The 111,283-nt window shown below is 66.2% G+C and carries 112 protein-coding genes and 1 tRNA gene (1 of these 113 only partly in view); 42 read left to right on the top strand and 71 right to left on the bottom strand.

Going from position 1 to position 111,283, the window contains the following annotated elements:
* Window positions 1-59: 59 nt before the first annotated feature.
* The 3 genes from E7811_RS12320 to eno all read left to right on the top strand — a co-directional run bounded on the left by E7811_RS12320 (window position 60) and on the right by eno (window position 2,742).
* Complete coding sequence (locus E7811_RS12320) at window positions 60-476, top strand: Fur family transcriptional regulator (RefSeq protein WP_136394955.1); 417 nt, start codon at window positions 60-62, stop codon at window positions 474-476.
* Window positions 476-1,372, top strand: coding sequence for a DMT family transporter (locus tag E7811_RS12315; protein WP_136394954.1), 897 nt, complete (start codon window positions 476-478; stop codon window positions 1,370-1,372). The genes E7811_RS12320 and E7811_RS12315 overlap by 1 nt, the downstream gene beginning before the upstream one ends.
* Before the next feature lie 92 nt (window positions 1,373-1,464).
* Complete coding sequence (gene eno, locus E7811_RS12305; protein WP_136394953.1) at window positions 1,465-2,742, top strand: phosphopyruvate hydratase; 1,278 nt, start codon at window positions 1,465-1,467, stop codon at window positions 2,740-2,742.
* Window positions 2,743-2,785: 43 nt separating this feature from the next.
* On the opposite strand, the gene rarD is transcribed toward eno, so the two are convergent.
* Window positions 2,786-3,685: an EamA family transporter RarD gene (gene rarD, locus E7811_RS12300; protein WP_136394952.1), complete on the bottom strand. Its 900-nt coding sequence runs from the start codon at window positions 3,683-3,685 to the stop codon at window positions 2,786-2,788.
* An 85-nt stretch (window positions 3,686-3,770) separates the two neighbouring features.
* Window positions 3,771-4,196 (bottom strand): cupin domain-containing protein, encoded by a 426-nt coding sequence (locus E7811_RS12295; RefSeq protein WP_136394951.1) that lies wholly within the window; start codon window positions 4,194-4,196, stop codon window positions 3,771-3,773.
* A 105-nt stretch (window positions 4,197-4,301) separates the two neighbouring features.
* Here E7811_RS12295 and E7811_RS12290 point away from each other — a divergent pair, with 105 nt between their 5' ends.
* On the top strand, window positions 4,302-5,069 hold the full coding sequence (locus tag E7811_RS12290; protein WP_136394950.1) for an SDR family NAD(P)-dependent oxidoreductase: 768 nt from the start codon (window positions 4,302-4,304) through the stop codon (window positions 5,067-5,069).
* On the top strand, window positions 5,066-6,157 hold the full coding sequence (locus E7811_RS12285; RefSeq protein WP_168733015.1) for an NAD(P)/FAD-dependent oxidoreductase: 1,092 nt from the start codon (window positions 5,066-5,068) through the stop codon (window positions 6,155-6,157). The genes E7811_RS12290 and E7811_RS12285 overlap by 4 nt, the downstream gene beginning before the upstream one ends.
* On the opposite strand, the gene E7811_RS12280 is transcribed toward E7811_RS12285, so the two are convergent.
* Window positions 6,144-7,238: an anhydro-N-acetylmuramic acid kinase gene (locus E7811_RS12280; protein ID WP_136394948.1), complete on the bottom strand. Its 1,095-nt coding sequence runs from the start codon at window positions 7,236-7,238 to the stop codon at window positions 6,144-6,146. The two genes, E7811_RS12285 and E7811_RS12280, sit on opposite strands and share 14 nt — an antisense overlap.
* A gap of 61 nt (window positions 7,239-7,299) precedes the next feature.
* Here E7811_RS12280 and tyrS point away from each other — a divergent pair, with 61 nt between their 5' ends.
* From tyrS to E7811_RS12265, 3 genes are all read left to right on the top strand, one after another.
* On the top strand, window positions 7,300-8,550 hold the full coding sequence (gene tyrS, locus E7811_RS12275) for a tyrosine--tRNA ligase (protein ID WP_136394947.1): 1,251 nt from the start codon (window positions 7,300-7,302) through the stop codon (window positions 8,548-8,550).
* An 83-nt stretch (window positions 8,551-8,633) separates the two neighbouring features.
* A complete protein-coding gene (locus E7811_RS12270; protein WP_136394946.1) occupies window positions 8,634-8,957 on the top strand; it encodes an antibiotic biosynthesis monooxygenase family protein in 324 nt (107 codons plus the stop codon).
* 31 nt (window positions 8,958-8,988) lie between these two features.
* Window positions 8,989-9,669, top strand: coding sequence for a helix-turn-helix transcriptional regulator (locus E7811_RS12265; protein WP_136394945.1), 681 nt, complete (start codon window positions 8,989-8,991; stop codon window positions 9,667-9,669).
* 174 nt (window positions 9,670-9,843) lie between these two features.
* On the opposite strand, the gene E7811_RS12260 is transcribed toward E7811_RS12265, so the two are convergent.
* Window positions 9,844-10,944, bottom strand: coding sequence for an ABC transporter ATP-binding protein (locus E7811_RS12260; RefSeq protein WP_136395210.1), 1,101 nt, complete (start codon window positions 10,942-10,944; stop codon window positions 9,844-9,846).
* A 132-nt stretch (window positions 10,945-11,076) separates the two neighbouring features.
* Window positions 11,077-11,856, bottom strand: coding sequence for an SDR family oxidoreductase (locus E7811_RS12255; protein WP_136394944.1), 780 nt, complete (start codon window positions 11,854-11,856; stop codon window positions 11,077-11,079).
* Window positions 11,857-12,064: 208 nt separating this feature from the next.
* Between E7811_RS12255 and E7811_RS12250 the strand changes: the two genes are divergently transcribed.
* The gene (locus tag E7811_RS12250; protein ID WP_246020416.1) at window positions 12,065-13,075 is read left to right on the top strand and encodes a Hint domain-containing protein; all 1,011 of its coding nucleotides are present in this window, start codon (window positions 12,065-12,067) and stop codon (window positions 13,073-13,075) included.
* A gap of 21 nt (window positions 13,076-13,096) precedes the next feature.
* Here E7811_RS12250 and doeB read toward each other — a convergent pair whose 3' ends face one another.
* From doeB to E7811_RS12230, 4 genes are all read right to left on the bottom strand, one after another.
* Entirely contained in the window at window positions 13,097-14,095 is a 999-nt protein-coding gene (gene doeB / locus E7811_RS12245) for a N(2)-acetyl-L-2,4-diaminobutanoate deacetylase DoeB (protein ID WP_136394943.1), read from the bottom strand.
* A 4-nt stretch (window positions 14,096-14,099) separates the two neighbouring features.
* The gene (gene doeA / locus E7811_RS12240) at window positions 14,100-15,281 is read right to left on the bottom strand and encodes an ectoine hydrolase DoeA (protein ID WP_136394942.1); all 1,182 of its coding nucleotides are present in this window, start codon (window positions 15,279-15,281) and stop codon (window positions 14,100-14,102) included.
* A 176-nt stretch (window positions 15,282-15,457) separates the two neighbouring features.
* Window positions 15,458-16,447 carry an acryloyl-CoA reductase gene (gene acuI, locus E7811_RS12235; RefSeq protein ID WP_136394941.1) on the bottom strand — a complete coding sequence of 330 codons (990 nt, stop codon included), beginning with the start codon at window positions 16,445-16,447 and terminating at the stop codon, window positions 15,458-15,460.
* A 147-nt stretch (window positions 16,448-16,594) separates the two neighbouring features.
* On the bottom strand, window positions 16,595-17,500 hold the full coding sequence (locus E7811_RS12230; RefSeq protein WP_136394940.1) for an HAD-IIA family hydrolase: 906 nt from the start codon (window positions 17,498-17,500) through the stop codon (window positions 16,595-16,597).
* Between the two features lie 483 nt (window positions 17,501-17,983).
* Between E7811_RS12230 and E7811_RS12225 the strand changes: the two genes are divergently transcribed.
* Complete coding sequence (locus E7811_RS12225; protein ID WP_136394939.1) at window positions 17,984-19,738, top strand: acetolactate synthase 3 large subunit; 1,755 nt, start codon at window positions 17,984-17,986, stop codon at window positions 19,736-19,738.
* A gap of 76 nt (window positions 19,739-19,814) precedes the next feature.
* Entirely contained in the window at window positions 19,815-20,375 is a 561-nt protein-coding gene (gene ilvN / locus E7811_RS12220; protein ID WP_136394938.1) for an acetolactate synthase small subunit, read from the top strand.
* Between the two features lie 61 nt (window positions 20,376-20,436).
* Here the strand turns inward: ilvN and E7811_RS12215 are convergent, their stop codons facing one another.
* The 6 genes from E7811_RS12215 to E7811_RS12190 form a co-directional block, all read right to left on the bottom strand.
* Entirely contained in the window at window positions 20,437-21,213 is a 777-nt protein-coding gene (locus E7811_RS12215) for an enoyl-CoA hydratase-related protein (protein WP_136394937.1), read from the bottom strand.
* Between the two features lie 82 nt (window positions 21,214-21,295).
* On the bottom strand, window positions 21,296-21,757 hold the full coding sequence (locus tag E7811_RS12210) for a cytochrome c-type biogenesis protein (RefSeq protein WP_136394936.1): 462 nt from the start codon (window positions 21,755-21,757) through the stop codon (window positions 21,296-21,298).
* A gap of 5 nt (window positions 21,758-21,762) precedes the next feature.
* Window positions 21,763-23,736 carry a heme lyase CcmF/NrfE family subunit gene (locus tag E7811_RS12205; protein ID WP_136394935.1) on the bottom strand — a complete coding sequence of 658 codons (1,974 nt, stop codon included), beginning with the start codon at window positions 23,734-23,736 and terminating at the stop codon, window positions 21,763-21,765.
* A gap of 279 nt (window positions 23,737-24,015) precedes the next feature.
* Window positions 24,016-25,254, bottom strand: a complete 1,239-nt coding sequence (locus E7811_RS12200; protein WP_136394934.1) for a saccharopine dehydrogenase family protein — start codon at window positions 25,252-25,254, stop codon at window positions 24,016-24,018.
* An 87-nt stretch (window positions 25,255-25,341) separates the two neighbouring features.
* A complete protein-coding gene (locus tag E7811_RS12195; RefSeq protein ID WP_136394933.1) occupies window positions 25,342-26,439 on the bottom strand; it encodes a carboxynorspermidine decarboxylase in 1,098 nt (365 codons plus the stop codon).
* A gap of 304 nt (window positions 26,440-26,743) precedes the next feature.
* Window positions 26,744-27,175, bottom strand: coding sequence for an Lrp/AsnC family transcriptional regulator (locus E7811_RS12190; RefSeq protein ID WP_136394932.1), 432 nt, complete (start codon window positions 27,173-27,175; stop codon window positions 26,744-26,746).
* 110 nt (window positions 27,176-27,285) lie between these two features.
* On the opposite strand from E7811_RS12190, the gene rocF reads away from it, so the two are divergent.
* The 3 genes from rocF to E7811_RS12175 all read left to right on the top strand — a co-directional run bounded on the left by rocF (window position 27,286) and on the right by E7811_RS12175 (window position 30,132).
* Window positions 27,286-28,209: an arginase gene (gene rocF / locus E7811_RS12185; protein WP_136394931.1), complete on the top strand. Its 924-nt coding sequence runs from the start codon at window positions 27,286-27,288 to the stop codon at window positions 28,207-28,209.
* Between the two features lie 11 nt (window positions 28,210-28,220).
* Window positions 28,221-29,279 carry an ornithine cyclodeaminase gene (locus E7811_RS12180; protein ID WP_136394930.1) on the top strand — a complete coding sequence of 353 codons (1,059 nt, stop codon included), beginning with the start codon at window positions 28,221-28,223 and terminating at the stop codon, window positions 29,277-29,279.
* A 118-nt stretch (window positions 29,280-29,397) separates the two neighbouring features.
* Window positions 29,398-30,132, top strand: coding sequence for a hypothetical protein (locus E7811_RS12175; protein WP_136394929.1), 735 nt, complete (start codon window positions 29,398-29,400; stop codon window positions 30,130-30,132).
* 3 nt (window positions 30,133-30,135) lie between these two features.
* Here the strand turns inward: E7811_RS12175 and E7811_RS12170 are convergent, their stop codons facing one another.
* Together E7811_RS12170 and E7811_RS12165 are read right to left on the bottom strand one after the other, a co-directional pair.
* Window positions 30,136-31,383: a lytic murein transglycosylase gene (locus tag E7811_RS12170; protein WP_136394928.1), complete on the bottom strand. Its 1,248-nt coding sequence runs from the start codon at window positions 31,381-31,383 to the stop codon at window positions 30,136-30,138.
* A gap of 139 nt (window positions 31,384-31,522) precedes the next feature.
* A complete protein-coding gene (locus E7811_RS12165) occupies window positions 31,523-31,804 on the bottom strand; it encodes an usg protein (RefSeq protein ID WP_136394927.1) in 282 nt (93 codons plus the stop codon).
* Window positions 31,805-32,009: 205 nt separating this feature from the next.
* Here E7811_RS12165 and gyrA point away from each other — a divergent pair, with 205 nt between their 5' ends.
* The 4 genes from gyrA (at window position 32,010) to gluQRS (ending at window position 37,334) form a co-directional block, all read left to right on the top strand.
* A complete protein-coding gene (gyrA, locus tag E7811_RS12160) occupies window positions 32,010-34,736 on the top strand; it encodes a DNA gyrase subunit A (protein ID WP_136394926.1) in 2,727 nt (908 codons plus the stop codon).
* Entirely contained in the window at window positions 34,733-35,041 is a 309-nt protein-coding gene (locus tag E7811_RS12155; RefSeq protein ID WP_136394925.1) for a hypothetical protein, read from the top strand. Before gyrA ends, E7811_RS12155 begins: the two co-directional genes overlap by 4 nt.
* 89 nt (window positions 35,042-35,130) lie before the next feature.
* Window positions 35,131-36,474, top strand: coding sequence for a methylenetetrahydrofolate--tRNA-(uracil(54)-C(5))-methyltransferase (FADH(2)-oxidizing) TrmFO (gene trmFO, locus E7811_RS12150; RefSeq protein ID WP_136394924.1), 1,344 nt, complete (start codon window positions 35,131-35,133; stop codon window positions 36,472-36,474).
* Between the two features lie 2 nt (window positions 36,475-36,476).
* The gene (gene gluQRS / locus E7811_RS12145; RefSeq protein WP_246020414.1) at window positions 36,477-37,334 is read left to right on the top strand and encodes a tRNA glutamyl-Q(34) synthetase GluQRS; all 858 of its coding nucleotides are present in this window, start codon (window positions 36,477-36,479) and stop codon (window positions 37,332-37,334) included.
* 14 nt (window positions 37,335-37,348) lie between these two features.
* On the opposite strand, the gene E7811_RS12140 is transcribed toward gluQRS, so the two are convergent.
* Window positions 37,349-38,356, bottom strand: coding sequence for an LLM class flavin-dependent oxidoreductase (locus E7811_RS12140; RefSeq protein WP_136394923.1), 1,008 nt, complete (start codon window positions 38,354-38,356; stop codon window positions 37,349-37,351).
* A 213-nt stretch (window positions 38,357-38,569) separates the two neighbouring features.
* Here E7811_RS12140 and E7811_RS12135 point away from each other — a divergent pair, with 213 nt between their 5' ends.
* From E7811_RS12135 to E7811_RS12115, 5 genes are all read left to right on the top strand, one after another.
* The gene (locus E7811_RS12135) at window positions 38,570-39,076 is read left to right on the top strand and encodes an Lrp/AsnC family transcriptional regulator (RefSeq protein ID WP_136394922.1); all 507 of its coding nucleotides are present in this window, start codon (window positions 38,570-38,572) and stop codon (window positions 39,074-39,076) included.
* Window positions 39,077-39,240: 164 nt separating this feature from the next.
* Complete coding sequence (locus E7811_RS12130) at window positions 39,241-40,383, top strand: glycine cleavage T C-terminal barrel domain-containing protein (RefSeq protein WP_136394921.1); 1,143 nt, start codon at window positions 39,241-39,243, stop codon at window positions 40,381-40,383.
* Window positions 40,384-40,411: 28 nt separating this feature from the next.
* The gene (locus E7811_RS12125; RefSeq protein ID WP_136394920.1) at window positions 40,412-40,861 is read left to right on the top strand and encodes an OsmC family protein; all 450 of its coding nucleotides are present in this window, start codon (window positions 40,412-40,414) and stop codon (window positions 40,859-40,861) included.
* Between the two features lie 18 nt (window positions 40,862-40,879).
* A complete protein-coding gene (locus E7811_RS12120) occupies window positions 40,880-41,677 on the top strand; it encodes an enoyl-CoA hydratase (RefSeq protein ID WP_136394919.1) in 798 nt (265 codons plus the stop codon).
* Window positions 41,678-41,682: 5 nt separating this feature from the next.
* Window positions 41,683-43,329 (top strand): acyl-CoA synthetase, encoded by a 1,647-nt coding sequence (locus E7811_RS12115; protein WP_136394918.1) that lies wholly within the window; start codon window positions 41,683-41,685, stop codon window positions 43,327-43,329.
* A 193-nt stretch (window positions 43,330-43,522) separates the two neighbouring features.
* Here E7811_RS12115 and E7811_RS12110 read toward each other — a convergent pair.
* Together E7811_RS12110 and E7811_RS12105 are read right to left on the bottom strand one after the other, a co-directional pair.
* A tRNA-Thr gene (locus tag E7811_RS12110) sits at window positions 43,523-43,598 on the bottom strand.
* Between the two features lie 51 nt (window positions 43,599-43,649).
* Window positions 43,650-45,308 (bottom strand): ABC transporter permease, encoded by a 1,659-nt coding sequence (locus E7811_RS12105; RefSeq protein ID WP_136394917.1) that lies wholly within the window; start codon window positions 45,306-45,308, stop codon window positions 43,650-43,652.
* Between the two features lie 106 nt (window positions 45,309-45,414).
* Between E7811_RS12105 and E7811_RS12100 the strand changes: the two genes are divergently transcribed.
* Complete coding sequence (locus E7811_RS12100; protein WP_136394916.1) at window positions 45,415-46,287, top strand: hypothetical protein; 873 nt, start codon at window positions 45,415-45,417, stop codon at window positions 46,285-46,287.
* 78 nt (window positions 46,288-46,365) lie between these two features.
* Here the strand turns inward: E7811_RS12100 and E7811_RS12095 are convergent, their stop codons facing one another.
* Complete coding sequence (locus E7811_RS12095) at window positions 46,366-46,620, bottom strand: DUF2312 domain-containing protein (RefSeq protein WP_136394915.1); 255 nt, start codon at window positions 46,618-46,620, stop codon at window positions 46,366-46,368.
* 174 nt (window positions 46,621-46,794) lie between these two features.
* On the opposite strand from E7811_RS12095, the gene E7811_RS12090 reads away from it, so the two are divergent.
* Complete coding sequence (locus tag E7811_RS12090) at window positions 46,795-47,010, top strand: hypothetical protein (protein WP_136394914.1); 216 nt, start codon at window positions 46,795-46,797, stop codon at window positions 47,008-47,010.
* Window positions 47,011-47,026: 16 nt separating this feature from the next.
* Here E7811_RS12090 and E7811_RS12085 read toward each other — a convergent pair whose 3' ends face one another.
* The 3 genes from E7811_RS12085 to E7811_RS12075 all read right to left on the bottom strand — a co-directional run bounded on the left by E7811_RS12085 (window position 47,027) and on the right by E7811_RS12075 (window position 49,749).
* Window positions 47,027-48,874, bottom strand: a complete 1,848-nt coding sequence (locus E7811_RS12085; protein WP_136394913.1) for an enoyl-CoA hydratase-related protein — start codon at window positions 48,872-48,874, stop codon at window positions 47,027-47,029.
* A 251-nt stretch (window positions 48,875-49,125) separates the two neighbouring features.
* On the bottom strand, window positions 49,126-49,356 hold the full coding sequence (locus tag E7811_RS12080; RefSeq protein WP_136394912.1) for a hypothetical protein: 231 nt from the start codon (window positions 49,354-49,356) through the stop codon (window positions 49,126-49,128).
* A 75-nt stretch (window positions 49,357-49,431) separates the two neighbouring features.
* Complete coding sequence (locus tag E7811_RS12075; RefSeq protein WP_136394911.1) at window positions 49,432-49,749, bottom strand: TraR/DksA family transcriptional regulator; 318 nt, start codon at window positions 49,747-49,749, stop codon at window positions 49,432-49,434.
* A gap of 177 nt (window positions 49,750-49,926) precedes the next feature.
* Between E7811_RS12075 and E7811_RS12070 the strand changes: the two genes are divergently transcribed.
* The 4 genes from E7811_RS12070 to E7811_RS12055 all read left to right on the top strand — a co-directional run bounded on the left by E7811_RS12070 (window position 49,927) and on the right by E7811_RS12055 (window position 52,269).
* Window positions 49,927-50,790: an MBL fold metallo-hydrolase gene (locus E7811_RS12070; protein WP_136394910.1), complete on the top strand. Its 864-nt coding sequence runs from the start codon at window positions 49,927-49,929 to the stop codon at window positions 50,788-50,790.
* Between the two features lie 118 nt (window positions 50,791-50,908).
* Window positions 50,909-51,334, top strand: coding sequence for a YeeE/YedE family protein (locus tag E7811_RS12065; protein ID WP_136395207.1), 426 nt, complete (start codon window positions 50,909-50,911; stop codon window positions 51,332-51,334).
* 1 nt (window position 51,335) lies between these two features.
* The gene (locus E7811_RS12060; RefSeq protein ID WP_246020412.1) at window positions 51,336-51,797 is read left to right on the top strand and encodes a DUF6691 family protein; all 462 of its coding nucleotides are present in this window, start codon (window positions 51,336-51,338) and stop codon (window positions 51,795-51,797) included.
* A gap of 43 nt (window positions 51,798-51,840) precedes the next feature.
* The gene (locus E7811_RS12055) at window positions 51,841-52,269 is read left to right on the top strand and encodes a TIGR01244 family sulfur transferase (RefSeq protein WP_136394909.1); all 429 of its coding nucleotides are present in this window, start codon (window positions 51,841-51,843) and stop codon (window positions 52,267-52,269) included.
* A 132-nt stretch (window positions 52,270-52,401) separates the two neighbouring features.
* On the opposite strand, the gene E7811_RS12050 is transcribed toward E7811_RS12055, so the two are convergent.
* From E7811_RS12050 to E7811_RS12010, 9 genes are all read right to left on the bottom strand, one after another.
* Entirely contained in the window at window positions 52,402-53,481 is a 1,080-nt protein-coding gene (locus E7811_RS12050; RefSeq protein ID WP_136394908.1) for a FliM/FliN family flagellar motor switch protein, read from the bottom strand.
* 88 nt (window positions 53,482-53,569) lie between these two features.
* A complete protein-coding gene (locus E7811_RS12045; RefSeq protein ID WP_136394907.1) occupies window positions 53,570-56,260 on the bottom strand; it encodes an ATP-binding protein in 2,691 nt (896 codons plus the stop codon).
* The gene (locus E7811_RS12040) at window positions 56,260-56,535 is read right to left on the bottom strand and encodes a hypothetical protein (protein WP_136394906.1); all 276 of its coding nucleotides are present in this window, start codon (window positions 56,533-56,535) and stop codon (window positions 56,260-56,262) included. The genes E7811_RS12045 and E7811_RS12040 overlap by 1 nt, the downstream gene beginning before the upstream one ends.
* The gene (locus E7811_RS12035; RefSeq protein WP_136394905.1) at window positions 56,532-56,903 is read right to left on the bottom strand and encodes a response regulator transcription factor; all 372 of its coding nucleotides are present in this window, start codon (window positions 56,901-56,903) and stop codon (window positions 56,532-56,534) included. The genes E7811_RS12040 and E7811_RS12035 overlap by 4 nt, the downstream gene beginning before the upstream one ends.
* A gap of 113 nt (window positions 56,904-57,016) precedes the next feature.
* Window positions 57,017-58,315 carry an XRE family transcriptional regulator gene (locus tag E7811_RS12030; RefSeq protein WP_136394904.1) on the bottom strand — a complete coding sequence of 433 codons (1,299 nt, stop codon included), beginning with the start codon at window positions 58,313-58,315 and terminating at the stop codon, window positions 57,017-57,019.
* 122 nt (window positions 58,316-58,437) lie between these two features.
* Complete coding sequence (locus E7811_RS12025) at window positions 58,438-59,418, bottom strand: ABC transporter substrate-binding protein (RefSeq protein WP_136394903.1); 981 nt, start codon at window positions 59,416-59,418, stop codon at window positions 58,438-58,440.
* A gap of 43 nt (window positions 59,419-59,461) precedes the next feature.
* Window positions 59,462-60,355 carry an ABC transporter permease gene (locus tag E7811_RS12020; protein WP_136394902.1) on the bottom strand — a complete coding sequence of 298 codons (894 nt, stop codon included), beginning with the start codon at window positions 60,353-60,355 and terminating at the stop codon, window positions 59,462-59,464.
* Window positions 60,352-61,218, bottom strand: a complete 867-nt coding sequence (locus tag E7811_RS12015) for an ABC transporter permease (protein WP_136394901.1) — start codon at window positions 61,216-61,218, stop codon at window positions 60,352-60,354. The genes E7811_RS12020 and E7811_RS12015 overlap by 4 nt, the downstream gene beginning before the upstream one ends.
* Before the next feature lie 147 nt (window positions 61,219-61,365).
* Complete coding sequence (locus tag E7811_RS12010) at window positions 61,366-62,142, bottom strand: ABC transporter ATP-binding protein (protein ID WP_246020441.1); 777 nt, start codon at window positions 62,140-62,142, stop codon at window positions 61,366-61,368.
* 172 nt (window positions 62,143-62,314) lie between these two features.
* On the opposite strand from E7811_RS12010, the gene E7811_RS18350 reads away from it, so the two are divergent.
* The gene (locus E7811_RS18350; protein WP_281277047.1) at window positions 62,315-62,443 is read left to right on the top strand and encodes a hypothetical protein; all 129 of its coding nucleotides are present in this window, start codon (window positions 62,315-62,317) and stop codon (window positions 62,441-62,443) included.
* Window positions 62,444-62,446: 3 nt separating this feature from the next.
* On the opposite strand, the gene hydA is transcribed toward E7811_RS18350, so the two are convergent.
* Both hydA and E7811_RS12000 read right to left on the bottom strand, forming a co-directional pair.
* Window positions 62,447-63,901, bottom strand: coding sequence for a dihydropyrimidinase (hydA, locus tag E7811_RS12005; RefSeq protein WP_136394900.1), 1,455 nt, complete (start codon window positions 63,899-63,901; stop codon window positions 62,447-62,449).
* Window positions 63,902-63,973: 72 nt separating this feature from the next.
* Entirely contained in the window at window positions 63,974-65,224 is a 1,251-nt protein-coding gene (locus tag E7811_RS12000; protein ID WP_136394899.1) for a Zn-dependent hydrolase, read from the bottom strand.
* 176 nt (window positions 65,225-65,400) lie between these two features.
* On the opposite strand from E7811_RS12000, the gene E7811_RS11995 reads away from it, so the two are divergent.
* The 4 genes from E7811_RS11995 to E7811_RS11980 all read left to right on the top strand — a co-directional run bounded on the left by E7811_RS11995 (window position 65,401) and on the right by E7811_RS11980 (window position 68,889).
* Complete coding sequence (locus tag E7811_RS11995) at window positions 65,401-66,033, top strand: TetR/AcrR family transcriptional regulator (RefSeq protein ID WP_136394898.1); 633 nt, start codon at window positions 65,401-65,403, stop codon at window positions 66,031-66,033.
* 147 nt (window positions 66,034-66,180) lie between these two features.
* A complete protein-coding gene (locus E7811_RS11990) occupies window positions 66,181-67,575 on the top strand; it encodes a calcium-binding protein (RefSeq protein ID WP_136394897.1) in 1,395 nt (464 codons plus the stop codon).
* A 321-nt stretch (window positions 67,576-67,896) separates the two neighbouring features.
* The gene (locus tag E7811_RS11985; protein WP_136394896.1) at window positions 67,897-68,550 is read left to right on the top strand and encodes a TetR family transcriptional regulator C-terminal domain-containing protein; all 654 of its coding nucleotides are present in this window, start codon (window positions 67,897-67,899) and stop codon (window positions 68,548-68,550) included.
* Window positions 68,551-68,610: 60 nt separating this feature from the next.
* Complete coding sequence (locus E7811_RS11980) at window positions 68,611-68,889, top strand: hypothetical protein (RefSeq protein WP_136394895.1); 279 nt, start codon at window positions 68,611-68,613, stop codon at window positions 68,887-68,889.
* Between the two features lie 77 nt (window positions 68,890-68,966).
* Here the strand turns inward: E7811_RS11980 and preA are convergent, their stop codons facing one another.
* Both preA and E7811_RS11970 read right to left on the bottom strand, forming a co-directional pair.
* Window positions 68,967-70,265 carry an NAD-dependent dihydropyrimidine dehydrogenase subunit PreA gene (preA, locus tag E7811_RS11975; protein ID WP_136394894.1) on the bottom strand — a complete coding sequence of 433 codons (1,299 nt, stop codon included), beginning with the start codon at window positions 70,263-70,265 and terminating at the stop codon, window positions 68,967-68,969.
* 5 nt (window positions 70,266-70,270) lie between these two features.
* The gene (locus tag E7811_RS11970; RefSeq protein WP_168733014.1) at window positions 70,271-71,626 is read right to left on the bottom strand and encodes an NAD(P)-dependent oxidoreductase; all 1,356 of its coding nucleotides are present in this window, start codon (window positions 71,624-71,626) and stop codon (window positions 70,271-70,273) included.
* Window positions 71,627-71,926: 300 nt separating this feature from the next.
* Here E7811_RS11970 and accB point away from each other — a divergent pair, with 300 nt between their 5' ends.
* Genes accB through aat form a run of 3 tightly spaced genes read left to right on the top strand, consistent with a single transcriptional unit; the run spans window position 71,927 to window position 74,458 of the window.
* Entirely contained in the window at window positions 71,927-72,421 is a 495-nt protein-coding gene (gene accB, locus E7811_RS11965) for an acetyl-CoA carboxylase biotin carboxyl carrier protein (protein WP_136394893.1), read from the top strand.
* Window positions 72,422-72,430: 9 nt separating this feature from the next.
* Window positions 72,431-73,777, top strand: a complete 1,347-nt coding sequence (accC, locus tag E7811_RS11960) for an acetyl-CoA carboxylase biotin carboxylase subunit (RefSeq protein ID WP_136394892.1) — start codon at window positions 72,431-72,433, stop codon at window positions 73,775-73,777.
* Between the two features lie 48 nt (window positions 73,778-73,825).
* Window positions 73,826-74,458: a leucyl/phenylalanyl-tRNA--protein transferase gene (gene aat / locus E7811_RS11955; RefSeq protein ID WP_394345619.1), complete on the top strand. Its 633-nt coding sequence runs from the start codon at window positions 73,826-73,828 to the stop codon at window positions 74,456-74,458.
* Window positions 74,459-74,474: 16 nt separating this feature from the next.
* Here the strand turns inward: aat and E7811_RS11950 are convergent, their stop codons facing one another.
* From E7811_RS11950 to pcaD, 15 genes are all read right to left on the bottom strand, one after another.
* Window positions 74,475-74,927: a DUF2155 domain-containing protein gene (locus E7811_RS11950; RefSeq protein ID WP_246020410.1), complete on the bottom strand. Its 453-nt coding sequence runs from the start codon at window positions 74,925-74,927 to the stop codon at window positions 74,475-74,477.
* Entirely contained in the window at window positions 74,927-75,427 is a 501-nt protein-coding gene (gene mlaD / locus E7811_RS11945) for an outer membrane lipid asymmetry maintenance protein MlaD (RefSeq protein ID WP_136394891.1), read from the bottom strand. The genes E7811_RS11950 and mlaD overlap by 1 nt, the downstream gene beginning before the upstream one ends.
* A complete protein-coding gene (locus tag E7811_RS11940; protein ID WP_136394890.1) occupies window positions 75,427-75,801 on the bottom strand; it encodes an NADH:ubiquinone oxidoreductase subunit NDUFA12 in 375 nt (124 codons plus the stop codon). The genes mlaD and E7811_RS11940 overlap by 1 nt, the downstream gene beginning before the upstream one ends.
* 119 nt (window positions 75,802-75,920) lie before the next feature.
* Window positions 75,921-77,186 (bottom strand): ATP-dependent Clp protease ATP-binding subunit ClpX, encoded by a 1,266-nt coding sequence (gene clpX / locus E7811_RS11935; protein WP_136395201.1) that lies wholly within the window; start codon window positions 77,184-77,186, stop codon window positions 75,921-75,923.
* A gap of 113 nt (window positions 77,187-77,299) precedes the next feature.
* A complete protein-coding gene (locus E7811_RS11930) occupies window positions 77,300-77,932 on the bottom strand; it encodes an ATP-dependent Clp protease proteolytic subunit (RefSeq protein WP_136394889.1) in 633 nt (210 codons plus the stop codon).
* Window positions 77,933-78,147: 215 nt separating this feature from the next.
* Entirely contained in the window at window positions 78,148-78,366 is a 219-nt protein-coding gene (locus E7811_RS11925; RefSeq protein ID WP_136394888.1) for a formate dehydrogenase subunit delta, read from the bottom strand.
* Window positions 78,356-79,171, bottom strand: a complete 816-nt coding sequence (fdhD, locus tag E7811_RS11920; RefSeq protein WP_136394887.1) for a formate dehydrogenase accessory sulfurtransferase FdhD — start codon at window positions 79,169-79,171, stop codon at window positions 78,356-78,358. Before fdhD ends, E7811_RS11925 begins: the two co-directional genes overlap by 11 nt.
* Before the next feature lie 3 nt (window positions 79,172-79,174).
* On the bottom strand, window positions 79,175-82,057 hold the full coding sequence (gene fdhF, locus E7811_RS11915; protein WP_136394886.1) for a formate dehydrogenase subunit alpha: 2,883 nt from the start codon (window positions 82,055-82,057) through the stop codon (window positions 79,175-79,177).
* Window positions 82,054-83,571, bottom strand: a complete 1,518-nt coding sequence (locus tag E7811_RS11910; protein WP_136394885.1) for a formate dehydrogenase beta subunit — start codon at window positions 83,569-83,571, stop codon at window positions 82,054-82,056. Before E7811_RS11910 ends, fdhF begins: the two co-directional genes overlap by 4 nt.
* Complete coding sequence (locus tag E7811_RS11905) at window positions 83,568-84,044, bottom strand: formate dehydrogenase subunit gamma (RefSeq protein ID WP_136394884.1); 477 nt, start codon at window positions 84,042-84,044, stop codon at window positions 83,568-83,570. Before E7811_RS11905 ends, E7811_RS11910 begins: the two co-directional genes overlap by 4 nt.
* 234 nt (window positions 84,045-84,278) lie before the next feature.
* On the bottom strand, window positions 84,279-85,631 hold the full coding sequence (locus tag E7811_RS11900; RefSeq protein ID WP_136394883.1) for a lyase family protein: 1,353 nt from the start codon (window positions 85,629-85,631) through the stop codon (window positions 84,279-84,281).
* Window positions 85,632-85,662: 31 nt separating this feature from the next.
* On the bottom strand, window positions 85,663-86,274 hold the full coding sequence (gene pcaG / locus E7811_RS11895; protein ID WP_136394882.1) for a protocatechuate 3,4-dioxygenase subunit alpha: 612 nt from the start codon (window positions 86,272-86,274) through the stop codon (window positions 85,663-85,665).
* Between the two features lie 2 nt (window positions 86,275-86,276).
* Entirely contained in the window at window positions 86,277-86,999 is a 723-nt protein-coding gene (gene pcaH / locus E7811_RS11890) for a protocatechuate 3,4-dioxygenase subunit beta (protein WP_136394881.1), read from the bottom strand.
* Window positions 86,996-87,382: a 4-carboxymuconolactone decarboxylase gene (pcaC, locus tag E7811_RS11885; protein WP_136394880.1), complete on the bottom strand. Its 387-nt coding sequence runs from the start codon at window positions 87,380-87,382 to the stop codon at window positions 86,996-86,998. The genes pcaH and pcaC overlap by 4 nt, the downstream gene beginning before the upstream one ends.
* Window positions 87,379-88,158: a 3-oxoadipate enol-lactonase gene (gene pcaD, locus E7811_RS11880; protein WP_136394879.1), complete on the bottom strand. Its 780-nt coding sequence runs from the start codon at window positions 88,156-88,158 to the stop codon at window positions 87,379-87,381. Before pcaD ends, pcaC begins: the two co-directional genes overlap by 4 nt.
* An 83-nt stretch (window positions 88,159-88,241) precedes the next feature.
* On the opposite strand from pcaD, the gene E7811_RS11875 reads away from it, so the two are divergent.
* The 5 genes from E7811_RS11875 (at window position 88,242) to E7811_RS11855 (ending at window position 94,232) form a co-directional block, all read left to right on the top strand.
* A complete protein-coding gene (locus E7811_RS11875) occupies window positions 88,242-89,198 on the top strand; it encodes a LysR substrate-binding domain-containing protein (RefSeq protein WP_136394878.1) in 957 nt (318 codons plus the stop codon).
* Window positions 89,199-89,262: 64 nt separating this feature from the next.
* On the top strand, window positions 89,263-90,873 hold the full coding sequence (locus E7811_RS11870) for a peptide chain release factor 3 (RefSeq protein ID WP_136394877.1): 1,611 nt from the start codon (window positions 89,263-89,265) through the stop codon (window positions 90,871-90,873).
* A 145-nt stretch (window positions 90,874-91,018) separates the two neighbouring features.
* The gene (locus tag E7811_RS11865; RefSeq protein WP_136394876.1) at window positions 91,019-91,648 is read left to right on the top strand and encodes a class I SAM-dependent methyltransferase; all 630 of its coding nucleotides are present in this window, start codon (window positions 91,019-91,021) and stop codon (window positions 91,646-91,648) included.
* A gap of 9 nt (window positions 91,649-91,657) precedes the next feature.
* On the top strand, window positions 91,658-92,413 hold the full coding sequence (locus tag E7811_RS11860; protein ID WP_168733013.1) for a hypothetical protein: 756 nt from the start codon (window positions 91,658-91,660) through the stop codon (window positions 92,411-92,413).
* 163 nt (window positions 92,414-92,576) lie between these two features.
* Entirely contained in the window at window positions 92,577-94,232 is a 1,656-nt protein-coding gene (locus E7811_RS11855) for a DEAD/DEAH box helicase (protein WP_136394874.1), read from the top strand.
* A gap of 92 nt (window positions 94,233-94,324) precedes the next feature.
* Here the strand turns inward: E7811_RS11855 and E7811_RS11850 are convergent, their stop codons facing one another.
* The 19 genes from E7811_RS11850 to E7811_RS11760 form a co-directional block, all read right to left on the bottom strand.
* A complete protein-coding gene (locus E7811_RS11850; protein WP_136394873.1) occupies window positions 94,325-96,004 on the bottom strand; it encodes a ribonuclease J in 1,680 nt (559 codons plus the stop codon).
* Window positions 96,001-96,780 carry a type III pantothenate kinase gene (locus E7811_RS11845; protein ID WP_136394872.1) on the bottom strand — a complete coding sequence of 260 codons (780 nt, stop codon included), beginning with the start codon at window positions 96,778-96,780 and terminating at the stop codon, window positions 96,001-96,003. Before E7811_RS11845 ends, E7811_RS11850 begins: the two co-directional genes overlap by 4 nt.
* A gap of 17 nt (window positions 96,781-96,797) precedes the next feature.
* Window positions 96,798-97,550 (bottom strand): biotin--[acetyl-CoA-carboxylase] ligase, encoded by a 753-nt coding sequence (locus tag E7811_RS11840; protein WP_246020408.1) that lies wholly within the window; start codon window positions 97,548-97,550, stop codon window positions 96,798-96,800.
* Window positions 97,540-98,976, bottom strand: a complete 1,437-nt coding sequence (nuoN, locus tag E7811_RS11835) for an NADH-quinone oxidoreductase subunit NuoN (RefSeq protein ID WP_136394871.1) — start codon at window positions 98,974-98,976, stop codon at window positions 97,540-97,542. The genes E7811_RS11840 and nuoN overlap by 11 nt, the downstream gene beginning before the upstream one ends.
* A 13-nt stretch (window positions 98,977-98,989) precedes the next feature.
* Entirely contained in the window at window positions 98,990-100,528 is a 1,539-nt protein-coding gene (locus E7811_RS11830) for an NADH-quinone oxidoreductase subunit M (protein WP_136394870.1), read from the bottom strand.
* A gap of 1 nt (window position 100,529) precedes the next feature.
* Window positions 100,530-102,686: an NADH-quinone oxidoreductase subunit L gene (nuoL, locus tag E7811_RS11825; protein ID WP_136394869.1), complete on the bottom strand. Its 2,157-nt coding sequence runs from the start codon at window positions 102,684-102,686 to the stop codon at window positions 100,530-100,532.
* A gap of 4 nt (window positions 102,687-102,690) precedes the next feature.
* Complete coding sequence (gene nuoK / locus E7811_RS11820) at window positions 102,691-102,996, bottom strand: NADH-quinone oxidoreductase subunit NuoK (protein WP_136394868.1); 306 nt, start codon at window positions 102,994-102,996, stop codon at window positions 102,691-102,693.
* A gap of 72 nt (window positions 102,997-103,068) precedes the next feature.
* Window positions 103,069-103,608, bottom strand: a complete 540-nt coding sequence (locus tag E7811_RS11815) for a hypothetical protein (RefSeq protein WP_136394867.1) — start codon at window positions 103,606-103,608, stop codon at window positions 103,069-103,071.
* 2 nt (window positions 103,609-103,610) lie between these two features.
* Window positions 103,611-104,225, bottom strand: a complete 615-nt coding sequence (locus tag E7811_RS11810; protein WP_136394866.1) for an NADH-quinone oxidoreductase subunit J — start codon at window positions 104,223-104,225, stop codon at window positions 103,611-103,613.
* Window positions 104,222-104,632: a carboxymuconolactone decarboxylase family protein gene (locus E7811_RS11805; RefSeq protein ID WP_136394865.1), complete on the bottom strand. Its 411-nt coding sequence runs from the start codon at window positions 104,630-104,632 to the stop codon at window positions 104,222-104,224. Before E7811_RS11805 ends, E7811_RS11810 begins: the two co-directional genes overlap by 4 nt.
* Before the next feature lie 13 nt (window positions 104,633-104,645).
* The gene (gene nuoI, locus E7811_RS11800; RefSeq protein ID WP_136394864.1) at window positions 104,646-105,140 is read right to left on the bottom strand and encodes an NADH-quinone oxidoreductase subunit NuoI; all 495 of its coding nucleotides are present in this window, start codon (window positions 105,138-105,140) and stop codon (window positions 104,646-104,648) included.
* A gap of 6 nt (window positions 105,141-105,146) precedes the next feature.
* Entirely contained in the window at window positions 105,147-106,184 is a 1,038-nt protein-coding gene (gene nuoH, locus E7811_RS11795) for an NADH-quinone oxidoreductase subunit NuoH (RefSeq protein WP_136394863.1), read from the bottom strand.
* A gap of 16 nt (window positions 106,185-106,200) precedes the next feature.
* Complete coding sequence (locus E7811_RS11790) at window positions 106,201-106,605, bottom strand: hypothetical protein (RefSeq protein ID WP_136394862.1); 405 nt, start codon at window positions 106,603-106,605, stop codon at window positions 106,201-106,203.
* Window positions 106,606-106,609: 4 nt separating this feature from the next.
* Window positions 106,610-108,619, bottom strand: coding sequence for an NADH-quinone oxidoreductase subunit NuoG (gene nuoG / locus E7811_RS11785; RefSeq protein ID WP_136394861.1), 2,010 nt, complete (start codon window positions 108,617-108,619; stop codon window positions 106,610-106,612).
* A 72-nt stretch (window positions 108,620-108,691) separates the two neighbouring features.
* Window positions 108,692-109,102 (bottom strand): DUF5333 domain-containing protein, encoded by a 411-nt coding sequence (locus tag E7811_RS11780; RefSeq protein ID WP_136394860.1) that lies wholly within the window; start codon window positions 109,100-109,102, stop codon window positions 108,692-108,694.
* 95 nt (window positions 109,103-109,197) lie between these two features.
* Entirely contained in the window at window positions 109,198-109,566 is a 369-nt protein-coding gene (locus tag E7811_RS11775) for a hypothetical protein (RefSeq protein WP_136394859.1), read from the bottom strand.
* Between the two features lie 16 nt (window positions 109,567-109,582).
* Entirely contained in the window at window positions 109,583-110,878 is a 1,296-nt protein-coding gene (gene nuoF / locus E7811_RS11770; protein WP_136394858.1) for an NADH-quinone oxidoreductase subunit NuoF, read from the bottom strand.
* Window positions 110,879-110,887: 9 nt separating this feature from the next.
* Window positions 110,888-111,127 carry a DUF5337 domain-containing protein gene (locus E7811_RS11765; RefSeq protein WP_136394857.1) on the bottom strand — a complete coding sequence of 80 codons (240 nt, stop codon included), beginning with the start codon at window positions 111,125-111,127 and terminating at the stop codon, window positions 110,888-110,890.
* Between the two features lie 10 nt (window positions 111,128-111,137).
* A protein-coding gene (locus tag E7811_RS11760) for an NADH-quinone oxidoreductase subunit E (RefSeq protein WP_136394856.1) crosses the window boundary here: on the bottom strand, window positions 111,138-111,283 show its 3' end. 1,123 nt of this gene lie beyond the right edge of the window; the window shows 146 of its 1,269 coding nt (coding positions 1,124-1,269); its start codon lies beyond the right edge, outside the window; the stop codon is at window positions 111,138-111,140.

Genomic DNA, 111,283 nt, shown 5'->3' with positions numbered 1-111,283 from the left:
GTGGAGCAACCCGCCCCTTTCCGCTAGATCACGCCCCGGAACCACCGGGGCGTCTTGCTGTGTCCGACACGATCATCTCCCGCTGCGAAGCAAAGGGCCTGCGCATGACCGATCAGCGCCGGATTGTCGCGCGCGTGATAGGCGAATCCGAGGATCACCCGGACGTCGAGGAACTCTATGCCCGCGCCAGCCGGATCGACCCGAAGATCTCGCTGGCCACCGTCTACCGCACGGTGAAGCTGTTCGAAGAGGCCGGAATCCTGGAACGGCTGGAATTCGGTGACGGGCGCGCCCGCTACGAGGATGCGGACCGCGACCACCACGACCACCTGATCGACGTGCAGACCGGCGAGGTGGTGGAATTCGTCGACCCCGAGATCGAGGCGCTTCAGGAACGAATCGCGCAGCGCCTGGGATATCGGCTGATCGGCCACCGGCTGGAGCTTCTGGGCGTGCCGCTCAAGGCGCGGCGGTGATGGACGCCCGCAGCAACCTGCGCGCGATCCTTCTGATGGTGGGCTCGATGGCGGCCTTCGCCATCGAGGACATGTTCGTCAAGTTCGTCGCCGTGGACATGCCCACCGGACAGATCCTGATGTTCCTGGGCCTTGGCGGGATTCCGGTCTTTGGCTGGCTGGCGCATCGCAAGGGCGCGCGTGTCTGGACCCGCGATGCGCTGCACCCCACGGTGATCTGGCGCAATGCGGGCGAGGTCATCGGCACCTGGGGATTCATCACCGCGCTTGCGCTGGTGCCGCTGGCCACGGTGTCCGCGATCCTGCAGGCGATGCCGCTGGCCGTGACCTTCGGCGCGGCGCTGTTTCTGGGCGAGTCTGTCGGCTGGCGGCGCTGGACCGCGATTCTCGTGGGCTTTTGCGGGGTGTTGATGGTGATCCGGCCGGGATTTTCGGGATTCGATGCCAATGCCCTCTGGGCGCTGCTGGCCGTGGCGGGCCTGTCGCTGCGCGACCTTGCCACGCGCCGTGTGCCGCGCACCGTATCCAGCACCCAGCTTTCGGTCTGGGGCTTTGCCGCGGTCGCGTTGCTGGGCGGGGCGATGCTGGCCGTGTCTGGCGGCGCGGTCTGGCCCGAACCCCTGCAGATTCTCTGGCTGGCCTGCGCGCTGACGGGCGGCATCGTCGGATACTGGGCAATCACCGAGGCGATGCGCCTTGGCGAGGTTGCGACCGTGACCCCCTTCCGCTATGCGCGCCTGGTCTTTGCGCTGATCATCGGCATCCTCGTCTTCGGCGAAAGGCCCGACTCGGCCACGCTTCTGGGCGCCGCGCTGATCATCGCCTCGGGGCTTTACACATTCGCCCGCGAACGGCGGCTGAAGCGCGCCCTTTCCATGAACGCTGCAACGCAGTAAAGACCGGGCAGTAAAGACCGGGCAACACGAAACCGGACGGATAACGCCGGCCGCTGCCCCGACCCAGCCCCTGCCCCGCAAAGGAGCCTTCCATGAGCACGATCATCGACATTCACGCCCGCGAGATTCTCGACAGCCGCGGCAATCCCACCGTCGAGGTGGATGTGGTTCTGGAAAGCGGCGCCATGGGCCGGGCGGCCGTGCCCTCGGGCGCCTCGACCGGCGCGCATGAGGCGGTGGAACGCCGCGACGGTGACAAGTCCCGCTACATGGGCAAGGGCGTCCTGGAGGCCGTGGCCGCAGTCAACGGCGAACTGGCCGAGGAACTGATCGGCTATGACGCGACCGACCAGGTCGGCATCGACCGCACCATGATCGAGATGGACGGCACGCCGAACAAGTCGCGGCTTGGCGCGAATGCCATCCTCGGTGTCTCGCTCGCGGTCGCCAAGGCAGCGGCCGAATTCACCAGCCAGCCGCTCTACCGCTATGTCGGCGGCACCTCGGCCCGTGTTCTGCCGGTGCCGATGATGAACATCATCAACGGCGGCGAACATGCCGACAACCCGATCGACATCCAGGAATTCATGATCATGCCGGTCGCCGCGGCGAACATCCGCGAAGCGGTGCGGATGGGGTCCGAAATCTTTCACACGCTGAAGAAGGAACTGTCGGCTGCGGGGCTTTCCACCGGCATCGGCGACGAGGGCGGCTTTGCGCCCAACCTCAGCTCCACCCGTGACGCGCTTGATTTCATTCTGAAATCCATCGAGAAGGCAGGCTACAAACCGGGCCAGGACATCTATCTGGCGCTCGACTGCGCCTCGACCGAATACTTCCGCGGCGGCAAGTACGCGATGAAGGGCGAGGGCCTGACGCTGACTTCCGAGGAAAATGTCGATTACCTGGCGAAACTGGTGGCCGACTACCCGATCATCTCGATCGAGGACGGCTGCGCCGAGGACGACTGGGAAGGCTGGAAGATGCTGACCGACCGGCTGGGCCACAAGGTGCAGCTGGTGGGCGACGACCTTTTCGTGACCAACCCGCGCCGTCTGGCCGAAGGCATCGCGAAGGGCTGCGCCAATTCGATGCTGGTCAAGGTCAACCAGATCGGCACCCTGACCGAAACGCTGCAGGCCGTGGACATGGCGCACCGGGCCCGGTTCACCAACGTGATGAGCCACCGCTCGGGCGAGACCGAAGACGCCACCATCGCCGATCTGGCTGTCGCCACCAACTGCGGCCAGATCAAGACCGGCTCGCTGGCCCGGTCCGACCGTCTGGCGAAGTACAACCAGCTGATCCGGATCGAGGAAATGCTGGGCGAGGTCGCCGAATACGCCGGCCGCAGCATCCTGCGCGCCTGAGGGTAGCGGAAGAATTTTCGACGAAAATTCTTTGGCCCGCGGATCACTCCGCGGGCTTTTCCCTGCGCCGGGAGGCGCGCAACAGTTCCACCGTGTAAAGCGCTAGCGCCGCCCAGATCATCGGGAAGGCGATGGCACGGGCATGGCCGAAGGGTTCATCGAACAGGAAGACCGCCGTCAGGAAGATCATCGTCGGCACGATGTATTGCAGGATGCCGATCGTCGACAGCCGCAAGAGCTTTGCGCCATTGGCATAAATCATCAGCGGCACAGCCGTCACCAGACCCGCGCAAAGGAGCAGCACCTGATCCCATCCGGTGCCGGTGACGAAGGCTGCATCCCCGCCCACCCAGGCCATATAGGCCAGCGCCGCCGGCAGAAGCAGGATCACCTCAAGCGTGAAACCCTGGTTCGGTCCGATCGGCAGCATCTTCTTCAGATAGGCATAGATCCCCCAGGTCAGTGTCAGGGCCAACGCGATCAGCGGCAGCCTTCCGGTTTCCACCGTCAGCACCGCGACGGCAGCGGCGGCCAGCCCGATCGCCGTCCATTGCAGGGGCGAAAGCCGCTCGCGCAGGACGACCGCGCCAAGCAGGACCGAGAACAGCGGGTTGATGTAATACCCAAGCGCCGCCTCCAGTGCCTGCCCCGACTGGATCGCCCAGACGTAGATGCCCCAGTTCACCGCGATCAGCGTGGCTGTGACCGCCCCCATCACCAGCATCCGCGGCGTCTTCAGCGCGGTGCGCAGATCCGCCGTCCGACTGCGCGCCCACAGCACCGCCACCGCCACGGGAAGCGACCAGACGACCCGATGGGCCAGGACCTCGATCGTGGGAATATGGGCCAGCGCCTTCATGTAGAGCGGCAGGAACCCCCACATCACATAGGCCGTCACCGCATAGGCAAAGCCCTTTGACGTGTCGATATTCTGGGAGGTCATGCTGTTCTCTCGCGCTGCGGGATCCAGCCTTATCGCCTTGCCCGGGAAGGTTCCAACCGAAAGTGAACAGCCCGGTTTCGCACCCCTATCCCATGGGGATGTCAAAGCCGGGCGGGGCCAGTTCGAACCCGTCGAAACGGAATCCGGGGCTGACGGTGCAGGACACCAGCGTATAGGCCCCCGTCGAGGCCGCCGCCTGCCACCATCCGGCAGGCACCACGACCTGCGGCGTCTCGCCGGCCAGCACGTCGGGGCCAAGCCGGTGGCCCCGGGCCTGCGTCCCGGTTTCAGCCAGCGACAGGATCAGCGGCGCCCCGGCATGCCAGAGCCAGATCTCGTCGGCATCGACGCGGTGCCAGTGGCTGCGCTCGCCCGCCTTCAGCAGGAACAGGATCGCCGTTCCGCTGGCCCGCCCCTCGCGGTCTGGCCCTTTCCAGGTTTCCCTGTACCACCCGCCTTCGGGATGCGGATGCAGCCCCAGCCGTTCGATGATGCGGTCTGCCGGTGTCATCTGGCCCCCTTCCGCTGCTGCCCTGTCCGTCAGAATATCCCCCCTGTGCAGCCGCGCAACGGGGCGCTAGCCTTCGGGCGGACGGATCAACGAACGGGGGGTGACATGGCGGGTGTGGCAGGGCGCGTGGCGCTGGTAACCGGTGCGGGCAGCGCCGACGGAATAGGCTTTGCCTGCGCGCGGGCGCTGGCCGAGGCGGGGGCGCGCGTCGCCATCACCTCGACCACCGCGCGCATCTTCGACCGTCAGGCCGAACTGGGCGGCGCGACCTTCGCCCGTCCGGCCGATCTGACCCGGCAGGCCGATGTCGATGCGCTGGTCGCAGAAACCGAGGCGGCACTCGGCCCGATCGACATTCTGGTGAACAACGCCGGCATGGCCCAGACCGGCCGCCCGCAGAAGCGCACCTCGCTGGCCGATGCGCCCGATGCCGCCTGGGATTTCGGGATCGACATCAGCCTGACATCGGCCTTCCGCATGTGCCGCGCGGTGCTTCCGGGGATGAAGGCGCGCGGGCATGGGCGCATCGTGATGATGTCCTCGGTCACGGGGCCTGTTGTGGCGATCGACGGATCGGCGATCTATGCCACGGCCAAGGCCGGGATGCTGGGCATGACCCGCGCCATCGCACTGGAAAACGGGCCTTTCGGCATCACCTGCAACGCCATCGGTCCGGGCTGGATCCACACCGGATCCTCGAGCCGGGCCGAGATCGCCGCAGGCCGCCGCACCCCGGTGGGCCGCCCCGGCCGCCCCGACGAGATTGCCAGCGTCGCCCTGTTTCTGGCGTCGGATGGCTCCAGCTATCTGACCGGGCAGATGATCGTGGTCGATGGCGGCAACACGATACAGGAATTCAAGGTGGGGCGTTGAGCGCGCCCCATGTCGCCATCGTCGGCGCAGGCGTGATCGGCGCCGCCGTCGCCTTCCGCCTTGCGCGGGCGGGGGCGCGGGTGACGGTGGTCGATGCGGGCCTGCCCGCAGCGCAGGCCTCGGGCCGGTCCTTCGGCTGGATCAACGCCTCGTTTTTCCTGAACGCGGCACATTTCGCCCTGCGGTCCGAGGCGATGGCCGCCCATCACCGGCTGGACGCGGACCTGCCGCATGGGACGACCACATGGCCGGGTTGCCTGTGGTGGGAAGAAACGGGCGAGGCCTTCGACCGAACCGAGGCACGGCTGCGCGGGCTTGGCTATCCGGTTGCGGTGCTGGACCGCCAGGCGCTGGCCGCGCGCCTGCCCCACATGGCCGCGATACCCGACCGGGCGCTGCATTTCCCGACCGAAGGCGTAACCGACACCGCGCGCCTGACACGCCGCCTTCTGGCCGCGTCGGGGGCCGAAGTCTGGACGGGCTGTCCCGTCACGGGGGTCGAGACCGCGTCGGGCCGTGCCTGCGGCCTCAGGCTGGCATCGGGGCGGATCGGGGCGGATCACGTCGTTCTGGCGGCAGGCACCGGAACGCCCGACCTGCTGGCACCGCTTGGCATCGCACTTGCCCTGCCCGACCGGCCCGGTGTCCTGGTCGCCACGCGCCCGCTTGCAAGGGTTCTGGACCCGGTCATCGTCACCCCGGACCAGGAAATCCGGCAGGATGCCGCGGGTCGCCTGATCGCCCCCGCAGCCGCCAGCCACCAGTCCGACCGGGCCGACCGTCTGGCGGCCCCGCCGGGCGTGCTTGCCGACGCGACGATCGAAAGGCTTCGCGCGATGTTCCCCGGCCAGGCCATCGCGCTGGAAAGCGCCACCGTGGGCTGGCGTCCGGTTCCCGCCGACGGCCTGCCGGTGATCGGGGCCGCACCCCTGCCGGGCCTCTGGCTTGCGGTCATGCATTCCGGCGCCACCCTTTGCGCGCTGGCGGGCGAAATCATGGCCGCGATGATCCTGAAGGGCGAAACGCATCCGCTGGCCGCGCCCTTCGCCGCAACCCGACCGGGGCTTGACCGGATCACGGCCGGCTGATGCGCCCGCCTCCTACCGCCGCAGGAACCCCCGTGGTGCCGGGGGCCGAGGTCGGCAGGCCGCGCGCCACCCGGACCGCCAGATAGGCGAAGGCCTGCGCCTCCAGCATGTCGCCATCCAGCCCCGCGGCCTCGACCGGTTCGACCGGGCAGGGCATCAGATTGGCCAGCATCGCCATCATCGCCCTGTTGAGGCGCCCGCCGCCGGTGACCAGCAGCCGCGACACCGGCGTGGGGAAATGTTCGGACCCCCGCGCCACGGCCCGCGCGGCGGCCGCCGTCAGCGTCGCCGCGGCATCGGCATCGGAAAGGCCGTCCAACCCCTCAAGAACCGACCGGAAGTCATTGCGATCCAAGGATTTCGGCGGCATCCTGTAGAAATAGGGATGCGCCAGAAACCGGCTCAGGACCGCCTCGTCGGCGTGGCCCGTTGCGGCAAGCGCGCCGCCCTCGTCCTGCGCCGTCCCGCGTCGCGCCAGCATCAGATCGTTGATCGGCGCGTTGGCCGGGCCGGTATCGAAGGCAAGGCAGGCCCCCGCCACCTCGGGCGCGCCGATGCGGGGATCGACCCAGGTCACGTTACCCACCCCGCCAAGGTTCAGGAAGCCGACCGGCCCGGCGGCACCGACATGCCGCGCCAGCGCGTGATGGTAGAACGGCGCCAGCGGTGCGCCCTGCCCGCCCAGTTCCACATCAGCCGTGCGGAAATCCCAGACGACCGGCAGGCCCAGGACCTCGGCCAGGACGGCCCCGTCGCCGGCCTGATGCGTCCGCCGCCCGACCGGATCATGTGCCAGCGTCTGGCCGTGAAAGCCCACGATCTCGGCCCCCTCGAAGCGCGCCAGCAGTTCGGCATGGGCGGTTTCCACCACCTCGGCCGCCGCGCGCACGCCCTCCTCGCCGTGCCAGCGCCCGAAGGCCCTTCGGATGACCTCGCGTTCGGCGGGGCTGTAGGGCCGATAGGCCGAGGGCCCGAATTCCAGAATGCGCAGCCCGTCGGTCAGCACCATCGCCGCATCCACCCCGTCCAGCGAGGTGCCCGACATCGTTCCCAATGCCCAGACCGGGCCACCCTTCAACATGGCTTCCCCCTGCCCCTTTTGCCCGTTATACCGCGCTCGTCCATCAAAGCACGAGACGGCAATGACCTACCATCCGAAATCCGATTTCATGCGCGTGATGATCGAGCGCGGCTTTCTGGCCGACTGCACCGATTACCAGGCGCTGGACGAGGCCTTCGTGAAGGGAATCGTGCCGGGCTATATCGGCTTTGACGCGACCGCGAAATCGCTGCACGTCGGCAGCCTGATCCAGATCATGATGCTGCGCTGGCTGCAAAAATGCGGCGGTCGGCCGATCGTCCTGATGGGTGGCGGCACCACCAAGGTGGGAGACCCCTCGTTCCGGGCCGACGAACGGCCGCTGCTGACGCCTGCCCAGATCGACGAGAACATCGCCGGTATCCGGCGGGTCTTTACCGCCTATGTCCGCTTTGGCGACGGCCCAGCCGATGCGCTGATGCTGAACAATGCCGAATGGCTTGATGGCCTGAACTACCTCGATTTCCTGCGCGACATCGGGCGACATTTTTCTGTCAACCGGATGCTGTCCTTCGAATCCGTGAAATCGCGGCTGGACCGCGAACAATCGCTGTCGTTCCTTGAATTCAACTACATGATCCTTCAGGCCTATGATTTCCTCGAACTGCACCGCCGCTACGGCTGCCTCTTGCAGATGGGCGGGTCGGACCAGTGGGGCAACATCGTCAACGGGATCGACCTGACCCGCCGGGTGATCGACGGCGAGGTCTATGGGCTGACATCGCCGCTGCTGACCACGTCGGACGGCAAGAAGATGGGCAAGTCCGCCTCGGGCGCGGTCTGGCTCAACGGCGACATGCTTTCGCCTTACGAATTCTGGCAGTTCTGGCGCAACACGACCGATGCCGACGTGGGCCGCTTCCTGAAGCTCTATACCGAACTGCCGGTCGAGGAATGCGACCGCCTCGGCGCGCTCGCCGGGTCCGAGATCAACGCCGCCAAGGTGATCCTCGCCAATGAGGTGACGGCGCTCTGCCACGGCGCCGAGGCCGCCGCCGCAGCCGAGGCCACCGCGCGCGAGGTCTTTGAAAAGGGCGGCGTGGGCGAGGATCTGCCGACCGTCCGCGTCAGTGCAGCCGAAGCCGCCGAAGGCCTGGGCATCGTCCAGCTTTTCGTCAAGGCGGGGCTTGCGGCCTCGGGCAAGGACGCAAAGCGCCTGATCGCCGAGGGTGGTGCTCGGGTGAACGACGAGATCGTCACCGATGCGGGTCTGCGCTATGGGCCGAGCCATCTGGTCGACCCGCTGAAGCTGACCGCCGGGCGCAAGCGCCACGTGCTTGTGGTGCTGGACTGAACGGGAAAACATTACCGACAGGCTGTTGTCGGTTGGCCCATGCGAGAACCCGGAGGCACACCCGCATCCGATGGAGGTTCCCGATGCCCGCGACCGTTCTCGAACTCGTCACCTTCCGCCTGATCCACAGCACCGATCCGGAAGATTTTCTTGCCGTGGCCGAGGCGACCCGCCCGCTGGTCGCGGCCCAACCCGGCTTTCGCAACCGCAGCCTTGGGCGGGACGAGACCGGCGTCTGGGTCGATCTGGTGGAATGGGACAGCCTGACCGCCGCCCGGTCGGCGGCGCAGGCGATGAGGGAAGCGCCGGCCTTTGCCCCGTTCATGGCGATGATCGCCCCCGCGAGCCTCGCGATGCGGCATCTGCCCGTCGCCCTTGCCATGTCCGGCCAGCCAATCGGGAATTGACGCCTTAGCCGACCCGCGCCACCCTGCCCCCATGCGACGCACCGACCGCCTGTTCGACCTCATCCAGATCCTGCGCGACGGGCGGTTGCACCGGGCGCAGGATCTGGCAGAGCGGCTCGAGGTCTCGACCCGCACGGTCTGGCGCGACATGGCCACGCTGATGGCCTCGGGCCTGCCGGTCGAGGGGGAGCGCGGCGTGGGATACATCCTGCGCGCCCCGATCACGCTGCCGCCGATGGTGCTGACCGCCGACGAAATGGAGGCGCTGCGGCTTGGCGTGCGGCTGGTCGCGGAAGGCGCCGACCCTGGGCTGGGGCGCGCGGCGCGCAATCTGGCCGCCAAGATCGCCGCCGTCGCCCCCCAGCACGCCACCCTGCCCGACGAGGACGAACTTTTCGTCTTTCCCGGCGATCAGGCACAGCGCGCAGCCCCCCACCTGCCCACGATCCGCGCCGCGATCCGCACGCACGAGCGGCTGACGATCACCTATCTCGACCTAGACGGCCGGCAGACCCATCGCGATATCCGCCCCCTGCAGCTGGAGTTCTGGGGCCGGGTCTGGACGCTCGCCGCCTGGTGCGAGGCGCGCGGCGATTTCCGCAGCTTCCGCGTCGACCGGATCCTGGCGCTGGAACCCACGGGCGAGACCTTCCCGGACGAACCGGGACGCAGGCTGGCCGATTACCGCGCCCGAAGCTCGCCCGACGATTGAGGCGGAAACGGAAGGGGGGCTGTCTGCCCCCCTCTTTGCCTTCGGCAAATTCACCCCCCGAGGGTATTTTCGCCAGGTTGAAAGCAATTTGATTCAAATGCCATTCAACCTGATCCAAATATCCCGGGGGCGAGGGCCGCAAGGCCCGAGGGGGCAGAGCCCCCCAGTACCCGGTCAGGTCCGGCGCCCGGCGGCGGGGAAGACGAAACAGCGGTCGCGTCGGATCATCAGCCAGAGCGCGGTTCCGGGCTTGGGCAGGAACACCCCCGGCACGGTCGCCGTCAGCTTCTGCTGACCGAAATCCATCGCGAATTCCACCAGGCTTTCGCGCCCGAGAAAGCGGGACCTGACCACGGTGCCGCGCGCGGGCGTGCCTTCTTGCGGCGTCGGGTTCGGGCCGCGCCCGCCCCTGTCGAAATCTATCTTCAGATGTTGCGGCCGGATGATGATTTCCACCTCGGCTCCGTCGGCATGGCCGGGTGTGAGGAAGGCACCGAAGGGAGTTTCGGTCAGCGCGCCGCGCGACACGCCGCGGATCACGTTGATATCGCTGAAGAAGGCCGCCGCCGCCTTGTCCACGGGGGCGTTGTAGACGTTGTAGGGGCTGCCGCGCTGGACAATCCGGCCCGCGCGCATCAGCGCGATCTCGTCGGCCATGCGCAGCGCCTCGTCGGGTTCATGCGTGACGAGAAGCACGCCCGCGCCCTCGTCCTTCAGGATTTCCAGCGTGGTGTCACGAATGCCGTCGCGCAGGCGGTTGTCGAGACCCGAGAAGGGTTCGTCCATCAGCATCACGCGCGGTCGCGGGGCCAGCGCCCGTGCAAGCGCCACGCGCTGCTGTTCGCCGCCCGAGAGCTGGTGGGGATGTTTCTTCTGGTAGCCGGAGAGGTTCACCCGCTCCAGCAGTTCATCGACACGGAGCGCCCGCGCGGCCCGGTCTCCGGTCAGCCCGAAGGCCACGTTCTGCGCCACCGTCAGATGCGGAAACAGCGCGAAGTCCTGAAACATCAGCCCAACCGAACGCGCCTCGGGCGGCAGGTTCCGGCCGGGGGCGAACACCGCCTGCCCGTCGATCCGGATCTCGCCCCGGTCGGGGCGTTCCACGCCCGCGATCATCCGCAGCGTCGTCGACTTGCCGCAGCCCGACGGGCCAAGAAGGCAGGTCACCTGCCCCGGCGCGATCGTCAGGCTGACGTCATCCACCACCGACAGCGCGCCAAAGGACCGGCTCAGATGCCGGACATCGAGGCGGTGCGGGGCGGGATCGGCAGCGATCACGGGAGAAGGTATCCGAGCGATTTCATCGGGTTTGACGCCTATCAGGCCCCGCCACGGGTGGCAAGTGAAAGCCCGCGACGAAGGAAGGGCTGGCGGCGCACATGCGCCGCCACATGACGCAATGCGGCGTCACAGCGTGGCGTTGGTCGCGCCGCCGTCAAGAAGGATGTTCTGGCCCACGATGAACCCTGCGTGCTGGCTGCACAGGAATGCGCAGGTCGCGCCGAATTCCTCGGGTGTGCCATAACGGCGGGCCGGGATCGTGGCCATGCGTTCGGCCCGGGCCTCGTTCATCGTGATGCCGCGGGCCTTGACCACCCCGCTATCCAGCGCGGTGGCGCGGTCGGTGTCGTGGATGCCGGGCAAGAGGTTGTTGATCGTCACGCCATGCGGCGCGACCTGGCGCGCGGTTCCCGCGACAAACCCGGTCAGTCCCGCCCGCGCCGCATTCGACAGGCCAAGCTGGGGGATCGGAGCCTTCACCGATTGCGAGGTGATGTTGACGACCCTGCCCCAGCCGCGCGCGATCATCCCCGGCAGGCAGGCCTGCATCAGCGCGATCGGGGTCAGCATGTTGGCATCGAGCGCCTTGACGAAATCCTCGCGGCTCCAGTCGCTCCACAGGCCGGGGGGCGGGCCGCCTGCATTGGTCACGAGGATGTCGACATCCCCGGCCGCCGCCAGAACCGCCGCGCGGCCTTCTTCGGTCGTGACATCCGCCGCGACCGCCGTCACCTCGACCCCGTGCGCCGCCCGGATCGCCGCCGCGGTTTCCTCAAGCGCCGCGGCCCCGCGCGCGTTCAGCACCAGATCGACGCCCGCTGCCGCAAGCGCCTCGGCGCAGCCGCGTCCCAGCCCCTTGGACGACGCGCAGACCAGCGCCCGCTTGCCGCGAATTCCCAGATCCATCGTGATCCTCCTTCTTCCTGTCCGGTCCAGACCTAGCAGCCCCGTCCAGCGGCGAAAAGGGGCGCAGGCCGTGGATGCGGCGCGATCCTTTCCCAACGATGCCGCATCTTCGCCATGAAGGCGCGGCAGATTCGGTTTGCGCCCGATCTTTCTGCCGCTAGAGGCAGGGAACAACGCGCCAAAGGAAACAAGGCCAGACCCGCAAGCGATGAAACCCACCGAGAAAACGCCCCGGCACGATCTTCCCGGCCATGCCTGCATGGTCTTCTGGGCCGATGATATTGCCGTGATTTCAGGCGCGAACCTGGGGGATGGCCTGTCGGACCCGAAATCGGTCTGTCCCGGCGACACCTATGCGCTTTTCGACGATGCGCTTCCGCTGCGGCTTATGGTCCAGACCGGCAGCGGGGGCGGCCGCCGGGTCGCCGCCGGGTCGGCACTTGGCGAGCCGGGCGACGCGATCACGCTTCTGGGTCGCTATACGCTGATGGGTGATGACGGCAACCGGGTCGAGCTTTTGGTGCTTCATCTGGGCGGCAGCGCCGAGGGGATCTATGCGCTTCCGCTGTCGCCGATGGGCGCGGGGGTGGAATACACGCTTCTGGTGGTCGAGGATGCCCCGGAAGAGGTGCAGCTGTCCGACCTGCTTTGCGTCTCCTTCGCGCTTGGCACGATGATCACGATGGGTGACGGCAGCCAGCGCGCGATCGAGACGCTGGCCTCAGGCGACGGGGTGCTGACGCGCGATCACGGCGTGCAGCCGGTGCGATGGGTGGGCCGGGCGACCCTGCGGGCCGTCGGTGCCTTTGCCCCCGTGGTGATCACGGCGGGCGCAATGGGGAATGCGGGCGATCTGATCGTCAGCCAGCACCACCGGATGTTCCTCTACCTCAGGAACCGCGCGGGACGGCGGCTGCCCACGTCCGAAGTCCTTGTGCAGGCCAAGCATCTGGTGAACGATGACACGGTTTTTCTGCGCGAGGGCGGTTTTGTCGACTATCTGAGCCTGGTCTTTGACCGGCACGAGATCATCTATGCCGAAGGGATCCCCGCCGAAAGCCTGATGGTGACAGAGGCCGTGGTGAACCGGCTTCCGCCCGAACTGTCGGGGGCGGTGAAAACGCAGTTCCCCGGCCTGAGCCAGCTTCAGCATTTCGGAACCGAGGCCGGGCGCGAGGCGGTGGACCAGATCCCCCTGCGCCAGCCGGGGCGACGCTGAGCGCGCGCCCGCAAGGCCCGCCTACCCGTCCACTTCGACCGCGATGACCGCGACACAGTCGCCGGGCTTGACCAGGCCGGGCACATGGCGCGCGGCCAGAAGGCCCGAACGCCGCGCGGCCAGTTCCACCGGATCGGCCCCGGTGCGGCCGGTGGGCCAGATCCGCGCCACGGCCTGCCCGCGTTCGATCCGGTCGCCCAGATCGAACAGGAATTCGATCAGCCCGCCATCCTCGGCGAAGGTAAAGCAATCGCCGTCGGGCATGTCGAGCCAGCGCGTTTCGCCCGCCTCGACCTCGCCCCGCAGGATCCCCGCCGCGACCAGCAAGTTGCGGACGCCGCGCCGGGCGATGCCCGCGCTTGTCGCGCTGGCCGTCCCCGCCCCGCCCAGTTCGGTGGTGACAAAGACCTTGCCCATCTCTTCGGCGGCGCTGTCATACATGCCGACGGCGTCGATCTCGAGCATGCGGACCGACCAGGGGGCGCCGAAGGCGCGCACCAGACGGAAGGCCTCGGCATCCTGCCGCTTGTCGGGCAGGACATGCGCCGCGCAGAAGGGCAGGAAATCCAGCGTCCTGCCGCCGGAATGGAAATCCAGAACGACATCGGCCATCGGCAGAAGGACGCGCTGGAAGAAATCCGCGATCTTTTCCGTCACCGTCCCGTCGGGGCGGCCGGGAAAGCTGCGGTTCATGTTGCCCCGGTCGATGGGCGAGGTGCGGGTGCCAGCGAGGAAGGCCGGATAATTCATCGCCGGAACGATGATCACGCGCCCTGTCACCTGATCCGGCGACAGGCTGCGCGCCAGATTCATCAACGCGATCGGGCCTTCGTATTCGTCGCCGTGGTTGGCCCCGGTCAAAAGCGCGGTCGGCCCCTCGCCGTTCTTCACCACCGTGACCGGGATCATCACCGACCCCCAGGCGCTGTCGTCGCGGCTGTAGGGAAGCCTGAGGAAGCCGTGCTGCACGCCCTCGGCGTCGAAATCGACCGTGGGCACGATGGGGTTGGGGCGGGTCATGGCTTCAGTCCTTCACGAACAGCTTGCGCGGGACATTGGCGAGGCACTCCACGCCGCCCTCGGTGATCAGGATCGATTCGGTGATCTCCAGCCCCATGTCGGCCAGCCAGAGTCCGGTCATGAAATGGAAGGTCATGCCGGGTTTCAGTTCGGTCCGGTCGCCCCGGCGCAGGCTCATCGTGCGTTCGCCCCAGTCCGGCGGATAACTTACGCCGATGCCGTATCCGGTGCGGCTGTCCTTGTGGAACCCGTGCCGTTCCAGCGTGGCGAAGAAGGCCAGCGCGATATCCTCGCAGGTGTTGCCGGGGCGCGCGGCGGCAAGGCCCGCCTCCATCCCTTCCAGAACCGCCTCTTCGGCCTTCAGGAAGGCATCGGTGGGCTTGCCCAAAAACAGCGTGCGCGACAGCGGGCAGTGATAGCGGTTGAAGGCCCCGGCGATTTCAAAGAACGTCCCCTCGCCCGGCTTCATCGGCCGGTCATCCCAGGTCAGATGCGGGGCCGCGGCCTCGGCGCCCGAGGGCAGCATGGGCACGATCGCCGGATAGTCGCCGCCAATCCCCGGCACGCCGCGCAATGAGGCGTCATAGATCTCGGCCACCAGATCGCATTTGCGCATCCCCACCTCGGCCACGTCGAGGATGCGGGCGTGCATCGCCTCGACCAGCCGCGCGGCGTTCCGCATATAGGCGATTTCCTGCGGCGACTTGACCGCCCGCTGCCAGTTCACAAGCCCCGTCGCATCGGAAAACCGCGCATCGGGAAGCCCGCGCTGAAGGCTCGCGAAGGCCGCTGCGGTGAACCAGTAGTTGTCCATCTCAACCCCGGTGCGCAGGCCGCCAAGGCCGCGATCGGCCAGCCGCGCCGACAGGTAATCCATCGGGTGGCGTTCGGTGGACTGCACGTAATGGTCGGGATAGGCGATCAGGCTTTCCTCGGCCAGCCAGGCGGTGTGGCGCGCGCCTTCGGCATCCATGCCGCGCCCGAACCAAAGGGGTTCGCCCGACAGGGGCAGCACCACGCATTGATGCACATAGAAGGACCATCCGTCATAGCCCGTCAGCCAGTTCATGTTCGACGGATCGGTGACGATCAGCAGATCCAGCCCGCGGGCCTGCATCGCGGCCCTTGTGCGGTCGATCCGGGCGGCGAATTCCTCGCGGGTGAATTTCAGGCGCGGTTCGGGCATCGGGGCCTCTGACGGTTGGCGTGGTTGCGGGTATCGTGCAACAGGACCTGCACGGCGCCGCGCCCGTTTGCGACAGGCTGCAGGACGGGTTCGTCACCAGGCAAGGGCCCGGACGGGGGGCCGAGGTCCCGCGCGGGATACAGGCGCAGGATTCGGGCGCCGGACCGCACCCCGGCTCAGGCGTTCACGTCCACGACGACACGGCCCTTGACCTGACCTTTCAGGATCGCGGGCCCCAGTGCGGGCAGATCGCCCAGTGTCGCGGGCTGGATCATCGCCTCGAGCTTGTCCATCGGCAGGTCGCGGGCGATGCGGCCCCAGGCGCGCACGCGGTCGTCATAGGGGCGCATCACGCTGTCGATCCCCAGAAGGTTGACGCCCCGCAGCAGGAAAGGCACGACCGTCGCAGGCAGCGCCGCGCCCCCCGCCAGCCCGACCGCCGCAACCGAGGTGCCGTATTTCATCTGCCCCAGAACGCGCGCCAGCATCGCGCCCCCCACCGCATCGACGCAGCCCGCCCAGGTTTCGGCTTCCAGCGGGCGCTTGACGGTTTCGTTGATCGTCTCGCGCGGGACGATCTGGGTGGCACCCAGATCCCGCAGGTAGGGTTCCGTCTCGGGCCGGCCGGTGACGGCGGCGACCTCGTATCCCAGATGGGCGAGGATCGCCGTCGCGACCGATCCGACGCCGCCCGCAGCCCCGGTCACCAGAACCGGCCCCTGCCCCGGCTTCAGCCCGTGATCCTCAAGCGCCATGACGGCCAGCATCGCAGTGAAGCCCGCCGTGCCCACGGCCATCGCGGCCCGCGTGGTCAGCCCTTCGGGCAAGGGCACCAGCCAGTCGGCCCTGACCCGCGCCTTCTGCGCATAGCCGCCCCAATGCACCTCGCCCACCCGCCAGCCGGTCAGCACCACCCGGTCGCCCGGCGCATAGCGCGGGTCCGACGAGGTTTCGACCACGCCGGCAAAGTCGATGCCCGGCACATGGGGCCAGGTCCGCACCAGCCCCCCGCCGGTGGTCAGGCACAGCCCGTCCTTGTAGTTGACCGTGGAATATTCCACCGCCACGGTCACATCGCCTTCGGGCAGGCGGCTGTCATCCAGCCGCTGCACGGAGGCGCTGGTGCTGCCGTCTTCGGCCTTCTCGACGACAAGGGCATTGAACATGGCTTGGCCTCCTCGCTTTCATACGGCGGCCATCGTTCCCGACTGGTGCACGAAAGGCAAGACCGGGTCGCGACGTTTCACATCGCGCGCGCGTCAGGGACCATAGGCACCTCAGGCACCTCAGGGACACAACGGCGATCAGCGCCGTCAGGTGCGATCCAGGATGAAATCCGGGGTGATCCCGCTTTGCCGGATGAAGGGGGCCACGTCGTGCCCGGCAAAAAAGCCGAAGCCCGTGACCAGCGCGGTCGCGACCCCGGCCGCCCGACCGCCCAGGATGTCGGTGTGAAGGCTGTCGCCCACCATCACCACCCGCGCCCGGTCGAACCCGTCGGGCAGGCGGGCAAAGGCAAGGTCAAAGATGTTCCGGAACGGCTTGCCGAAGAACCGGGCCGAAATCCCGGTCCGGTCGATCAGCCGGTGCGCATAATGGCCCGGCTCCAGCGTGAAGCCGGTTTCGCGCGGCGCGACGATATCGGGATTGCCGACCAGAACCGGCCGGGGTCGCGCCGCAAGGGACCGGGTCAGCATCCCCTGCCGCGCCTCGGACCAGTCCGCGGTGGACAGCATCAGGAACCCGTCGACCGTCTCATAGACCGTCGGATCGTCGCCAAGCGGCCACAGGTGATAGCCCACGAAATCCTCGAACCCGTCGCCGGGCGCAGCCATCACGCCCCAACGACGGCCTTCCCCGACCGATGGCATCGCCGCCCGAAGGGCATCGCGGCTGGAGATGACATCACCGGCGGCAAAATCGAAACCGAGCCGGGCGTATTTCGCCGCCTGTGCCGCGGCCGTATGGCTGGCGGCGTTGGTAAGCACCATCACCCGCTTGCCCGCGGCCCTGAGGGCGGCAACCCGCGCCACTGCCTCCGGAATGGTCGTTTCACCGATGTTCAGGACGCCGAAGGCATCGAGCAGGAACACGTCGAAACGATCCGAGACGTCCGCCAGCGACCCGGCGGCAATCCATTCGCGCGGTGTAAGCGCGCCGGGCAGCCGCGCGCGCACCGCTTCATAGGCCAGAAAGGCCGCCTCTGCTGTCTCGGGCATTGCCCCCCGCTCCTGTTCCGGCAGCCGATCCCCTAGCATGGCCGCCACGCCGCTCGCCAGCCCCGCCCCGGTCATGTCGCGTCACGACGGCCGGTGCGGGATGCAGGTCCCGCGACAGAAGCGCGGCTTACAGGCCCCGGCCCGGCATTGCCTGACGACTCGGGCATGGATACCCCCCCGATCACGGGCCGATCTTTCGCGAGATTTCACAAAAAGTCGCCGCTACGAAATAAAAATACAACTTTTCACACCCCTGCGACATTTTTTGCGTCGTTTTGCCGTTGACGCCCCCTCGGGTCAGCCCTAGTGTCCGCCTCGAACAAAGGGGTCGCGGAATGTTTCACATTCTTGTCTTGGTAGGAAGTTCGCGCATGGGCCGGTGACGGTAGACCATCACGAGGTTCCATGCGCCCCCGCCTGACCCCCGGGGGCTTTTTGTTGGCGATGGCTGCGGCGAAGGCGCGGCAAAGAAGGACGGACGTTATGACGAAGTCGATGACTGGCGCACGGATGGTGGTTCAGGCCCTGAAGGATCAGGGCGTGGACGTCGTTTTCGGCTATCCGGGCGGTGCGGTGCTGCCGATCTATGACGAGATCTTCCAGCAGAACGACATCCACCACATCCTTGTGCGCCATGAACAGGGTGCGGTCCACATGGCCGAGGGCTATGCCCGGTCGACCGGCAAGCCGGGCGTGGTGCTTGTGACATCGGGGCCGGGCGCCACGAACGCGGTGACGGGCCTTGTCGATGCGCTGATGGATTCGATCCCGCTGGTCGTGCTGACCGGTCAGGTGCCGACCTTCATGATCGGGACCGACGGCTTCCAGGAGGCCGACACGGTGGGCATCACGCGGCCCTGCACCAAGATGAATTGGCTGGTGAAGGACACCAACAAGCTGTCCGACATCATCCACCAGGCCTTCCACGTCGCCACCTCGGGCCGCCCCGGCCCGGTCCTGATCGACATCCCGAAGGACGTGCAGTTTGCCGAAGGCGACTACACCCCGGCGCAAAAGGCCCGCACCGCGCATTACGCGCCGAAGGTGAAGGGCGACATCGACGCCATCACCCGCATGGTCGAGATGATGGAAACCGCCGAACGCCCGATCTTCTACACCGGCGGCGGCGTCATCAACTCCGGCACGGCGGCAAGCCAGCTGTTGCGCGAATTCGTGGATGCCACGGGCTTTCCCTGCACCTCGACGCTGATGGGGCTTGGCGCCTATCCCGCCTCGGGCAAGAACTGGCTGGGCATGCTGGGGATGCACGGGCTTTACGAGGCCAACCTTGCGATGCATGGCTGCGACCTGATGATCAACGTCGGCGCCCGTTTCGACGACCGGATCACCGGGCGGGTGAAGGATTTCAGCCCGAATTCGCGCAAGGTCCACATCGACATCGATCCATCGTCGATCAACAAGGTGATCCGCGTGGATGTGCCGATCGTGGGCGACGTGGGCCATGTGCTGGAGGATGCGCTGCGCATCTGGAAGGCGCGCGGCCGCAAGGTGAACAAGGCCGGGCTGGAAAAGTGGTGGAAGCAGATCGCCGAATGGAAATCGGTCAACTGCCTTGATTTTCGCAACTCCGACAAGGTCATCAAGCCGCAATATGCGATGCAGCGGCTTGAGGAACTGACCCGCGGGATGGACCGCTATGTGACCACCGAGGTCGGCCAGCACCAGATGTGGGCGGCGCAGTACCTGGGCTTTGACGCGCCGAACCGCTGGATGACATCGGGCGGCCTTGGCACCATGGGCTATGGCCTGCCCGCCTCGATCGGGGTGCAGATCGCCCACCCCGAGGCGCTGGTGATCAATGTCGCGGGCGAGGCATCCTGGCTGATGAACATGCAGGAGATGGGCACGGCAATGCAGTTCCGCGCGCCGGTCAAGCAGTTCATCCTGAACAACGAACGCCTCGGCATGGTGCGCCAGTGGCAGGACCTGCTGCACGGCGGCCGCTACAGCCAGTCCTGGAGCGAGAGCCTGCCCGATTTCGTCAAGTTGGCCGAGGCCTTCGGCTGCAAGGGCATCAGGTGCGAAGACCCGAAGGACCTGGACGACGCGATCATGGAGATGGTCCGCTACGACGGGCCGGTGGTCTTCGACTGCCTGGTCGAGAGGCACGAGAACTGCTTCCCGATGATCCCCTCGGGCAAGCCGCACAACGAGATGCTTCTGGGCGATGCGGAAACGCATGGCGTGATCAAGGCGGGTGGCGCGGTTCTGGTGTGACCGCCGAAGGCGGGGGGCTGTCTGCCCCCCGCACCCCCCGAGGATATTTGCAGACAGAAAATGAAAGGGAGCGCGAATGTCGCCGCTCAACATCAAGCAAGGCTCTTCCAGCCATTCCGCCTATGACCTGCGCGACCCGCATGCCGAGGTCATCGAAAGCCATACGCTGGCAGTGATCGTGGACAACGAAAGCGGCGTTCTGGCGCGCGTGATCGGGCTGTTTTCCGGCCGCGGCTACAACATCGACAGCCTGACCGTGGCCGAAATCGACCATCTTGGCCACCGTTCCCGGATCACGGTCGTCACCCGCGGCACGCCGCAGGTGATCGCCCAGATCAAGGCGCAGCTGGAACGCATGGTGCCGGTCCACGAGGTCCATGACCTGACCGAGGAAGGCCCCGCCGTGCAGCGCGAGCTGGCGCTTCTGAAGGTCGCGGGCAAGGGCGAGAACCGGATCGAGGCGCTGCGCCTGGCCGAGATCTTCCGCGCCAATGTGGTGGATTCGACGCTGGAAAGCTTTGTGTTCGAGATGACGGGAACGCCCGAGAAGATCGACGCCTTCGCCGAACTGATGCGCCCGCTTGGCCTGCGCGAGATCGCGCGCACGGGCGTGGCGGCGCTGGCGCGCGGGGCCTGAAGCGGCCGCGGCGGCGGGCAGACCGCCGCCCGCCACACGGCGCGGCGGACCGCCCTGCCCGTCAGCGCCCCTCGAACCGGGCCGGACGCTTTTCCAGGAAGGCAAGGACGCCCTCGCGGAAATCATGCGTCTGGCCACATTCTCCCTGCAGCTTTGCCTCAAGCTCCAGCTGGGCCGTCAGGTCGTTGGCATGCGAGGCCCGCAGCGCCTTCTTGACCCCGGCATAGGCGCGCGTCGGTCCCTTGGCCAGATGCGCCGCCCGCGCCCGCCAATGCGCCTCGAAGACGTCATCGGCCACGCATTCCCAGATCATGCCCCAGTCCGCGGCCTGCCGCGCGCCGATCTTTTCGGCAAAAAGCGCCGCCCCCATCGCGCGGGCCATGCCCACCTGGCGTGGCAGCCAGTAGGTGCCGCCCGCGTCCGGCATCAGGCCGATCCGGGTAAAGGCCTGGATGAATGAGGCGCTTTCGGTGGCGATGACCACATCGGCGGCCAGCGCGAGGTTGGCCCCCGCCCCTGCGGCGGCGCCGTTCACCGCGCTGATCGTGGGCACGGGGCAATCGTAGATCGCCTTCAGAAGCGGTTCGTATTCGTCCCGCAGCGTCCGTTCCAGATCGATCTGCGAGATGCTGGCGCTGTCGCCCAGGTCCTGCCCGGAACAGAAGGCCCGTCCGGTGCCTGTCAGCACGATGCAGCGCGCCTCGCGCGAGGCCGCGCGGAAGGCCGCCAGCAGTTCGGCCCGCATCAGGCCCGAAAGGGCGTTCATCACCTCGGGCCGGTTCATCGCCAGAACGGCGAAACCATCGGCTTGGGTCACGGTGATGGTCTGGTAGATCATGGTCGGGCTCCCCTGGCGGTCCTGCGCGCGGCTTTGGCCCCACCATAACGCCCGCACCGCGCCGGAAAAGAGAGACGGAGCGTCACTCCTTCAGGATTTCGGCCAGACGCTTGCGCTCGTCCTCCGAAAGACCCGCGACCGTGGGTTCGGGCGCGGACTTGCGGCCCCTGAGATAGACCGCCGCGGCCCCGAGCCCCAGCAGAAGCATTGCGGGCCCTGCAAGCCACAGGATCAGGTTCGTCCCCGAGGCATCGGGCTTGAACAGCACATATTCGCCATAGCGCGCCACGACGAAATCCAGCACCTCCTGATCGCTGTCGCCCTCGACCAGCCGCTCGCGCACCAGAAGCCGCAGGTCGCGGCTGAGTTCGGCGTTCGATTCGTCGATGTTTTCGGCCTGGCAGACCGGGCAGCGCAGCACCTTGGACAGCTCGCGCGCCCGCGCCTCCAGCGCCGGGTCAGGCAGAACCTCGTCGGGCTGGACGGCCAGGGCCGGGGCAAGCGGGGTCAGGGCGAGGGCCAAAGACAGGATCAGGGCGCGCATCGCGATCACTCCGCCGGCTGGGCCATGGCCCGCGTCCGCGTCGCCCCGGCGGCGATGCGGTAGCGGCGGTCCGAAAGGCTGAACAATCCGCCAAGCGCCATCAGCCCCGACCCGATCCAGAGCCAGTTGGCGAAAGGCTTGAAATAGCTGCGCACCGCCCAGCCACCGTTTTCCTGTTCGTCGCCGATCACCAGATAGACGTCGCGGGTGAAGCCATAGTCGATGGCGGCTTCGGTCGTGGGCATGGCCTGCACCGGATAGACCCGCTTTTCGGGCTGAAGCACGGCGATCTCGCGCCCGTTCGCGGCAAGCGTCATCGTCGCCATGGTCGAGATGTAGTTCGGCCCCTCGACCTCTTCGACCGCGTTCAGCGTGACCTCGTAGCCATGGAAGGCGAAGGTTTCCCCGATCTGCGCCACGCGGATGTCCTCGGCCTGCCAGGCATGCATGGCGGCGGCGGCAAAAAGCGTGATGCCCATGCCCGAATGGGCAGTGGCCTTGCCCCAGTCGGCCCGCGGCAGGCGGGTCAGGCGCGAAAGGCGGTTGCCGATCGTCCCCCGGCCGGTGCGCGACCACAGGTCGACCCCCGCCCCCAGCACGACCCAGAGGCCAAGCGCCGCCGCGACCGGACCCACCGCCGAACGGCCGGTCTGCATGGCAAAGATCAGCGCCCCGAACGCCACCGACAACGCCAGCACCGGCCACAGCGGCGCCATGCCCCGCCCGATCTGCGCCCGCTTCCACGGGATCAGCGCGCCGAAAGGCATGAGCATGGCCAGAGCCACCATGAAGGGCGAGAAGGCCGCGTTGAAGAAGGGCGCACCCACCGAAAGCTTGCGGTCCCACAGCAGTTCCGCCACCAGCGGCCAGATCGTGCCGATGAAGACGACGAAACAGGCCACCGCCAGAAGGATGTTGTTGACCACCAGCGCGCTTTCGCGGCTGACGATGCCAAAGACGCCCTTCGCCTCCATCGCCTTGGCGCGGGCGGCGTAAAGGGTCAGCGCCCCGCCCATGAAGAAGGCAAGGATCAGCAGGATGAAGATCCCCCGCTCGGGGTCGTTGGCGAAGGCATGGACCGAGGTGATGACGCCCGAGCGCACGATGAACGTGCCGATCAGTGAAAACCCGAAGGCCACGATGGCCAGGAGGATCGTCCAGCTTTTCAGCGCCTCGCGCTTTTCGACCACGATCGCGGAATGAAGCAGCGCCGCCGCAATCAGCCAGGGCATGAACGAGGCGTTTTCCACCGGGTCCCAGAACCAGAACCCGCCCCAGCCCAGTTCGTAATAGGCCCACCACGACCCAAGCGCGATGCCGATGGTCAGGAACACCCAGGCCGCAAGCGTCCAGGGCCGAACCCAGCGTCCCCAGGCGGCATCGACGCGGCCCTCGATCAGCGCGGCGACGGCGAAGGAAAAGGCCATCGAAAGGCCAACATAGCCGAGATAGAGGAACGGCGGATGCAGCGCCAGCCCCGGATCCTGCAGAAGCGGGTTCAGGTCGCGCCCGTTCAGCGGCGGTTCCGCAAGGCGGAGGAAAGGGTTCGACGTCAGCAGCAGGAAGGCCAGGAACGCCACGCCGATCGATCCCTGCACCGCAAGCACCCGCGCGCGCAGCGTTGGCGGCAGGTTGCCGCCGAACCAACTTGCACAGGCCCCGAACAGCGCCAGGATAAGCACCCACAGCAGAAGCGACCCCTCGTGGTTCCCCCACACGCCCGAAATCTTGTAGATCATCGGCTTGTCGGTGTGGCTGTTCATCACCACCAGCGAAAGCGAGAAGTCCGAGGTCACGAAGGCATAGGTCAGTGCCGCGAAGGAAAAGCTGACCAGCAGGAACTGCACCACCGCTGCAGGCTCGCCTACCGCCATCCAGGTCGCCCAACGTTTGTGCGCCCCCACCAGCGGAACCACGGTCTGCAACACTGCCACGGCCAGTGCCAGCACCAGCGCGAAATGCCCAAGCTCTACGATCATCGCTCTTTCCGTTCGCAACGTCCGCGCACAGTCTAAGCGAAAGCTGTCCGGCCCGCCATGGGGATGCGCGCTTGCGTCGCGGCGATGTGACCGACTGAAGGCAGGGGGCTCTGCCCCCTCGGGCCTTGCGGCCCCCACCCCCGGGATATTTCGGCCAGAATGAAGCAGGCTTGTTTCAAATTGCTTTCATTCTGGAGGAAATATCCTCGGGGGGTGAGTTTGGCGCAGCCAAAAAGGGGGGCAGACAGCCCCCCTTCTGCGATCCCGGTCAGGAACGGCTCAGGCGTTCCAGGGCCGGTCGCCTGCCGCGTCCTTGACGCGCGTGGGAAGGCCGATCCGGTCGAGGATGGTCAGGAAGGGCTTGGGGTCCAGTTCCTCGACATTGGCCATCCGGCCCACGTCCCATTCGCCGCTGGCAATCAGCATCGCCGCCGCGACCGGTGGCACGCCAGCGGTATAGCTGATGCCCTGGCTGCCCACTTCCTCATAGGCCTGCTTGTGATCGGCCACGTTATAGACAAACACCTCGACGGGCTGGCCATCCTTCACACCTTTCACAAGGTCGCCGATGCAGGTCTTGCCGGTGTAATCGGGCGCAAGGCTCGCCGGGTCAGGCAGCACGGCCTTCACCACCTTCAGCGGGATCACCTCCTGCCCCTCGGCGGTCGTCACCGGTTTTTCCGAAAGCAGGCCAAGGTTCTTCAGCACGGTGAAGACGTTGATATAATGGTCGCCAAAGCCCATCCAGAACCGCACATCCGCCTGCGGGTAATTGGCCGACAGGGAATGCACCTCGTCATGGCCGGTCATATAGGCCTTCTGTTCGCCCACCACCGGCAGATCCCAGACGCGGCCCACCTCGAACATGCTGTTCGATTGCCACGCGCCGTTCTGCCAGGAATACACCGTGCCGGTGAATTCCCGGAAATTGATCTCGGGGTCGAAGTTGGTGGCGAACCAGCGCCCGTGACTGCCTGCGTTGATGTCGACGATGTCGATCGAGGTGACCTCGTCCATCCAGCCGTCGATCGCAAGCCGGGCATAGGCATTGACGACGCCGGGATCGAAGCCGACACCCAGAATCGCCGTCACGCCAGCCTTTTCACAGGCCTCGCGGCGCTTCCATTCGTAGTTGCCATACCAGGGCGGCGTTTCGCAGATCTTCGTCGGGTCCTCGTGAATCGCGGTGTCCATATAGGCCACGCCGGTGTCGATGCAGGCCTGAAGCACCGTCATGTTCACGAAGGCCGAACCCACGTTGATCACGATCTGCGCGCCCGTCGTCCGGATCAGCGCCGCCACCGCCGCGCTGTCCATCGCGTCGACCGCATGGGCCCGAAGAACGCCCGGAACCTTCATCGCGTTCTTCTCGCGGACCGACTCAAGGATCGCCTCGCATTTCGCGAGGGTCCGGCTGGCGATATGGATATCTCCCAGCACATCGTTGTTCTGCGCGCATTTATGCGCCACGACCTGAGCGACGCCGCCAGCGCCGATGATGAGGACGTTCTTTTTCATCTACCCACGAAACCCCCTTTGGTTGTCTGTGTGGTCACGGTGAAGCCCCCGGTATATCCGCCGGGGACGACGGTCTTGCGACACCCATCAGGACAGGGCGGCCGCGAAATCCGCATAGGTGAAATCGCGCACCAGACGGACGGTTCCGTCCAGTTCCCGCACCGCGATGGCGGGCATCTTCACCCCGTTGAACCAGTTCTTCTTCACCATCGTGTAGCCGGCCGCGTCCTGAACGCTGATCCGGTCGCCGGGTTTGAGCGCCTCAGGGAAACGGAAGGTGCCGAAGATATCGCCCGCCAGACAGGACTTGCCGCAGATCATCCATTCCTCGGGGCCCTCGTTCGGCGCGATCTTGGCGCTTTCGCGATAGATGAGCAGATCGAGCATATGCGCCTCGATCGAACTGTCGACGATGGCGAGGTTCCTGCCATTGTAGAGCGTGTCCAGCACCGTCAGCTCAAGCGTCGTCGATTTCGTGATCGCCGCCTCGCCCGGTTCCAGATAGACCTGCACCCCGTTCTGCCCGGCGAAACGCTTCAACCGCTCGGCCAGCCGGTCCAGCGGATAGCCCTCGCCGGTGAAATGGATGCCGCCGCCAAGGCTGATCCATTCCATCTGCCGGATCAGATAGCCGAAGCGCTGTTCGATCAGGTCAAGCATCGCCGCGAAACGGTCGAAATCGGCGTTCTCGCAGTTGTTGTGGAACATGAAGCCGGAAATCAGCCCGGCCACCGGCTCGATCCGCGCCGGGTCATGTTCGCCAAGACGCGAGAAGGGCCGCGCCGGATCGGCCAGGTCGAAGCTTGAGGTCGAGACGCCAGGATTGACGCGCAGGCCCCGCTTGTGGCCCCGGCTGACCTCTTCGAAACGCGAAAGCTGGCCCACGGTGTTGAAGATGATCTTGTCGGACGAGGCCAGCACCTCGTCGATCTCGTCGGGGGCCCAGGCCACCGAATAGGCATGGGTTTCGCCCGGAAACTTCTCGCGGCCGAGTTTCACCTCGTAAAGCGAGGACGAGGTGGTGCCGTCCATGTAGTGCGACATGAAGTCGAACACGTCCCAGGTGGCGAAGCATTTCAGCGCCAGCAGCGCCTTTGCCCCCGAGTTTTCCCTGAGCCAGGCGATCTTTTCCATGTTCGGCAGCAGCCGGGACTTGTCGATCAGGTAATGGGGGGTGGCAAGCATCCGACGGGCGTCCTGCGGGAAAGGGGAACCAGAGGGCGGGCGGGGCGACAAGCGCGAGGCCGCGATATAGGGCCTCTGCCCCCCGAAGCAAAGGGGAAACTGCGGCCGGACCGGGAAAGGAGTCTCGGGAACGGGGACCGGGGAAAGGGGGCGCTGCCCCCTCGGGCCTTTGGCCCTCACCCCCGGGATATTTGAAGACAGAAAATGACAATTTGAATCAAGGTTTCATTTTCTGTCCGGAAATATCCTCGGGGGGTGAATGGGCCGCGAGGCCCAGAGGGGGGCAGACGGCCCCCCTTCCCCCTCACCGCCGCACCGCCTTTCGGGTCGACAGCAGCAGGTTCGTCTCGGAGGTGGTGACACCCTCGATATTGCGGATGCGGTGGATGACCTCGTCAAGCTCCGCCAGCGTCTGGGTGCCGAGTTCCACGATCAGGTCCCATTTCCCGTTCGTGGAATGGACCGCCTGTACCGCCGGGATGCCGGTAAGGCGCGCCATGATGCGTTCGCCGCCCCGGCCCTCGATCCCGATCATCATCAACCCGCGCACGGGGCTCGGGCTGACATCGGCGCGCGTCAGTACGGTGAAACCGGCGATCTCGCCGCGTTCGGCCAGCCGCTCCATCCGGGCGCGCACCGTGGCCCGGCTGATCCCCAACCGGTCGGCCAGATCCGACAGCGCGGCGCGCCCGTCGCGGCGCAATTCTGCGATGAGCCGTTGGTCCGTTTCATCCATTCCGGTCAAATCCTCCGCCAATTCGGACAGACGACTGTCCGTTCCGACAAAGATGATGCTGGATTTTGCCACCGCGTGGCAACACCCTGCGTGCGAACAGGAGAACCAAGATGGCGAAATGCATCCTCATCGGCGCCCCGATCGACGCGGGGCAGAAGCGGCCCGGCTGCCTGATGGGCCCGGCGGCCTATCGGGTGGCGGGCCTTGCGCGCGAGATCCGTGATCTGGGCCATGGCATGGCCGACTGGGGCGATCTGGCGTTGCCCGACCTGCGAGAGGTGGCCAGCGCGAACCCCGCCGTGCATTCCCTTCCCGAGGTCGTCGGCTGGACCGAGATCCTGATGGACCGCGTGGACGATGCGCTTTCGGAAGGCGGCTTGCCCATCGTTCTGGGCGGCGATCACTCGCTCGCGCTCGGTTCGGTGGCGGGGGCCGCCGCCCATGCCGAACGCGCCGGGCGGCCGCTCTTCCTTCTATGGCTCGATGCCCACTCCGATTTCCACACACCGATGACCACGACCAGCGGGAACCTGCATGGAACGCCCGTGGCCTATATCGCCGGACGCGGCGGGTTCGATGCCTTTCCGCCCTTCCCCGCACCGATCCCCGCCGACCGCATCTGCCTTTACGGCATCCGTTCGGTCGACCCGGCCGAACATGCCGCCCTTCTGGACCACGACATCGCCATCAACGACATGCGCGTGCTGGACGAACACGGGATCGTCGCGCCGCTGCGCGCCTTCCTCGACCGGGTCCGGGCGGTGAACGGCATGCTGCATGTCAGCCTTGATGTCGATTTCCTCGACCCGTCGATCGCGCCGGCCGTAGGAACCACCGTGCCAGGAGGCACGACCTTCCGCGAGGCGCATCTGGTGATGGAGCTTCTGCATGAATCGGGGCTTGTCACCTCGCTCGACCTTGTCGAACTGAACCCCTTCCTGGACGACCGGGGCATGACCGCGCGCCTGATGGTCGATCTGGTGGGCAGCCTGATGGGCAAGAAGGTCTTCGACCGCCCGACCCGCGCCAAGTGAGGAGACAGACCATGACCACGCCTTCGCGCCTTGCGCTTGTTCCCTTCGTTTCGGTCGATGACATGATGCGCCTTGTCCACCGGATCGGCATCGAACGCTTCCTGACCGACCTCGTGGCCGAGATCGAGGCCGATTTCCGCCGCTGGCCGCAATTCGACAAGACCCCGCGCGTGGCCAGCCATTCCGAGATCGGGGTGATCGAGCTGATGCCCACCTCGGACGGCCAGACCTATGGGTTCAAATATGTGAACGGCCATCCCGGCAACATGAAGAAGGGGCTGCAAACCGTTACCGCCTTTGGGCTTCTGGCCGATGTCGCGACGGGCTATCCGGTCCTTTTGTCCGAAATGACGATCCTGACCGCGCTGCGCACGGCAGCCACCAGCGCGATGGCGGGGAAATGGCTTGCACCAAAGGGCGCGCGGGTCATGGCGATGATCGGCAACGGCGCACAGGCCGAGTTCCAGGCGCTGGCCTTCAAGGCGGTCTGTGGCATCACCGAGGTGCGGCTCTATGACATCGACCCGGCCGCTACCGCGAAATGCGTGGCGAACCTTGCAGGATCCGGCCTGACCGTCACGCCCTGCCGGACCGCGGAAGAGGCGATCATGGGCGCGCAGGTCGTCACCACCTGCACCGCCGACAAGCAATATGCCACGATCCTGACCGACAACATGATCGGCGAAGGCGTTCACATCAACGCCGTCGGCGGCGACTGTCCCGGCAAGACGGAACTGGCCCCCGGCATCCTGACCCGTTCGGCGGTCTTCGTCGAATATCCGCCGCAGACCCGCGTCGAGGGCGAGATCCAGCAGATGCCCGAGGATTTTCCGGTGACGGAACTGTGGCAGGTGATCGCCGGGCAGACCGGTGGCCGCACCGACGCCCGCCAGATCACCCTGTTCGACAGCGTCGGCTTTGCCGTCGAGGACTTCAGCGCGCTGCGCTATGTGCATGGCAAGCTTTCCGAAACCGGGCTGTGCCAGATGCTGGACATGATCGCCGATCCGGACGATCCGCGCGATCTGTTCGGGATGCTGATGCGGGCGGCCCCCGCGCGGGCGGCCTGATTTGCGGTTGACCTTGGCGCCCGGCCGGATCACGCTTTGCGCCGGGTCCGATGGTGGCAGGGTTGCGGGGTAGCGGATGCGAACGGGGCGGATTATCCCGGCACAAGGCCTTGTCCGGGTGGCCGAAGGGATGGCGAACGGCGCGGGCCAGGGCTTCGCCGACGAGATCGCGGCAGCGATGCCTGCGACCATGACCCTGCCCGGTGACCTGCGCGCGGCCTTCGACTGGATGGACAGCGTGGGGGCCGTGCAGGCCTATGCCAACCCGCGCGCGGGCGGTCCGAAACGCTTTGCCACGCTCTACCCGGCCGACAGCGGCGTCGATCCCGATCGCCAGTCACGCGTCATGTTCGAGGTGCTCGACGATTTCTATTACGACTACCCCAACCTGTCTCCGGCGAAGATCCGCGAAAGGCTGTTCCTCTTCGCCCGCACCGGAGACGACGGATCGCAGGCCGGTCTGTGGCTGGACGACCGGGGCCGGATCCATTTGGTGCATCTGGGTTCGGGATCAGGTTCGACCTGGTTTGCAAGAATTACCGACAGCCCCCTGAGTTTTCTTCGCTTTCTCGCCATTGGCTATGCCGAACCCGGCTTTGATGACGGCCATTCACTGACCGCCGAGGAAAACTGGCTGCAAGCGAACGGGCTGACAGGACAGGACCGCGCGTCGCTGGAGACGGCAGGGCTGTGGCAACCGACGGTGCCCCCTTTCGCCTTTCAGGACTTCCTCAAACAGCGCTTCGGCACGACGACACCGGACCGTGCGACAGACGCGATCCTGACCCCAGACGGCGATCCCGAGGCAGAGCCGGACGATTTCGCACTGTGGCTTCTGCAGATCACCGGGTAGCGTTCAGCGCAGCAATTGCAGCATTGCCAGCGAGGGCTCACCCGTCACCGGAAGCCCGCGCGCGGCCTGATAGCCCCGGATCGCCTCGATCGTGCGCGACCCGATCACGCCATCGGCGCCTTCGGTGTCGAACCCCGCGGCGGTCAGGCGGCGCTGCAGTTCCTGCCGGTCGGATATCGTCATGCCATAGCGGTCGGGCGGGAAACTGCCGCGCAGTGCGGCCCCTCCACCCAGCCGGTCGGCCAGGTAACCCACGCCAAGGGCATAGTTTTCGGCATTGTTGTAGCGCAGGATGACGTTGAAGTTCGGCATCAGAAGGAACGCCGGGCCGGAAAGCCCCGCCGGCGCGATGATGCTGCCCGACCCGCCCGATGGCAGCGCGCCACCGCCCGCACGGGTGACGCCAAGCCCGGCCCAGTCGGCCAGCCCTCGGCCCTTGCCGCGCCCCAGAAGCCCTGCGTTGAAGCCTGCGGGCAGGCGCACCTCCATTCCCCAGGGCTGCCCCGTGCGCCAGCCGCTGCGCTTCAGGTAGGCGGCGGTCGAGGCCAGCGCGTCGGCCGGATCGGTCGACCAGATGTCGCGCCGCCCGTCGCCGGTGAAATCCACCGCAAAGGCCAGATAGGATGTCGGGATGAACTGCGTGTGCCCCATGGCACCTGCCCAGCTTCCTGTCATCCGGTCAGGCGCGATGTCGCCGTTCTGCAGGATCTTCAGCGCCGCCACCAGCTGCTGTTCGAAGAACGCCCCCCGACGCCCGTCATAGGCCAGCGTGGACAGCGCCGAGATCACCGGAACGTCGCCCATTCGCGTGCCGTATTTCGATTCCAGCCCCCAGACGGCGGCAACCACTTCCTTTTCCACGCCATAGCGCCCGGCGACCGCCGAAAGCGTGCCCGCATGGCGGGCCATTGCCGCGCGGCCCATCGACAGGCGTTCCTCGGATGCGGCGATGGCCAGGTAATCCTCGGTCGTGCGGGTGAATTCGGTCTGGTTGCGGTCGCGTTCCACGACGCCGGGCAGGTAGCCCGCGCCACGGAAGGCCGCCTGAAGCGTGGATTGCGAAATGCCCTGCCCCGCGGCCCGTGCCCGGAACCCTTCGACCCAGGCGTCATAGGCCGGATTAGTCACCGCGCGGAAGGCAGGCTCTGCCGCCTGCCGGCCGACCTGCGCGCGCCCCGATCCGCCGCCGACACAGGCTGATACCGCCCCGGCAACAAGACCCAGGCTGACGAACCGCCGCGAGAATTCCATCTGACTGCCCCTCGTTACCTCGATGCGGCAACTCTAGCGTATCGCAGACGGGTCAGAAAGCGCAGCTTTCCGTGATGGGCGGATTGCGCCCGCGATTTCCGCCCGATCTGCCCCGAAGGATGCGTCGATGAAGGATGCGTCAATGCAGCCGGAATTCGCCCACCACGTTGCGCCATTCCCCCGGCGCGATCAGCTTGCGATGTGTGAAGCGGACCGAATGCAGCGGGCCTTCGATCTTTTCCTGCCAGAATTCGATGAACCCGAACAGGCGCGGATAATCCGGCGCCAGGTCGTAATCCTGCCAGATGTAGCTGTTCAGCACATGGCGGTGATCGGGCATCCGGTAGAAGAATTCCGCCGTGGTCAGGCCATAGCCCTTCAGCATCAGTTCGACATCGGATTCGGGGGTGGTTCGGGGCATGCTTGCGCCTCCTGTTCTGCTCCTGTGGAATCAGGATGCACCATCCGGATTTATTTTCAATGAAAACATAATGTTATCACTCCACCGCCGCGGCTGCTTGCATCCACCGGGATCAGCGGTTGCCCCCCATATCCGCGATGGGATATAGTCCGGCCAACAAAATCTTGTGTGGGCCTCAGGCCCGCCAGCGGAAAGAGCGGACGACGTGAGCGATACGCCCGAAGACCTTGAGAACGAAGACAAAAAGCCCGAACGCCCGGAATACCACGGGCCGCAGGTGTCGATCGAACAGGAGATGAAGACGGCCTATCTGGATTACGCGATGAGCGTGATCGTAAGCCGCGCCATCCCCGACCTGCGCGACGGGCTGAAGCCGGTGCACCGGCGCATCCTTTATGCGATGCACGAAACCGGAAACACGCATGACAAGCCCTACCGCAAGTCGGCCCGCCCGGTGGGCGACGTGATGGGCAAGTATCACCCGCATGGCGACAGCGCGATCTATGACGCGCTGGTCCGCATGGCGCAGCCCTTCTCGATGTCGCTGAAACTTCTGGACGGCCAGGGCAACTTCGGCTCGATGGACGGCGACAACCCGGCGGCGATGCGCTACACCGAGGTGCGGATGGACAAGCCCGCCGCCTTCCTCCTGGCCGATATCGACAAGGACACGGTCGATTTCCAGGACAACTATGACGGCAAGGACAAGGAACCCACCGTCCTTCCCGCGCGCTTTCCCAACATGCTGGTCAATGGCGCGGGCGGCATCGCCGTGGGCATGGCCACGAACATCCCGCCGCACAACCTGGGCGAGGTGATCGACGGAACGCTCGCGCTCATCGAGAACCCCGACCTGTCGTCGGAAGCGCTGATGGAGATCATCCCCGCGCCCGACTTCCCCACCGGCGCCCTGATCATGGGCCGGTCGGGCGCGCGCAAGGCCTATCTGGAAGGGCGCGGCAGCGTCATCATCCGTGCGCGGACCCATGTCGAGGAGATCCGCAAGGATCGCTTCGCCATCATCGTGGACGAGGTTCCCTATCAGGTGAACAAGGCCGCGATGATCGAGAAGATCGCCGAGATGGTCCGCGACAAGCGGATCGAGGGGATCGCCCATGTGGCAGACGAATCCGACCGGGTCGGCGTGCGCGTGGTGATCGAGCTGAAGCGTGACGCAACCCCCGACGTGGTGCTGAACCAGCTGTTCCGCTTCACGCCGATGCAAACCTCTTTCGGTTGCAACATGCTGGCGCTGAACGGCGGGCGGCCCGAACAGCTGACGCTGCGCGATTTCCTTGCGCATTTCATCACCTTCCGCGAGGAAGTGGTGGCACGCCGCACGGCGTTCGAGCTGCGCAAGGCGCGCGAACGCAGCCACATCCTCTGCGGCCTTGCGGTGGCCGTGTCGAACGTGGACGAGGTGGTTCGCACCATCCGCGCCAGCGCCGATGCCGCCGAGGCCCGCGAACGGCTGATGGAACGCCGCTGGCCCGCCGCCGACATTGCCGCCTACATCCGGCTGATCGACGACCCGACCCACACGATGAACGAGGACGGGACCTACAACCTGTCCGAGGCGCAGGCCCGCGCCATCCTCGACCTGAGGCTTCAGCGCCTGACCGCGCTCGGGGTGAAGGAGGTCACCGACGAGCTTGAGGAACTGGCCGCCAAGATCAAGGATTACCTGGAAATCCTCGGCTCGCGCGAACGGATCATGGCGATCATCGCCGACGAGCTGCGCGAGGTCAGGGCACAGTTCGCCGTGCCGCGCCGGACCGAGATCGCCGACTGGGCCGGCGACATGGACGACGAGGACCTGATCGAGCGCGAGGACATGGTGGTGACGATCACCAGTGGCGGCTACATCAAGCGCACGCCGCTGGCCGAATTCCGCGCGCAGAACCGGGGCGGCAAGGGCCTTGCCTCGATGCAGACCAAGGAAGACGACGTGGTCACGGCGCTGTTTGTCGCGAACACGCACACCCATCTTCTGTTCTTCACGACCGACGGCATGGTCTACAAGCTCAAGTGCTGGCGCCTGCCGCTTGCCGGGCGCACAGCCAAGGGCAAGGCCATCGTCAACATCCTGCCGATCCAGACCGGGGTCACGATCGCCGCGATCATGCCCGTGGACGTGCCCGAAGAGGAATGGGAAAAGCTCCAGATCGTGTTTGCCACGTCCGAAGGCGATGTCCGGCGCAACGCGCTTTCGGATTTCACCAATGTCATGCGCAACGGCAAGATCGCGATGAAGCTGCCCGAAGGCGTCAGCATGGTGAACGCCCGCATCGCGGATGAAAACGACGACGTGATGCTGGTCACGCGGCTTGGCCGGGCGATCCGCTTCCCCACGACCGATGTGCGCGTCTTCAAGGGCCGCGATTCGACCGGGGTGCGCGGGATCCGTCTGGCCGAGGGCGATACGGTCGTGTCGATGTCGGTGATCCGCCATTTCGAGGCCGACCCGGCGGAACGCGCGGCCTATCTCAGGCAGCGCCGCCTGATGGCCGGCGTGACCGAGGACGAGGTCGAGACGGACGAGGACGACGAGGCCGTGACCGCCGGTCAGCTTTCCACCGAACGCTATGCCGAGATGTCGGCGGCCGAGGACCTGATCCTGACCGTCACCATCGGCGGGTCGGGCAAGCTGTCGTCAAGCCATGACTATCCGGTGCGCGGTCGTGGCGGCATGGGCGTCAAGGCGATCTCGCCCGGACCGCGCGGTGGCCGCATCGTGGCTTGTTTCCCGGTTCAGATGACCGACCAGATCATGCTGGCCACATCGACCGGCCAGTCGATCCGCGTGCCCGTGGACCAGATCAGCTTCCGCTCGCGGTCGGCAGGCGGGGTCCGGGTCTTCAACGTGGGCGGTGACGAGGATGTGGTTTCGGTCGCCCGCGTGGTGGAACAGGACGAGGGTCCCGAGGCGTGAGCCTGCCCGCGCTCGAGGCGCGACTGGCCGCGCTGGCCGCCGAGGGCCGGACCGTGACCTATGGCCAGCTGGCCCGCGATCTGGGGTGGCGCATGGCGGAGCTGACGGCAGCCCTTGAGGCGCTGATGGAGGCGGATGCGGAGCGCGGCGCGCCCTTGCGCGCGGCGCTTTGCGAAGGGCGTCTGGCCGGGGGAATGCCCGCGCGGGGGTTCTTCGACAAGGCCGCCGCGCTTGGGATCGACATCCGCGACCCCGAGGGGTTTGTCGCCGCACAGCGCACGGCCCTTTTCAAGCGCGGGGGCTGAGGCTACATCGCGGGACGGAAAAAGGCCGGGGGGCTGTCTGCCCCCCGGACCCCCCGAGGGTATTTGGATCAGGTTGAAGGGGCTTGGGCTTGGCGGAGAGGATTCTGCACATCGTGGGCGGCGGCATGGCCGGGTCCGAGGCCGCCTGGCAGGCCGCCGAGGCCGGATGCCGCGTGGTGATCCACGAGATGCGGCCGAAGGTGGGCACTTTCGCCCACAGGACGGGCGATTTCGCGGAAATGGTCTGTTCCAATTCCTTCCGGTCGGACGATGACGAACGCAACGCCGTGGGCCTTCTGCATTGGGAAATGGGCGCCGCGGGCGGGCTGATCATGCGCACGGCGCGCGAACACAAGCTGCCGGCGGGCGGTGCGCTGGCCGTGGACCGCGACCCTTTCGCCGCCGCGGTGACCGCACGGCTGAAAGCGCATCCGTTGATTTCCACATCTTATGAAGAAGTGACCGAGCTTCCAGACGACGGGCACTGGATCCTTGCCACCGGTCCGCTGACAAGCCCTGCGCTGGCTGAAAGCATCCGCACCGCCACCGGGGCCGAAAGCCTTGCCTTCTTCGACGCCATCGCCCCCATCGTCTATGCCGAGACGGTGGACATGTCGGTGGCCTGGCGGCAGTCGCGCTATGACAAGGGCGAGACGGAGGAGGAGCGCACCGCCTATCTGAACTGCCCGATGGACCGCGCTCAATACGAGGCCTTCATCGACGCGCTGCTGGCCGCCGACAAGACCGAGTTCCACGAGGGCGAGACGGCGGGCTATTTCGACGGTTGCCTGCCGATCGAGGTGATGGCCGAACGCGGACGCGAGACGCTGCGGCACGGGCCGATGAAGCCCGTGGGCCTGACCAATGCACACCGTCCGGGCGACAAGCCCTATGCCGTTGTCCAGCTGAGGCGCGACAACAAGCTGGGTACGCTCTACAACATCGTGGGCTTCCAGACCAAGATGAAGTACGGCGCACAAACTTCTGTTTTCAAGATGATCCCTGGCCTTGAGAACGCGTCGTTCGCCCGGTTGGGCGGCATTCACCGCAACACTTTCATCAATTCACCCACGCTGCTGGATGACCGGATGCGCCTGCGCTCGCGGCCCCATATCCGCTTTGCCGGTCAGGTGACGGGGGTCGAGGGCTATGTCGAAAGTGCCGCGATGGGGCTACTGGCGGGGCGGATGGCGGCTGCGGAACTGGCCGGGCGCGACCTGCCGCCGCCGCCCCCCGAAACCGCCATGGGCGCGCTGATCACCCATATCACCGGCGGGGCCGAGGCAAAGACCTTCCAGCCGATGAACGTGAACTTCGGCCTGTTCCCGCCGATCGACGCCAAGGGCGGGCGCAAGGGCCGGAAGGACCGCTACAAGGCCTATACCGACCGCGCGAAAGAGGCCTTCGCGGGCTGGCTGGCCGGGCAGGCCTAGCGATGGCCGGGCAACCGATGCCGGGCTTTGTCACCCGCTTTGCCCCCTCGCCCACCGGGCCCCTGCATCTGGGCCATGCCTATTCGGCGATGCTGGCCCATGACATGGCGCGGGCGGCGGGCGGGCGGTTCCTGCTGCGGATGGAGGACACCGACCTCGAACGCTGCCGCCCCGAATGGGAGGCGGCCATCGTCGAAGACCTGCGCTGGCTCGGGCTGGACTGGGATGGACCGATCCACCGGCAATCGCCCCATATCGAGGCCTACAACGCACGGCTGGAGCCCCTGGCCGAAGGCGGGCTGGTCTATCCCTGTTCCTGCACGCGCGGCGATATCCGCGCCGCACTGGCCGCGCCGCAGGAAGGGGTTGTCCATGCCGTCTATCCCGGCACCTGCCGGGGCCGGTCGATGGAAAGCCGCCAACCCGGTGACGCGCTGCGGCTGGATCTGGCGCGCGCGCTGACCCACCTTGCGGACGCGGACCTGTCGTTTCTGGAAACGGGACCGGCCCATGAAGGGTGCCACCGGATCGATCCCGACCGGGCGCGGCGCGAGATCGGCGACGTGGTCCTGAGCCGCAAGGGCGAAAACTTCGTGGCCTATTTCCTGGCCTCGGCCTTCGACGATGCCGATCAGGGCATCACCCATGTGATCCGGGGCGAGGACCTGTTCGATTTCACCCCCGTGCAGGTGATCCTGCAGCACCTGTTCGGGCTGCCGACGCCGGTCTATCACCATCACCGCCTGATCCGCGACGAGGCGGGCCGGCGCCTCGCCAAGCGCGACGACGCCCGCGCCATCGCGAAATACCGCGCCGAGGGCGCGACGCCCGCCGACATCCGGCGGATGGTCGGGCTCTGATCCCGGCGGGCGGATCAGGCCGCGTCCGCCCTGCCCCGCAGATCCCGCAACACATCGGCCGCGATCGCGAAGGACCGGACCCGCGCGACCGGGTCATGGATCATTCCGGTCACGATCAGTTCGTCCGGCCTGTGGGTCTTCAGCAGCGGCTCAAGCTGGCCGTGCAGCGTGGCGGCGGAGCCCGTGGCCGAACAGGACAGCGCCTGCCGCACCTGCGCCAGAACCGGCGGCGGAATCTCGGCCTCCACATCCTCGACCGGGCGCGGGAGCTTGCCCGGCTGGCCGCTGCGCAACCGCGCGAAGGCCAGAATCTGGGATGACCGCAGGTAACGGGCCTCGTCATCCGTATCTGCGGCGCAGACCCCGGCGGCGATCATCACATACGGCGCGCGCAGGCGGGCGGAAGGACGGAAGGTACGGCGGTAGATGTCCAGCGCCTGTTCCAGCATCGCCGGGGCGAAATGCGAGGCGAAGGCGAAGGGAAGGCCCAGATGCGCCGCGAGTTGCGCGCCGTAAAGGCTCGATCCCAGGATCCAGACCGGAACCTGCGTCCCCTCGCCGGGAATGGCGCGCACCCGGCTGTCGGGCCGGGGATCGTCGAGATAGGCCATCAGCTCAAGAACATCCTGCGGGAAATTGTCCTCGGGCGCCATGTGGCGGCGCAGCGCGCGGGCGGTGGCCATGTCGGTGCCGGGCGCGCGGCCAAGGCCAAGGTCGATCCGGTCCGGGAACAGGGTGGCAAGGGTGCCGAACTGTTCGGCGATGACCAGCGGCGCGTGGTTCGGCAGCATGATGCCGCCCGCCCCCACGCGAATTGACCGGGTCGCCGCCGCCACCTGGCCGATCACGACCGCGGTCGCGGCACTTGCGATGCCGGGCATGTTGTGATGTTCGGCAAGCCAGTAGCGGTGATAGCCGAACCCTTCGGCGGCCTGTGCCAGCGCGACGGTCGCGGCCAGCGCATCGGCCGCTGTCCTGCCTTCGGGGATCGGGGACAGGTCGAGAAGGGAAAACTGCTGCATCGGGTCCTCTGTCCCTTTCCACGTAAGGCGTCTGGACCGGGAAGCCAAGACCGGGAAGCCAAGACCGGGAAGCCAAGAAGGGGAGGCCAAGGGCGTGGCCCGGCGCTTGCGGGCGTTGGCATTCCGCCGCTTCAGTGCGTAGATGGAGCGCGCGACGTCCTCAGGGGGCGGCGATGTGACCGGGAAAGACCGACGAGGGAAGGCCACCGCAAGATGAAACCGCTGGAGCTTGACGCGGCCGATATTCGTATCCTCTGCGCATTGCAGCGGAACGGACAGCTCAGCAAGTCGCGACTGGCCGAGATGGTCGGCCTGTCGGCCACGCCCTGCTGGGCGCGCTTTTCACGTCTGAAGAAGGCCGGGCTGATCCGTGGATATCGGGCCGAGCTTGCGCTGGCGCGGATCGTGGATCTGGCCAAGGTTGTGGTGACCGTATCGCTGAAAAGCCACCGGAAATCCGATTTCGACCGGTTCGAGAAGCACATCCTGCAATGTCCCGAGGTCATCGACTGCATCGCGACCGGCGGCGGGATGGACTATGTGATGACCGTGGTCACGACCAGCCTGCCCGCGTTCCAGACCCTGATGGAAGGGATGCTTGAGGCGGAACTGGGGATCGACCGCTACATGACCTACATCGTCACGCGCGAGATCAAGGCAACCGAACCCGATCTGGCGCGCCTGATGGCTGGGCGCGTCGCTAGGCTCGACACCCCCTGAACCGCGCGTTGGACCAATCAGGCTGGAGGCGGCGAAACTTCGGCCCGTTCGGTCCGCCGATCCGCCGTCTTTGGCCCGTTCGCACCGGCCGATCCGCCTAATCATCTGCCGACAGAGTGAACGTCGCGCGGTCCCTTGCGGACCCGCCAGCAAGGGCAGAGAAGATGGCAAAGGCAGAAGATTTCGGCTTCGGAACCCAGATCCGCAAATCCCCCTATTTCGACGCGACCGTCCGCTGGGGCGCAAAGGCGTTCTCAGTCTACAACCACATGTACATCCCGCGCGAATTCGGCGATCCGGAACAGAACTTCTGGAACCTGATCAACGATGCGATCCTGTGCGATGTGGCCGTTGAACGCCAGGTCGAGATCACCGGACCGGACGCCGCGCGTTTCGTTCAGATGCTGACCCCGCGCGATCTGTCGAAACTGGCGGTCGGACAGTGCAAATACGTCCTGATCACCAATGCCGACGGCGGCATCCTGAACGACCCGATCCTGCTGCGGCTTGGCGAAAACCACTTCTGGCTGTCGCTCGCCGACAGCGACATCCTGCTTTGGGCGCAGGGCGTGGCGGTGCATTCCGGGATGGATGTAACGATCCGCGAACCCGACGTTTCCCCCCTGCAATTGCAGGGCCCGAAATCGGGCGAGGTGATGCGCGCCCTTTTCGGCGACAGCATCATGGACCTGAAATACTACTGGCTGCGCCGGGTCGAACTGGACGGTATCCCGCTGATCGTGTCGCGCACCGGCTGGTCCAGCGAACTGGGCTATGAGCTTTACCTGCAGGATTCGACCCGTGGCGACGCGCTTTGGGAAAGGATCATGGCGGCGGGCCAGCCGCTTGGCCTGAAGCCGGGGCATACCTCGTCGATCCGGCGGATCGAGGGCGGGATGCTGTCCTATCACGCCGATGCCGACATCGGCACGAACCCCTACGAACTTGGCCTCGACCGGCTGGTCAACCTTGAGATCGAGGCCGATTTCATCGGCAAGGCGGCGCTTCGCCGGATCAAGGCGGAAGGGGTGCGCCGCCAGCAGGTGGGGTTGGTGATCGACGGCGCCCCGCTCGGCGGCCCGAACACCACCTTCTGGCCCATCCACCGCGACGGCGCGGCGATCGGCAAGGTCACATCGGCCATTCATTCGCCGCGCCTTAAGCAGAATATCGCGCTGGCCATGGTCGCGGTGGAACATGCCGCGATCGGAACCGCGCTGGAGGTGGCCACGGCAACCGGCCCGCGCCGGGCCATCGTGGTGGAACGCCCCTTCTACGACCCGAAGAAGACGCTGGCCGCGGCCTGATGCGCATGGCCCGGAAGGACGACCCGAAATGACCGAACTTTCGATCCAGCTGCACTGGCAGCGCACCGAGCCGGCGCTGAAGACCGGCGCCTATTCGAACGCCCACAGCGTGCAGTTCAACGACCGGTATGACCTGCCGGTCGATGCCGCCCCCGACTGGGGCGGCGACCCGACCAACACCAACCCCGAACAGGCGCTGGCCGCCGCACTGTCAAGCTGCCACATGATGACCTTCCTCGCGCTTGCGGCCAAGGCGGGCTGGCCCGTGGCCAGTTACCACGATCACGCGGTGGCGCATCTGGGCAAGAACCCGAAGGGCCAGATGTCGGTCACGCGGATCGACCTGCACCCGGTGGTGCGCTTCGACACGGGCTTTGCGGTGGATGATGCCACGATGGCCGACATGCAGGACCGGGCGCATCGCTACTGTTTCATCGCGAACACGCTGGCCGACAGCGTGGACGTGAACATCCTCTGACCGGCCGGGGTGACCGCGATGCAAGACGACCTTCTGCTGCATGACCTTGACCAAGACGGCATCCTGCGCCTGACCCTGAACGATCCCCGCCGCCGCAATGCCCTGTCCGAGGCGATGCTGGGCCGTCTGGGTGCGGCACTGGCAGGGGCGGCGGCTGATCCGGCGGTGCGGGTGATCGTGCTGGCCGCCAACGGGCCTGCCTTCTGCGCGGGCCACGACCTGAAGGAACTGACGGCGGGCCGCGCCGCGCCGGATCGCGGCCGGGCCTATTTCGCCCGGGTGATGGCACAGTGTTCGGGCGTGATGCAGGCGATCGTGACCTGCCCCAGGCCGGTGATCGCCGAGATCGCCGGCGTGGCCACCGCCGCCGGCTGCCAGCTTGTCGCAAGCTGCGATCTGGCGATCGCCGCCGAGGGCGCCACATTCAGCACCCCGGGCGTGCATATCGGGCTGTTCTGTTCCACCCCGATGGTGGCCCTGTCGCGCAACGTTGCCCCGAAGCACGCGATGGAGATGCTTCTGACCGGCGACATGACACCCGCCGCCCGCGCCGCTGAGATCGGGCTGGTCAACCGTGTCGTCCCCGCCGACCGGCTGACCGCGACGGTGATGGAAATGGCCCGCCGGATCGCGTCGAAATCCACGCTCACGCTGGCGACGGGCAAGAGCGCCTTCTACGCGCAGCGCGAGATGACGCTGGCGCAGGCCTATGACCATGCCTCGGCCGTCATGGTGGAAAACATGCTGGCCCGTGACGCCGAGGAAGGCATCGGCGCCTTCATCGAAAAACGCCCACCCCAGTGGCAGGACGCATGACGGCAATGGCCGAAAACCCCTATAACACCGGGCTGGACCGCAATCCGGCGAACCACCAGCCGCTGACCCCGCTGACCTTCCTTGAACGCGCGGCCAGCGTCTTTCCTGATCAGACCGCCATCATCCACGGCGCGCTGCGACGCAGCTATGCGGCCTTCTACGACCGGTCGCGGCAACTGGCCTCGGCGCTGGCACAGACCGGCATCGGGCGGGGCGATACCGTCTCGGCGCTTCTGCCGAACACGCCTGCCACGCTGGAATGCCACTACGGCGTGCCGATGTCCGGCGCGGTGCTTCATTCGATCAACACCCGGCTTGATGCGGCGGTGATCGCCTTTCAGCTGGACCACGCGATGGCGAAGGTCGTGATCGTCGACCGCGAATTCCTGCCGCTTCTCGACCAGGCGCTGGCGCTTGCAGCCGTGCGCCCCGTTGTGATCTGCCATGACGACCCGGAATTCGACGGCGCCGTGGCGGTTCCAGCGGCCCCCCGCGAGGTCCTGGATTACGAAGCCTTTCTGGCCTCGGGCGACCCCGCTTTCGAATGGCTGATGCCCGAAGACGAATGGGACGCCATCTCGATCAACTACACTTCGGGCACCACGGGCGACCCCAAGGGTGTCGTGTCGCATCACCGGGGCGCCTATCTTCTGGCGCAGGGCAATGCGCTGACCACCTCGATGCAGAAACACGCGGTCTATCTCTGGACACTGCCGATGTTCCACTGCAACGGCTGGTGTTTTCCCTGGACGCTTTCGGCCATCGCGGGCACCCATGTCTGCCTGCGCCAGGTGCGCGCCGAACCGATCTGGAAGGCGCTGGCCGAAAATGGCGTCACTCATCTGTGCGGCGCCCCCATCGTGATGTCGCTGATGATCTCGGCCCCCGACGCGGTGAAGCGCGATCTGGGCCGCCGCGTGCAGGTCTTCACCGCCGCCGCGCCGCCGCCGGAAAAGCTTCTGGCCGACATGCGCGAGGCGGGGTTCGAGGTCACGCATTTGTACGGCCTGACCGAAACCTATGGTCCGGCGGTGGTGAACGATTGGCATCACGAATGGTCGGACCTGCCCCCGGAGCGGCAGGCGGCCCTCAAGGCGCGGCAGGGCGTGCGCTATCTGCCGCTGGAACGTGTCGATGTCCTTGACCCCGAAACCCTGCGCCCGGTGCCCCGTGACGGCCAGACACTGGGCGAGGTGATGTTCCGCGGCAATGTCGTGATGAAGGGCTATTTCCGCAATCCCCGCGCCACCGCCGAAGCCTTTGCCGGAGGCTGGTTCCATTCCGGCGACCTTGGCGTGATGCACCCCGACGGCTATCTGCAACTCAAGGATCGGTCGAAGGACATCATCATCTCGGGTGGCGAAAACATCTCGTCGATCGAGGTCGAAGAGGCGCTTTACTGCCACCCCGCCGTCGCCGTGGCCGCCGTGGTCGCCATGCCGCATGAAAAATGGGGGGAAACCCCTTGCGCCTTTGTCGAGCTGGCCGAGGGCCGGACCGCGGATGCGGAAGATCTGCGCGATTGGTGCCGCGCACGGCTGGCGGGCTACAAGGTGCCCGGTAAGTTCGTCTTCACGCCCATTCCCCGGACATCGACGGGCAAGATCCAGAAGTTCGCGCTGCGGGAACGGGCGCGGGATCTGGCCCCCTGAACCGGCTTCGGGTGGCCGCGGTCTTTTCCGGATCAAGGTACCCTGTCGTCGCGGCGGTGTTCGAGGGGCTTCTGGCGATGGCCGTCTTGGCGGGCTTGCCCCGAACGCTGGTCCCGCGGGCGGGCCGACATGCCGTCCCGCGCGGGCGCATGAATGAACCCGCCAGGGCCATGCAGCAACGGATTGGTCTGATTGGTGCCCCCAGAGGGACTCGAACCCCCGACCCTCTGATTACAAATCAGATGCTCTACCAGCTGAGCTATAAGGGCACTTCCCGTGAGATAGCCGCTGGCGGGCGGCGGTGCAAGCCTTGCCGCGCGTCAGCGATTGGCCCGCGCCAGCAGCGCCACGGCCAGAAGCCCCACGAGCATCACAAGAAGCGCCGCCGGGGCGGCCTCGCCGATCTTTTCGAGGCTGGCAAGTTCATGGGTGCGGGTGGCAAGCGTGCTGTAGTTGAAGGGCCGCAAAAGAAGCGTCGCGGGCAATTCCTTCACGCAGTCGACGAAAACCACCAGCAGCGCGGTCGCCACCGAACCGCGCATCAGCGGCAGATAGACCGCGCCAAGCGTTCCCCCTGCCCCGCGCCCCAGCGACCGCGCCGCCAGCGGCAGGTTCGGCGAGATCCGCCCGAAGGCCGCATCGACCGCGCCCTGCGCCACGCCGAAGAAGCGCACCACATAGGCCAGCACGATCGCAACCGCCGTTCCCGTCAGCAGAAGCCCCGGATCGCTGCCGGTCAGCGCGAGGATCGCATCGGCCAGCCGATGGTCGAGTGCCGCGAGCGGGATCAGGAAGCCGACCGCCAGCACCGCCCCCGGCGCGGCATAGCCAACAGTCGTCAGGGGCAGGATCAGCCGTGGCAGCGGATGGCCGGACAGGCGCACGCCGTAGACCAGGAACACCGCCCCCGCCACAGTCAGCAGCGCCGCCGCCCCGCCGGTCGCCAGCGTGTTGAGGAAGGCCCGAAGCAGCCCCGGCGACACCCATGCCTCGGGTGTCTGCAGGGCATGGCCCAGCATGACGGCCACCGGCAGCACGAACCCCAGGGCGAAGGGCAGAAGGCACAGCCCGAAGGCCAGCCAGCCCCGCCAGCCTGAAAGCGGCTCGGGTTCCAGCGGGCGGTTCTGGCGCGACAAGCGGTGAAAGCGCGCGCTGCGCCGTCCGATGCGTTCGACGGCGACCAGAAGGACGATCAGCGTCAGCATGACGCCCGCGATCTGTGCCGCGCCGCCGGCGTTCCCGGCCGTGAGCCAGGTGCTGAAGATCCCCGTCGTCAGCGTCTGCACCCCGAAGTGCGTGACCGTCCCGTAATCGGCGACGGTTTCCATCAGCGCCAGCGCCACGCCCGCCGCGATCGAGGGCCGCGCCAGCGGCAGGCCCACGCGCCAGAACACGCCCCAGGGTCCGCAGCCAAGCGCGCGGGCAACCTCGTAGGCACAGGCGGACTGTTCGCGGAAGGCCGCGCGCGCCAGCAGGTAGACATAGGGGTATAGCGCGGCCGCCAGTACGATCGCCGCCCCCTCGGGCGACCGGATTTCAAAGAACCAGTAGTCGCGCGCCGAGGTCCAGCCCATCAGCCCGCGCAAGGCGGTCTGCACAGCCCCAGAATAGTTCAGGAAATCGACCAGCGCATAGGCCCCCACATAGGCGGGCACGGCCAGCGGAAACAGCAGCGCGAAATCAAGCCACAGCCGCCCCGGAAAGCGGTACATCGTGACAAGCCAGGCCGCCCCGGTGCCGACCGCCGCCGTCAGGACCCCAACCGCCGCCATCAGGAACAGCGTGTTGCCCAGATAGCGCGGCAGGACCGACGACATCAGGTGCGGCCAGATGTTTTCCGTCGGATGGAAGGCAATCCAGATCACCGAGACGATCGGCGCCAGCACCAGCGCGGCAATCACCAGCGCACCCGCCGACCAGGGATCGGGACGCCAGCCGGTCAATATCCGGCGCGGAAGCTGACTGATTTGGTCGGACATGACCCGTCGATTACAGGAAAGCGGTTTGTCTGTCGAGACAAAGCCCCTATAGTCGCCGCGAAGAACGAACCGAGCAGCCCGAGAGCCAGAAGAAGCGACACGGCCCATGCGCATTGCCTATCACCTTGGGGTCCATTGCACCGACAATGACCGCCTGATTACCAGTCTGGCCCAGAACCGCGATCTTCTGCAGCGCGAGGGCGTCGCCGTCCCGCCGCCTGCGCGCTATCGCACATTGATCCGCGACACGGCGATTTCGCTGAAGGGCCGCACCGCCACACCCGAGACGCAGGCGCTTGTCCTCGACCAGATCCTTGACGACCGCGAGGTCGAACGGGTTGTCCTTTCGTGGGACAGTTTCCTGGCCTTTCCCCTTTGGGCGCTGCAGGGCGGCCTTTACCCCAACGGCGGCCAGCGGATGCACGCGATCGCGCAGATCTTTCCCGATCTCGAGGCGGAATTCTTCCTGGCGATCCGCAGCCCCGCGACCTTCCTGCCCGAACTGCTGAAGAAGCAGCGCGGCAAAAGCTATGACGAATTCATGGGCGGGGTTCACCCGCAGGATCTGTTCTGGTCGACGCTGATCCGCGACCTGCGCGCCCATAATCCCGGCGTGCCCGTCACCGTCTGGTGCGACGAGGACACGCCGCTTCTGTGGCCCGAGGTGCTGCGCACGGTGGCCGACATTCCGCATGACATTCCGCTGGACGGGCAGGACGCGCTTCTCAGGACGCTGATGACCGAAGACGGGATGGACCGGATGAACGGCTACCTCGCGACCCACCCGCCCCGCTCCGAGGCGCAGTGGCGGCGCGTCGCCTCGGCCTTCCTCGACAAGTTCGCCCGGCCCGAGGAACTAACGATGGAGGTAGACCTTCCCGGCTGGACCGAAGACCTGGTCGAGGCGCTGACGGTCCAGTACGAACAGGACGTGGCGCGGATCGCGCATTTGCCGGGCGTGCGGCTATTGCAGCCCTGAGCGGCGCGGACCGACAAGGATTGGCATGGATCGACGCGGGGCCAGGGGCAACCGCAGCCCCCGTGCCCCGCGATCCTGTCAGGACATGCCAAGCGCCTGCTTGTACATCTCCAGGACGGCTTCCTCTTCGGCGATCTCGTCGGGCTTGCGCTTGCGCAGGGCGATGACCTTGCGCATCACCTTGGTGTCATAGCCGCGCCCCTTGGCCTCGGCCATGAGTTCCTTTTGCTGTTCGGTGACATCGCGCTTTTCGGCTTCCAGCTGTTCGTAGCGCTCGATGAACTGGCGCAGCTCGTCGGCGGTGACGTTGTAGGTATCCATCGGGTCGCTCATCGGTTGGCTCCTTCTCGCCCCGCCTGCCTAGCGGCACTGGCCCGCGCACGCAAGATGGGCCCGCGCACGCAAGATGGCCCCGCATCGCGCGGCGGCATCCGCGGCCAGCGGCCTTGCACAGGGCCGCCCGGTCGGCTAGGCGGGACGGGCAGGACAGCCGAAGGGGGATCATCCGTGCAGATATTGGTCATCCTTGGCGCGGTCATCGCGCTTGCCGGCGTCGGCGGGCTGGTCTGGTGCATCCTTCAGGCGCTGAAGGCCCGCCACGCCGGGCTTGACGATGCAGCGATGCGCGCCGCGCTGCAACGCGTCGTGGTGATGAACATGGCCGCGCTTGGCGTCTCGGCGCTTGGGCTGATGATGGTGGTGGCCGGGATCATGCTGTCGTGACCGGCAGCGCCGCCGTTCAGGCGGCGGAGGGCCGCGCGAAGGTCTGAAACCCGTTTCCGGCGGACACCAGATCATCCAGCAGCGGCGGTGGCTGCCACAGATCGGCGGAATCGGCCGACCAGGCGCGCAGGTCGCGGCGCAGGATCAGAAGCCCGCGCCGTTCGGCCCAGTGCATCGGCCCGCCCTGCCAGCGCGCGAAGCCCGCGCCAAGGATCATCGCAAGGTCGATGTCGGAAGGCCGCGCCACCACGCCGCGCGCGATCAGCCTAAGCCCTTCGGCGGCCATCGCCGAAAGGCACCGCGCCAGCGCCTCTTCGGCCTGGGGGCGCCGTGGCATCCGGCCGGGCGCGGCCCTGACAAGCCCCGGCAGGCCCTCGGCCTGAAGCGCTGCGGAAAGTTCGCCCGCGTCCATGCCCCGTTCCACCAGCCAGGCCGCCGCGCCACGCCCCGCCGCCAGAACCCGCGGCACGACACCGCCGGGTGCGGCCACGCGCAGCGCGCTGCGCCCCAGATGCCGGACCAACGCAACGGCGGTGGCAACGGTTTCGGGCGCGCAACCTGGGGCCACGATAACCTCGGCCAGCCTCGGGCCAAGCGTGCCAAGCGTCAGGCCCAGAACATCCGCCCCCCGCGGCCCGTCCAATCCGCCCCCCTTGCCAAGATGCGCCAGAACGGTGCCGGGCGCGGTGGCTTCTGCCGCTTTTTCCAGGTGTTCGGGCGCGGCCAGAAGCACCATCTCGACCCGCGCGGCCACACCGAATTCCATCGCGGGCTTCAGCCGGACCCAGTCGGCGTCGCGCTGCGCCTCGGTCAGCTTGTCGGCCGTCACCAGTTCCTGCTGACGCGCAGCGACCAGTTCAAGCGCCGCGACAAGCTGGGATTTCGCCGGCTCAATCAGGATCACCGAATAGCCGGCCTGCAACAGCGGCAGAACCTGTTCGACCCCCGCCGCCCCGGCCACGGCGATGGTGCGCAAGGGGCGCGGCGTGGCGCCGGATTCGGGAAAACGCGACAGCGCGCGTTCGGCGAAAAAGACATGGCGAAGCGCCGCGGCCTCGGACGTGGCAAGCAGATCCTCGAAGGCGGCCCGCTCGAAGGCCAGCCCCTGCCCGAACGGCAGAAGAAGGGCTGCCTCGACACAGTCGATGATCCGTGCCGGGGCCTGAAGGCGCCCCTCCTTCGGCAGTGCCGCGCGGGCCGCGGCCACGGCACGCTGATAGGCCGTCGCGTCGCGCATCCCTTCGCGCCGGTCGCGCGTCGGAATCGGCGTGCCTGCCTCGGCCAGGGCCAGCGCCTCGGCCTCGGCGGCAGCGGCAAGGCCGTCCTCGACCACCCGGTCGACCAGCCCCATCGCCAGCGCCTCGGCGGCGCCCACCGGACGGCCCGACAGCATCAGCCGCAGCGCCTGTTCCGCCCCGATCAGGCGCGGCGTCCGTTGCGTGCCCCCCGCGCCGGGCAGAAGCCCCAGGCTGACCTCGGGCAGCCCCAACCGGGACTGGGCATCGGCGATGCGGCGGTGCGCGGCCAGCGCCAGTTCCAGCCCGCCGCCAAGCGCGCTGCCGTGAATGGCCGCGACGACGGGCTTCGGGCAGGATTCGATCCGGGCGCAGAGGTCGGGCAACAGCGGCGGCTGCGGCGGCAGGCCGAATTCGGCGATATCCGCCCCGGCGGGAAAGCTGCGCCCTTCGGCCCGCAGGACGATCGCCCTGACCAGGTGATCGGCATGGGCCACGTCAAGCGCGTGGCCGATCCCGGCGCGCACGCGATGCGACAGCGCATTGACCGGAGGGTTGTCGATGACGACATGCAGAACGCCCGTTTCCGTCCGGTCCAGCCGCACCGCCTGACGTTCGGTCACAGACATCTTCCCCCCTTCCGGACAGGTGATCCGCCGGCCTCTTGCCCCAATTCCTATGGCGTCAAGTTAACAGGGGGCCGGGGGGCCTTGGCAATCCCGATGAAGGCCTCGCAGCGGCGGAACACATGGGAAGGGCGCGGAATCGCCCCCTGCGACGGGATCACGAAGGGTATGGGTGCAGTTTCCAGCCGCCGCCGAAGCGGCGACAGACCCGACCACAGATCCGGCGCAAGACTCGACAGTAACCCCGGCGCCGGTCAGACCGGCATGTTGTCGAACCCGGATTCGACCATGTCCTCTTCCATGCGCGCCACCACATCGGCGCGCTGGCGGATATCTTCGGGGCGCGCGGCGGGCATCACCCGCATCAACGCCTCCATCTCGGCCAGCAGACCATCAAGCCGCGTCATCGCGGGAAAGGTCTCGGCTGTGCTATCGGCCGCCCCTTCGGGCTTTTCCATCGGCTGGCGCAAACGGTCTTGTGCCATCGGGTCCTCCTTCATGTGTCTTGCGCGACGCGGGCCCTGCCCTTCCGGCGGTGCGGACCGCCGCAGGCTGCGCGATCAGGCCGCGCAATTGCGGCAGAATGGGGTGAACGGCAGCACATCCAGCCGTTCCTCGGAAATCTCCGCACCGCATTTCGTGCAGAATCCGTAGTCTCCTTCCTCGATCCGGTGCAGGGCGGCCTCGATCATGCGGATCTCTTGCTGGCCGGAAACGCCCATCGATTCCAGAACCTCGTCACCCTCGCGTTCGGTGGCCAGTTCCTCCCAGTCCTTCGAGTCGTGGGAATCGAGCTCTTCCTCGATCTGTTCGAGCCGTTCGTTCAGATCGGCGAGCCGGGCCTCAAGTTGCGCCTTGCGTTTCGCGACATCAACCATCTTCGTCTCCTGTCCTGTCGGCTTTCAGCTAACCCTTTTTGGTCGGCCCGCTCCTTGACCCATGTCAAACCCTTTCGGCAACGGATCGCCCGCGCCGGGAGAATACATATTCAATAGTTGAAATACATTCCCGGACGGCTATATCCTTTGCGAAACTCGCATCCAGCGGAGGAAAAGATGCATCCCGCCGTTCACGCCTTCTTCGACGAAGCCACGAACACGATCACCTATGTCGTGCGCGAACCCGAAGGCCGCGCCTGCGCCGTGATCGATTCCGTCCTGGATTTCGATTACGCCTCGGGCCGGACCGACACGCGGTCCGCCGATGCGGTGATTGCCTTCATCAAGGCCGAGGGGCTGGATCTGCAATGGATCCTCGAAACTCATGTCCATGCAGATCACCTGTCGGCCGCGCCCTACATCCAGGAACGCCTGGGCGGCAAGATCGGCATCGGCGAACGGATCACCGTGGTGCAGGACACTTTCGGCAAGATCTTCAACGAAGGCACCCGCTTCCAGCGGGACGGGTCGCAGTTCGACCAGCTGTTCCGCGAGGGTGACAGCCTGATGATCGGCCAGATGCGCGCCGATGTGCTGCATACGCCGGGCCACACGCCCGCCTGCCTGACCTATGTGATCGGCGACGCGGCCTTTGTGGGCGATACGTTGTTCATGCCCGATTTCGGCACCGCGCGCTGCGACTTCCCCGGCGGGTCGGCGGAAACCATGTGGGACTCGATCCAGAAGATCCTGTCGCTGCCCGAACAGACCCGCATCTTCGTCGGCCATGACTACAAGGCCGAGGGCCGCGACCAGTATGCCTGGGAAACGACGGTGGGGGCGCAGAAACGGCTGAACAAGCATGTGGGCGAAGGCAAGTCGAAAGAGGATTTCATCCGCATGCGGACCGAACGCGATGCCCAGCTTGCCATGCCGCGGCTGATCGTTCCTTCGCTTCAGGTCAACATGCGGGCGGGCCAGATGCCGGAACCCGAAGACAATGGCGTGAGCTATCTCAAGGTGCCCGTCAACGGACTGTGACGCGCGCCGGGCGCGGGGTGAACCGGATGTGACGTGACCACAGACTGACATCACCCGGCCCGCCCCCTTGGGAGAAGGGGGCGGGTCGGTCAGAACACAACAGGGAAAATCACAAATGATACCGACAGACTGGATCTGGGGCTTTGTCGGAGGCCTCATGATCGGCGGTGCCGCCGCCCTCTACCTTCTCATGAACGGCCGCATCATGGGGGCCTCGGGCATCCTGGGCGGCCTTGTCGACGGCACGGGGCGCGACGCGATGGTCGAACGCTTGGCCTTCCTGTTCGGCGCGATGGCCGTCCCGCCGCTTCTGGTGCCACTTTACGACCGGGTTGATACGCAGATCACCTCGAACGCGGTCGTCATCATCGCTGCCGGGCTTCTTGTGGGCGTCGGCACACGTCTGGCCAACGGCTGCACCTCGGGCCATGGCGTCTGCGGCATCTCGCGGCTTGCCCCGCGCGGGCTGGCCTCGACCGCGCTTTACCTTCTGGGCGGCGCGGTGGCGGTTCTGGTCTTCCGTCACATGCTGGGGGTGATCTGAGATGGCGCAGCGCTTCATGGGGGTCGCGGATGCCCGCGACGTGGTGGCCTTCGTCGCCGGGTCGATCTTCGGGTCGGGCCTTCTGGTGTCGGGGATGATCGATACGAAAAAGGTACAGGGCTGGCTGGATTTCTTCGGCGACTGGGACCCGACACTGGCCTTCGTGCTGGGGGGGGCGGTGCTGCCGATGTTCTTCGTCTGGCGGTTCGCCGAACGGCGCGGCAAGGCCTTTCTGGGCGCACCGATCCCCGACCGGACGCCGCCGAAGCTTGACCGCAACCTTGTGGTCGGCTCGCTGATGTTCGGCGCGGGCTGGGGGTTGGCGGGGCTTTGCCCCGGCCCGGCGCTGGCCTCCTTCGCACTGGGGGGATGGGGCGGTGCCCTCTTCTTCCTGGCGATGGTCTCGGGTATGGTGGCGGCGCCTGCGGTGCGCGACCGTCTTCTGACCCGGCGCCCCGCGTGAAACGACACCTGAACCGATCCGATCCACGCGCGAAGGAAACCCGATGGACATCCGCCGCCTGACGCCCGATTACGCCGTCTCGCCCCAGATTTCGCCCGAAGACCTGGCCACGCTCAGGGCCGAGGGCTTTACCACGATCATCAACAACCGCCCCGATGGCGAAATTCCGGGCGACCTGCATGACGCGGTGATGCGGGCGAAGGCTGCGGAGCTGGGGCTTGACTTCGTGACCAATCCGGTGATCGGCGGGGCGATGACGATGGAGAACGTCCGCGCCCAGAAGGCCGCGATCGAGGCCGCCCGCGGCCCGATCCTGGCCTATTGTGCCAGCGGCAACCGATCGTCCGTGGTCTGGGCCCACGCCCATGCCGGACGGATGCCGGTCGATGACCTGATCGGGATTCCGGCGCGCTATGGCTATAACCTCGAACCCTTCCGGGGCCAGCTGACGACCCTGGCGCAGCAGGGCTGACAGCGCATCGGCGCGGGATCCAAGCGGGCTTACTTGCCCGCACCTCCTGCCCCAAACGGCCTGCCACGCAAAGCCTGCCCCGAACCGCAGGCAGGCCGTGCCGCCAGCCGTTTCAAGCGCCGTCGGCGCGCGTCATCCCCCGGTGCCGGTGCGCGGCAAAGGGGTTGCGCCATCGTCTCGCCGGGCCGCACTGCGAAGCGGCGGAAGCCCGGGCGCTGATCCGGCCCCCGAGCCCGAAGACCCCGGCCCCGCCTCGGGCTGGGGGCCTGCCTGCGCGCCCCCGTCGCGATCCTGGCCGATGCGGGTCAGGCGCACGGCGCGCATCCCCTGCATCTGGCCGAGCCGCCCGTCGGCTAGGTGCAGGCCATCGCTGCCCTGTACCTCGATCCGGGTCAGGTCGGCCTCGGGCAAGGGGATGACCTGCCCTTTCGCCCATCCCATCACATCGGCAAGCCGCAGCCGGGGCCGCGCCAGAACGGCCTGAAGGGTCGCCGTCATCTCAAGTGCCTGATCGCCCATCACGGCGGGCGGATGATCGACGCCGCCCGCGCCAGCCCCCGCGCGCCCAAATGGGACGGGATCGGCACAGCCCGGTCCGGTCGCGCGTGCGCCCGCCTGCCGGCGCGCCCCTTCGGACGGCAGGGCCAGCACGATCGGCCCCGCCCTTTCCCCGCCCGCCAGACCCAGCGGCAACGCCAGAACGCGATAGGACACATCGTCAAGGATCAGGCCAAGCGGGCGCACCTCGTCAAGGAACGAGGCATAGCGGAACCCCCCGGCCCAGATCAGGTCATCCTCATCCCCAAGTGCGGCGTCAAGCGCGGCAAGGGCGCGGTCGACGAAGCCCGCGACCATCGCCGCATCGGTGCGGGTGGGCTTGCGCGGCGCGACCGGCGCGGCGCTGACCCGACCGGTCGTCTGCGCCTCGATCAAGCCCGCAAGGACAGGCTGCGACAGGAACAGCACGCCCAGATCCTCGCCCGCGCCTTCCAGGATGGCGACCAGCGGCAGGTCGGGGGCCAGATCCAGAACCTCGGTCAGGGATCGTGTGGCAAGGTCCGGCGCCCCCGCCTCAACCATCAGGTCAAGGCCGTCGCGCGCCGCGCGGGCCAGCGCCAGCGGCCAGGCGCGCACGATCCCTGCCAACCGGCCCGCCGCGGGCGTGACCGCCGCCTGCCCCATCTTGCGCCGCAACACCGCCTGCCCGTTCACCTGCACCGTTCCCCGCGCGCCGCCTGTGGCCGCGTCCTGACCCCACCCTGCCCGGTCTTCCTTGCCAAAGCGTTGACAAGGAAGCGGATCACGCCAGCGCGGGCTTTTCCAGCCGCAAGGGCAGCGTCACCCGGAAGGCAGCACCACCCTGCCCCGGCAGATAGGTGATCGTGCCGCCCAGATTGGCCATGATCTCGCGGCAGATGGCAAGGCCAAGGCCCGCGCCCCCTGCACGGGTCTGGTCGGTCAGGCGGGCGAACTTTTCGAAGATCAGCGCCTGCTTGTCCTTCGGGATGCCCGATCCGTTGTCGATGAAATCCACCGTCACCCGCCCGCCCTTGTGGCGGACGACGATCTTCAGTTCCGGGTTCGCCGAATCGCAATATTTGCGGCTGTTCGAGATCAGGTTGATGAATACCTGCGCCAGACGGTCGGGGTCGGTCCGGATGTAAAGCCCTTCCGACGGCAGGTCGCGGTGGATGGTAAAGATCCGTTCCGGCCGGGTATGCGAGGACGAGGCGAGCGACCGGTCGATGATGCCTTGCAGGTTGGCAAGTTCGAGGTTGAGCTGCACCGTCCCGTTTTCCAGCACCGACAGGTCGAGCAGGTCATCCAGCAGCCGGGTAAGCCGGATCGCCTCTTCATTGATGATGCGGGCCTGCCGGGCGATCATCTCGGGAGGCATGTCGCCCTCCATCATGATCTCCGAGAACGCGCGGATCGAGGTCATCGGCGTGCGCAGTTCGTGGCTGATCTGCGACAGGAAGGCATCCTTCTGCACCGAAAGCTGGGTCAGCTTTTCGTTGGCTTCGCGCAACTGCCGGGCGGTGCGCGACAGCTCTTCCTGCTGGGCTTCCAGCCGGGCGGAATATTCCATGATCTGCGCGGATTCGCTGGCGACCGCCATCAGATCCTCGACCGAGACGGCGGCCCGGCCGGCAAGCTGCGAGATCATCGCATGCGCGGTCGCCGCCCCCACCGAGCCCGACAGCCGCCGTTCCAGATCGGCGATGAAATCCGGCGTCGGATCGGGCAGAAACCCGGCCTTGCCCTGCTTTTCCGCACTTTTCGAAAAGAAGCGCAGCGCCTCGTCATCACCAAGGATCCGTTGCGCCATGATCAGCAGCGCCTCGGGTTCGGCCTGCCCGCGCGACCAGCCAGTCGGCCCGGCGCCCTCGGCATCGAAGATGTTGACGAAGGCCGCGCCCTGCACCCTTTCGACCGGGCCGGGGAAGGACAGGACCGAGACCAGGAAGAAGGCCCCGGCATTGAGGATCAGCGACCAGAAGGCGGAATGGATCAGCGGGTCCATCCCTTCCACCCCGAACAGCGCGCGGGGGCGCATCCAGTCCAGCCCGAAAGGCCCTTCGGTGAAGACATGCACCGGGATCACCGCGCCCTCGCCAAAGGACGGCAGGAACAGCGTATAGGCCCAGACGGCAAAGCCCACCGACAGCCCCAACGCCGCCCCTGACCGCGTCGCCCCGCGCCAGAAGATGCCGCCCAGAAGCGCCGGCAGCATCTGCGCCGCCCCGACAAAGGAAATCAGGCCGATGGCGGCCAGCGCCGCCGAGCCGCCGGACAGCGCGTAATAGGCATAGCCCATGCCCAGAACCGCCCCGATCGACACCCGCCTTGCCAGAAGCACGATGCGCCGCAGGTCGCCCGCAACCGCCTTCTTCGGCAGAACCGCAAGGACGATCGGCATCACGATATGGTTGGAAACCATCGTCGCAAGCGCGATGGCGGCCACGATCACCATCGAGGTGGCGCTGGAAAACCCGCCAAGGAAGGCCAGCATCGCCAGCCCCTCGCGCCCTTCCGACAGGGGCAGGGTCAGCACGAAAAGATCCGGGTTGGCCCCGGCGGGCAGCCGTTCAAGGCCGATCACCGCGATCGGCACGACGAAAAGGCTCATGGCGAACAGGTAAAGCGGGAAGGCCCAGCTTGCCGTCGCCAGGTGCCGTTCGTCGCTGTTCTCAACGACAAGGACCTGGAACATCCGCGGCAGGCAGATCACCGCTGCCGCCGACAGAAACATCAGGCCCGCCCATCGGGAGGGCATCAGATCCCAATCCGCGATGGTCGAGGAGTTGACCCGCTCAATCACGTCCAAAGGCCCGCCCGCGAGCCCCCAGACGACGAAGATTCCCACCGCCAGAAGCGCCACGAGCTTTACCACCGCCTCGACCGCGATGGCGGTGACGACGCCGGGATGCTGTTCGTTGGCGTCAAGGTTGCGCGTGCCGAAGAGGATGGTGAACAGCGCAAGCCCCCCCGCGACCCAGACGCCCGTGGCCTGGCTGTCGGGCAGCGGTCCGTCGGCCGGCCCCGTCGCCACGAAGGCCCCGAAGGACAGCGTGACCGATTGCAGTTGCAGCGCGATGTAGGGGGTCGCCGCGACCACGCAGATCAGCGTCACGATGACACCCAGCAGGTTGGATTTGCCGTATCGGCTGGAAATCAGGTCGGCGATCGAGGTGATGCGGTGCTTGCGCCCGATCCGCACCAGCTTGCGCAGGATCCACCACCAGCCGACGAAAACAAGCGTCGGGCCAAGGTAGATCGTCAGGAACTCAAGCCCCGACCGCGCCGCATAGCCGACCGCGCCATAGAACGTCCAGGCGGTGCAGTAGACCGACAGCGACAGCGTGTAGACGAGCGGCGAACGCAGCCAGCCCGTGCGCCCGGTCGCGGCGCGATCCTCGACCCAGAAGGCCACGAGGAACAGGAAGATCACATAGGCCAGACAGGCCAGAACCAGAAGGTTGAACGCCATCAGTCCTGATCCTCGGGGCCGAGGGACTCATCCCCCGCCGGATCGGAAAGACCACGGGCCATCAGGGCGGCGATGACGATCAGCCCGGCCCAGACGAGGAACAGGTAGATCCCGTCGGGCGCGGTGTCGCGCGCTTCGGTCGTGGCCGGCGCCCACAGCATCGGCAGGAAGAAAAGGAACAGCCCCGCCACCGGCAACAGCCGGGCCGCATCCCGCATCCGCCGGGCGCGATAGCTGCGCCGCGGCAGGAACAGGGGCGCGCGCGGCCGTTTCATGCCCCGCCCGCCAGATCGCGCACCGCCGCCAGCATCTCGGCATTGGAAAAGGGTTTCGCCATGAACCGGTCGACGCCCGCGCGTTCGGCCTCGTCCCGTTCGCGGCCCTGTCCCTTGGCCGTCAGCATCAGCACGGGCATCGGCGACAGTTCGGCATCGGCGCGGATCGCGGCGAGAATCTCGAACCCCGACCGTCCCGGCAGCATCAGGTCGAGGATCACAAGATCGGGGCGGCCCGTTTTCATCGCCGCCTCGGCGGTCATCCCGTCGGACAGGTGCGTGACCTGCCAGCCATCCCGCCCCAGAATGAAGGAAATCGCCTCGGCGATGTGCTGTTCGTCCTCGATCAGCAAGACATGGCGGCTCATGTCGCCCCGGTCCCCCCGCGCATTTCCCTGAAGGCAGCCGATGGTCTGGCGGTCTCCGTCCCCTCGGCGCCGACTATCGGCGGAAATCCGCGCGCTGTCAAAGGCGGCGCATGTCACGTTCGCGCTTCGCCAAGGATCGAGGGTTCGCGCCGCGCTGCGCAATCGGAGATGGGGCAGATCCGGCAGGTCGTGCCGACCCGCAGGACCGCGTCCTGAGAACCGGGCGGCGACGGGTCGGGCAGCAAGAGCATCGCCGCCTCGCGCAGTTCCGGCCCGCCGAAGCCCGCCGGATAGCTGGGTTGGCAGAAAGCCCGCGCCAGATAGCGCCGCCCGCCACGCCCGGCCATCTCGATCCGCGACTCGACCGGGGCCATCGGCCGCCCCAGGGCCCCGTAAAGCGGCCAGAGCGCACAGCCCGTCCCGAAACGCGGCGGGGCAAATCCCTCGGCCGGCTTGCGATAGACGAGCGCACCCGAGGCGTCGCAGATCACCAACCCTGCCCTCAGATCGGAAAGCCCCGCGATCCGCCGGAAGACGGCAAGGATCGGGACCCCGAACCTTGCGGCAAGGCGGGCGGGTTCCATTCCCTCCTCGGCCAGCGCCGCGCGGAAAGGGGCCAAGGGCAGCGCCGCGGCATCGGCCTCGGCGCGTGCGACCCGGTCTCGCGCCAGCGCCCGCGCCGCCCCCGAGGCCAGCGCCTCGATCTCGGGCCGGAGCGCCTCGGCCCCCTCCGGGCCGTCGAGTTCCGGCAACGCCCACCCGCGCCCGTCAAGCCAGGCATCGACCTCTTCCTGCGGCGTGGCAATCGCCGCCTCGGCCTCGTCGCCCGACCCGTCCAGATAGGCCACCAGCACCTCGGCGCCTTCGGCAAGGCGTTCGCTGTCGGCGTGAAGGTTGTCGTGAAAGCGCCGGCGCCAGTCCGGGTCGATGTCGTCGGTTTCGGCAAGGATGGCGGCCGTGGACCTGACCGAGGACACCGCCGAAAGCAGTTCGTGCAGCGCCTGGTTCAGGTGCGGATCATGCGTCAGACGGTCGTTCAGCGCCGCGACCGCGCGTTCAAGCTGCCCCGTGCGGCGGAAAAGCTGCGCGGTCAGCCCGGCCCAACCGGGAAAGCGGCTGGTGAAATCCTCGATCCGGTCAACCTCGGGCCCGGCATCGGCCGCAGCCCCCGCCGCCGCCCGAAGATCGGCCTGAAGCGGCGCCTCGGCCCCTTCTCGCAGCGCATCGCCGGACACGCCAAGCACCTGCGCCAGACGCGCCAGCACATCCTCGCCCACCCGGCGGCGGTTGTGTTCGATCAGGTTCAGATAGGCCGCCGATATCCCCGCCCCGCGGGCGACGTCGGCCTGCCGCATCCCGGCCTGCAGACGCCGTTCGCGCACCCGAGTGCCGGTCAGGGATGTCTTGGGCATAGATCACCTCACAGGGGCGAGGTTTACAGACTGGTGGTGAATTTACAAGTTTGTGTAAAGCCTGCATGGAAAAGGCGCGCGGCAGTCGCCCGCCGCGCGCCCCCTGTCACCGCCTGACGCAATCAGCCGCCAAGCGCCTTGTCGGTGATCTGGTGCGTCCAGGCCCCTTCCGGCATTTTGGTGATCACCGGGTCCGACCCGCCCGACATCAGCGCCTGCACCGTGCGTTCGTAATCGGCCGGGTCCAGCGCGCCGGTCGAACCGGCGGTCAGCTTCGCGATCTCGCCCATCATCCGCTTCTGGTGGTTTTCGGTCTGCGCGCCGGTCTCGTCATTCTCGAGCACGATCATCGCCGCCTCGTCCGAGTTCTCCTCGGCGTATTTCCAGCCCTTCATCGACGCGCGCACGAAGCGCACCATCTTGTCCTCGAAGGCCGGGTCCTTGAGGTTCTCCTCCATCACGTAAAGCCCGTCTTCAAGCGTCGCCACGCCCTGGTCCTCGTACTTGAAGACGACCAGATCCTCAGGGGTCAGCCCGGCGTCGATCACCTGCCAGTATTCGTTATAGGTCATCGTCGACACGCAGGCGGCCTGCTTCTGCAGCAGCGGATCGACGTTGAAGCCCTGCTTGAGCACGGTCACGTCGCTGCCGTCCGTCTTCAGCCCCAGCTTGTTCATCCAGTTCAGGAACGGGTATTCGTTGCCGCCGAACCAGACACCCAGCGTCTTGCCCTTGAAATCCTCGGGCGAGGTGATGCCGGTTTCCTTGAGGCATGTCAGCATCATGCCCGAGGACTTGAACGGCTGCGCGATATTGACCAGCGGCAAACCCTTTTCACGCGCGGCCAGCGCCGAAGGCATCCAGTCCACCACCACATCCGCGCCCCCGCCCGCGATCACCTGCGTCGGCGCCACGTCCGGCCCGCCGGGAAGGATGGTGACGTTCAGCCCCTCTTCCTCGTAGAACCCCTTGTCCTTGGCCACGAAATATCCGGCGAACTGCGCCTGCGTAACCCACTTCAGCTGCAGCGTCACATCGTCGGCTGCCTGCGCCCCGCCTGCGGCGAATGCCGCCACGAGGGCCGTCGTCAGAAACTTCTTCATTGCCTTACCTCCTTGTTGAGCCCCGCCCACCCGGACGGGACGTTTAATTCCGCTGCGACGGGTGCCAGAACGTCACCCATTTCTCGATCATCGCCACCACACCATAGAACGCCGAACCCGCCAGCGCCGCCACCGCAATCTCGGCCCAGATCATGTCAAGACCAAGCCGTCCGATCTCGGCCGTGATGCGGAACCCCATGCCGACGATCGGGCTGCCGAAAAATTCGGCGACGATGGCGCCGATCAGGGCAAGGGTGGTGGCGATCTTCAGCCCGTTGAAGATGAAGGGCATGGCGGCGGGCAGGCGCAGCTTCCACAGCGACTGCCAGTAGCTGGCGCTGTAGGTGGCCATCAGGTCGCGCTGCATCCGGTCGGTGGCGGCCAGCCCCGCCACGGTGTTCACCAGCACCGGGAAGAACACCATCACCACGACGACCGCCGCCTTCGACTGCCAGTCGAAGCCGAACCACATCACCATGATCGGCGCGATCCCCACGATCGGAAGCGCCGCCACGAAATTCCCCACCGGCAAGAGGCCGCGCTGCAGGAAAGGGCTGCGGTCGATCGCAATCGCAGTCAGCACCGCCGCGCCGCAGCCGATCACATAGCCCGACAGCGCCCCCTTGACGAAGGTCTGCACGAAATCGGCCCAAAGCGTGGGCACCGATGCGGTCATCCTGGCCCAGATCGCGCTTGGCGCGGGCAGGATCACGGGCGAGATCGCATAAAGCGCCACCGCCATTTCCCACAGGGCCAGAACCGCGATCCCGAAGATCGCAGGCACCGCATAGCGCCGCCAGGGCGCGCGCCCCTCCGCCAGCCCCGCGTTGAACAGCCAGGCCCCCAGCCAGAGCGCGAGGACAAGACCAAGCCGCCAGTCCAGAACCAGCGCAAGGGCGACGACGGCCAGCACGAGGAAAGGCCAGAGGTTCCTCATCGTGCGGCCATCCCCATACGGCGCAGCGTGCCGCGCTCGATCCAGCCGATGATCGCCACCAGCGAGGCGGCGACGATCGCGGCGGCGAACAGCGCGGCCCAGATCTGCACCGTCTGCCCGTAATAGCTTCCCGACAGAAGGCGCGAGCCCAACCCCGCCACCGCGCCCGTCGGCAATTCGCCCACGATCGTGCCCACCAGCGAGGCCGCGATCCCCACCTTCAGCGAGGCGAAAAGATAAGGCATCGACGCCGGCAGGCGCAGCTTCCACAGGGTCTGCGCGTCGCTGGCGCTCCAGGTCCGCATCTGGTCAAGCTGCATCGCATCGGGCGCGCGCAGCCCCTTCACCATCCCCACCACGACCGGAAAGAACGACAGATAGGCCGATATGATCGCCTTGGGCAGGATCCCCGTCACCCCCATCGAGTTCAGCACCACGATGATCATCGGGGCGATGGCCAGAATGGGCACCGTCTGGCTGGCGATGGCCCAGGGCATCACGCTTTGATCCATTGCACGGTTGTGCACGATCCCCACCGCCAGCAGGATGCCCGCCGCCGTCCCGATGACAAAACCCAGAAGCGTGGCCGACAGCGTGACCCAGCCGTGATAGACAAGGCTGCGCTTCGAGGTCACCGCCTGCCCCGTCACCCCGTCCCACAGGCCCTTGACCACCTGGTGCGGCGCGGGCAGGACCGGGCGCTCCTGGTTCAGCGTCAGGGGGATCACCTGGGACAGCGTCACCTCCTGCCCGGCACGCGCGGCCTGATCATGGACCCAGGTCGCATTCATCCGCACCGCCGCCAGATACCAGACGCAAACAATGGCCAGAACGACCGTCAGGATGGGCAGGATCGATCTCATCCCCGCCCCCCTTCAACCTGATCAAAATACCCCGGGGGGCGTGGCCCGGCAGGGCCACGGGGGGCAGCGCCCCCATTACAAAAGCAACGGGCAGCGCCCCCACGACAAAGGCAACGGGCAGCACCCCCCCTTCCCTCGACCCGGACCTCATTCATCATAGGCATGCCCCGCCCTCAGCCCCTCGCGCACTCTGTGGGCGATGGCCAGGAACTCGGCTGAATCGCGGATGTCCAGCGGGCGCTTGCGCGGCAGCGTGCTTTCGATCACATCGGTGATCCGGCCCGGACGGGGCGACATCACCACGATCTTGGTCGAAAGATAGACCGCCTCGGGGATCGAATGGGTGACAAAGCCGATCGTCTTGCCGGTCTGGTCCCAGAGCTTCAGGAGTTCCTCGTTCAACCGGTCGCGCACGATCTCGTCCAGCGCGCCGAAGGGTTCGTCCATCAGAAGGATTTCCGCATCGAAGGCCAGCGCGCGGGCGATGCTCGCACGCTGCTGCATCCCCCCCGACAACTGCCAGGGGAACTTCTTGCCGAACCCGTCCAGATCGACCAGCTTCAGCACCCGGTCGATCCGCGCGTCCTGTTCGGCGCGGGCAAAGCCCATGATCTCCAGCGGCAGGCGGATGTTCCCGGCAATCGTGCGCCATGGGTATAGCCCCGCCGCCTGAAAGACATAGCCATAGGCCCGCGCCTGCCGGGCCGCCTCGGGCGACATGCCGTTCACCGTGAGGCTGCCGCCGGTCGGCTGTTCCAGTGCCGCGATGCAGCGCAGGAAGGTCGTCTTGCCACAGCCCGAGGGGCCGATGAAGCTGACGAAATCGCCCTTGCCGATCACAAGGTCCACGTCCTTCAGCGCATGCACCGGCCCATCCGCCGTACTGAACGTCAGGTTCAGGCCGCGCGCCTCGATCACCGGCATGGGCGGGCTGTCCCTCTCGGTCACGGTTTCCATCCCTTCACGCTCGCCATCCTTCACAATTCCGTTGCCCCGATCTGTTCGACTTGCGGCCAACTCCGACCGTTCCCATCTGCCCGATCAGAGACACAAAGACCCAAGACGTAAAGGCCCGAGACGTAAAGGAAGGACCGCCATGCAGACGACCCTCGCCTACGCCCCGACCCCCGAAGACCTTGCCGACGAGCATTTCTTCGAAGCGCCCGTGATCTACTCCGGCCAGACCGCGGCCGATGACGAGGAAGCCGAACAGGGCGAACCCTGACATTCACACCCCCGTCGCCGGAACGCCCGTCCGCGTCACCGGGCGCGGTGCGGTCAGTTCCTTCCACTGGCTCAGCGCCCGGTTGACCGCCGGGCGCGCCTCGCGGCCGACGAAACGGCCATGCCCCTCGCGGCTGTCGACCTTGCCTTCGGTCACCGAAACATGCCCGCGCGACAGGGTGAATCGCGGCAGGCCCGCCACCTTGTGCCCCTCGAACACGTTGTAGTCGATCGCCGACTGCTGCGTCCCGGCCGTGATCACCTTTTCCGCCTTCGGATCCCAGACCACCAGGTCGGCATCCGCCCCCACCAGAACCGCGCCCTTCTTCGGGTAGAGGTTCAGGATCTTGGCGATGTTGGTCGAGGTGACGGCCACGAATTCGTTGGGCGTCAGCCGCCCGGTCCCCACCCCATGCGTCCAGAGCATCGGCAGCCGGTCCTCCAGCCCGCCGGTGCCATTGGGGATCTTCGAAAAATCCCCCATGCCGAACCGCTTCTGTTCCGTGGTAAAGCTGCAATGATCGGTCGCCACCACCGACAGGCTGCCCGATTGCAGGCCGGCCCAGAGGCTCGCCTGATGGTCCTTCGACCGGAACGGCGGCGACATCACGCGCCGCGCGGCATGGTCCCAGTCGGGATGGAAATATTCGGATTCGTCCAGCGTCAGGTGCTGGATCAGGGGTTCCCCCCAGACCCGCTTGCCCGCCTGACGCGCGCGCCGGATCGCCTCATGTGCCTCCTCGCAGGACACATGCACCACGTAAAGCGGCACGCCCGCCATGTCGGCGATCATGATCGCGCGGTTCGTCGCCTCGCCCTCCACCTGCGGCGGGCGCGAATAGGCATGCGCCTCCGGCCCCCGGTTGCCCTCGGCCAGCAGCTTCGCGGTCAGTTCCGCCACCACGTCGCCGTTCTCGGCATGGACCATCGCCAGCCCGCCCAGGTCGCCCACCCGGCGGAACGAGGCGAACAATTCGTCATCGTTCACCATCAGCGCGCCCTTGTAGGCCAGGAAATGCTTGAAGGACGTGATCCCCGCCTTCACGCTTTCGGCCATGTCCTCCCACACCTTCTCGCCCCACCAGGTGACGGCCATGTGATAGGAATAGTCGCAATGCGCCCGGCCCGACTTGTTGTGCCACATCTGGGCCGCATCCATCAGCCCCTGGCCCTGCCCCGGCAGCACGAAATCCACCACCATCGTGGTGCCCCCCGCCAGCGCCGCCCGCGTGCCGCTTTCGAAATCATCCGCCGAATAGGTGCCCATGAAGGGCATCTCCAGATGCGTGTGCGGGTCGATCCCGCCGGGCATGATGTAGCACCCCGTGGCGTCCAGCACCCTGTCGCCCTTCAGGTTCTGACCGATCTCGGTGATCACACCGCCCTCGATCTTCACATCCGCCGCATGGGACAGGTCCGCCGTGACGACCGTCCCGCCCTTGATCACCGTCGATGCCATCCCAAACCCTCCTGCCATTTTCTGTCTGCAAGTATCCCGGGGGTCCGGGGGCAGAGCCCCCGGCCTTCGGCCTCAGCCCACAACCTCCGCCACCTCAAGACAGGCGTGCAGCAGCACATCCGTCCCCGCCGCGGCCCATTCCGGGCTGATCTCCTCGGCCTCGTTGTGCGACAGGCCATCCACGCAGGGGCACATGATCATCACCGTGGGCGCCACGCGGTTGATCCAGCAGGCATCATGCCCCGCACCCGAGACGATATCCATGTGGCTGTAGCCCAGCCGTTCGGCCGCGCCGCGCACCACCTTCACCAGACCGGGGTCGAAGGTGACCGGGTCGAAATGGCCCACCGGCTCGATCTCGCAGCCAAGGCCCAGTTCGCGCGCCACCGCATGGGCCGCGCGTTCCACCTCGGCGCGCATCGCGTCCAGCTTGCCCTGTTCGGGGCTGCGGATATCCACCGTGAACACCACCTTGCCGGGGATCACGTTGCGGCTGTTGGGATAGACGTTGCACTGCCCCACCGCACCCACGGCATTGGGCTGGTGGCTCATCGCGATCTGGTGCACGCGTTCGGTGATCCGCGCCATGCCAAGCCCTGCGTTGACCCGCATGTGCATCGGCGTGGACCCGGTATGCGCATCCTTCCCCGTCAGCGTGATCTGCAGCCACCACAGCCCCTGCCCGTGGGTGACGACGCCGATCTCGCGCCCCTCGGCTTCAAGGATCGGGCCCTGTTCGATGTGCAGCTCCAGCATGGCGTGCATCCTGCGCGCGCCCACCGGCTCATCCCCGACCCAGCCGATCCGCGCCAGCTCGTCGCCAAAGCGTTTGCCCTCGGCATCGCGCCGGTCATAGGCGAAGTCCTGCGTGTGCATCCCGGCGAAGACGCCCGACGCCAGCATGGCCGGCGCGAAACGCGTGCCCTCCTCGTTCGTCCAGTTCGTCACCACGATCGGGTGGCGGGTCCTGACCCCCATGTCGTTCATCGTGCGCACCACTTCCAGCGCGCCCAGAACCCCCAGCACCCCGTCATACTTGCCGCCCGTGGGCTGGGTATCCAGATGGCTGCCCATGTAGACCGGCAGCGCGTCAGGGTCCTGCCCGGCCCGCGTTGCAAACATGTTGCCCATCGTATCGACGCCCATCGACATGCCCGCGGCCTCGCACCAGCGGCGAAACAGGTGGCGCCCCTCGCTGTCGGCATCGGTCAGGGTCTGGCGATTGTTGCCGCCCGCGATGCCGGGGCCGATCTGGGCCATCTCCATCAGGCTGTCCCACAGCCGCGCGGAATCGATACGGAGGTTTTCCCCGGGTGCTGGCATCAGCTTGCTCTCCCTGTTCGGCCGCGCCCGTCTGGTTTCGGTCTGACTGGTTCCGGTCTGTCCGGTTCCGGTCTGTCTGCGGGCTTGCGGCGAATCTTTTCCTGACCGTATGGTCAGGTTGAAGCGCATCACAACCTGACCATCCGGTCAACGGAAATCTGGATCAGAGGCCGGCCATGAACGAACAGCCCCGCCCGACCCGCCGAAACGAGATCAGGGCGCAGAATGAAACGCTCATTCTTCGGGCGGCCGAGAAAGTCTTTGCCGAAGCCGGGTTCGGCGGCGCGACGATGCAGCTTATCGCCGACATGGCGGGCCTGCCCAAGGCGAACCTGCATTACTATTTCCCGACGAAGGAATCGCTTTATCGCCGCGTGGTGCAGGACATCTTCGAGATCTGGCTTCAGGCAGCCGCCGCGATGGACGATGCCCCCGGCCCGGTCGAGGGGATCGGCGCCTATATCGACGCCAAGATGGAAATCTCGCGCCGCCACCCCGACGGCTCCAAGGTCTGGGCCTCCGAGGTGATGCACGGGGCGCCGGTGATCCAGGACTATCTGGAAACCACGCTGCGCGACTGGACACGGGGCCGCGCCGCGCTGATCCAGCGCTGGATCGACGAGGGCCGAATGGCGCCGGTCGATCCCAACCACCTGCTGTACATGCTCTGGGCGACCACCCAGCACTACGCCGATTTCGGCCACCAGATCGAGACGCTGAACGGCGGCCGCGCGCTGAGCGATCGCCAGTGGCAGGCCGCGAAGGAAAGCGTCAAGCAGATCATCCTGCGCGGCATCGGGGCGCTCTGACGCGCCCGACGGATCGGGCAAGACCGCGAAAAAAACTAGTCGAAAGTATAGCCAGAATCGATTTGTCTTGGCAGGGTGCCGACAGTGACCAGTCGCCGAAGTGTCGGTGTTTCTACCCATATTTGTATTTGCAGAGGGACTTTCGCCTTGCCCACGAACGATCAGCTCGATTCGAGCCTCGACAGCCTTGCCCCGTTCCTCCCCCTTCTGACGGCAGGGGGATACACCGGCCCAACCACGGTGAACGCCGTGCTGAACCTGACAGTGGGCCAGTTCCGCGCCCTGCTCGACGACATCCCGCCGCTTCTGCGGACGATCCCGGCGGCGGTCTGGCAGAATGCGCTGTCCAGCACCCCGCCCGGCCCGGCGCGGACCGCGCTTCAGCAGTTCGCCAATGGCAACTTCTCGCTGATCGAGGACGCGCTTGATACCGCACGCGCAGCGCTTTCGGGCTATCCGCCCTCGACCACGCTGCGCGACGCGCTGGAGGGTCTGGGCGTCGATACCCTGCCCTTCGAATATGACATCCCCGCTTTTGCCGATTTCGGCCTGCCCGAGGCGCTGCGCGGCGGCGGCTTCACCTGGGAGACGCCGGAATTCACCATCGACGCGAATGGCAACTGGTCCTATCTCGGCTATTCCGGAAACGGGGTCGATGGCTTTGACGCCCGCGGCAGCGGCGGCCTTGCCGGGCTTTGGGTCGGGGCCGCGAACCTGATCGGCGCGATGTATTTCGAGGCGATCGAGGCGGGCCTGCGCAGCGCGGGCATCGCCAATCCGGGCCGCGTGGCGACCAACGCCACCAATGCCGCCGCGCTGATGGAATTCCAGGACACGGCCACCGAGCTGATGGAGACGCTGCTTGGCGGAACCAACCTCGCACGGTTTGCCCGCAACGCCGAGACACAGCTTTTGCAGGCCGGGCGTGACGTGGTCCTGAACGGCGATGCCTTCTTCGACGGGCTCCTGCGGCTGGTCGGCTATTCCGTCAGCCAGTCGGATGTGGTCTTCGGCATGCACAGCGGCAGCGGCTTGCGCAGCTTCGGCAACCATCGCGACACCTATCTGGGCGGTGCCGCGGGCGACCGGGTCAACCTTGGCGGGCGCGACGACAGGGCATTCGGCCTTGCCGGGAACGACCGGCTGAAGGGTCAGTCGGGCAACGACGTGCTGTTCGGTGGCAGCGGAAGCGACCGGCTGTTCGGCGGCAACGGAAAAGACCGGATCGACGGTGGCAACGGAAAAGACCGGATCGACGGTGGCAAGGGCAACGACAAGCTGACCGGCGGATTTGGCGCGGACGATTTCGTCTACAACGGCGGGGCCGACAGGATCACCGATTTCAGCGCCCGTCAGAACGACGAGATCGTGCTGAACCGCGGCGCGCTTGGCCTCGGCAACCGGACCGCAGAGCAGGTCGTCCGCGCCTTTGCCGAGGATGCGGGCACATCCGTCGTCTTCGATTTCGGCGACGGCAACACGCTGACGCTGGCCCGCGTCGGCAGCCTCGCGGGGCTGGCAGACGACATCATCCTCGTCTGAACCGCGAAAGAAGCGGGGCGCGTCCGAAACCGGTACCGGACGCGCCCGGCAGCCCTTGCCGGGACCGGATCGCTCCCTAGATCATCTGCACGAAACGCCAATTGACGGAGTGCTTGATGTTCAAAGGCCTGACCCGCTCTCTCGCCATCGTTCTGGGGATGATCACCGCCGTACCCTATCTGATGATCCTCGCTGTCGAATAACAGGGCGAATAACGGGGCGAATAACGGGTCACGGACCCGACCGGGAAACCGAACAGGTTTGCAGTGCGCCGGATTTTGCGGCATTTGGGTATGTGTTTGCCCAGATGACGGTGTCCAGATGCCCCAGAAGCCCCGCGCGCGCACGAAAATCCAGATCCGGAACTCCGAAACCATTCTGGATGCCGCGCTTGACGTGTTTTCGCAGCACGGCTTCCGGGGGGCGACGCTGGACCAGATCGCCGAGGTGGCGGGGCTGTCGAAGCCCAACCTTCTGTATTATTTCGCCTCGAAAGAGGCGATCCATCAGGCGCTTCTGTCGGAACTGCTCGACACCTGGCTTGACCCGCTGCGCGCCCTGCGCGCCGATGGCGAGCCGATCGGGGAAATCCTTGGCTATGTGCATCGCAAGCTGGAGATGAGCCGCGACTTTCCCCGCGAAAGCCGCCTCTTTGCCAACGAGATCCTGCAGGGCGCCCCCCGTATGATGGAAGCGATCACCGGCGAACTGAAGACGCTGGTGGACGAAAAGGCCGCCGTCATCCGGGATTGGGCCGATGATGGCCGCATCGCGCCGGTCGATCCCTATCACCTGATCTTTTCGATCTGGGCGCTGACCCAGCATTACGCCGATTTCGACGTCCAGGTGCGCGCTGTCCTTGGGCCGGGCCACGACCCCTTCGCCGAGGCAGACATCTATCTGGACACGCTGTTCCGCAAGCTCCTGACCCCGCAGCAGGAGGGACCGGCGCCGCAGACAGGTCCGGCCACGTGATCCGCTCCATCGCGGCTTAACCACGCCTTAACCATCACCGGCGATCCTGCCCCCATGCAGATGCCGCTTCCCCTTCCCGCACCTGATGCGAACCTCAAGTCCCTTCCCGTCGGTCCTTTCGGCCCGGCTCCGACAAACCCCGGCTGGGCGGCCGCGCTTTTCGACAGCCGGGCCGCGCGAAAAGGCGGCATCCTGCGCCGCGCCGTGCGGGACGTCGACCGGGAAATCGGCCGCGCCGCCTTTCTGGACGAGGTGCGAAAACGCGGTTTTCACTGCCTCGAATGCGCCGGGCAGTTCATCATCATCTGCAACGCCGGACAGATCCGGATCGTCTGTTGAGCCGGAGGGGGTGAGAGAAAAATCTTCGTACGAAGATTTTTCGCCCCCGAAGATTTTTCGTACGAAAAATCTTCTCCCTACTCCGCCGCGCGCGCCATCGGGTTGTTCGGATGGGTCGTCCAGTTGGCGTAGGGTGCCACCTTGCGTCCGGTGCGCGGGTCGGTTGCGCCGAGCGGCATCTGTTCCATGGTGATGCAGTTTTCCACCGGGCAGACGTTGACGCAGAGGTTGCAGGCCACGCATTCCTCATCCTTCACGGTAAAGACGCGGTCGGCCGACATGGCGATGGCCTGGTGGCTGGTGTCCTCGCAGGCCGCATAGCAGCGACCGCACTTGATGCAGGCGTCCTGATCGATCACCGCCTTGGTGACGTAGTTCAGGTTCAGGTCCTGCCATTCGACGAAATTCGGAACCGCGCGACCGACCAGATCGGAAAGCGCCATGTTCTTTTCGTCCAGATATTGTGACAGGCCCGAGATCATTTCCTGCACGATCTTGAAGCCATAGGTCATCGCCGCGGTGCAGACCTGCACATTGCCCGCGCCAAGTGCCATGAATTCCGCCGCGTCGCGCCAGGTGGTCACCCCGCCGATGCCGCTGATCGGCAGGCCGCGGGTTTCGCCGTGGCGGGCGATTTCGGCCACCATGTTCAGCGCGATCGGCTTGACCGCCGGACCGCAATAGCCACCATGCGATCCCTTTCCGTCGATCATCGGGAAGGGGCTGAAGTGGTCGAGGTCGACATTGGTGATCGACTTCACTGTATTGATCAGGCTGACCGCATCCGCACCGCCGCGTTTCGCCGCCATCGCGGGCGGCAGGATCGAGGTGACGTTCGGTGTGAGCTTCACGATGCAGGGCATCTTCGAATAGTGCTTCACCCAGGCGGTGACCATTTCGATATATTCCGGCACCTGCCCCACGGCACTGCCCATGCCACGTTCGGCCATGCCGTGCGGACAGCCGAAGTTCAGTTCCACCCCGTCGGCGCCGGTATCCTCGATGCGGTGCAGGATGTCCTTCCAGCTTTCCTCGTCGCAGGGCACCATGAGGCTGATCACCATCGCACGGTCGGGATAGTCCTTCTTGACGCGGCGGATCTCGGCCAGGTTCACCTCGAGCGGGCGGTCGGTGATCAGTTCGATGTTGTTCAGCCCCAGAAGGCGGCGGTCGGCCCCCCAGATCGCGCCGTAGCGCGGCCCCGAGACGTTGACGATGGGCGGACCCTCGCTTCCGAGGGTCTTCCATACCACGCCGCCCCAGCCCGCATCGAAGGCGCGGCGGACGTTCACTTCCTTGTCCGTCGGCGGGGCCGAGGCCAGCCAGAACGGATTGGGGGATTTGATGCCGATGAAGGTCGATTCAAGGTTGGCCATGTCGCTTACCCGATCAAGAATGCGTGGATGTCTTCGGCCGCGTCGCGGCCTTCGGCGACCGCGGTCACGGTCAGGTCTTCGCCGCCCGAGGCGCAATCGCCGCCGGCCCATATGCCCGCGACGCTGGTCCGGCCCGGCCCGGTGACGGCGATCTTGCCGCCCGAAAGGGCCAGGTCCCCGGGCGCGCCCTCCAGCGTCTGGCCGATCGCCTTGAACACCTGATCGGCCTTCAGCCGGAAGGTTTCAGGCAGCAGTTCCAGCCCGACGGGACCATCCTGGGTATAGGCGAATTCCACCTCGCGGACCGCGCCATTGCCATGCACCGCCACCGGGGCCGCGTTGTGGATGATCCGCACGCCCGCCGCGGTGGCATGGTCCTGTTCGTGGCCGCTGGCGCTCATCTTTTCCTGCCCGCGGCGATAGACGATGGTGACGGTTTCGGCGCCGAGAAGTTTCGACTGCACGGCGGCATCGACGGCGGTCATCCCGCCGCCGATGACCACCACATCACGACCCACGGGGAGGGAGGAGAGATCCGCCGCCTGCCGCAATTCCGCAATGAACTCGACCGCCGGGCGCACGTTGTCCCGGTCCTCGCCGGGCGCGCGCAGGGCGTTCACCCCGGCAAGACCCATGCCAAGGAAGACGGCGTCATGCGCGGCCCGCAGGTCCGCAAGCGTCATGTCGCGGCCAAGCGCCTTGCCCGGGTGAATCGTGATGCCGCCGATCTTCAACAGCCATTCGACCTCGGCCGCGGCAAAGCCATCCGTGGCCTTGTAGGCGGCGATACCGTATTCGTTCAGCCCCCCGGCCTTGGGGCGGGCATCAAAGACGGCAACGTCATGGCCCTTCATGGCCAGGCGATGCGCGCAGGCCAGGCCCGCAGGCCCCGCGCCGACGACCGCCACGCGCTTTCCGGTTGCGGGCGCGCGGGTGAAGGGATGCACGCCCTTCGCCATCAGCCTGTCGGTGGCAAAGCGTTGCAGGCGGCCGATTTCCACGGGCTTGCCCTCGGCCGCCTCGCGCACGCAGGCCTCTTCGCACAGCGTTTCGGTCGGGCAGACACGGGCGCACATGCCGCCCAGGATGTTCTGCGTCAGGATCGTGCGGGCCGCGGCCTCGGGCGTGCCGGTGGCGATCTGGCGGATGAAAAGCGGAATGTCGATCGATGTCGGACAGGCCGTGATGCAGGGGGCGTCATGGCAGAAATAGCACCGGTCGGCTGCGACCCGCGCCTCATGCGCATCCAGCGGCGGTTCGTGATCGGCGAAATTGTCCCGATAGGCTTCGGCGGGCAGACGCCCCGGCACCACACCGGGCGTGAGCTGGCTGTTGGTCAAGGTCGTGCCTCCCTGTGGCATCTTCTGATCTGATTGGGAAAAGGCTGCCACAGGTCATATTTTTTATCAAATGGTAAAATAGCGTGCCGGAAAATTTGCCTCCGGATTTTCCGATGATTTTCCCCCTGCCCCTGCCCTTGCCCGTGGTGGCCGGCCTCGCGCCCAAATTCCTTCCCGACGCCCCCTTGCCGGGCAACAGGCGCTTTTCACCCCGCCCCGCTTGCCTTATAAGCGCGGTCAGCCTTGGCGACGCCAGGGGTTTCCGGGCAGGCCGTCCGGTGCCCGGTGACAAGCCGGCAGTGAATGACAACCGAGGATGGCATGAGCAAACATTCCCCCGACGCCGACGTCGCCTTCATCCAGGCGCTGGCCGAACTTCTGAACAAGAACGAGTTGACCGAGCTTTCGGTCAAGCGCGAGTATGGCGAAGACGACAGCCTTGAGGTGCGCGTGGTCAAGCAGGCGAATGTGGTGACGACCATCGCCGCCGCGCCCGTGGCGATGGCCCCGGCAGCCGCGCCCGCCGCGATGGCGGCCCATGCCGCCGCACCGGCCGCATCTGTCGAAGACCCGGCCCAGCATCCGGGCGCCGTGACCTCGCCGATGGTGGGCACCGCCTATCTTGCGGCGGAACCGGGTGCCACGCCCTTCGTTTCGGTCGGATCGACCGTGGCCGAGGGCCAGACCGTCCTGATCATCGAGGCGATGAAGACGATGAACCACATCCCTGCCCCCCGTGCGGGCACGGTCAAGCGCATCCTCGTCGAAGACGGCACCCCCGTCGAATACGGCGCACCGCTTCTCATCATCGAATAAGGTTTCCCCATGTTCGAAAAGATCCTGATCGCCAACCGGGGGGAGATCGCGCTGCGCGTGATCCGCGCCGCCCGCGAAATGGGGATCAAGTCGGTTGCGGTCCATTCCACGGCGGATGCCGATGCCATGCATGTGCGCATGGCCGATGAAAGCGTCTGCATCGGCCCCGCGCCTTCGTCCGAAAGCTACCTGAACAAGGCCGCGATCATCTCGGCCTGCGAGATCACGGGCGCACAGGCCGTGCATCCGGGCTATGGCTTCCTGTCGGAAAACGCCAGCTTCGCGCAGGCGCTTGAAGATCACGGCATCACCTTCATCGGCCCGTCGGCGGAACACATCCGCATCATGGGCGACAAGATCACCGCCAAGGAAACCGCCAGGGAACTGGGCATCCCCGTGGTGCCCGGATCGGATGGCGGCGTGCCCGATTACGAAACCGCGCAGGGCGTGGCCGAGGCGATCGGATACCCGGTGATCATCAAGGCCACGGCGGGTGGCGGCGGGCGCGGCATGAAGGTCGCGCGCAATGCAAGCGAGCTTGAGGTCGCCTTCCGCACCGCACGGTCCGAGGCCAAGGCCGCCTTCGGCAATGACGAGGTCTATATCGAGAAATACCTCCAGCGGCCCCGCCATATCGAGATCCAGGTTTTCGGCGACGGCAAGGGGAGCGCGGTGCATCTGGGCGAGCGTGACTGTTCGCTGCAGCGCCGCCACCAGAAGGTGTTCGAAGAGGCCCCCGGCCCCTGCATCACCCCCGCCATGCGCGCCGAGATCGGTGCCATCTGCGCCAATGCCGTGGCCAAGATCAACTATATCGGCGCGGGCACGGTCGAATTCCTCTACGAGGATGGCGAGTTCTATTTCATCGAGATGAACACGCGCCTTCAGGTGGAACATCCGGTGACCGAGGCGATCTTTGGGGTCGATCTGGTGCGCGAACAGATCCGCGTGGCCGCCGGCCTGCCGATGTCTTTCACCCAGGACGCTCTCGAAATCAACGGCCACGCGATCGAGGTCCGCATCAACGCCGAGAAGCTGCCGAACTTCACCCCCTGCCCCGGCAAGGTGAAGGTGTTCCACGCCCCCGGCGGTCTGGGTGTGCGGATGGATTCGGCGCTCTATGGCGGCTATTCGATCCCGCCCTATTACGACAGCCTGATCGGCAAGCTGATCGTGCATGGCCGCGACCGGCCCGAAGCGCTGGCGCGTCTGCGCCGCGCGCTTGGCGAACTGATTGTGGATGGCGTCGATACCTCGGTGCCGCTGTTCCACGCGCTGCTGGCCGAACCCGACATCCAGGCAGGGGACTATTCGATCCACTGGCTGGAAAAATGGCTGGCCGCGCAATTCGGCTGAACCGTGGGGCGCCTTCGGGCGCCCTTCGACCTTTCAGGGTATCCGACTATGCAGATCGACCCCGACCCCGAGATCACGCCGGATATCCTGCTGCGCGCCTATGCCATGGGCATCTTTCCGATGGCGGAAAGCCGCGACGATCCGGCGATCCATTGGGTTGATCCCCGGCGGCGCGGGGTCTTTCCGCTGGACGGGTTCCACATCTCGCGCAGCCTGGCGCGGCGCATCCGGCGCGGCGGATATGAGGTCAGCGCGGATACGGCCTTTGACGCGGTGGTCAGCGCCTGCGCCGCGCGCGAGGAAACCTGGATCAACGACCGCATCCACGGGCTTTACGCCGATCTGCATCGCATGGGTTTTGCCCATTCCCTGGAAATCCGGATCGACGGGGAACTGGCCGGCGGGGTCTATGGCGTGACGCTGGGGGCGGCCTTCTTCGGCGAAAGCATGTTCTCGCACCGCACGGACGCCTCGAAACTGGCACTGACGCATCTGGTGGCGCGGCTGCGGCGTGGGGGTTTCACCCTGTTCGACACCCAGTTCCTGACGCCCCACCTTGCCAGCCTCGGCGCGATCGAGATCACCCGCGCCGATTATCACCGGCGCCTGCGCGATGCCTTGCTGCGGGGGGCGGATTTCGGCCCGCCGGGGCGGGAGCTTGAACCTCTGGCGGTTGCCTGAGATCGGCCCGGCTGCCTCAGCCGCCGTCGTTGACGGGGGCTTCCTCGTCGACCGGGTCGATCTGGTCCTCGCCGGTGTCGACCGTGTCATCGACCTCGATCTGCGGGGCATCCGTCAGGCAGGACAGCACCCAGACATCATAGCGGGGATGTTCCAACGCCGACAGCGCCGGGGACGAGGCGATCATCCAGCCGGAAAACACCGGCTCGGCCACGCCTTCGGCGGTCACGGTCAGATGGGCAAAGGCCTCGGCCGCCGGGTTGTCCTCGGGGTAGCGGCATTCGTCCAGAAGGATCGTCAGCCGCCCGCTGATCGCAGCCTGCCCGGGCAGAAGGTCGATATCGGCCGTCTCGCCCGTCATCTTGTCCAGCCAGCGCAGCTTGGCGCCGGGGGCGTTCACGACGGTTTGGGCACCTGCGGTACCCCCCGCCACCGCCAGCATCGCCAGAAGGCAAAGCCGGGCCAGCATCAGGGCGCCCCGGGATCGGGTGCGGCGTCGGTGGCCGCGCCATCCTGCGAAAGCTGGTCCTTCGCGCTGTCGCCCACGAATTTCATCAACAGCGCCAGAAGGCTGACCGCGCCCTGCGTATCCTCGATCTCGTCGCCCGGCGAAAGATTGTCGAGCGATCCGCCGGGGATCAGTTCGATGAAGTTGCCGCCCAGAAGCCCCTCCTGCGAGACCAGGATCGCACTGTCGTCGGGCAGGTCGATGCCGTTGCGCACGGCAATGGTCGCATCGGCGAAGAAGGTCTGCGGATTGAGGTCAAGCCCCGTCACCGTACCAACCTTCACACCCGCAAGGCGCACATCGGTGCCCACGGTGATGCCCTCGGCCGACCGGAAGCTGGCGCGCAATTCATAGCTGCCCGTCGTACCGCCCATGCCACCTTGCGAGGCGAAGGCCAGAAAGCCCACGGCCACCGCCAGCACGGCCCCGCCGGCCAGAACCTCTGTCCAGTTTTCGGCCATTATTCGGGCTGCCACGCCTCGTAGTCGCGGCGCGCGACGGGTTCGGTGCGCCGGATCGAACCGGGAGGGGCATAGGCCAAGGGCGTGCCGGTCAGGTTTTCCTGATGCGGCTTTTCCCAGGCCTTGTGCTTCAGCGGCGCCTTGGTCGGCGGCTCGTCCCAGGTGAAGTGCAGCCAGCCATGCCAGTCGGGCGATACGCGGCTCGCTTCGGTTTCGCCATTGTAGATGACCCAGCGGCGCTTGCGGTCACGGGTCTCGTAATAGACGTTGCCCTGTTCGTCCTCGCCCACCTTCACACCCTTGCGCCAGGTGAAAAGCTGGGTGCCAAGGGTCTGGCTGTTCCACCAGGTCAGCAGTCGCTTGAGGAAATTCATCGGCCCCTCCGAACAGGTTTGCCCTGATATGGACCAAGCCGCGCCGAACGTCCAGAGCGGAGTGGGGGAAATGAAAAAGGCGGGCAAGCGCCCGCCTGTTCCCTGCCCCACCGGCCGGATCAGCCGGCGGCGGCGGGTTCCTTCTTCTTACCCTCGGTATGGACCAGAAGCGGCTTCGCACCGGAATTGACCGCCTCTTCGTTCACCACGACCTCGGACACGTCGCTCATGCCGGGCAGTTCGAACATGGTATCCAGCAGGATATCCTCCATGATCGACCTCAGGCCGCGCGCGCCTGTCTTGCGCTTGATCGCGCGCTTGGCGATTGCCGACAGCGCGTCCGCGGTGAAGGTCAGGGTGACGCCCTCGATCTCGAACAGGCGCTGATACTGTTTGACCAGCGCGTTTTTCGGTTCGGTCAGGATGGTGACCAGTGCGGCCTCGTCCAGATCGGTGAGCGTCGCAATGACCGGAAGGCGGCCCACGAATTCCGGAATCAGGCCGAATTTCAGCAGATCCTCGGGCTCAAGCTCCTTGAACAGTTCGCCCACGCCACGATCATCGTTGTTCTTTACCTCGGCGCCGAAGCCGATCGCACTGCCTTTGTTGCGCTGCGCGATGATCCGTTCCAGCCCCGCGAAGGCCCCGCCACAGATGAACAGGATGTTCGTCGTGTCGACCTGAAGGAATTCCTGCTGCGGATGCTTGCGCCCGCCCTGCGGCGGAACCGAGGCGATGGTGCCTTCCATGATCTTCAGAAGCGCCTGCTGCACGCCCTCGCCCGACACGTCACGCGTGATCGACGGGTTGTCGGACTTGCGCGTGATCTTGTCGACCTCGTCGATATAGACGATGCCGCGCTGCGCGCGTTCGACATTGTATTCGCTGGCCTGCAACAGCTTGAGGATGATGTTTTCCACATCCTCGCCTACATAGCCCGCCTCGGTCAGCGTGGTGGCGTCGGCCATCGTGAAGGGCACGTCCAGGATCCGCGCCAGCGTCTGCGCCAGCAGCGTCTTGCCGCAGCCCGTGGGGCCGATCAGCAGGATGTTCGACTTCGACAGTTCGATGTCGGTCTTCGAGGAATGGTTCAGACGTTTGTAGTGGTTGTGGACCGCCACCGACAGAACCCGCTTGGCATGTTCCTGACCGATCACGTAATCGTCCAGCACCTTGCAGATCTCGCGCGGGGTCGGCACCCCGTCCGAAGACTTCAGGCCCGAGGATTTCGTTTCCTCACGGATGATGTCCATGCACAATTCGACGCATTCATCGCAGATGAACACGGTCGGGCCTGCAATCAGCTTGCGCACCTCATGCTGGCTCTTGCCGCAGAACGAGCAGTAAAGGGTATTCTTGCTGTCGCTGCCGGAATTGTTCGCCATCGTCATCCTCTACCTTGCCCCCTTTGCAGGGGGATCATGTGAAGTCTAGGCCAAGGCCCCGCCCTTCACAATGTCAAATCGGCCCGGACGGCGCGCGGCCGGGCCGATCGGCGTCACTTCGTCTCCGGCTCGGCCTTGCCGCGGCTTTCCAGGATCTCGTCGATCAGGCCCCAGGCCTTGGCATCCTCGGCCGACATGAAATTGTCCCGCTCCAGCGCGGCCTCGACGGTTTCCAGCGTCTGGCCGGTGTGCTTGACGTAGATTTCGTTCAGGCGGCGCTTCAGCTTTTCGGTCTCGCGCGCGTGGATCATGATGTCGGTCGCCTGGCCCTGATAGCCGCCCGAAGGCTGGTGCACCATCACGCGGCTGTTGGGCAGCGAAAACCGCATCCCCTTTTCCCCCGCCGTCAGCAGAAGGCTGCCCATGCTGGCCGCCTGCCCGATCACCAGGGTCGAAACCTTGGGGCGGATGTACTGCATCGTGTCATAGATCGACAGGCCGCTCGTCACCACGCCGCCGGGGCTGTTGATGTACATCGCGATTTCCTTCGAGGGGTTTTCCGCCTCGAGGAACAGAAGCTGGGCGCAGATCAGGCTGGACATGCCGTCATGCACCGGGCCCGAAAGGAAGATGATCCGTTCCTTCAGCAGGCGCGAGAAGATGTCATAGGCCCGTTCGCCGCGGCTGGTCTGTTCCACCACCATCGGGACAAGCGTGTTCATGTAAAGGTCGATCGGGTCTTTCATGGCACCTGCCTTTTATCATTGCGTAGCGTTACCGCCGAGGGATTACCCAAGTCTTAGTGCCACGCCCCGCCCCCCGCAAGGGCAGGCGGCCCCGGAAATCCTGGACGGGCCGCCAGAAGCGCGCGGGTCCCCCCGAAAGGCGGACGATCATGGGGAAATGTGCCGCAGGACGCGGCAGGCTGGCACCCGGAACGGACGGTCCGGCGCAGCGGCGCTCAGGCCGCGGGCACCCGCACCTCGGCCATGGCCTTCAGCACCAGTTCATGCAGGCCCTCGCCGCCTGCATCGACATGGGCGGCAAGCTGCGCGCGCATCCGGGGATCCCAGAAATCGTTCAGATGCGCCGCCACGCGGGACGGGCCTTCGTCGCCGGGCTGGCTGGCAAAGAAGGTGGCGATCTGGTTGGCCATACGGACCATCTTGTCAGGCGACATCAGGAACCTCGTTCAATATCCTGTGCGGATTGGAAAATATGTCGAACCCTGCGCCGCGCGCAAAGGCCGCGACGGTGATCCCCGCCGCCTCCGCCAGGCGCAGGGCATGGGCCGTCGGGGCCGAGACGGCGATCAGGATGGAACATCCTGCCATCGCGCATTTCTGCACCATCTCGACAGAAACACGGCTGGTCAGGACGATGGCCCCGCCAGAAGCGGCCTCGCCCGACAGGGCCAGCGCGCCGATCAGCTTGTCCAGCGCGTTGTGGCGGCCGACATCCTCGCGCGCGGTCACGATGCCCGCACCCGGGCGCAGGAAACCCGCGGCGTGAACGCCATGGGTCTGGTCATGCAGCGGCTGATGGCCGCGCAGCAGATCGGGCGCGGCGGCCACTTCGGCCACGCTCAGCAGCACCCCGTCGGCCACGGGCGGCAGCGGGCGCAGCGCCTGTTCCAGGCTGTCGATCCCGCAAAGCCCGCAGCCCACCGTCCCGGCCAGCGCCCGCCTGCGCGCGGCAAGCGCCGCCGAGCGATCTGCCGACAGCCAGAACCGTGCCTCGATGCCCGGCCCGTGTTCGACCAGTTCGAACTCTGCGATCTGGCCGAGATCCGAAACAAAACCTTCGGTCAGGGCAAAGCCATGCGCAAAGTCGCGCAGGTCACGGGGCGTGGCCATCATCACCGCCTGCGTGGTCCCGTCAAAGACCATCGCAACCGGCGTTTCCTCCGGCAAGGCGCGCGTCACCTCGTGCCGCCCGGCTGCCCGGACGGCAAGGCCTGCAAGGCTGGTGACGGGTTCGGCCATCGCCTATTCCGCCGCCGGAAGGATGCGGCGCGACCGTTCGGCCTGGGCGGAATATTCCTCCTGCCAGTCAGAAGGGCCGTTCGACAGCGCGACCTGCACCGCCGTGACCTTGTATTCCGGGCAGTTGGTGGCCCAGTCCGAAAAATCGGTGGTCACGACATTCGCCTGCGTCGTCGGGTGGTGGAAGGTGGTGTAGACCACGCCGGGGCTGACCCGGTCGGTCACATGGGCGCGCAGCGTCGTTTCCCCAGACCGGCTGGCCAGACGCACCCAGGCGCCCTCCACGATGCCGCGGTTTTCCGCGTCATGCGGGTGGATTTCCAGGATATCCTCCTGATGCCAGACGACATTCTCGGTCCGCCGGGTCTGTGCGCCGACGTTGTACTGCGAAAGGATGCGCCCGGTCGTCAGCAGAAGCGGGAAGCGCGGGCCGGTGCGTTCGTCGGTCGCGACATATTCCGTCACGATGAACCGGCCCTTGCCGCGCACGAAGCCGTCGACATGCATCAAGGGCGTGCCCTCGGGGTGCTTCTCGTTGCAGGGCCACTGGACCGAGCCCTTTTCCTCCAGCATCTCATAGCTGACGCCCGCGAAACTGGGGGTGGTCAGCGCGATTTCCTCCATGATCTGCGCGGGATGGGTATAGGTCCACCCTGCCCCCATCGCATTGGCCAGCATCTGGGTGATTTCCCAGTCGGCAAAACCGTTGCGCGGGGCCATCACGCGGCGCACGCGGTTGATGCGGCGTTCGGCGTTGGTGAAGGTCCCGTCCTTTTCCAGGAAGGTCGATCCCGGCAGGAAGACATGCGCGTAATTCGCCGTTTCGTTCAGGAACAGGTCATGCACGATGACACATTCCATCGCGGCCAGGCCCGCCGCCACGTGATGCGTGTCTGGATCCGATTGCAGGATGTCCTCGCCTTGGCAGTAAAGCCCCTTGAACGTGCCCTCGACAGCGGCATCCAGCATGTTGGGGATGCGCAGGCCCGGCTCGGGGTCGATCTCGGCGCCCCAGACGCGCTGGAAAAGCTCGCGCACGTCGTCGTTCTTCACATGGCGATAGCCCGGCAGTTCGTGCGGGAACGATCCCATGTCGCAAGAGCCCTGCACGTTGTTCTGCCCGCGCAGGGGGTTCACCCCCACGCCCGGACGGCCGATGTTGCCCGTCAGCATCGCGAGGTTCGCGATCCCCATGACGGTGGTCGATCCCTGGCTATGTTCGGTGACGCCCAGACCGTAATAGATCGCGCCATTGCCGCCGGTGGCAAAGAGCCGCGCCGCCGCGCGCAGTTCCGCCGCCGGAACGCCGGTCAGCATCTCGGTCGCCTCGGGGCTGTGCCGGGGATCGGAAACGAAGGCTGCGTAGTCCTGGAATTCGTCCCAATCGCAACGGGTTCTGATGAATTCCTCATTGATCAGCCCCTCGGTCACGATGACATGCGCAAGCGAGGTCACGACCGCCACGTTGGTGCCCGGACGCAGCGGCAGATGGTGCGCGGCGCGGATATGGTTCGACTTCACCAGATCGATGCGGCGCGGGTCAATCACGATCAGCTTGGCGCCCGCCCGCAGCCGCTTTTTCAGGCGGCTGGCAAAGACCGGGTGGCCATCCGTCGGGTTCGCGCCGATCACGATCACCACATCGGTCTGTTCGACGCTGTCGAAATCCTGCGTACCCGCAGAGGTGCCGAAGGTCTGGCCCAGGCCATAGCCGGTGGGCGAATGGCAGACGCGGGCGCAGGTGTCGGTGTTGTTGTTGCCAAAGACCGCGCGGGTCAGCTTCTGCACCAGATAGGTTTCCTCGTTGGTGCAGCGGCTGGAGGTGATCACGCCGATCGACTTCCTGCCATACTTCTCCTGCAGGCCACGCATGCGGCTGGCGGCAAAGCCGATCGCCTCGTCCCAGCTGACTTCGCGCCACGGCTGGTCGATGCTGTCGCGGATCATCGGGTTCAGGATGCGGTCCTTGTGGGTCGCATAGCCATAGGCGAACCGCCCCTTCACGCAGGAATGGCCCCGGTTGGCCTTGCCGTGCTTGTAGGGCACCATCCGCACCAGCTGATCGCCGTTCAGTTCCGCCTTGAACGAACAGCCGACGCCACAATAGGCGCAGGTGGTGATGACCGACCGTTCCGGCGTGCCCAGTTCGATCACCGATTTTTCCTGCAGGGTGCCGGTCGGGCAGGCCTGCACGCAGGCGCCGCAGGACACGCAATCGGAGGTGAGGAACGTGTCGTTCTTGGCCCCCGCCTTCACCCGGCTGTCAAAGCCGCGGCCCTCGATCGTCAGCGCGAATGTGCCCTGCACTTCTTCGCAGGCCCGCACGCAGCGCGAGCAGACGATGCACTTGGCCGGGTCATAGGTGAAATACGGGTTCGATTCATCCTTCGGGATGTATTGCGGGTTCACCCCCACGGCCGTGCGCTTGGCGAAATGGTTCTGGCCCGGTTCGTAGCGCACGTCGCGCAGGCCGACCATGCCCGCCATGTCCTGCAATTCGCAATCGCCGTTGGCCGCGCAGGTCAGGCAATCCAGCGGGTGGTCGCTGATGTAAAGCTCCATCACCCCCTTGCGGATCTTCTGCACCTTGGGCGACTGGGTATGCACCACCATGCCCGGCGCCACCGGTGTCGTGCAGGACGCGGGCGTACCGCGGCGGCCTTCGATTTCCACGACGCACAGACGGCACGATCCGAACGCCTCAAGGCTGTCGGTGGCGCACAGTTTGGGCACCTTGATACCGGCAAGCGCCGAGGCGCGCATCACCGATGTCCCCTCGGGCACCGTCACCTCGAACCCGTCGATGGTCAGCGTGACGGGCGCACCGGTCTTTGCGGGCGTGCCCAGATCGCGGTCGTCGTTCCAGGGGATGATGAAATCTTTCATTCCGCAGCCTCCTTCTGGCAGGCGAAATCTTCGGGGAACTGGGTGAGCGCCGACATCACCGGGAAGGGGGTGAAGCCGCCAAGAGCGCAAAGCGAGCCGTCCTTCATCGTCTCGCACAGGTCGGTCAGGATCGGGATCGCGCTGGAATCGCCACGCGCGATCCGGTCGATGGTTTCCACCCCGCGCGTGCTGCCGATCCGGCAGGGGGTGCATTTGCCGCAGGATTCGACGGCACAGAACTCCATCGCGAAGCGGGCGAGTTTCAGCATGTCGGCGCTGTCGTCAAAGACGACGATGCCCGCGTGGCCGATCAGCCCGCCCTGCCCGTCGAATTCCTCGTATCCGAAGGGCGTGGCGAACTTCGCGGGGGCCATGTAGGCGCCCAGAGGCCCACCGACCTGGACCGCCTTCACCGGACGGCCGCTGGCGGTGCCTCCGGCGATATCGTTGACCAGATCCCCCAGGGGCATGCCGAAGGCGGTTTCGAACAAGCCGCCGAACTTCACGTTGCCTGCGATCTGGATCGGCATCGTCCCCTTGGACCGGCCAAGGCCGAACCCTGCGTAATGCGCCGCGCCCTTTTCGAAGATCACCGGAACCGTGGCCAGCGACAGGACGTTGTTCACCACCGTGGGCTTGCCGAACAGCCCCTCGAGCGCGGGCAGCGGGGGCTTGGCGCGCACGATCCCGCGCTTGCCCTCAAGCGAGTTCAGAAGCGAGGTTTCCTCGCCGCAGACATAGGCGCCCGCGCCGACCCGCACCTCGATGTCGAAAGCAGGACCGGAACCAAGGACCGACGCGCCCAGAACACCCGCCCCGCGCGCGATGCGCACGGCGGCTTCCATCACCTCGATCGCGTCGGGGTATTCCGAACGGATGTAGACAAAGCCCTTGGCCGCGCTCACGCCGATGCCCGCGATGGCCATGCCCTCGATCAGGGTGAAGGGATCGCCTTCCATCAGCATCCGGTCGGCGAAGGTGCCGCTGTCGCCCTCGTCGGCATTGCAGACGATGTATTTGCGGTCGGCGGCGGCCTTGCGCACCGTTTCCCACTTGATCCCCGTGGGGAACCCGGCGCCGCCCCGCCCGCGCAGGCCCGAGGCGGTGACTTCGGCCACGACATCCGCCGGGGTCATCGACAGCGCCCGGCGCAGCCCCTTAAGGCCGCCATGCGCCTCGTAATCGGCAAGGTCCAGCGGGTCGATCAGCCCGACGCGCGCAAAGGTCAGGCGGGTCTGGCGGGCGAAGAAGGGGATATCCTCGACCGTGCCGTGGCAGGGCAAGGCCCCGTCCAGCAGCGCCGCCGCATCGGTCGCATCGACCGGCCCATAGGCAAGGCGCCGCCCGTCCCGTTCGATTTCGACCAGCGGTTCCAGCCAGATCATCCCGCGGCTGCCGTTGCGGACGATCTCGACCGTCAGGCCGCGCCTTGCCGCCTCGTCCGCGATCGCGCGGGCCACGTCATCGGCCCCCAGTGCCCGGGCCGCCGCATCGCGGGGAACGTAGATCTTCATGCGCCCGCCTCCGCCAGAATCCTGTCCATCCGTGCCCCGTCCAAGCGGCCGACCACCCGGCCATCCACCATCGCCGCCGGGCCGCAGGCGCAAAGCCCCAGGCAATAAACCGGCTCGATCGTGACCGCGCCATTCGCGGTCGTGCCGTGCCATTCAAGGCCAAGCTTCTTCAGCGTCGCTTCGGCCAGCGCCTCGCCGCCCACGGCCTGACAGGCCTCGGCCCGGCAGATCTTGACCACATGGCGCCCGGCGGGCACCTCGCGGAAATCGTGGTAGAAGGTCATGACGCCATGCACTTCGGCCCGGCCGATGTTCAGCGCCTCGGCAAGAAGCGGCACCGCGTCCTGCGGGACATGACCATAGGCCGACTGCATCGCATGCAGGATCGGCAGAAGCGGCCCTTCAAGGTGGATGTGACTGTCGATGATCCTTTTCAGATCCTCGACCGAGGGCTGGGGCTGGTCCTGGCGCATCGGTTTCTCCGCATGAATCATCTGCGGAAATGCGCCATGCTTGATACCGGATCAATATCGCATTTCCGTCACACGATAGATCATCGTTATCGTAACAAAAGAATGCGCCGAAAGCGACCTGTCAGTCGCCGTCTTCGCCACCAGCGACTTCCGTTCGGTTTCGGGGCGTCCGGTCGCCCCGTGGACCAGCACCGCCGGATCGAGGGAAACGCCCGGCGGCTGCCTTCGTCGCTGTCATGCGATGGTGCCTTCCCCGCTGTCCGCCGCGTCCGCCGCCGCGCGGGCAAAGGCGCGGGCTTCGGACGGGGCCTGCCCCAGACCCTGCCGTTCAAGCCAGCCCGTCCAGTCCCGCCCCGGATGCGCCTCCGTCACGAGGCCGATCAGCCGACCCTCGCCCTGAAGCGCGCGCAGGCACAGCGCCTTAACGGCCGCCTGCGCCTCGGGGCGCGGCATGGTCTCGGCGAGGACAAAGCTGATCGCCTCGGCATGGATCACGCCCCCGTCGGCCTCAAGCGCGTGGGCCATCGCCACGGGATCGGGCGCGATGCGCGGCACCAGCGCCTCGGCCAGCGCGATGATCCGCCCGGTCAGGATGCAGATCTGCGGCAGGCTCAGCCATTCCTGGAACCACGCCGCCCCGTCGCGTTGCTGGCGGTGCAGCCCCGCCCCCTGCACCACGCCCGAAAGCGCGATCACCTGACGCGCCAGCGCCACGATCACCGAAGGCGCGACCGGGTTCTGCTTTTGCGGCATGGTCGAGGACCCGCCGCCCCCCTCCAGCCGCACCTCGGCAAGACCGGACTGGCAGGCAAGGATCAGGTCCTCCGCCATCTTGCCCAGACTTCCGGCAAGCCCCGCCGTCCAGCCCGCCAGCGCCGCCATGCCCGACCGGTCGCTGTGCCAGCCATGCCCCGGATCGGCCAGCCCAAGAGCCTGCGCCAGCGCCGCGCGCACCTCGGGGCCCTTCGCCCCCATCGCCCCCAGCGTGCCCGCAGCCCCGGAAAGCGACACGCGTTCCACCTTGCCGCGCAGGTCCGCAAGCCCCTGCCGCGCGGCGATCAGCGGCCAGCCCCAGCCCGCGACCACGCAACCAAAGCTGGTCGGGGTCGCGACCTGCCCATAGGTGCGCGCGGCCATCGGCAGGTCGGCGTGATCAGAGGCAAGCCGGCCAAGCGCCCGGATCAGCCCGGCCAAGCGCGCATCGTAAATGTCGAACATCCGTTTCAGCCGCAGGGCAAGCGCTGTATCCATGATGTCCTGGCTTGTCGCGCCCCAGTGCAGGTATTGCGCATGGTCCGGCGCCTCAACCGCCTTGCGGAAGGCCGCGACCAGCGCGGGTACCGGCACGCCGTTCACCGCCGTCTCTGCCGCCAGCGCACCCGGGTCGATCTGCGCCTCGTAGGCCGCCCGATGCAGGAAGGCCGCAGCCTCTGCCGGGATCAGGCCAAGCCCGCCCTGCGCGCGGGCCAGCGCGCCCTCGACCAGCAGCATCGCGCGAATCTCGGCACTGTCGGAAAACAGGCGCGCCACCTCGTCATCGGAAAAGAGGCGGCCATAAAGGGCGGAGTCGGCGGGGCTTGCGGGCATTGGGGGTCCTTCCTGGGCCGGTCAACGGGCGTCACACGTCCAGAAAGACGGTCTCGCCCTCGCCCTGAAGGCGGATGTCGAAGCGGTAGAGGCCGGGTGCGGTCTTGCGGGCGATCAGCGTCCCGCGCCGGTGGACCTGTTCGATAAGCGCCAGGACCGGGTCGGCGGAATTGTCCTCGTCGTCGAAATACATCCGCGTGGCCAGTCCGATGTTGATGCCGCGCGCCACGATCCACAGGCTGATGTGGGGCGCCAGCGGGCGGCCCATCCGGCCAGCGACCACCCCCGGCTTGATCGTGTCGAAGGCCCACAGGCCCGTTTCGAAATCCGGGATCACCCTGCCCCAGCCGCGAAAGCCGGGCGCGCAATCGGCGTGGCGGGGGTCTTCGGGATGCGGATGGATGCCCGCCGCATCCGCCTGCCAGACCTCGATCATCGCATCCCGGACCGGGGCGCCGGTGCCGTCGAAGACAACACCTTCAACCCGGATGCGTTCGCCCGGCACCTCCGGCGCGGCGATCTCATGGCCCAGTTCGCGCCCGTAGATCTGAAACCCGGCAGCACCGGGGGCAAGCCCGATGTGCACATAGGGCCCCGCCGTCTGCGAGGGGGTTTCCTTCAGGTAATCCAGCGGCTGCGGCATGGTCAGTTCCCTTCCAGCCGGTTTTCGAACAGGGTGGACCGGCGGCCGCGCAGCACGATGTCGAACCGGTAGGCCAGGCAATCCAGCGGGATCGCCGCGTTCATGTCCAGGGGCGCGATCAGCTGGTCGATCGCGCGCGGGTCCGGGATCGTCTGGACGATCGGGCATTGCGCGATCAGCGGGTCGCCCTCGAAATACATCTGCGTGATCAGCCTTTGGGAAAAGGCGCTGCCGAAGACCGACACATGGATATGCGCGGGTCGCCAGTTGTTGATCCAGTTGCGCCAAGGGTAGGCGCCGGGCTTGATCGTGCGAAAGAAGTAATAGCCCGTCTCGTCCGTCAGCGTCCGCCCGCAGCCCCCGAAGTTCGGGTCGAGCGCGCCCAGATAGGTATCCTTCTTGTGGCGGTAGCGACCGCTGGCATTGGCCTGCCAGATCTCGACCAGGGTACGCGGCACGGGGCGGCGGTTCTCGTCCAGGACGCGTCCATGCACGATGATCCGCTCGCCCACGGGATCGCCGGATTTCGCGAAATTGCGGATCAGGTCATTGTCGATCGGGTCGATGTCATTGTGCCCGAAGGTTGGCCCGGTGATTTCCGAAAGGCTGCCCTCCAGTGAAAGAAGAGCCTGGCGCGGGCTGCGCGAAACGCTGGTCTTGTAGTTCGGATGGTGGGCGGGCGGATGCCAGAGCCGGTCGCGCTGATGGAATTCGGCGGGCTTCAAGGGCGGTCCTCCTCTGCCATGGCGGCGAATGTCTCTTTCGCGATCCGGATCGCATGGTTGGCGCGCGGCACTCCGGCATAGATCGCCACATGCAGAAGCGCCTCCATCACGTCCGCCTCGGTCGCGCCGGTGTTGCGGGTGGCCCGGATGTGCATCGCCAGTTCGTGATCGTTCCCCAGCCCGGCCAGAAGCGCAATGGTCATCATCGACCTTTCGCGCAGGGAAATCGTGTCGCGCGCCCAGACATGGCCCCAGGCGGCATCGGTGATCAGCGCCTGAAACGGGTCGTCGAAGGCGGTCCTTGCGGCCTCGGCCCGGCCGACATGCGCATCCCCCAGAACGCGGCGGCGCGTGGCCATGCCCTTGTCGGTCAAACGGGTCATGTGTTGGCCGCCAGGAACGGGTTGAGGATGGCGGCATAGGCGGCCGGGTCCTCGACGCAAGGCAGGTGGCCAAGACCCGGCATCAGGTGAAAAGCGGCGCCGGGCACAAGGTTTGCGGTCGCACGCACCAGATCGGGCGGTGTGGCGCCGTCTTCACTGCCCGCGATCACGAGGACCGGAAGGCGCAGGGCGCGCGTGGCCTCGGTCTGGTCGGATGCGGCCAGCACCCGGCAGGCGGCCAGATAGCCCTCGGCCGGGGTGCGGACCAGCATGTTGCGCCAGGGCGCAATGTCAGGCGACCGGCGGAAGGACGGGCCGAACCAACGATCGAGGATCGCCTCGGAAATCCCGGCAACCCCCTGGTCCGTGACCGCGTCGATGCGCGCCTGCCAGCTTTCGGCGGTGCCAAGCCGTGCGGCGGTGTTCGACAAGACCAGTGCGCGCACAAGGTCGGGGCGCAGCGCCGCCAGGGCCTGCGCAATCAGCCCGCCGATCGACAGCCCCACGAACAGGACCGGCCCCGCTGCCTCGGCCTCGATCAGGGCCGCGGCATCGCCGGCGAGGTCGGCAAGGCTGGCCGCGCCACCCGTGTCGGAAAGCCCGTGACCGGGCTTGTCATAGCGCACGATGCGCAAACCCGGCGACAGACGCGGCAGAAGCCCGTCCCAAAGCCGCAGGTCCGTGCCCAGAGAATTTGCGAAAACCACCGTCGGCCCGGTCGGGGCGCCGTCGATCCGATAATGCATCGCGCCCCAAGGGCGGTTCAGAACTTGCATCGGCCATCCTCCCATGCATTACATATCACGCAGGGTTTCGGCCCGGAAATGCATTTTGGGCATTGATCCATAACAGAACGGTCATGCACCCTGCCATCAAGCTCCGCCACATCAGGGCCTTTCTGGACATCGCCGCCAGCGGCAGCCTGTCGGCGGTCGCGCGATCGCAGGGCATCACCCAGCCCGCGCTCAGCCGGACGCTGGCCGAACTCGAATCCCTCTTGGGCACGCCGCTTTTCCGGCGCGAGGGGCGGCGCCTGATCCTCACCGAACAGGGCGCGCTGTTCCGCCACCACGCCCGCCTTGCCATCGCGGCGCTGGAGGCTGCGGCCGATGCACTGCACCCCGGGACGGGCGAGGCGCGGATCCGGGCGGGCATCCTTCCCACCGTCGCCGCCCGCCTGTTCCCCCGCGTCGCGCTGAGGTTCCGCGACCTGAACCCGTCCGCGACGCTGACGGTCGAGACCGGGCCGCACCCCTATCTGATGCGGCGCCTACGCGAGGGCGGGATCGACCTGATCATCGGCCGCATGCCCGCCGCCGCCGAGATCGGCGGGCTGAGCTTTGAACATCTCTATGACGATCCCATCCTGCTGGTCGCGCGACGGGGGCATCCGATGGCGGCGCAGCCGCCCGCCGAGGCGCTATCCACCTGCCCGGTGATCCTGCCGCCCGCCGATGCGGTGATCCGGGCAGCGGTCGACGGCTATCTTGCCGCCCTTGGCCTTGCGGGGATGCGCCCGGCCTGGGAAACCGTCGCGCCCTCGCTTGGCCGGGGTCTTGTGCTGGGGTCGGATGCGCTGTGGTTCATCTCGCGCGGGGTGGTCGCGGATGATCTGGACCGGGGCGCCATGATCGCCCTGCCCCATGCGGCCAGCTATCTTTCCGGCGCGGTCGGCATCACCCGGCGGCAGGGGACCGCCACGCCCGGGGCGCTTGATCTTCTGGTGCAGATCACGCGCGGGATGGTGACAGAAGGGGCGGCGCTTCGCCCGGTTGATCCCGCCATCAATCCCGCCATCGATCCCGGCCCGGCCTGATCGCCCGCGCGCGCCTCACGCGCACCCCATGGACGCGCGCGCGGCCTTGCGGTAAAGCCCGCCCATGCCCGATACGCTTCATTCCAACCGCCCCGCGCTTCCGCCCGAAATCGCCCGCCGCCGGACCTTTGCGATCATCTCGCATCCCGACGCGGGCAAGACGACGCTGACCGAAAAGTTCCTGCTGTTCGGCGGCGCGATCCAGATGGCCGGACAGGTCCGCGCCAAGGGCGAGGCGCGACGCACGCGGTCGGATTTCATGAAGATGGAACAGGAACGGGGGATTTCGGTTTCCGCCTCGGCCATGTCCTTCGATTTCCGCCACTACCGGTTCAATCTGGTGGATACCCCCGGCCACAGCGACTTTTCCGAAGACACCTATCGCACGCTGACGGCGGTGGACGCGGCGATCATGGTGATCGACGGCGCGAAAGGCGTGGAAAGCCAGACCCGCAAGCTGTTCGAGGTCTGCCGCCTGCGCGACCTGCCGATCCTGACCTTCTGCAACAAGATGGACCGCGAAAGCCGCGACACGTTCGAAATCATCGACGAAATCCAGGAAAACCTGGCCATCGACGTGGCCCCCGCAAGCTGGCCCATCGGCATGGGGCGCGAGTTCATCGGCGCTTATGACCTTCTCCACGACCGGCTTGAGATCATGGACCGCGCCGACCGCAACAAGGTGGCAGAAACCGTGCAGATCACCGGGCTGGACGACCCGAAGCTGGCCGATCACGTGCCGCCCGAACTTTTGAAGAAACTTCGGGAAGAGGTTGAAATGGCGCGCGAACTTCTGCCCGCCTTCGACCGGCAGTCGTTCCTTGAAGGGCACATGACCCCGATCTGGTTCGGCTCGGCGATCAATTCCTTCGGCGTGCGCGAACTGATGGACGGGATGGGCGAATACGGCCCCGAACCGCAGCCCCAGCGGGCCGCCGAACGGGTGATCGCCCCCGAGGAAACCGCCGTCACCGGCTTTGTCTTCAAGGTGCAGGCCAACATGGACCCCAAGCACCGCGACCGCGTGGCCTTCGTGCGCCTTGCCTCGGGGCATTTCGAACGCGGCATGAAGCTGACACATGTCCGCACCGGCAAACCGATGGCGGTGTCGAACCCGGTCCTGTTCCTGGCCGCCGACCGCGAGCTGGCCGAAGAGGCCTGGGCGGGCGACATCATCGGCATCCCGAACCATGGCCAGTTGCGCATCGGCGATGCGCTGACCGAGGGCGAGAAACTGCGCTTCACCGGCATCCCCTCTTTTGCGCCGGAATTGTTGCAGGGCGTGCGCGCGGGCGATCCGATGAAGGCAAAGCACCTGGAAAAGGCGCTGATGCAATTCGCCGAGGAAGGCGCGGCCAAGGTGTTCAAGCCGATGATCGGATCGGGCTTCATCGTGGGCGTCGTCGGTGCGCTGCAATTCGAGGTGCTGGCCAGCCGGATCGAACAGGAATATTCCCTGCCCGTCCGGTTCGAAGGCTCGCAATTCACCTCGGCCCGCTGGGTCGCGGGGCCGAAGGCGGAACTGGACCGGTTCATCAATGTGAACAAGGGCCATATCGCCACCGACCACGACGGCGACATCGTCTATCTGACGCGCCTGCAATGGGACATCGACCGCATCCAGCGCGACTATCCCGAACTGAAGCTGACCGCGACAAAAGAGATGATGGTGTGATCCGGCCTGGCCCCGCTGACTGAGTCGGCAGGGCCACAGTCGTCCGAAACCTTCCCCGCCCTTGTCAGGCTGCATTTGCCAGCGCAGCCCTTCTGCCGCACCATTGGCCCAAGCGCGATTAACGCGCAAGGCAGTGAGGCAGGACATGACGGCAAGGCTCGCACCCAAGGGTGACACCTATTACAATCAACGTGCCGAAAACTACGAGGCCCGGCGCAAGCGGCAGGCCTGGTGGCACGTCGAACAGACCGAGATGGAAGCGCTTCTGAACGGCCTGCCAGAAGGGCTGAGCGTGCTGGACGTTCCCTTCGGCACGGGTCGGTTCGTTCCCTATTACGCCGCACGCGGGTTCCGGATTTCGGGATTGGACGCCTCCGGCCAGATGATCGACGCCGCGCGCAAGGCGCTTGGGCCGGACCTGTTCCGCCGTTGCCACTGTTCGGTTGGCGACGCCTCGGCCCTTCCTTTTGATGATGCCTCCTTCGACCTGCTGGTTTCGACGCGGTTCCTGCGCGACATCGTGACCTTCGGTGCCGCAAAGGCGATGCTGGCCGAATTCGCCCGCGTCACCCGCCGTTATGCGATCATCCAGCTGGGTGTGAACACGGCTGGCGACGAGGACGTCGCCGATGATGAGGTGATGGCCGGGCGGATGTCGCGGACATCGGTCGAGGCGTTGCTGCGCGACCACGGCTTCATGCCGGTCGATTTCCGGTGTGTGAAGACGGACGAGTCGGAAGAGGTTCACCACATCCTGTGCCACCGCGTCACCTGAGCGAACGCGATGTTCGTGGAACTTCTTGGTCTTCCGGGCGCGGGCAAGACAGCCGTTTGCAGCCTTGCCTTGCCCATGTTCCGCAAGCGCGGGCTGCGCTCTGACCGGCTTCAGTCGCTGGCCCGCGAGGCGATGGACAGGTCTCGCCTCGGGATCAATTTCCTGCAAAGCGCATCAGAGCGTGTCGGGCTTTATGGATGCTTTTCCTTTGCGTCGGAAAACCCCGAACTGTTCGATCACCTGATGCGTACGGTCCGGCACGATCAGGCCCGGCTTTTGTGGAACATGGATATGCTGGCGCAACTGCATTTCGTCCGGACGCATATCGACCCGGACCAGATCGTTCTGGTCGATGAAGGTCTGCTGCATCGGGGCATCGCCAGCTATATTGATCAGGGCGTGTCGGATGAGTTCCGCGATTTTCTGGACTGCGTGACCGACGAGTTCGTCACCATCATCTTCGACGCCCCGATCAAAGTCTGTATGGATCGTGCCGCGGCACGGCCAAAGGGCATGCCGCTCCTGTTCCGCGACCTTTCCCCCCTGGCACGGGAAGGCATGTTCCACAGGTTTTCGGAAATGATCGAAGTCGCGGCCGCCACCAGGATCGAACGGGGCGATACAGTGTTGCGGATCGACACGACCCAGCCCGCGAACCTTTCCGCCTGGGAAATGGCACGTGCCGTGCAGATTGCCGCGATGACGGCACGGAAGCAGGCCGAAAGCCCGGAAATCGCCGCAAGGCGGCTTCCTGCAAGGTCGTAGGTGGCCGCGGCGGCCGCCCGGCGCACGGCGATCGGTTTCCTTGACCCAAACCGTCATTTGCTGTATCGCAGCACCAGCCTGAAGCATCAGGCAGACGCCGGGGCGCCCGGAAACTCGCGTCCCATTTACCCTTGCGGGCCGATCCCGCATCTTTAGGACGCTGATGACCAAATTCTCTGACCTCGCGCTTGACCCGCGCGTCACCAAGGCCGTGGCCGAAGCCGGTTACGAAACCCCGACCCCGATCCAGGCCCAGGCGATCCCGCCGGCACTTGAGGGCCGCGACGTTCTGGGCATCGCCCAGACCGGCACCGGCAAGACGGCAAGCTTCACGCTGCCGATGATCACGCGGCTTGGCCGTGGCCGCGCCCGTGCCCGGATGCCGCGCAGCCTTGTGCTTTGCCCGACGCGCGAACTCGCCGCCCAGGTGGCCGAGAATTTCGATACCTACGCCAAGCACACCCGCCTGACCAAGGCGCTCCTGATCGGCGGCGTGTCGTTCGGTGAACAGGACAAGCTGATCGACCGGGGTGTTGACGTGCTGATCGCCACGCCGGGCCGCCTGCTGGACCATTTCGAACGCGGCAAGCTGTTGCTGACCGGGGTCGAGATCATGGTGGTGGACGAAGCCGACCGGATGCTGGACATGGGGTTCATCCCCGATATCGAACGCATCTTCCAGCTGACCCCCTTCACCCGGCAGACGCTGTTCTTCTCGGCCACGATGGCGCCGGAAATCGAACGGATCACCAACGCCTTCCTGTCGGCCCCGGTCAAGATCGAGGTGGCACGGCAGAATTCCACCTCGGACACGATCGAACAGGCGCTGATCCAGATCACCCCCACCCGCAAGGACCGCACCTTTGCCGACAAGCGCGCCGTGCTGCGCGCGCTGATCCAGGCCGAGGGCGAAGCCTGCACCAACGCGATCATCTTCTGCAACCGCAAGATCGACGTGGACGTGGTGGCGAAGTCGCTGAAATCGCACGGCTTCAACGCCTCGCCCATCCACGGCGACCTTGAACAGTCGCAACGGATGAAAACCCTGGACGGCTTCCGCGACGGCAGCGTGCACCTTCTTGTCGCCTCGGACGTGGCGGCGCGGGGGCTCGACATTCCGGCCGTGAGCCATGTGTTCAACTTCGACGTGCCCACCCATCCCGAGGATTACGTCCACCGCATCGGCCGCACCGGCCGCGCGGGCCGCAAGGGCAAGGCCTTCACCATCGCGGTGCCGGCGGATGGCAAGTATCTGGCGCAGATCGAAAGCCTCGTGAAGAAGGAAATCCCGCGCGGCGCGCTGCCCGAGGGGTTCGAACTGGTCGAAGGCGGACGCCCCGACCGCAAGGGCGATGACCGCAAGCCGGCCCGTGGCGGGCGCGGCGGCAAGCGTCACGAAGACCGGCGCGGTCGCGACCGGCGCGAGGACCCGCTGGAAGAGGCCGCCGAAGCCGCCGAGGCCCGCGCCGCCCATCCGGTTCCGGCTTCGGTCGAACCGGCGCAGGCCGAAACCCGCGCCGAACCGCGCCGCGATGACCGGCGAGAGGATCGCCGCGAAGACAGGCATGCCGAGCGCGCATCCGAAACCGCCCGCGAACCGCGCCGCGACGATCGCCGGGAAGACAGGCGGGACGATCGCAAGGATGGCCGCCGCGAAGACCGGCGTGATGACCGGCGCGACCACCGCCGCCGCGACGATCGCGGCGACAATGTCGTAGGCATGGGGGACCACGTTCCCGATTTCATCCTGCGCAGCTTCCGCCTTGCGTCACCGGCCAACACGGATGCCGATACCGAAGACGAAGCCGCCGAAGGCTGATCCGGCCAAGGTCCAGAATGACAAAGGGCGCCGTATTCCGGCGCCCTTCTGATTCCGGGTGGCGGGCCGCCCCGCCGGGAAGCTACCCGCCCTCAGCCTTCCTGAAGACGGCTGATGACGATGGTCACTTCAGGCTTCTTGCCGATCTCTTCCATCGCGACCTGACGGACGATGCGCTTGATCGCCTCTTCGGTCTTGGCGTCATCCCTCAGCACCTTGCGCCCGGCACGGTCCAGGAATTCGGTCAGTTCGGTTTCCATCGTCTCGGCCAGCGACTGGCCGTTCCGGGTGCGGTCGATCAGGCCCATCAGTTCGACCCAGGCATCGCCCAAGGGTTCGTCCTGTTCATCCAGGATCACGGTGACAAGGGCATGCCCGTTCAACGCCATGCGGATGCGGTCGCGGACCACGCCGTCCATCGCGCCATACAGGGCAGAGCCGTCCAGATAGGTGCGCCCGGCCTCGATATATTCGGCCACTTCCGGCGTCTCGCCAGTCAGGTCGATCATCATGCCGTTGGTCACCACCTCAGACGCGATGCCCTTCGTGATCGCCAGACGCGCATGTTCGCGCAGATGGCGGTGTTCGCCATGCATCGGGATCAGGATGGCGGGCTTGATGATGTCGTGGAAGGTTTCCAGATCGGGCCGGTTCGCGTGGCCCGAAACGTGATACATCCCGCCGTGGTCGTCAAAGACCTCGACCCCCATTTCGGAAAACGCGTTCATCACGCGGATCACGCCGCGTTCGTTGCCGGGGATCGTCTTCGACGAAAAGAGGAACGTATCCCCCTCTTTCATCTCAAGCCCCAGATACTTGCCACGGGCCAACTGGGCGCTGGCCGCGCGGCGTTCGCCCTGGCTGCCGGTCACGATCAGCATCAGGTTGCGGCGCGGGACCTCAAGCGCCTGTTCGGCGGTGATGATCCGGGGGAAATCGGTCAGCACGCCGGTTTCCTCGGCGACCGAAACCATGCGCTGCATCGCGCGCCCCAGAAGGCAGATCGACCGGTCAGAGGCCCGCGCGGCCTGCGCCAGCGTCTTCAGGCGCGCGACGTTCGAGGCGAAGGTCGTCGCCACGACCATGCCCGTGGCGTTCGAGATGAAGTCGCGCAAGGGGTCGGCAAGGCTGCTTTCGGACCGCCCCGCATGGGTCGAAAAGATATTCGTGGAATCGCACATCAGCGCCTTCACGGGCTGCTCGGCGGCGATGTCGCGAAAGACCTCGGGGTTCCAGGGCTCGCCCACCACCGGCGTCTCGTCCAGCTTGAAGTCGCCCGAATGAAGGACGCGCCCCGCCGGCGTGTCGATCACCAGCGCCCCGCTTTCCGGGATCGAATGGGAAATCGGCACGAACTGCACGCTGAACGGCCCGGCCTGCACCTTGGCGGGGCGCGGTTCAACCGTATGGATCGCCTCCAGCGGCAGGCCGAATTCGTCAAACTTCAGCCGCGCGATCGTGGCGGTGAACTTGCGGGCATAGACCTTGGCCTTCAGCCGGGGCCAGAGATGCGCCAGCGCGCCGATGTGATCCTCATGCGCGTGGGTGATGAAGATCGCCTCGATCCGGTCGGCCCGCGCTTCCAGCCACGAGATATCGGGCAGGATCAGGTCCACCCCCGGCGAGGTTTCCATATCGGGAAATGTCACGCCCAGATCGACAAGGATCAGGCGTTCCCGGTCCTCGGGGCCGTAACCATAGACATAGGCATTCATGCCGATCTCGCCCGCGCCGCCAAGCGGCAGATAGATCAGGCGGTCGTTCTTCGTCATGCGGTTTCCAGTTCGCTGTTGTACCGGTTGATGAGCATCAGACCATGCATGGTCAGATCGTCCTCAACCGAATGAAATAGGTCGGTTCCCTGCTGGAACAGGGGGGCAAGGCCCCCCGTGGCGATGACCTTCATCGGGCTTTCCCGCTCCAGACGGATCTGGCGCACGATGCCCTCGACAAGGCCGATGTATCCCCAATACACGCCCGACTGCATGCAGGCCACCGTATTCGTGCCGATGGCGGATTGCGGTTTCGTGACATCGACATGCGGCAGGGCGGCGGCGGCCATGTGCAGCGCCTCGAGGCTGAGGTTCACCCCCGGCGCGATCACGCCCCCGATATAGGCGCCGTCCACGTCCACGACGTCGAAGGTGGTCGCCGTGCCGAAATCCACCACGATCAGGTTGCCGCCGTGCCGGTCGAACCCGGCCACCGTGTTCACCAGGCGGTCGGGCCCCACGGTCGTGCCCTGATCGACACGGGGCGCGACCGGCAATTCGCAGCCGGGCTTGCCCACCACCAGCGGGCGGCAGTCGAAATAGCGATTGCAGAGAACCCGCAGGTTGAAGACCACGCGCGGCACGGTCGAACTGATGATCGCCCCGGTGATGTTCGCATCGGTCTTTGTCAGCATCATCAGGCTGGACAGCCAGACGAAATATTCATCCGCCGTGCGCTTGTGATCGGTGGCGATCCGCCATGTCGCGATGAAGCGCGCCCCGTCCCAGATCGAGAAGACGGTGTTCGTATTTCCGCAGTCGATGGCCAGAAGCATGGCCCGCCCCCGTTCGTTCAGAAGAATACCTCGGCCGCCGGAATGGCCCGCCGCTGCCCACCCTGATTGAGCACGAGCGCCCCCGTGCTGTCGATGGTCTCGAAGATGCCCTCATGCGTCTCGGTCCCGGTGCGGGCGCGGATCGGCTCGCCCAGCCGGGCGGCCCGTGACAGCCATGCTTCGCGCAGGGGCGCAAAGCCCCGGCCGGTCAGCGTTTCTTCCCATCGTGCATAGGCTGGGGCCAGCTGATCGAGAAACCGGGCGGGCGTGATCCGCAGCCCGGTTTCGGCCAGCAGGCTTACGGGACAGAGCGCGCCCTGTTCCACCTGCGAGGGATCAGGCGCCGCGATCAGGTTCACGCCGATCCCGATCACAAGATGTGCCACACCCCGGCCCTGCCCCACGCTTTCCAGAAGGATGCCCGCCAGCTTGCCGCCGTTCAGAAGCACGTCATTGGGCCATTTCAGCGCAAAGGCCTGCGGGCTGCCGGTCAGCGCCACGCAGGCATCATGCAATGCCAGCGCCGCCGCGAAGGACCGCAGCGCCACGATCTCGGGCGCCTCGCGCGGGGAAAGGATCAACGAGCCATAGAAATTGCCCCGGGGAGAGGCCCAGGGGCGGCCACGCCGCCCCCGCCCCGCGGTCTGTTCGCCCGCGACCACCCAGGCCGGGCCCGGCGCATGGCGCAACGCCTCGGCATTTGTGCTGTCCACACTGTCCAGCACGATCCGGGCCGTACCCTCGGGCCAGGGGTCCGGCTCAGCGGACAAGCGTTTCCGCCGCCAGGGCGGCCGAAGCCTCGATCCCGAACAGGTTCACGATGCCCACCAGCATGATCGCAGCCGAGGCCACGAAAAGCGCCCATTGCACCGGCACCATCCGGCTTTCGACGGTATCCGCGTCCTTGCCGAAATACATGAAGAACACGATGCGCAGGTAGTAGAACGCCCCGATCACCGATGCGACCGCGCCCGCGATGGCAAGCCAGGTCATATGGGCATCGACTGCGGCCTTCAGTACATAGAACTTGCCGAAGAAGCCCACCATCGGCGGCACGCCCGCCAGGCTGAACAGAAGCACCAGCATGGCCAGCGCCTTCATCGGTTCCTTCTTCGAGAACATGTTCAGGCTGTCGATCGAAGTGACAGGCTTGCCATCCCGTTCCATCGACAGGATGAAGGCGAAGGTGCCCACGTTCATCGTGACATAGATCGCCATGTAGATCAGCGTCGCCTGCACGCCCGCGACCGTGCCTGCGGCCAGACCCACCAGCGCATAGCCCATATGCGCGATCGAGGAATAGGCCATCAGACGCTTGATGTCGCGCTGGCCGATGGCGGCGATGGCGCCAAGGAACATCGACAGGACGGCCAGCGCCGCGATCACCTGCCCCCAGTCGCCCGGAATGGCGCCAAAGGCATCATGGATCAGCCGCGCGAACAGCCCCATCGCCGCGACCTTGGGCGCGGTGGCGAAGAAGGCGGTGACCGGCGTCGGCGCGCCTTCATAGACGTCGGGCGTCCACATGTGGAAGGGCGCGGCCGAAACCTTGAACGCCAGCCCCGACAGCATGAACACCAGACCGAACAACAGGCCCACCGGCACCTCGCCCTGAAGCGTGGACAGGATGCCCGCGAATTGCGTCGTGCCCGCATAGCCATAGGTCAGCGACGCGCCATACAGCAGCAGACCCGACGAAAGGGCGCCAAGGACGAAATACTTCAGCCCGGCTTCCGTCGATTTGACGCTGTCGCGGCGGATCGAGGCGATGACATAAAGCGCCAGCGATTGCAGTTCGAGGCCCATGTAAAGCGTGATCAGGTCGCCCGAGGACACCATGACCATCATGCCCACGACCGAAAGCGCCACAAGCACGGGGTATTCGAACCGCAGGATGCCGCGGCGTTCCATGTAGTCCTGGCTCATCACCAGAACGGCCGCGGCCGACAGCAGGATCACGACCTTGGCGAAACGCGCGAAGGGATCGTCTACGAAGAGACCACCGAAGGCCTCGCGCGCGCCCTCGCCGCCCGCGCCGATCCACAGCGCCAGCACGGCAAAGACCCCGGCGGTGACCCATGTCAGCAGGGGGGCGACCTTGTCCTTTGAGGTATAGACCCCGAACATCAGTGCCGCCATGGCATAGATGGCCAGCATCACCTCGGGCAGGACAGTGTTGAAATCAAGCGCAGTCATCTTGTCTTGCCCCTCAGTGCGAAGCCAGTTGCGTGCCCTCTACGGCGGGCAGCGCGGCATGGTAGTCGGACACGAGCGTCGAAACCGACGGGCCGATGATATCGGTCACGAGGCTCGGATAGACGCCCAGGATCAGCGTCGCGGCGATCAGCGGCGCAAAGATCGCCCGTTCGCGCGTCGTCATGTCGGTGATGGTCTTCAGGGCTTCCTTGATCAGGTCGCCGAAGACGACCCGACGGTAAAGCCACAGCGCATAGGCCGCCGACAGGATCACGCCCGAGGTGGCCACCGCGGCAACCCAGGTGTTGACCTTAAAGATGCCCATCAGCGTCAGGAATTCCCCGATGAAGCCGCTGGTGCCCGGCAGGCCCACGTTGGCCATCGTGAAGAACATGAAGACCAGCGCATAGGCGGGCATCCGCACGACAAGGCCGCCATAGGCGTCGATCTCGCGGGTGTGCATCCGGTCATAGATCACGCCAACGCAAAGGAACAGCGCACCCGAGATGAAGCCGTGCGACAGCATCTGGAAGATGGCGCCGTCGATGCCCTGCTGGTTGGCCGCGAAGATCCCCATCGTCACATAGCCCATGTGCGCGACCGAGGAATAGGCGATCAGCTTCTTCATGTCCTCCTGCGCCAGCGCCACCAGCGAGGTGTAGACGATGGCGATGGCCGACATCCACAACACGAGCGGCGCCAGCACGTCCGCCCCCACCGGGAACATCGGCAGGCTGAACCGCAGGAACCCGTAGCCGCCCATCTTCAAGAGGATCGCGGCCAGCACGACCGAACCCGCCGTCGGTGCCTGCACGTGGGCATCGGGCAGCCAGGTGTGGACCGGCCACATCGGCATCTTGACCGCGAAAGAGGCGAAGAACGCCAGGAACAGAAGCGTCTGCAACCCGCCGACGACATGGACGCCCGCAATCGACAGCGTTTCGGAAGCGAAGGTGTGATCCAGCAGCGCGGGAATGTCCGTCGTGCCCGCGTCCACATACATCGCGATCATCGCGACCAGCATCAGAACCGAGCCGAGGAAAGTGTAAAGGAAGAACTTGAACGCCGCATAGATGCGTTCCTTGCCGCCCCAGATGCCGATGATCAGGAACATCGGGATCAGGCCCGCCTCGAAGAACAGGTAGAACAGCACCAGATCCAGCGCCGTGAACACGCCGATCATCAGCGTCTCAAGCATCAGGAAGGCGATCATGTATTCCTTGACGCGGTGTTCGACCTCCCAGGCCGAGGCGATGGTCAGTGGCATCAGGAAGGTCGTCAGCATGACGAACAGGATCGAGATGCCGTCCACGCCCATCTTGTACTGAAGGCCCGCGATCCAGGTGTATTCCTCGACGAACTGCATCTCGGTGTTGGCCGGATCGAACCCCGCCAGCAGGAAGAGCGAGACAAGGAAGGTCGCCGTGGTGGCCAGAAGCGCCAGCCACTTGGCGTTGCGCTGCGCCGCCGCGTCATTGCCCCGCAGGAACAGCGCCAGGATGGCGGCTGCCACGGCCGGGATGAAGGTGATGATGGAAAGCAGGTTATCCATGTCAGTGCGCGCCCCCAAAGAGCGTCATCCAGGTGACAAGGGCGGCGATGCCCAAGACCATGGCGAAAGCGTAGTGGAACAGATAGCCGGACTGCGCCCGACCGGCGAGGCGGGTCAGATAGGGAACGATCCCCATCGCCACACCGTTGATCGACCCGTCGATGACCTTGCCGTCGCCGCGCTTCCACAGGAAGCCCCCCAGCCACTTGGCCGGACGGACGAAGAGGAAATCGTAGATCTCGTCGAAATACCACTTGTTCAGCAGGAACAGGTACAGCGGACGCTGCTGTTCGGCCAGACGCTTGGGCAGTTCGGGGTTCTTGATGTAGAACATCCAGGCCGTGAACAGGCCGATCAGCATCGCCACGAAGGGCGACAGCTTCACCCATTTCGGCACGTAATGCGCGTCATGCAGCACGGTGTTTTCCGGATGCATGAAGATCGCGCCCTTCGGCGCCGCGTGGGCGACGGCCTCGGCATGGCCTTCGGTCGCGGCTGCGGTGTCGGTTGCGGTGTCTGCGGAGGCCTCGGTGCCTTCAGCGGCGGCAGCGGTGTCGGCGGCATGGCCTTCGGCAGCGGCGGTAACGGCCGCATGGTCGCCCGCCTCGGCCGAGGCATGGGCGGCGGCCGGTTCCATCCCGAACCAGGCGCGCACGGCCTCTTCCTTGCCGAAAAAGACGTTGTACCAGATCATCCCCGAAAAGACCGCGCCGATCGCCAGCACGCCAAGCGGCACCAGCATGACCTTCGGGCTTTCATGGGCATGTTCGTGGGTGTGATGGTCGCCCCGTTCCTTGCCGTAGAACGTCATGAAGATCAGACGCCAGGAATAGAACGAGGTGAACAGCGCCGCGATCACCAGCATCCAGAAGGCATAGCCCCCTGCCGTGCCCGCATAGGCGCTTTCGATCACCGCGTCCTTCGACAGGAAGCCGGCAAAGCCGAAATGCGTCAGAGGGATGCCCACGCCGGTGATGGCCAGCGTGCCGATCATCATCGCCCAGAACGTATAGGGGATCTTCTTGCGCAGGCCGCCATAGTTGCGCATGTCCTGCTCGTGATGCATCGCGTGGATCACCGAGCCCGCGCCAAGGAACAGCATCGCCTTGAAGAAGGCATGCGTGAACAGGTGGAACATCGCCACCGAATAGACACCCACACCGGCAGCCACGAACATGTAGCCAAGCTGCGAACAGGTCGAATAGGCGATCACGCGCTTGATGTCGTTCTGCACCAGGCCCACGGTCGCCGCAAAAAAGGCGGTCGTGGCCCCCAGCACGGTGATGAAGGCCGTGGCTTGCGGTGCGTATTCATAGACCGGCGACATCCGGCAGACGAGGAACACGCCCGCCGTCACCATCGTCGCGGCATGGATCAGCGCCGACACGGGCGTCGGGCCTTCCATAGCGTCCGGCAGCCAGGTGTGCAGGATCAGCTGCGCCGATTTCCCCATCGCACCGATGAACAGCAGCACCCCGATCAGGTTCGCCGCATTCCATTCCGTCCAGAGGAACGACAGGTTCGTTTCCGCCAGTGTCGGAGCGGCGGCAAAGACATCGTCAAAGCGGATGGAGTCGGTCAGGTAGAACAGCGCGAAGATGCCAAGCGCAAAGCCGAAATCGCCGACGCGGTTGACGACAAAGGCCTTGATCGCGGCGGCGTTGGCACTGGGCTTCTTGTAGTAGAAGCCGATCAGCAGATACGAGGCCACGCCCACGCCTTCCCAGCCAAAGAACATCTGCACCAGGTTGTCCGACGTCACCAGCATCAGCATGGCGAAGGTGAAGAACGACAGATACGCGAAGAACCGCGCCTTGTAGTGTTCGTGATGGCCCCAGTTGTCGTCATGGGCCATGTAGCCGAAGGAATAAAGGTGCACGAGCGCCGAGACCGAGTTCACGACCACCAGCATGATCGCGGTCAGCCGGTCCAGCCGGATCGCCCATTCGGTCGAAAGCGATCCGCTTTCGATCCAGCGCATCAGGACGATCTGCTGCGTCTCGCCGTCGTGGCCCAGGAAGATGATCCAGGACAGAAGCGCCGCGAGGAACACCAGCGAAGTGGCGATGACCTGCCCGGCCTTCTCGCCGATGAAGCGCCAGCCGAAGCCGCAGATCAGGGCCCCGATCAGGGGCGCGAAAAGAATGATCGTGGCCATGGGTTCAGCCTTTCATCACGTTTACGTCTTCGACGTCGATGGTGCCGCGGTTGCGGAAGAAGGTGACGAGGATCGCAAGCCCGATCGCCGCCTCGGCCGCCGCGACCGTCAGGACGAACATGGTGAACACCTGCCCCACCAGATCGCCCAGATGGGACGAAAAGGCGACCAGGTTGATGTTCACCGACAGAAGGATCAGTTCGATCGACATCAGGATGACGATCACGTTCTTCCGGTTCAGGAAGATGCCGAAGATGCCGATGACGAACAGCGCTGCCGCGACCGTCAAGTAATGTTCAAGTCCTACCATCGTTCGTTCCCTCGTCGGCGGTCAGTCCGCCCTTCGGTTTTTTCTTGTGCCCCCGTGGACCGGGGACCGTTTTCAGTTCAGGGGCATCTGCCCCTTGGAATAGCCGGCGCAGGCGCACCCCAGTCCCAGAACCCGCCCGTTCAGGGTGATCCTGCCATCGGTGCGCAGCGCGACCTGATCGCGCAGGCCGACCTCGCGCGCCCGCGCCCGCGCGGCCTCAATCACATCGTCCTCGCCCCGGTCCAGCTTGGCGGCAAAGGCCTTGCCCATGCGGTCAAGGAACAGCGGCCCCGGCGGCGTCCGGTCGTCGAACCGGTAGGTTCCAAGGACAACGGCATTCTTCGTCTTGCAGTCCATCACCACGTAATGCGTCTCGCCCTGACATCCGTCCGACTGATAGGCCGACTGCCAGGCAAAGCGGCCGGCGTAGTATTGCGCCTGCCCCAGGCCGATCCGTGTCGTGGGCGTCACCTGGTAATGCACCTCGCAGGCCGCACCGCGCACCGCCGCGCCCGATACCACACCGGTCAGCGACGGCTTGCACGATTGTGCATCCCCCGCTGTCGGCGCGGTCCCGGCAAGGGCCGCTGTGATGGCGACGGCCAGCTTCATGCTTACAGCCCCTGCCCCGGTTTCAGGTCCTTCAGCTCCATCGCCTTGGCCGGGTCGCGCCACATCTGGTGCAGCACGTTCTGCCGCTTCACGTCCGCGCGGTGGCGCAGGGTCAGCACGATCGCGCCGATCATGGCGACCAGCAGGATCAGGCCCGCCAGCTGGAACAGGATCAGATACTTGTCATAAAGCAAAAGCCCGAGCGCCTTGGTGTTTTCCACCTGCGTCATGTCCGGGGCCACGGCCTGCCGCAGACCCATCGCGCCCTCGGCCTGGACCCAGGCGCCGATCCCGAGGCTGATCTGCATCAGGATCACCACCCCGATCAGAAGCCCCAGCGGCATGTATTTCGCCATCTCGCCCTTCAGTTCGGCAAAGTCCACGTCCAGCATCATCACGACGAACAGGAACAGCACCGCAACCGCGCCCACATAGACGATGATCAGAAGCATCGCCACGAATTCCGCCCCCAGAAGCACGAACAGCCCCGCCGAAGACAGGAAGGCCAGGATCAGCCACAGCACCGAATGCACGGGGTTCCGCGACACCGTGACCAGAAGCCCCGCCGTCACCGTGACGATGGCAAAGGCGTAGAAGGCATAATCGGCAACGCTCATGCGTCTTTCTCCTCGGTTTCGGCAAAGACCTCTTGGGCGATCTCAAGGGCCTTCTGCATGGCGGGCAGGCCGCCGAACATGGCTGTCTGCCAGATCACTTCGGCAATCTCGCGCCGGGTGGCGCCTGCCGCCAGCGCGTTGCGGATCGTGACCCGGAATTGCGGCTCGGACTGCACGCCCAGAACGGTCAGGCCGGTGATCGTCACCAGAAACCGGGTGCGCGCATCCAGCCCTTCGGGGTTGAACGTCTTGCCGAACCAGGCCTCAAGCAGCTCTTTCGGCATGGTCGGGAACATCTTCTCGAACGCCTTGACATCGACGCCCTCGAAGGACGGCGTGAAGGCACGGGCCAAGTCCTGGCCCTGCTCCATCCATGCCTTCATCATTTTCGCGAAGTCGTCGGTCATGGCGTTTCCCCAATCACCGGTAGGGTGCATCGAGTTCGAGGTTGCGGGCGATTTCGGCCTCCCAGCGTTCGCCGTTCGCAAGGAGTTTTTCCTTGTTGTAGAACAGCTCTTCCCGCGTCTCGGTCGAGAATTCGAAGTTCGGGCCTTCGACGATGGCATCCACCGGGCAGGCTTCCTGGCAGAAGCCGCAGTAGATGCATTTCGTCATGTCGATGTCATAGCGCGTGGTGCGGCGGCTGCCGTCTTCGCGCGGTTCGGCGTCGATCGTGATCGCCTGCGCGGGGCAGACCGCCTCGCACAGCTTGCAGGCGATGCAGCGTTCCTCGCCGTTGGGATAGCGGCGCAGCGCGTGTTCACCGCGGAACCGGGGCGAAAGCGGCCCCTTTTCATGCGGATAGTTTAGCGTCGATTTGGGCGCGAAGAAGTATTTCATGCCCAGGCCGAAGCCTTTGATGAAGTCCACCAGAAGGAAGTACTTGGTGGCGCGGGTCCAGTCGATGTTCGCCATTCGCGCTCAGCCTCCGATCGTCCAGCGGGCCCAGAAGCCGCCCATGATTTCAAACTTGGCCAGGAAAGCCACCACCACGACCCAGCCGAGCGACAGCGGCAGGAACACCTTCCAGCCGATCCGCATCAGCTGGTCATAGCGGTAGCGGGGCACGATGGCCTTCACCATCGCGAAGAGGAAGAAGAAGAAAGCCATCTTCGCCACCATCCACAGCGCCCCATCGGGCAGGCCGGGGATGGGCGACAGCCAGCCGCCGAAGAACAGAAGGCTCATCAGCGCGCACATCAGGAAGATGGCGATGTATTCGCCGGCCATGAACAGCAGGTAGGGGGTGGAGGAATATTCCACCATGAAACCCGCCACCAGTTCGGATTCCGCTTCCGGCAGGTCGAAGGGCGGGCGGTTCGTTTCGGCCAGCGCCGATACGAAGAACAGCACCACCATCGGCAGATGCGGCAGCCAGTACCAGCCAAGCATCCCATATCCGGTATCCTGCGCGGCCACGATCGACGAGAAGTTCATCGACCCGGTCGAGATGATGATGCCGATGATGATCAGGCCCAGGGACACCTCGTACGAGATCATCTGCGCCGCCGACCGCAACGAGCCGAGGAACGGGTATTTGGAGTTCGACGCCCAACCGCCCATGATCACGCCGTAGACTTCCAGCGAGGACACGGCAAAGACGAAGAGGATCGCGACGTTGATGTTGGCCAGGACCCAGCCGTCATTGAACGGGATCACCGCCCAGGCCAGGATCGCCAGCACGAAGGACAGCATCGGCGCCAGGAAGAACACAGGCCGGTCAGCGCCCGCCGGGATCACGATTTCCTTGACCACATATTTCAGCGCGTCGGCCACCGATTGCAGCAGGCCGAAGGCGCCCACCACGTTCGGCCCCTTGCGCATCTGCACCGCGGCCCAGATCTTGCGGTCGCCATAGACGAGGAACAGAAGGCTGATCATCACGAAGCCGATGATCAGAAGGCTTTGCGCGGCGATCAGCACCGCCGTTCCCAGACCCGTTTGCAGAAACTCAGCCATTTATGCCTCTTATCCCTCAGATCGTCGGTATGCCGCGTTCGCCGCAATCGCGCACCGTTACCTCGGCGTCGATCGTGCGGAAGCCTGCAGGCAGCGCGGCGGAAATGGTATAGACCGCATCCCCGCGCCAGGTTCCATTGTTCTGCGCCACTGTCGTGCGCACATGCCGCGCAAACCCGAAACCCCGGATCAGCGCATATTGGGCCGCCGCGCAGCGCGCGTAGGCCTCGACATCCTCGGGCCCCTGCGCGCCCGCCATCGCCACCCGGAAGCTGACCAGATCGCCATCCAGCAACACGGTCTCGATCCCCCGGTAGAAGGGCATCGCGTCCTTGCGCGCCACATCCGCCCCGCCCTGCGCGCAGGCCGCAAGGACCGCCGGGGCGGTCGCAAGCGTCGCGATGAGGGGCAGAAGGCGCATCAGGTCACTCCGCCGCCAGGGGTTTCGCGGCCCGCGCCGCGACCATCGCCGACAGTTCGCCCATAAGGGCGCTGGCCCGCGCGATCGGGTTGGTCAGGTAGAAGTCGCGCACGGCCACACGGAAATCGGCCTTGCCGGGCGCGCGCGGGTCAAGCGGGGTCCAGCCGTTGTCGGCGACCTCGTCGATCCGGCCCAGATGCGGGTGGGCCGTCACCAGCGAATTGCGCAATTGCGCCAGGCTGTCCCAGGCGAGGGTCATGCCGATCTCGGCCGACAGCGCCCGAAGGATCGCCCAGTTTTCCTTCGCCTCGCCGGGCGGGAAGCCCGCGCGCAGCGCCAGTTGCGGGCGGCCTTCGGTGTTCACGAACAGCCCGTTTTCTTCGGTATAGGCGGCGCCCGGCAGGATGATGTCGGCCCGGTGCGCGCCACGGTCGCCGTGGCTGCCCTGATAGATCACGAAGGCACCCGGCGCGATGTCGACCTCGTCGGCGCCAAGGTTGTAGATCACCTCGGCCCCGTCGATGGCGGCGGCCATGCCGCCTTCGGTCACCGCGCCCACATCCATCGCGCCCACGCGGGACGCGGCGGTATGCAGGACCAGAAGCCGCGCGCCCGCTCCTTCCGCCAGTTTCATCGCATGGGCCAGAACCGCCTCGCCGTCAGCCTCCGACAGCGCGCCCTGCCCCACGATCACCACGCCGCCCTGACCTTCCGGGGCCGCTGCCGCCAGTTTCACCAGCGCGTCACGGTCGGTGCCCAGATGGTCATGGTCATAGGTCAGATCCGCGGCCGGGCCGATCAGCGCGACCTTCGCGCCCTTGGTCCAGGCCTTGCGGATGCGGGCGTTCAGCACCGGCGCCTCAAGCCGCGGGTTGGTGCCGATCAGCCAGATCATCCGGGCCGCGTCGATATCCTCGATCGCGGCATTGCCGACATAGGCCGAACGGTTGCCGATGGGCAGGCGCGCGCCGTCGGTGCGGCATTCAACCTTGCCACCCAGGCCTTCGATCAGCGTCTTCAGGCTGTAGGCGGCCTCGACCGGGGCCAGATCGCCCACAAGGCCCGCAACCTTCCGGCCCTTCATCGCGGCGGCGGTGGCGGCCAGCGCCTCGGGCCAGGTGGCGCGGCGCAGCTTGCCGTTCTCGCGGATATAGGGCGTATCCAGACGCTGGCGGCGCAGGCCGTCCCAGACAAAGCGCGTCTTGTCGGAAATCCATTCCTCGTTCACGCCGTCATGGTTGCGCGGCAGGATGCGCATCACTTCGCGCCCCTTCGTGTCCACCCGGATGTTGGACCCAAGCGCATCCATCACGTCGATGGTTTCGGTCTTGGTCAGCTCCCACGGCCGCGCGGTGAAGGCATAGGGCTTCGAGGTCAGCGCGCCCACCGGGCAAAGGTCGATGATGTTGCCCTGAAGGTTCGAGTCGAGCGTCATGTTCAGGTAGGACGTGATCTCGCTGTCCTCGCCCCGGCCCGTCTGGCCCATCTGGGTGATGCCCGCGACCTCGGTCGTGAAGCGGACGCAGCGGGTGCAGGAAATGCAGCGCGTCATCTTGGTTTCGACCAGCGGGCCAAGGTTCAGGTCTTCCGAGGCGCGCTTGGGTTCGCGGTAGCGGCTGAAATCCACACCATAGGCCATCGCCTGATCCTGCAGGTCGCATTCGCCGCCCTGGTCGCAGATCGGGCAATCCAGCGGGTGGTTGATCAGCAGGAATTCCATCACGCCCTCGCGGGCCTTCTTGACCATCGGGCTGTTGGTCTTGACCACGGCGGGTTCCCCGTTCGGCCCCGGGCGCAGGTCGCGCACCTGCATGGCGCAGCTTGCGGCGGGCTTGGGCGGGCCGCCCACGACCTCGACCAGGCACATCCGGCAGTTGCCCGCGATCGACAGCCGTTCATGGTAGCAGAAGCGCGGGATCTCGACCCCCGCGACCTCGGCCGCCTGAATGATCGTCATCGCCGGGTCAACCTCGACCTCGATGCCGTCGATGATGATTTTCCGCAAGTTGCTCATGCGTTTACTCCGACGTCCGGCAGGGGGCGCGATCCGCCCCTTGCGTGAAATTTTCCTGCCCCCGGCCCATGGTCACCTCTTCCTCAGAAGCTGACCGGCCAGCGATCCGGCGGCGATCTCCGCCTCGCCCACGCGGCAGAAGGTTTCGGGCTGGCCGACGATCGCGCCCTTGTCGATCAGGTAGGCCAGCGCCTCGGCCTTGCCGCGGGCCTTTTCGTCCTTGTCCTTGACGAAGGCCTCGATCTCCTTGCGGGTGTAGCCCATCTTCAGCGCCTGGTTGGCCAGATCCAGCGCCTGCATCTTGGCCTTGATCTTGCGCGGCTCGATCGAGGGGCATTCATCCGCGATGCGATCGGCGATGAAGCCCTGAAGCAGGGGCTGCACGATCGCCTGATTGCGGTTGATCGGTTCCAACGCCCGCGCCGGCATCGCAGGGGCCGCAAGACCGGCGAAAAAGGCAACGGCGAGAAGGGTCTTGGTCATGGCTGTTCTCCTTTGGACCTCTGGTCCAAAGGTGGGGGTGCCCCTGCCCGCTATGCCATGTCCGCCCGCGTGATATGCGATAACAGCCCGGCCCGTCATGCGCAGGCCCCCCGGAATTCCCAGGTTTCGCCGCCCGCGAAACGCCCCGTCACCGCCGGGTTGAACCGCCCGCCCGCCTGCGCGCAGGCCGCGGCGGCCACGTCCTTTGCGGCCTTGCCCTGATACATCGCGGCAGGCCGGATCGACACGGTCATGCCCTGTGCCTGAACCGCCCCCATGCGCAGCAGGATCGTGCCGGGCGGACCCGGTTGCACCGAGGTTTCATAGCTCACGCCATCCAGCACCACGGGGGCAGCGCCCGCCCGTGCCACCGCAGCGCCCGACGGCGCCTTGGCGGCAGGCGCGGCGACACAGGCGGAAAGAACCCCCGCCACGCCGACCCCGATGATGCCCAATGCCTTCACCCCTTCACCCCTAAGTTCACTCGGCCGCCATCGCGCCGGTGCGGCCCGTCTTGCGGGCCTTGATGCGATCCTCGATCTCGTCGCGGAAGGCGCGGATCAGGCCCTGGATCGGCCAGGCCGCCGCATCGCCAAGCGCGCAGATCGTATGGCCCTCGACCTGCTTGGTCACCGACAGAAGCATGTCGATTTCCTCGATCTCGGCCTCGCCACGAACCAGACGGTCCATCACCCGCATCATCCAGCCGGTTCCTTCGCGGCAGGGCGTGCATTGGCCACAGCTTTCATGCTTGTAGAACTTCGACAGACGCCAGATCGCCTTGATGATGTCGGTGGACTGGTCCATCACGATCACCGCCGCGGTGCCGAGGCCCGAACGCTGTTCGCGCAGCCAGTCGAAATCCATGATCGCGTCGTCGCATTGCGTCTGCGTCAGAAGCGGCACCGACGACCCGCCGGGGATCACCGCCTTAAGGTTCTTCCAGCCGCCGCGGACGCCGCCGCAATGCCGTTCCAGCAGTTCCTTCAGCGGGATCGACATCGCCTCTTCCACCACGCAGGGCGCGTTCACATGGCCCGAGATGCCGAACAGCTTGGTGCCCGCGTTGTTCGGCCGCCCGAACGAGGCGAACCAGTCGGCCCCGCGCCGCAGGATGGTGGGGACGACGGCGATGGATTCCACGTTGTTCACCGTGGTCGGGCAGCCATATAGCCCCGACCCCGCCGGGAACGGCGGCTTCATCCGGGGCATGCCCTTCTTGCCTTCCAGGCTTTCCAGCAGCGCAGTTTCCTCGCCGCAGATATAGGCGCCCGCGCCGTGATGCAGGTAGCAGTCGAAATCCCAGCCCGATTTCGCGGCGTTCTTGCCCAGAAGCCCCGCGTCATAACATTCGTCGATGGCGGCCTGAAGCGCCTCGCGTTCGCGGATGTATTCGCCACGGATATAGATGTAGCAGGCATTCGCCCCCATCGCGAAGGACGCGATCAACGCGCCCTCGATCAGGGTATGCGGATCATGCCGCATGATCTCGCGGTCCTTGCAGGTGCCCGGTTCGGATTCGTCGGCGTTGATCACCAGATAGGCGGGCCGCCCGTCGGACTGCTTGGGCATGAACGACCATTTCAGGCCGGTCGGGAAACCCGCGCCGCCCCGGCCGCGCAGACCCGACGCCTTCACCTGTTCGATGATCGTGTCGCGACCGCGCTTGATGATCTCGGCGGTGCCGTTCCAGTGGCCACGCTTCATCGCGCCCTTGAGGGAGCGGTCATGCATCCCGTAGAGGTTGGTAAAGATCCGGTCCTGATCCTTCAGCATGTTCTGCCCTCAATTGCCCGGACGGCGGGACTTGCCCTGCCGCCAGATCCGAAAAGTGACGACCAGCGCCCAGATGAACGCGGCGATGGCTGCCAGGTCGAACAGGAAAACGAAGCGGGTTTCCCAGCCCATCCTGCCGCCCAGCCATTGCAGCCCCATCCATGAAAGCATGGTCCCCGCAAGCACATAGGCCACCAGACGCGTCTGCCGCGCGATGTTCTTGTCCTCGGGGGTGGGGGCGATCGACATGGCTCAGACCTCAGTAATCGTTAGTCTTGGCCCGTTCGAGGAAGGCTTCGATACCCTCCTCGACGATGATCTTCGCCTGCGCGACCCATTTGTCGCGGGTAACGCGGCCGCGGAAGCCCTTCAGGTTCTCGTCAACCCAGGCCACCTCGTCCGGAC

The sequence above is a fragment of the Aliigemmobacter aestuarii genome, from assembly GCF_004799285.1.
Taxonomy (GTDB): domain Bacteria; phylum Pseudomonadota; class Alphaproteobacteria; order Rhodobacterales; family Rhodobacteraceae; genus Aliigemmobacter; species Aliigemmobacter aestuarii.
Note: the sequence above shows the minus strand (reverse complement) of the source record. Positions and strands in the feature narration are given on the sequence as shown.

Excerpts from the sequence above, each read along its gene's own strand:
- nuoI (WP_136394864.1), bottom strand. The coding sequence starts at position 105,140 with ATGGCGAACATCGACTGGACCCGCGCCACCAAGTACTTCCTTCTGGTG.
- E7811_RS12055 (WP_136394909.1), top strand. The coding sequence starts at position 51,841 with ATGGACATCCGCCGCCTGACGCCCGATTACGCCGTCTCGCCCCAGATT.
- E7811_RS11970 (WP_168733014.1), bottom strand. The coding sequence starts at position 71,626 with ATGCCACAGGGAGGCACGACCTTGACCAACAGCCAGCTCACGCCCGGT.
- nuoK (WP_136394868.1), bottom strand. The coding sequence starts at position 102,996 with ATGGTAGGACTTGAACATTACTTGACGGTCGCGGCAGCGCTGTTCGTC.
- E7811_RS12030 (WP_136394904.1), bottom strand. The coding sequence starts at position 58,315 with ATGCCCAAGACATCCCTGACCGGCACTCGGGTGCGCGAACGGCGTCTG.
- E7811_RS12105 (WP_136394917.1), bottom strand. The coding sequence starts at position 45,308 with ATGTCCGACCAAATCAGTCAGCTTCCGCGCCGGATATTGACCGGCTGG.
- E7811_RS11855 (WP_136394874.1), top strand. The coding sequence starts at position 92,577 with ATGACCAAATTCTCTGACCTCGCGCTTGACCCGCGCGTCACCAAGGCC.
- E7811_RS12295 (WP_136394951.1), bottom strand. The coding sequence starts at position 4,196 with ATGACACCGGCAGACCGCATCATCGAACGGCTGGGGCTGCATCCGCAT.
- E7811_RS12190 (WP_136394932.1), bottom strand. The coding sequence starts at position 27,175 with ATGGATGAAACGGACCAACGGCTCATCGCAGAATTGCGCCGCGACGGG.
- E7811_RS11860 (WP_168733013.1), top strand. The coding sequence starts at position 91,658 with ATGTTCGTGGAACTTCTTGGTCTTCCGGGCGCGGGCAAGACAGCCGTT.
- clpX (WP_136395201.1), bottom strand. The coding sequence starts at position 77,186 with ATGGCGAACAATTCCGGCAGCGACAGCAAGAATACCCTTTACTGCTCG.
- E7811_RS12080 (WP_136394912.1), bottom strand. The coding sequence starts at position 49,356 with ATGGCACAAGACCGTTTGCGCCAGCCGATGGAAAAGCCCGAAGGGGCG.
- E7811_RS11805 (WP_136394865.1), bottom strand. The coding sequence starts at position 104,632 with ATGACCGACGACTTCGCGAAAATGATGAAGGCATGGATGGAGCAGGGC.
- E7811_RS12250 (WP_246020416.1), top strand. The coding sequence starts at position 12,065 with ATGAAACCCACCGAGAAAACGCCCCGGCACGATCTTCCCGGCCATGCC.
- nuoG (WP_136394861.1), bottom strand. The coding sequence starts at position 108,619 with ATGAGCAACTTGCGGAAAATCATCATCGACGGCATCGAGGTCGAGGTT.
- E7811_RS11850 (WP_136394873.1), bottom strand. The coding sequence starts at position 96,004 with ATGACGAAGAACGACCGCCTGATCTATCTGCCGCTTGGCGGCGCGGGC.
- E7811_RS11900 (WP_136394883.1), bottom strand. The coding sequence starts at position 85,631 with ATGCCCGCAAGCCCCGCCGACTCCGCCCTTTATGGCCGCCTCTTTTCC.
- E7811_RS12255 (WP_136394944.1), bottom strand. The coding sequence starts at position 11,856 with ATGGATCTGGGAATTCGCGGCAAGCGGGCGCTGGTCTGCGCGTCGTCC.
- E7811_RS12225 (WP_136394939.1), top strand. The coding sequence starts at position 17,984 with ATGACGAAGTCGATGACTGGCGCACGGATGGTGGTTCAGGCCCTGAAG.
- E7811_RS12210 (WP_136394936.1), bottom strand. The coding sequence starts at position 21,757 with ATGCGCGCCCTGATCCTGTCTTTGGCCCTCGCCCTGACCCCGCTTGCC.
- preA (WP_136394894.1), bottom strand. The coding sequence starts at position 70,265 with ATGGCCAACCTTGAATCGACCTTCATCGGCATCAAATCCCCCAATCCG.
- E7811_RS11780 (WP_136394860.1), bottom strand. The coding sequence starts at position 109,102 with ATGACCAAGACCCTTCTCGCCGTTGCCTTTTTCGCCGGTCTTGCGGCC.
- E7811_RS11925 (WP_136394888.1), bottom strand. The coding sequence starts at position 78,366 with ATGTCGCCTGACAAGATGGTCCGTATGGCCAACCAGATCGCCACCTTC.
- E7811_RS11940 (WP_136394890.1), bottom strand. The coding sequence starts at position 75,801 with ATGAATTTCCTCAAGCGACTGCTGACCTGGTGGAACAGCCAGACCCTT.
- E7811_RS11910 (WP_136394885.1), bottom strand. The coding sequence starts at position 83,571 with ATGAAGATCTACGTTCCCCGCGATGCGGCGGCCCGGGCACTGGGGGCC.
- E7811_RS12135 (WP_136394922.1), top strand. The coding sequence starts at position 38,570 with ATGAAACCGCTGGAGCTTGACGCGGCCGATATTCGTATCCTCTGCGCA.
- E7811_RS12000 (WP_136394899.1), bottom strand. The coding sequence starts at position 65,224 with ATGCCAGCACCCGGGGAAAACCTCCGTATCGATTCCGCGCGGCTGTGG.
- E7811_RS12035 (WP_136394905.1), bottom strand. The coding sequence starts at position 56,903 with ATGAGCCGCCATGTCTTGCTGATCGAGGACGAACAGCACATCGCCGAG.
- E7811_RS11790 (WP_136394862.1), bottom strand. The coding sequence starts at position 106,605 with ATGCGCCTTCTGCCCCTCATCGCGACGCTTGCGACCGCCCCGGCGGTC.
- accB (WP_136394893.1), top strand. The coding sequence starts at position 71,927 with ATGAGCAAACATTCCCCCGACGCCGACGTCGCCTTCATCCAGGCGCTG.
- E7811_RS11875 (WP_136394878.1), top strand. The coding sequence starts at position 88,242 with ATGCACCCTGCCATCAAGCTCCGCCACATCAGGGCCTTTCTGGACATC.
- fdhD (WP_136394887.1), bottom strand. The coding sequence starts at position 79,171 with ATGGCCGAACCCGTCACCAGCCTTGCAGGCCTTGCCGTCCGGGCAGCC.
- acuI (WP_136394941.1), bottom strand. The coding sequence starts at position 16,447 with ATGTTCAATGCCCTTGTCGTCGAGAAGGCCGAAGACGGCAGCACCAGC.
- E7811_RS12120 (WP_136394919.1), top strand. The coding sequence starts at position 40,880 with ATGCAAGACGACCTTCTGCTGCATGACCTTGACCAAGACGGCATCCTG.
- doeB (WP_136394943.1), bottom strand. The coding sequence starts at position 14,095 with ATGACCCGCCCCAACCCCATCGTGCCCACGGTCGATTTCGACGCCGAG.
- rarD (WP_136394952.1), bottom strand. The coding sequence starts at position 3,685 with ATGACCTCCCAGAATATCGACACGTCAAAGGGCTTTGCCTATGCGGTG.
- E7811_RS12180 (WP_136394930.1), top strand. The coding sequence starts at position 28,221 with ATGACCACGCCTTCGCGCCTTGCGCTTGTTCCCTTCGTTTCGGTCGAT.
- nuoH (WP_136394863.1), bottom strand. The coding sequence starts at position 106,184 with ATGGCTGAGTTTCTGCAAACGGGTCTGGGAACGGCGGTGCTGATCGCC.
- E7811_RS12230 (WP_136394940.1), bottom strand. The coding sequence starts at position 17,500 with ATGCCCGAGACAGCAGAGGCGGCCTTTCTGGCCTATGAAGCGGTGCGC.
- nuoN (WP_136394871.1), bottom strand. The coding sequence starts at position 98,976 with ATGACTGCGCTTGATTTCAACACTGTCCTGCCCGAGGTGATGCTGGCC.
- E7811_RS12130 (WP_136394921.1), top strand. The coding sequence starts at position 39,241 with ATGGCAAAGGCAGAAGATTTCGGCTTCGGAACCCAGATCCGCAAATCC.
- E7811_RS18350 (WP_281277047.1), top strand. The coding sequence starts at position 62,315 with ATGCAGACGACCCTCGCCTACGCCCCGACCCCCGAAGACCTTGCCGAC.
- E7811_RS12095 (WP_136394915.1), bottom strand. The coding sequence starts at position 46,620 with ATGAGCGACCCGATGGATACCTACAACGTCACCGCCGACGAGCTGCGC.
- E7811_RS12085 (WP_136394913.1), bottom strand. The coding sequence starts at position 48,874 with ATGTCTGTGACCGAACGTCAGGCGGTGCGGCTGGACCGGACGGAAACG.
- E7811_RS11870 (WP_136394877.1), top strand. The coding sequence starts at position 89,263 with ATGCCCGATACGCTTCATTCCAACCGCCCCGCGCTTCCGCCCGAAATC.
- E7811_RS12290 (WP_136394950.1), top strand. The coding sequence starts at position 4,302 with ATGGCGGGTGTGGCAGGGCGCGTGGCGCTGGTAACCGGTGCGGGCAGC.
- E7811_RS12115 (WP_136394918.1), top strand. The coding sequence starts at position 41,683 with ATGGCCGAAAACCCCTATAACACCGGGCTGGACCGCAATCCGGCGAAC.
- E7811_RS12125 (WP_136394920.1), top strand. The coding sequence starts at position 40,412 with ATGACCGAACTTTCGATCCAGCTGCACTGGCAGCGCACCGAGCCGGCG.
- accC (WP_136394892.1), top strand. The coding sequence starts at position 72,431 with ATGTTCGAAAAGATCCTGATCGCCAACCGGGGGGAGATCGCGCTGCGC.
- E7811_RS12075 (WP_136394911.1), bottom strand. The coding sequence starts at position 49,749 with ATGGTTGATGTCGCGAAACGCAAGGCGCAACTTGAGGCCCGGCTCGCC.
- E7811_RS11810 (WP_136394866.1), bottom strand. The coding sequence starts at position 104,225 with ATGAGCGTTGCCGATTATGCCTTCTACGCCTTTGCCATCGTCACGGTG.
- E7811_RS12270 (WP_136394946.1), top strand. The coding sequence starts at position 8,634 with ATGCCCGCGACCGTTCTCGAACTCGTCACCTTCCGCCTGATCCACAGC.
- E7811_RS12020 (WP_136394902.1), bottom strand. The coding sequence starts at position 60,355 with ATGAGGAACCTCTGGCCTTTCCTCGTGCTGGCCGTCGTCGCCCTTGCG.
- E7811_RS12025 (WP_136394903.1), bottom strand. The coding sequence starts at position 59,418 with ATGAAGAAGTTTCTGACGACGGCCCTCGTGGCGGCATTCGCCGCAGGC.
- E7811_RS12170 (WP_136394928.1), bottom strand. The coding sequence starts at position 31,383 with ATGGAATTCTCGCGGCGGTTCGTCAGCCTGGGTCTTGTTGCCGGGGCG.
- E7811_RS12010 (WP_246020441.1), bottom strand. The coding sequence starts at position 62,142 with ATGCCGGTGATCGAGGCGCGCGGCCTGAACCTGACGTTCAGTACGGCG.
- mlaD (WP_136394891.1), bottom strand. The coding sequence starts at position 75,427 with ATGGCCGAAAACTGGACAGAGGTTCTGGCCGGCGGGGCCGTGCTGGCG.
- E7811_RS12215 (WP_136394937.1), bottom strand. The coding sequence starts at position 21,213 with ATGATCTACCAGACCATCACCGTGACCCAAGCCGATGGTTTCGCCGTT.
- E7811_RS11980 (WP_136394895.1), top strand. The coding sequence starts at position 68,611 with ATGCCGCTTCCCCTTCCCGCACCTGATGCGAACCTCAAGTCCCTTCCC.
- E7811_RS12070 (WP_136394910.1), top strand. The coding sequence starts at position 49,927 with ATGCATCCCGCCGTTCACGCCTTCTTCGACGAAGCCACGAACACGATC.
- E7811_RS12045 (WP_136394907.1), bottom strand. The coding sequence starts at position 56,260 with ATGGCGTTCAACCTTCTGGTTCTGGCCTGTCTGGCCTATGTGATCTTC.
- E7811_RS11845 (WP_136394872.1), bottom strand. The coding sequence starts at position 96,780 with ATGCTTCTGGCCATCGACTGCGGAAATACGAACACCGTCTTCTCGATC.
- nuoL (WP_136394869.1), bottom strand. The coding sequence starts at position 102,686 with ATGGCCACGATCATTCTTTTCGCGCCCCTGATCGGGGCCCTGATCTGC.
- tyrS (WP_136394947.1), top strand. The coding sequence starts at position 7,300 with ATGACCTACCATCCGAAATCCGATTTCATGCGCGTGATGATCGAGCGC.
- hydA (WP_136394900.1), bottom strand. The coding sequence starts at position 63,901 with ATGGCATCGACGGTGATCAAGGGCGGGACGGTCGTCACGGCGGACCTG.
- E7811_RS11995 (WP_136394898.1), top strand. The coding sequence starts at position 65,401 with ATGAACGAACAGCCCCGCCCGACCCGCCGAAACGAGATCAGGGCGCAG.
- E7811_RS11985 (WP_136394896.1), top strand. The coding sequence starts at position 67,897 with ATGCCCCAGAAGCCCCGCGCGCGCACGAAAATCCAGATCCGGAACTCC.
- E7811_RS11830 (WP_136394870.1), bottom strand. The coding sequence starts at position 100,528 with ATGGATAACCTGCTTTCCATCATCACCTTCATCCCGGCCGTGGCAGCC.
- nuoF (WP_136394858.1), bottom strand. The coding sequence starts at position 110,878 with ATGCTGAAGGATCAGGACCGGATCTTTACCAACCTCTACGGGATGCAT.
- E7811_RS11905 (WP_136394884.1), bottom strand. The coding sequence starts at position 84,044 with ATGCGCCAGGACCAGCCCCAGCCCTCGGTCGAGGATCTGAAAAGGATC.
- pcaC (WP_136394880.1), bottom strand. The coding sequence starts at position 87,382 with ATGACCCGTTTGACCGACAAGGGCATGGCCACGCGCCGCCGCGTTCTG.
- E7811_RS12100 (WP_136394916.1), top strand. The coding sequence starts at position 45,415 with ATGCGCATTGCCTATCACCTTGGGGTCCATTGCACCGACAATGACCGC.
- E7811_RS12200 (WP_136394934.1), bottom strand. The coding sequence starts at position 25,254 with ATGAAAAAGAACGTCCTCATCATCGGCGCTGGCGGCGTCGCTCAGGTC.
- E7811_RS11815 (WP_136394867.1), bottom strand. The coding sequence starts at position 103,608 with ATGAAGCTGGCCGTCGCCATCACAGCGGCCCTTGCCGGGACCGCGCCG.
- pcaG (WP_136394882.1), bottom strand. The coding sequence starts at position 86,274 with ATGCCGCAGCCGCTGGATTACCTGAAGGAAACCCCCTCGCAGACGGCG.
- E7811_RS12140 (WP_136394923.1), bottom strand. The coding sequence starts at position 38,356 with ATGCAGCAGTTTTCCCTTCTCGACCTGTCCCCGATCCCCGAAGGCAGG.
- E7811_RS12205 (WP_136394935.1), bottom strand. The coding sequence starts at position 23,736 with ATGATCGTAGAGCTTGGGCATTTCGCGCTGGTGCTGGCACTGGCCGTG.
- gluQRS (WP_246020414.1), top strand. The coding sequence starts at position 36,477 with ATGGCCGGGCAACCGATGCCGGGCTTTGTCACCCGCTTTGCCCCCTCG.
- E7811_RS11930 (WP_136394889.1), bottom strand. The coding sequence starts at position 77,932 with ATGAAAGACCCGATCGACCTTTACATGAACACGCTTGTCCCGATGGTG.
- eno (WP_136394953.1), top strand. The coding sequence starts at position 1,465 with ATGAGCACGATCATCGACATTCACGCCCGCGAGATTCTCGACAGCCGC.
- rocF (WP_136394931.1), top strand. The coding sequence starts at position 27,286 with ATGGCGAAATGCATCCTCATCGGCGCCCCGATCGACGCGGGGCAGAAG.
- E7811_RS11865 (WP_136394876.1), top strand. The coding sequence starts at position 91,019 with ATGACGGCAAGGCTCGCACCCAAGGGTGACACCTATTACAATCAACGT.
- ilvN (WP_136394938.1), top strand. The coding sequence starts at position 19,815 with ATGTCGCCGCTCAACATCAAGCAAGGCTCTTCCAGCCATTCCGCCTAT.
- aat (WP_394345619.1), top strand. The coding sequence starts at position 73,826 with ATGCAGATCGACCCCGACCCCGAGATCACGCCGGATATCCTGCTGCGC.
- pcaD (WP_136394879.1), bottom strand. The coding sequence starts at position 88,158 with ATGCAAGTTCTGAACCGCCCTTGGGGCGCGATGCATTATCGGATCGAC.
- E7811_RS12040 (WP_136394906.1), bottom strand. The coding sequence starts at position 56,535 with ATGAAACGGCCGCGCGCGCCCCTGTTCCTGCCGCGGCGCAGCTATCGC.
- E7811_RS12060 (WP_246020412.1), top strand. The coding sequence starts at position 51,336 with ATGGCGCAGCGCTTCATGGGGGTCGCGGATGCCCGCGACGTGGTGGCC.
- E7811_RS12195 (WP_136394933.1), bottom strand. The coding sequence starts at position 26,439 with ATGCTTGCCACCCCCCATTACCTGATCGACAAGTCCCGGCTGCTGCCG.
- E7811_RS11950 (WP_246020410.1), bottom strand. The coding sequence starts at position 74,927 with ATGCTGGCCCGGCTTTGCCTTCTGGCGATGCTGGCGGTGGCGGGGGGT.
- doeA (WP_136394942.1), bottom strand. The coding sequence starts at position 15,281 with ATGCCCGAACCGCGCCTGAAATTCACCCGCGAGGAATTCGCCGCCCGG.
- E7811_RS12280 (WP_136394948.1), bottom strand. The coding sequence starts at position 7,238 with ATGTTGAAGGGTGGCCCGGTCTGGGCATTGGGAACGATGTCGGGCACC.
- fdhF (WP_136394886.1), bottom strand. The coding sequence starts at position 82,057 with ATGAAAGATTTCATCATCCCCTGGAACGACGACCGCGATCTGGGCACG.
- E7811_RS12015 (WP_136394901.1), bottom strand. The coding sequence starts at position 61,218 with ATGAGATCGATCCTGCCCATCCTGACGGTCGTTCTGGCCATTGTTTGC.
- E7811_RS12315 (WP_136394954.1), top strand. The coding sequence starts at position 476 with ATGGACGCCCGCAGCAACCTGCGCGCGATCCTTCTGATGGTGGGCTCG.
- E7811_RS11765 (WP_136394857.1), bottom strand. The coding sequence starts at position 111,127 with ATGTCGATCGCCCCCACCCCCGAGGACAAGAACATCGCGCGGCAGACG.
- E7811_RS12265 (WP_136394945.1), top strand. The coding sequence starts at position 8,989 with ATGCGACGCACCGACCGCCTGTTCGACCTCATCCAGATCCTGCGCGAC.
- E7811_RS12165 (WP_136394927.1), bottom strand. The coding sequence starts at position 31,804 with ATGCCCCGAACCACCCCCGAATCCGATGTCGAACTGATGCTGAAGGGC.